This window comes from Campylobacter sp. MIT 12-5580 (genome assembly GCF_005406235.1).
Classification (GTDB): Bacteria; Campylobacterota; Campylobacteria; order Campylobacterales; family Campylobacteraceae; genus Campylobacter_D.
The window spans coordinates 1-115343 of the sequence record NZ_NXLK01000005.1; the positions used below are offsets into that span (position 1 = coordinate 1).

A 115343-nucleotide genomic window follows, 5' to 3' on the forward strand; every position below is an offset into this window, starting at 1 on the left:
AACGCCTTGCTCCATCTCGAACCAAGAAGCTAAGCACATCGTGGGTGATGATACTACGCCTTACTGGCAGGGGGAAAGTAGCTTGTTGCGGACTTTGTTTGTTTTTAGTTTTTATTCTTTACTTTTTTGGTTATTTACTTTCTTTATTATTTGATTTTTTTCTTTTTTATCTTGCTTGGTTATTTATTCTTTTTACAAATTTATATTCTTGTTATTTTTTTATTTTTATTACTTTTTCTTTGTTTAGTTCTTTTTTTGGTTTTTGGTATAATGCTTTGTGAAAATTAATAGTTGTGTTTGGAGGGGATTTTATGGCCGATATACTTGTTCTTTCGGATTTATTGAGTAAAGTGGAAAAGGATTCAAGGAAAAATGTTAAAAGAATTTGTTTTGGTCAAAAAGATAACACAATAAAAATAAAAGATATAAATAATAAAGAAATAAAAAAGTTTGACCTTCCTCAGATTTTGAGACTTCATATAGATGGTATTGATGGAGATGTATTTTTAAATTTAGAAGTTGTTGAATTTCAAGGTTGTAAGTTTGATAAGGTGCGATTTGAAAATTATAAAGATGAAAGTCAAAATGTTTTTTTAAATGCAGATAGTTCAAAGGATTTTGATTCTTTGAGTAGCATAAAAAATCCAAAATATCCACTACTTAAATTTGATAATTGCAAATTTGAGAATATTGAAGTTGAAAATGCTAAATTAAGTAGTGAAAATTTTAAAATCGATAAGGCATTTAAAATTGATTCAATTAAAAAACAATTTCACTATAAACTCAAATTGAATAAATGTGAATTTTTAAGGAGCATAGAGTTAGATCACATTGATTTTCATGAAAACATTGAAATTAATGCTAGTACATTTAAAGAACAAGTTAAATTTTTTAATACAAAATTTGAAGGTGAATTTACTGTTTTTGGCATAAATAAGGAAACCATTTTTGAAAAAGATTTTATTTTACTAATTGCTGTTTTTGAAAAAAAGGTTAAAATTGAAAATACTGTTTTTAAAGGCGATAAAAAATCTTTAGATTTAGTAGATGTAGATTTTAAGGATAGTTTTATTTTAGATCAAAATGTGAAATTTGAAAGGAAGGTAGAGTTTTCTGGAAAGTTTAATGAGGTTGCGTTTTCTGGGGTTTTTGAAGAAAGTCTTTCATTGACTAAGTGTAAATTTGAAAAGAATCTTCAATTTGTAAAAGCTGTATTTAATGGTGGTTTTGTTTTTAATTGGAGTTCTAGTAAAGAAAAAAAAGAATTTAATCAAAAAATTACTTTTAAAAAGGTGGAGTTTAATAAACATTTTAGTATGTATAAATGCTTATTTAAAGAAAAAGTTTGTTTTGAAGATGTTAATTTTAAAGAAAAACTTAAATTTAATGAGACTGAATTTAAGCAAAAAGTAGAATTTAAAAATATAACTTTTGAAAAAGAATTTGAAATTTCAAAAGATACTTTTACTCAGGATGAACTTATATTTGAAAAAGTAAATTTTAATCTTTTTAAATGCGATGATAAAGAGTTTTTTAAAAAAGAACTTAAATTTAAAAATTGTGAGTTTCAACAAATTCACGAGTTTAAGGATTTAACGTTTAATAAAATAAGTTTTAATACTTGTCGTTTCAATGACAATGTTTATTTTAATAATGCTATTTTTAAAGATTATGCGGATTTTCATGAGAGTCAGTTTGAAAAAGTGGCTGGTTTTTATGGAGCGAGTTTTGATAAGGTGCCAAATTTTAGTGCTTGTGTTTTTAAAGAATTAAGTGCTGTGAATTTGATTGGTGTAGATATAGATGAGATAAATTTCGATGCCATCAGGGTTTATATTGATAAATGTCATGGAATAGATAAAACTTTTAATGATAAAAAAGGGGCTTATAATAACGATGATAAGAAAGTGAAACAACTAGAATTAGAATTCAAGATTAAATACGCACAAAATGCAAAAGATTCTTTTCGTGTTTTGAAAAATGTTTTAATCGAACAAAACAATCTTTTAGAGGCTCAAAATTGGCATAAACTAGAGCTTTATGCTAAAGAAATTGAAATAGAAACTAAACTTGAAAAATATGATAATAGCATACTTAAAAAATATGATGGTATCGTGAAAGAAACAGTAAAAGAAGTAAAGTATTGCAAGAAATATTATAAATTTAATTTTATTGATTTTGTATGGAGGCTTGTTAAAATAATATTAAAGTTGTCATCTACAGCTTTAGCATGGATGATAGCAATGGCAACATTGGTGCTACCTTTAATAATAGTCTTTTTGTTAATATGTGTAGAATATAGTGTTATGAAGATAATAAAGGCATTAACCTTTATTTTGAAATCTCTTATGCCTTTAAGTATTGATAAATTTGTTATTTTTTGGAAAGGATATTTTAGAATTTGTACTTTTAAAATATCTAAACTTGGAAAGAATATGCGTGATTTTACCTTATTTTTTGACAAAATTTTGCTTCAAATTTATCGCAACACAAGTGATCATCATACAAATTTTATAAAAATTCTAAATTTTACCACCATGATAATAGCGATTTATTGGTTAGCTAACTTTTTGCTTTCATACTATATGAATTTTTTAACAAAGATCGATCAAGATTATTTAATTTCCGCTCTTTTTATCTCGTTCTCTTTACCTATTCTTTTTATCATTCAAAACATAAAAAAAGTAACGACAGAGTATTTTTTTATAATTTTGTTTCTATTTCTGGCTTTTTTTATGGTTCTTGCTACAATAATTTTAATTTCAAATATATTGGTTAATATAGTGATCGTGACATATATATTAATGATATGTATTTTTTATGGTTTGTTTATTATTAAGGTAAATATTATTGTTTTTATTGTAAGATTATTTGCTTATATGGGAATTTTTATGGTTATTACCACAAAACCTCAGCTTATTAACCCACTTTTTGGCATCTTTCAAACAGAAAATTTAGTCCAAAGCAAATTTGAAAAACAGCTAAATGAGTTTTCTCCGCAAGTTCTTTTGGAGTTGGCTCAGTTTTTGCAAAATAGTTCGAACATAAATCTTCTACCGCAAGACAAAAATGCAAGCTTTGAAGAATTAAATGCTTTTAAGCACTTTATCAAAGATAGCAAAGATAAATTAAAACCTAAAGTAGAAGAAGATAAAAACGACAAAGCTAAAAACGATAAAAAAGAAGGATATATTGCAGGTTTTAATGAGTTGCAAGAAGCTATTCATTACGATGAGATGATGGAAAATATTATCAGATCAACTAGTGTGTTATATAGCATTATACTTTTGCTGTGTTTGTATTCTCTAGCCAAAACAGCACGCAAGAATTCTATAGTGCCGAGCTAAATGTGTTGAAACTTGGATTTAAGGTAGAATTAAAATGAGCTTAAAAATAAGCTAAAATAATTTCGAAGATAAATGCCTCAGATAAGTCTTAGACTAAAGTTCATCTTAGGCAAAGCCATGTTTTGTAAGAAATTTGTGTTATAATGCTTGAAACTTCGCAAAAAGGACAAGCTATGCAAGCAAAAGATTTACTTTTAGAGCTTTTGAAATTTAAATCAATTACTCCAAATGATGATGGAGCTTTAAATTATATAGCCTTAGAACTTGATGAATTTGAGGCTTTTTTTATAGAAAAAGAGGGTGTGAGAAATCTTTTGCTGACTAAAAAATTTAAAGATGAGGGCGAGCATTTAGCCTTTGGCGGACATATTGATGTGGTGCCTGCAGGGCAGGGTTGGAGTAGTGAGCCTTTTGAGCCAACTGAAAAAGATGGTTTTATCATCGCCAGAGGTGCACAAGATATGAAAAGTGGGCTTGCAGCTTTTATTTATGCGGCTAAACATGCGGATTTTAAAGGTTCAAGGCTAAGTCTTATTATCACAAGTGATGAGGAGGGCGAGGCAAAATATGGCACTAAAGAAGTGCTTAAATTTATGCAAGAAAAGCAAATTTTGCCTGATTTTGCGGTGGTTGCTGAGCCAAGTTGCGAGCTTAAATTTGGCGATAGTCTTAAGATAGGCAGGCGAGGCTCAGTAAATGGCACGCTTCTCATCAAAGGTAAGCAAGGACATGCTGCTTATCCTGAAAAATGCATTAATCCCATACATGAGTTTGCCGGAGTGCTCAAATCCCTAGCCGGCTTTGATCTTGATCCAGGCGATGAAGTTTTTGCTCCTTCAAAGATAGTGATAACAGACATTAGAGGCGGCATCGAGGTGAGTAATGTAACTCCAAGTGAGCTTAAGATTATGTTTAATGTTAGAAATTCAAATCAAAGCAAGTTAGAAGATATAAAAACTTATATAGAGGAGCTTTGCAAGGGCTTAAATTACGAGCTTAGCTTAAAACAAAGCTCAAAGCCTTTTTTAACTGATAAAGATAGTAAAATCGTGCAAAAACTTAACCACAGCATACAAAAAATCACCGCAGTTGTCCCAAGCTTAAATACTAAAGGTGGGACAAGTGATGCGAGGTTTTTTGCTGAATTTGGAGTAAAAGTCGTCGAGTTTGGTGTAAGAAATGATAGTATTCATGCTGTTGATGAAAAAGTAAGTTTAGAGGATTTTGATAAACTTTGTTTGGTGTTTAAGGACTTGATAGAAAATTTTTAGAATTTAAATAAGCTGATAAATTAAGGATTAAAGATGATGATAAATGGAGAAAAGCTTGATTTAAACGAGCTTAAATTTATGGATTTTTTAAAAGAAAAAGGCTTAAAGCTTGAGTTTATCGCTCTTGAGCTTAATGGCAAGATTGTTCCAAAACGCGAGTTTGAAAGCTTGATTTTAAAGGCAGATGATAAGGCTGAAATCGTAAGCTTTGTAGGAGGTGGTTGATGAGGATTAAATTTAATGGCGAGTTTGTGGATACGCCTTTTAAGACAAGTGAGGAATTTTTTAAAAGCGTGAGTAAAAGTGCTGATGAAGTGTGGATTATCAATGGTTTTGCAACTAAAGAAAACTTGAATTTAAAAGAAAATGACGAGCTTTTTTGCATAGCAAAAGGCGTTATGCCTCCAAAAGAAGCACTTGAAGCGATGATGAGTGCAAGACATACCCCAAAAGTGCATAATGAGCTTAAAAAAGCCTGCGTAGCAGTGTGTGGGCTTGGTGGGTTAGGCTCGCATATTGCTATAATGCTTGCTCGCAGTGGGATCGGCAAGCTTAAGCTTATAGATTTTGACATTATAGAGCCAAGCAATCTTAACCGCCAAGCTTATGCTATCAAGGATTTAGGCAGGTTTAAAACTGAGGCTTTAAAAGAGCAAATCGCTCAAATTAATCCTTTCATAGAAACAGAAATTTTTACGATTAAAATCGATGAAAACAATATCAAAGAGTTTTTTTTAAATTGTGATATAGTCTGTGAAGCCTTTGATAGTGCACAAGCTAAAGCTATGTTAGCGCAAAATTTTCATAAATTCTATCCAAATACAACACTTATTTGTGCTTCAGGACTGGCTGGCTTTGGAAACTCAAACAGCATTCAAACAAGAAAAATCGCTCAAAATTTTTATATGTGCGGAGATTTAGTAAGTGGGGCAAAGCCCGGAAATGGACTTATGGCACCACGAGTAAATATCTGTGCGGCTCATCAGGCAAATTTAGTGCTTGAATTGCTTGTGCAAAATGAAAACACAAACTAAGATATAATGCTTCATTAAAAGCAAATTTCACACAAAATAAGACTTTGTTTTTGCAATTTTAAAGAAAAATTTATATTTTTTAGTTATAATCAAGTTTATTTAAAAATATCAACGCAGGAGGAAAATATGAAAACATATCATACGCAAAAACAAGTTCAATTCACTCTCGCCCTGCCTGCCCTGCTGCAACTTTCTCTGTAATCTTTCATTTTTTTTATTTTTTAAGTTTATGTTTTAAGTCTTTTTTTCTAAGACTTTTTAAATTTTTATAAGTTTTTGGAGTTTTTTATGAGTTTTAAACACTATCAAAGAAATTATTTTATGCCCCCAAGCCCAAGCTATGAGTGGTGTAAGAAAGAATTTATCACCAAAGCACCTATTTGGTGTAGTGTGGATCTAAGAGATGGCAATCAAGCCTTGATTACGCCTATGAGTATAGAAGAAAAGCTTGAGTTTTTTAAGCTTTTAGTTGAGATCGGTTTTAAACAGATTGAAGTTGGCTTTCCAGCTGCAAGCTCGCTTGAGTTTGACTTTATTCGCAGTCTTATAGAGCAAGATTTAATCCCAGATGATGTAAGCATTCAAATTCTTACTCAGGCAAGAGAACATATCATCAAAAAAAGCTTTGAAGCCTTAAAAGGCTGTAAAAATGCCATAGTTCATTTTTATAATTCAACCTCTTATGCTCAAAGACAACAAGTCTTTAAAAAAAGCAAAGATGAGATCAAAAAAATCGCCCTTGAAGGCGCAAAACTTATCAAAGAACTTGCTAGGGATACTAAGGGCAATTTTTGTTTTGAGTATTCACCAGAAAGCTTTACAGGAACTGAGATTGATTATGCCCTTGAGGTGTGTGATGCTATTATAGATGAGTTTAAGCCAAGCAAGGAAAAAAAGCTCATCATCAACCTTCCAGCAACGGTTGAGCTTTCTTTACCTCATGTATATGCCTCACAGATTGAATATCTTTCAAAACGTTTTAAACAAAGAGAGGAAGTTATCATCTCTTTACACCCACACAATGATAGAGGTTGTGCTACAGCTGCAGCTGAACTTGGGCTTTTAGCAGGAGCAGATAGGGTTGAGGGCACGCTTTTTGGTAATGGAGAACGCACCGGAAATGTCGATATTATCACGCTTGCGATGAATTTATACACGCATGGGGTTGATCCTGGGCTTGATTTTAGTGATTTACCGCGTATTTGTGAGCTTTATGAAAGAGTGAGTAAAATGCGTGTGTATGAAAGACAACCTTATTCTGGAAAACTTGTTTTTGCAGCCTTTTCAGGCTCTCATCAAGATGCCATTGCTAAAGGTATGGCTTATCATGAGGAACAAAGGCTTGAAACTTGGAGCGTGCCGTATCTTCCTTTAAATCCAAAGCATGTTGGTAGAGTATATGAAAGCGATGTGATACGCATAAATTCTCAAAGCGGAAAAGGTGGCATTGCTTATATCTTAAATTCGCGTTTTGGGGCAAATTTGCCAAGTCATTTAAGAGAGGAATTTTCATATTATATCAAAGAAAAATCCGTGCAAATGCAAAAAGAGCTTAGCGCTGATGAGATAGTGGCTATCTTTGAAAGTGATTTTGTCAATGTGAAAGCGCCTTTAGAGCTTTTAAGTTTTTCTTTTGAAAAAACTGAAAATTTAAAAGTCAATTTAAAAGTAAAATTTCAAGGCAAAGCACACGAGCTTGAAGGTTTGGGAAATGGCAGGCTTGATGCGGTAGCAAAGGCCTTAAAAAGCATTTTAGACTTTGATTTTGATGTGCTTGATTATAGCGAGCATGCTCTTTCTCAAGGCTCAAGCTCAAAGGCTATTGCTTATGTTTTAATACAAAGCAAGCAAAAAAACTTCTTTGGAGCTGGCATTGATACAGACATCATCACCGCTTCAATACTAGCTTTAATCACAGCGATAAATAGAACAATCACAAAGGATAAAAAATGAAAAATATGACTATGACTCAAAAAATTTTAGCCAATGGAGCAGGTAAGGACTCTGTAAGTGCTGGAGAGCTTATCATGGCAAAGCTTGATATGGTTTTGGGCAATGATATTACTACTCCAGTAGCGATTAATGCCTTTAATAAGGCTAAATTCAGCAAGGTTTTTGATAAAAGTAAAATTTCTTTAGTAATGGATCATTTTGCACCAAACAAAGATATAAAAGCTGCTACTCAAAGCCAGCAATGTCGCTTTTTTGCTAATGACTTTGATATAGAGCATTATTATGATGTTGGAAATATGGGCGTTGAGCATGCACTTTTACCTGAACAGGGCATTGTAACTATAGGTGATCTTATCATAGGGGCTGATTCACATACTTGTACTTATGGGGCTTTAGGGGCTTTTAGCACAGGGGTTGGCTCAACTGATATGGGTGTGGCTATGGCAACAGGTAAGGCTTGGTTTAAAGTGCCTCAAGCTATGAAATTTAATATCAAAGGTAAGCTTCGCCCACATATCAGTGGTAAGGATGTGATCTTGCATATCATCGGTAAGATAGGTGTTGATGGGGCTTTGTATAAGAGTATGGAATTTATGGGCGAGGGGCTTAAAAACTTAAGCATAGATGATAGACTTTGTATAGCCAATATGGCTATAGAAGCAGGAGCAAAAAATGGCATTTTTGCCGTTGATGATATCACGCTTGAGTATGCTAAGGGAAGAAGCGAAAAAGAACCAAGAATCTTTGTAGCTGATGAAGATGCGTATTATGAGCAAGTTTTTGACATTAATTTAGATGAGATCGATCATACTGTGGCTTTTCCGCACTTACCAGAAAATGCACGCACTAAAGATGAGTGGGGCGAGATCAAGATAGATCAAGTTGTGATTGGCTCTTGCACGAATGGAAGATTAAGTGATATGGCTGTAGCAGCTGAAATCTTAAGAGGTAAAAAAATCGCTAAAAACACTCGCTGTATAGTTATCCCTGCGACTCAAAATATTTATTTAGAATGCATCACAAAGGGCTATTTAAAAACCTTTATCGAGGCAGGTTGCGTGGTATCAACTCCAACTTGTGGTCCTTGTCTTGGCGGACATATGGGAATTTTAGCTGCAAATGAAAAATGCGTTTCAACCACAAACCGCAATTTTGTTGGCAGAATGGGACATGAAACTTCACAAGTTTTTTTAGCCTCACCTGAAGTTGCAGCAGCAAGTGCTATTAGTGGAATTTTAAGCGCACCAGAGCAAGTTTTATAAGGAGAAAAGATGAAAGCACACGGAAAAGTTCACAGATATGGCAATAATGTTGATACAGATGTCATTATCCCAGCTCGCTATCTTAATACAACGGATAATAAAGAGCTAGCAAGTCATTGCATGGAAGATATAGACAAGGAATTTGTCAAAAAAGTAAAGCAAGGCGATATTATGGTGGGAGGCTTTAATTTTGGTTGTGGTTCAAGCAGAGAACACGCTCCTATAGCTATAAAAGCAAGTGGGATTAGTTGTATTATAGCAAAGTCTTTTGCACGCATTTTTTATAGAAATGCCATTAATATAGGGCTTGCTATCATAGAAAGTGAGGAAATTGCTTCAAATATCAATGCAAATGATGAAGTTGAAATAGACTTTGAAAAAGGCGAGATTAAAAATTTAAGCACCAATAAAAGCTTTAAAACCCAGCCCTTCCCACCTTTTATACAAGAAATCATCAATGCAAATGGCTATGTAAATTTCGTAGCTCATAAAAAGGAAGATTGATGAAAATAGCAGTGATAAAAGGCGATGGTATAGGGGTTGAGATTATCAATGAAGCTTTAAAAGTGCTTGAAAAAATAGCTCAAATTTACAAGCATAATTTTGAATTTGAAGAAGTGCTGATGGGCGGGGCTGCTATTGATGCTTGTGGTAAGGCTTTACCTGAGGAGACTTTAAAGGTATGCAAAGAAAGCAAAGCCGTGCTTTTTGGCGCTATAGGTGGAGCAAAATGGGATAATGAGCCAGCACATAATCGCCCAGAAGCTGGACTTTTAGCCTTAAGAAAGGGCTTAAACTTATACGCAAACTTACGCCCAGCAAGCGTGATGAAAGAGCTAAGTCATTCAAGTCCTTTAAAAACTGAGATTTTAGATAAAGGCATTGATTTTATTATTGTTAGAGAGCTTATTTCTGGGATTTATTTTGGTAAGCACGAACGCTTTGTCAAAGAAGGACAACTTTGGGCAAAAGATGAGCTTGAATACTCACAAAGTCAGATTAAACAAATCGCAAAAATCGGCTTTGAATTAGCCTTAAAACGCAAAAAAAAGCTTGCTTGTGTGGATAAAGCAAATGTGCTTGAAAGCTCTCGTTTATGGAGAGAAGTGGTGCAAGATATGGCTAGTTCATATCCTGAAGTAAATTTAAACTTTATGTATGTGGATAATGCAGCCATGCAACTTTGCAAAAATCCAAGTGAATTTGATGTGATTTTAACTGAAAATATGTTTGGGGATATTTTAAGTGATGAGGCTAGTGTTTTAAGCGGAACTTTGGGTGTTTTACCTTCAGCGTCTTTAAGTGATAAAAATTTTGGACTTTATGAGCCAATACATGGCTCAGCCCCTGATATAGCAGGACTTAATCTAGCCAATCCCATAGGCACCATTTTAAGTGCAGCCTTAATGCTTGAGCTGAGTTTAAATTTGCAAAATGAAGCTAAAGCCATACGAAAAGCTGTACAAACAACCCTAAAGCAAGGCTATAGAACGGCTGATATTTATGCAAATGAAGGCATTAAAATCACTTGTTCTGAGATGGGCGAGAGAATTTGTGAGAATTTAGTTTAGATTTACTTACTTTGTAAAAAGTCATATTTGTAACATTTTCTTGAAAAAAAGTTGTTTTTAAACTTTTGTTAGTGTTTTTTAAGTTTTAAAGCTTTAAAATGAAAATAAAAACTTAACAAAGATTAAACAAATGAGAAAATTAAAAGTCGCAAGCATACAAATGAAAAGCAAGCCTTATGAAGTTGAAAAAAATCTCAAGCTTGCTTTAAAACTTGCTCAAAAAGGCGTTGATAAGGGTGCAAAACTTATTGTTTTTCCAGAGCTTTTTGATAGCGGATATTGCGTTAATGATAAGGACTTTGAGCTTGCTCTTGATTTTTCAAATCCACACTCACATTTTGCTTTTAAAGCCTTAAGTAACTTTGCAAAAAATACCAAAACCTTTCTTATAGCCTGCACGCTTGAAAAAGAAAATCATCAAATTTTTGATACAGCTTTTGTACTTTCAGCTGAGGGCAAGCTCTTGGGAAAATACCGCAAAATTTATCTTTGGGGCGAAGAAAAAGAACGTTTTGAACAGGGTAAAAAATATGAAGTATTTGAGCTGGATTTTAAAAAATTTAAAGTAAAAATTGGCTTGCAAATTTGTTATGAGCTTGGCTTTGGCGAGGGTGCGAGGATTTTGGCTTTAAGTGGGGCTGAAATTTTAGCTTATCCAAGTGCTTTTGGTAAGGCAAGAACTTATGCTTGGGAGCTTGCTTTAAGAGCAAGAGCCTTAGAAAATGCTTGCTATGTTATCGCTTCAAATCATAGCTCTTTTGAGCTACATTATTCAAGTAAAGAAAAGCTTGAATTTGCTGGTAAATCACGCATTATTAATCCTCAGGCTAAAGTTTTAAAACAGGCTAAGAATAAAAATGAATGCATAGTGCAGGAGCTAAATTTAGATCTTATCAGAGCTCAAAGAGAAAATATCCCGTATTTAAAAGATATTAACTTAGAGCTTACAAGTACTTATTTAACGAAACTCAAATCATTTTAAAGGAGAAAAAATGGCAAAAGAAATTTTAGTGGCTTATGGCGTGGATATTGATGCGGTTGCAGGTTGGCTTGGAAGTTATGGGGGCGAGGATAGCCCAGATGATATTTCAAGAGGGCTTTTTGCAGGAGAAGTTGGTATACCAAGACTTTTAAAGCTTTTTAAAAGGCATAATATCCCAGCTACTTGGTTTGCACCAGGACATTCTATAGAAACCTTTCCAGAGCAAATGAAAATGATCGTTGATGCAGGGCATGAAATAGGCGCGCATGGGTATTCACATGAAAATCCAATAGCTATGAGTGCCAAACAAGAAGAAGATGTCTTACTTAAGAGTATAGAGCTTATCAAAGGTTTAACCGGCAAAAAACCAACTGGCTATGTTGCGCCGTGGTGGGAGTTTTCAAATATCACTAATGAACTTTTACTTAAACACGGCATAAAATACGATCATTCTTTAATGCATAATGATTTTACGCCTTATTATGTAAGAGTGGGCGATAGTTGGACGAAGATTGATTATTCAGCTGAGGCAAAAGACTGGATGAAGCCTTTGGTAAGAGGAAAAGAAACTGATTTAGTAGAAATTCCAGCTAATTGGTATTTGGATGATTTACCGCCGATGATGTTTATCAAAAAATCCCCAAATAGCTTTGGTTTTGTCTCTCCAAGGGATATCGGGCAAATGTGGATTGATCAGTTTAACTGGGTATATAGAGAAATGGATTATGCTGTGTTTGCTATGACTATACACCCTGATGTAAGTGGGCGTCCTCAGGTTTTAATGATGCATGAAAGAATCATCTCTCATATCAACAGCCATGAGGGTGTAAGATGGGTAAATTTTAATGAAATTGCTGATGATTTTTTAAAAAGAAGTCCGCGTAAAAAATAAGGCAAGCTAATAATGTGCATTTTATGCGGCGAGCTCATAAGCTCTTTTCACTGGAGTGATGTTAGCTTTAAAGAAGAAAAAGCAAGCATAAGTGCTGGTGAAAATCAAAAAGAAAGGCAAAGATCAAGACTTGAAAGGGCTAAGCTTTTAGGGCTTGTCCTTGCCTTTTATGGTTTAAGTATCAAAGAGTGGCAAAACTCTAAATTTATACTCAGCGATAAGAAGGGTAAAAGCCTTATCGTAAATGATCTTGGGGATTTATGGCTTAAGGCTGAAGAGCTTAGCTCAAAACCCATTGACATTTTGGACTTAAATTTTATCAATTTTTTAAAAGAACATCATGGCTAAAATCCCCATCATCTTAATCACAGGCTTTTTAGGAAGTGGCAAGACAAGCTTTTTAAATGAGTTTTTAAGGCATTATGATGATGAAGGCTTGGCTGTCATTGTGAATGAACTTGGACAAATAGCCCTTGATGGACGTATCTTAAAGCCAAGCATAGCCTATAAAGATGAGCAAATGCTAGTGCTAAACTCAGGTTGTGTGTGCTGTAATAAAAGGCTTGATCTTATCAAAGGCTTAAAAGAACTCCTTGATAGCTATGATTTAAAGCAAAAGCCCTTAAAAAAAGTCATTATAGAAACTACGGGACTGGCTAATGTTGCTCCCATAGCTTTTACCTTGCTTAGTGATGCTTTTTTAAGCAATCATTTCATCTTGCAAAATACCCTTGTATGCGTTGATACGCTTAATGCTCATTTACACTTGCAAAATCAAGAAGCCAAAGATCAAATCATCTTAGCTGATAGCATAATGCTTACAAAAACTGATCTTAAAAAAGCAGATAAAAGCTTAATACAAGAGCTTCAAAGTTTAAATCCAAGCGCAAGTATTGTTGATAAACAAGATTTTAATCATGAAGAGCTATTTTCTTTGGATAAAAAGGCTAAATTTCAAGACTTTAGCCTTATAAAAACGCATGAAGAAGATTTTGAAAGTTTGGCTTTAGAATTTGATTATAGTGTAAATTGGAGTGCTTTTGGCATATGGCTAAGTATGCTTTTGCACCGATATGGAACGCAGGTGTTAAGAGTAAAAGGCATTATTGATACAGGAGAGGATTTTTTAGTGAATATCAACGCTGTTTTGCATATCATGCACACACCAAGTCATATTAAAAAAGATGAACAAAATGGCTCAAAGCTCGTTTTTATCACAAGAAAGCTTGAAAGTCAAAAGATCAAACAATCCTTGCAAAGTTTTGAAACTCTTTTGAAAAATAAAGATAAAATTTAAGTTTTTTTATTCATTTAAACCCTTTCTCACATTTTTTTAAGCTTGAATGCTATAAAATTGACAAAAAATAAGGACTATACTTTGCATACATTAAAACTTGGAAAATTTGAGTTTAATTCTCGCTTTATACTTGGTTCTGGTAAATTTAGCCTTGAGCTTATTGAAGCGGCGATTAAAGAAGCAAATGCACAGATTATTACCCTTGCTTTAAGACGCGCTCATACAGGTAAGCTTGAAAATATACTTGATTATATCCCTAAAAATATCACTATCTTGCCAAATACAAGCGGAGCAAGGACGGCTGAGGAAGCCTTAAAAATAGCTCAGCTAGCAAGAGAGCTGTGTGGGGCTGAAATGATCAAGATAGAAGTGATACGAGATAGTAAGTATCTTTTACCAGATAATTATGAAAGCATAAAGGCTGTTGAACTGCTTGCAAAAGGAGGTTTTACGCCTCTACCTTATATGTATCCAGATCTTTATGCAGCAAGGGCTATGCGTGATGCTGGAGCAGCTGCTATCATGCCACTTGGAGCACCTATAGGTACAAATAAGGGCTTAAGAACTAAGGATTTTATTCAAATTTTACTTGATGAGCTTGATTTACCTATCATCGTTGATGCAGGACTTGGCAGCCCAGCACAAGCGTGTGAGGCTATGCAAATGGGCGTAAGTGCAGTGATGATTAACACCGCTATAGCCTTGTCTTCAAATATCCCTCAAATGGCAAGAGCTTTTAAACTGGCTATAGAAGCTGGCAGGGAAGGCTTTTTAGCTGGCATAGCAGGGCAAAGTAAGCTTGCTAGGGCTTCATCTCCACTTACTGGCTTTTTAAGGGATTAAAAAAAATGAGTAAAAAAAGTGTGTTTGAATATGAAAGCAATATGCAAGAAATTCATTCTAAGCTGCTTCAAAATGTTTTAGCCCAAGTGAGTTCTTATCAAAAAGAAAATTATACTCAAGCTGAGGTTTTAAAAGCCTTACAAAGTGAAAGCTTAAGTATAGAAGGTTTAAAAGCCTTGCTTAGTCCAGCAGCAAGTGCTTTTTTAGAAGAGCTTGCTTTTAAGGCAAGAATGCTTACAAAAAGGCATTTTGGAAATTCTATCGCTCTTTTTACTCCGCTTTATTTGAGTAATTATTGTGAAAGTAAATGTGTGTATTGTGGTTTTCAAAAGGGCAATGCCATAGCTAGAGCAAAACTCAGTGAGGCTGAAATAAGAGCTGAGATGCAAGCCATAGCTGATACAGGCTTGCAAGAAGTGCTTTTACTTACTGGAGAGGGAAGAGAGCATGCAAGTGTGGAGTATATCGCACAAGCTTGCAAGATTGCTAAGGAGTATTTTAAAGTCGTTGGAGTAGAAGTTTATGTGATGAATGTTGATGAATACGAGCTTTTGCATAAAAATGGCTGTGAATTTGTGACTATTTATCAAGAAACTTATAATGCCCAAAAGTATGAAAAAATTCATATCTTTGGGGAAAAACGCGTCTTTCCTTACCGCTTTAATGGACAAGAAAGGGCTTTAAAAGCTGGTATGAGAGGGGTTGGCTTTGGGGCTTTGCTTGGTATAGATGAGTTTGAAAAAGACGCCCTTGCTACAGCCCTGCATGCTTATTTTTTGCAAAAAGCTTATCCTCATGCTGAACTTTCACTTTCTGCGCCAAGGCTTCGTCCCATTTTAGGCAACCGCAAAATCAGCCCAAAAGATGTAACTGAAGCAAGACTTTTGCAGGTTTTATGTGCGTATAGGATTTTTTTACCCTTTGCAAATATAGTAGTTTCAACGCGAGAAAGGGCTGGCTTTAGAGATAAGATCATTGACATAGTAGCAACTAAAATTTCAGCTGGGGTTTCAGTAGGCATAGGCGAGCATTCAGGCGAGAAAAAAGGCGATGATCAGTTTCAAATCAGCGATGAGCGAAGCGTGGCCGAGGTTTTTTCTATGCTTAAAAAAGCAAAATTACAAGCTGTGATGAGTGATAGTATTTATGTGGGCTAAAAAAATCATTGCTATTACTGAGAGCAAGCTTTGTGAAGAGGACTTTTTAAAACGTATTGAAAAGCTTGCAAAAGCAAAAATCGATGCTTTGATCTTAAGGGAAAAAGAACTTGGTGAAGCAAAGTATTATGAACTAGCTAAAGAGGTATTAAAAATTTGTGCAAAACACAAAACAACTTGCATTTTGCATTATTTTGATAAGGTAGCCTTAAAACTAAATCACAGGTATTTTCACTGCCCTTTAGATATCTTAAAGGCTGAACCTAGACTTGTGAAATACTTTCATCTTATTGGCACTTCAGTGCATAGTGAAGAAGAGCTTTTTTTGGCTGAGTATTTTAAGTGCAATTATGCTATAGCAGGACATATTTTTGAAAGCTCTTGCAAAGAAGATTTAGCACCAAAAGGACTAAATTTTTTAAATGAGTTATGTAAAAATGCTAAAATTCCTATTTATGCTGTAGGAGGTATAAATTTAAAGACTCTAACCCAGCTCAAAGAAAGCTCAATCTCAGGCATTTGCTTGCGATCAAGTTTAATGCAAGAAAAAAATGTAAAAGAATACATTGCAAATTTAAGAGCGATTTTAGCTTGAAATGAAGCTTTTTAAACTCAAGATTTGTGCTTAATTTTCCAAGAAAATGAGAAAAAACGAATGCGAAAATTACAAAGAATGTGAATTTCTGTAAAAAAGTATCATTTTAAACATTTTATTAATAATTTTTTATATAATTGCAGATGAAAATTACAACAAAGGATTAACAATGGTTGTTAGGGTAGAAAATCCAAATGATAGAACTGCTTATCTTGAGTTAAGTCGAGATGATATAGAGCTTTTGCTTGAAGAATTTGTGCTTCATTATGAGGATTTAGACCAATTTATCGCTGCTTTTGATTTGCTTGAAGTGACTTCGAAAATGAATGATGATCTCAGTGAGTAAAATAAAAATGCTATGAAGCCCCATAAAACCTTGATCTTTCAAGGTTTTTTTAAAAAAATCTATCAACAAACTCTAATTTTGATAACTTTTATCTAAAATTAAGCTAATAAGTATTACACTTTTATCAAATATGCAAATAACTACAATAGTATTAAAAGCATTATTGGGATATTTTTAAGGAAAGTTAATGCTAAAGATAAGATTATTTTTTGCTTTTTTGTTTTTGAGTGTGAGTTTTAGTTTTGCTCGCGTTGATGATTATATAGCTGAGGCTGAGCTTATTAAGGGGCTTTTAAATGAGAGCTTAACACTTTATAAAGATGGCAAGGCAAATGAAGCAAAGAAAAAGGTTGAGGACGCTTATTTTCAGCATTTTGAGAATATGGAAGGTACTATAGGACGCAACATAGGACGCAAGGCTATTACTATGGAGCGTAAATTTTCTAATTTGCGTCGTATGTATAAAGATGAAGCCAATCTAGCTCATATCACTGCTCTTATAGAAGGGCTTGTTTTTGATCTTGATGAGGTTGCACCTATCATTCAAACAGGCTTTAGGCTTAAGGCAGAAAAAACTCAAGATGGTTTAAGTGATGAAGAAGTTGCAAAATCTTCACTTGAAGAAAATGCCAAAAGACAGGCTGAAGCTGATGCTTTATTTGCTTCTATGTTTGGGACATCAAGTGATGAAAACTCAAATACTTCAAATACAAACACCATAGATAATGAAAACAATTTGAATAATTTAAATTCTCAAAATGATGCAGATGTCATAGCCCAGCTTCAAAGTGCCTCAGCTCTTGAGCCTAAGTTGCAATTCTTGCTTGATACCATCTCAGGTAAATTTAACCAAGCTGCAAGCAGTTTTAAAAATGAAAAATTCCAAGAGGCTAAGGATTATCTTAATAGTGCTTTATTTGATGAATATAGAAACTCAAAAGTAGAAATTGCTATAAGCAATCACACTACAGCCGGACTTGATAGAAAAATTCAAGCCGCCATACGCTCACTCATTACTAAGATCAATGAACAAAATATCGATGAAAAAACCCTAAGAAATGAGCTTGAAGATATAGAAGACTTGCTTTTTGATGCTTTTTTACAAATTCCAAAGGAGCAGTTTGCAAAGATACAGGTGCAAGGCTTTAATGAAGATGAAATAAATACTAGGGATTATTCAAAGGTTGCTGATGATATACGCATAGCCTTAGATAATATACTTGATGATTATCAAGGTTTTTCAAACTCAAGTATAGATGCCTTGCAAAATACCTATTTAGACATCTTTGAAGCAAGTGGCATGGAAAGTAAAGTTGGTGCTGTTGATAGCAGCTTAAAGCTCAAGATAGAAAGCCTTTTTTCTCAAGGTGTAGCTTTGATCAAATCAAGTGCTGATAAATCAGCCTTAAAAGCTAATTTTGATGCCTTAAATGCCGAGCTTAGCAAGGCTGTTGATCTAGTGCAAACAAGCACGCCGTATTCGCTTTTCATCTGGGCTTTTGGTATCATTATAAGAGAGGGTTTAGAAGCCTTAATCATCGTGGTGGCTATAGTTTCATATCTTATTCAAAGTGGCAATAAAAACCGCTTAAATATAGCCTATTCAGCCCTTTTAACAGGGATAGTTTTAAGTTTTATCACTGCCTTTTTTGTTTCTTGGATTTTCAAAGAAAACTCAGGGCAAAGCAGAGAGCTTATAGAAGGCATTACCATGCTTATAGCTGTAGCCTTGCTCTTTTATGTGGGCTTTTGGCTGCTTTCAAACGCACACAATCAAAAATGGGCAAGCTATATCAAAGGACAAGCCTTAGAAGCCATTTCAAATAATTCAGCTAAAACGCTTTGGCTTACAGTCTTTTTAGCTGTATATAGAGAAGGGGCTGAAACTGTGCTTTTTTATCAAGCTTTATTCTTTGATGCAAAGACAAGCACTGATTATTCAGCTATTTTTATAGGACTTGGCGTGGGCTTAGCCTTGTTAGTTGTGCTTTATTTCTTGCTTAAGGCTGGAGCGATTAAAATTCCAGTGAGGCAGTTTTTTTATATAGTCTCTTATATCATTTTTTATATGGTCTTTGTCTTTACAGGCAAAGGCATAGGCGAGCTTATCGAGGGCAAACTCATCACGCCTTCACTCTTGCCTTTTCATTTTGAGCCTATTTTGTGGCTTGGGGTTTATCCATACTATGAAACGCTCATTCCTCAGTTTATAGTTTTAATCTTGCTCATTTTGGGCATTGTTATAACACAAAAATTCACTAAAAAAGGAGTTAGATAATGTTAAAAAAAGCATTATTAAGCATCGCAGCAGCAGCTGTGTTTGCAAGCAACGCATTCAGTGCAGAGGTGCCAATTGGCGATCCACATGAGATTAATGGCATGGAAATAGCTGCCGTGTATCTTCAGCCTATAGAAATGGAACCACGTGGTATTGATTTAGCAGCTTCTTTAGCTGATATTCACCTTGAAGCTGATATTCATGCTATTAAGGGCAATAAAAACGGCTTTCCAGAAGGCTTTTGGATACCATATCTTAGCATAGCTTATGAGCTTAAAAACCTTGATACAGGCGGAGTAAAAAGAGGAACTTTTATGCCTATGGTGGCTGATGATGGTCCTCACTATGGTGCAAATATCGCTATGGAAAAGGACAAAAGTGGTAAATTTGGTCCAGGAAATTACGAACTAACTTATGTGATTACTAATCCAGAAAAACAAGGTTTTGGTCGTCATACAGACGCTGAAACAGGCGTTGGCAAGTGGTTTGAACCATTTAAGGTAAGCTATAAATTCAAATACACAGGCGCTCCTAAATGAGTGTAAAGCCTCTATAATAGAGGCTTTTATATTTAAATTTAAAACTCTTTTTAACTAAGTTAGGCTAGAATTTACAGGCTTGAAAATGCCTAGTTCTGCTTTAAGCAAGGGTTTAAATTTAAGTATAAAAAAGGCTTTCATTTGAGTATATATTTTTTTCACGCTTTTAGCGTGCTTTTGCCATTATTTTGTATAGCAAGCCTTGCAAGCGTGCGTATTAAAAGATTTGGCTTTGTTTTTTTGTGGATTTTTCTTGCTTTTGTCTTTGCGTATTTTGCCTTTTATATTGCAAGTGCTTATGCTAGAACTCAAGGCTTAGCTTTTTTTGCTTATATTTTACTTTTTAGTAGCTTTGTGCTTTTTATTTTAAGCTTTTTAAAAAAAGAGCTTTTGTCTTTAAGGCTTGTTTTTATCTTTATCACTGCTTTTGCTTTTGGTGTAAGATATTATGTTTTAAGTCAAGATTTTCCTATATTTACAAGTTCTTTGCTTGATAGTGAGGCTATAAAATCCTTAGCCTTTATCATTTTAGCTTTAATCTTAGCTTTATTTTTTTTCTTTTTTTTAAGGTGGCAGTACAAGTTTAATCAAAGTCTAAGCCTTATCTTTTTTGCTTTTTTGCTACTTTGCGAGCTTAATAGTGCTCTTGCAAATATACTTCATACAGCCATGAGACAAGACTTGATCTATACTTATTCGCTCTTACTTTCTTATGTGGCAAAAAGTGTGTATTATGCACAATTTTTTGTGTATGCGTATTTGATTTTTTTGCTTGTTTTGGCATTTTTGCTTTTAAGATTTAAGGTATTTGAGCTTAAAAAAGAGCATTTATTTGATATGCGTTATAGACAAATCAAGGCTTTAAATGCAAAATTAAATGCTTATTTTGCTGTAAGTTTTGCAAGTTTTGTCCTTGCTTTTGGCGTGATTTTGTATTTTCATGTCATTTCTTTACGCCCTGTAAGTATAGATACGCCAACTGAGATCTTACCAAATGAAAATGCCGAGTTTGTCTTTGATATGGCTTTATTAAGGGACAATAAACTGCACCGCTTTGCATATATTAGCAGTGAGGGCAAGCTTATACGCTTTTTTTTGATTAACAAAAGAGAAGATAAAGATGCGCCGGTAGCTGTTTTTGATGCTTGTGCGATTTGTGGGGATATGGGCTATGTGCAAAGGGGCAATGAGCTTATTTGTATTAGTTGTAATGTGCGGATTTTTCTGCCTAGTGTAGGTAAGGAAGGTGGGTGCAATCCTATCCCACTAGCCTATGAATTTGATGGAGAAAAGATACGCATAAAACTTGAAGATGTGATTAAGGGTTCAAATTTCTTTACTGAGGTAAAAGAACTTGAGGTGCAAGATCCAGTTTCTAAAACTAAGCTGATCAACCTTGAGGCAAAGTATTCTTATATCTATGCTGGGCTGACTTATTATTTTGATAATGAAGAAAATTATGAAGCCTTTAAAAAAGAGCCTGAACAATACCTCGATCACAATCTTAGTGCCGTGTTTAAAACTCAAGGATAAAGCATGCTTTTAAAAATGATAAAAAATTCTATCTTTAGAAATAAAACCCAAAAAGTTCTTGTCTTTCTAAGCTGCTTTTTAGCAAGTTTGCTGCTTGCAACTATGCTTAATATCACGCTTGGCATAGGCAATGAGCTCAGCAAAGAACTAAGAAGCTATGGTGCAAATATCATTGTTTTGCCAAAAGGCGCAAGTTTGAGCGTAGAACTTGGCGATAAGGTACTTGAGCCTTTAAAAGATAAAAGCTATCTTGAAGAATCAAAGCTTCATACCATAAAAGAAATTTTTTGGCGAAACAATATCACAGCTTTTGCACCTTTTTTAGAAGGCAAGGTGATGATGAATGATAAGCAAGTAAGCATACTAGGCACTTATTTTGATAAAAAGCTTGATATAGCTGATGAAGATGATTTTCATACCGGTATAAAAGAGCTTTATCCTGTGCTTAAGATTAATGGGCGATATGCAAATGATGATAGTTTAGATGAAGTGATGTTAGGCGATGAGTTTGCAAGTAAGAATGCTTTGAGCTTGAATGATGAATTTGTGCTTAATGATCAAAAGGTTAAGGTTGTGGGCATAGTGCATAATTTTGATAAAAACGCAAATAAAATCATCACTTCTTTAGCCCTAGCTCAAAAACTTTTACACAAAGAAGGCTTGTTTTTTAAAGCTGAAGTTTCAGCCTTAACTATACCTGAAAATGACTTGGCTCAAAAAGCAAGGCGTTTGGGGGCTAGCTCGCTTGATAGTGTTGAGTTTGATATGTGGTTTTGCACGGCTTATGTTGGCTCTATAGCCTATCAGATCGAAGAAGATTTTCAAGGAGCGAGTGCAAAGGCTCAAACTGCTATTTCAGATGCTGAAAATTTAATCGTTACAAAAATTCAAACCCTCATGATCGCCACAGCCTTAATCTCTCTTATCATCTCTTCCATAGCCATTGCTTCTTTGATGAGTTCTGAGCTTCACGCAAGAAAGAAAGAAATAGGACTTTTAAGGGTTTTAGGAGCAAGTGTAGGACAAATTTATCTTATTTTTGCTGGTGAAAACTTATGCGTTGCACTCATTGCAGCTTTTTTTGGCTTTGTTTTTGGAGTAGCTTTAAGTGAGCTTATTGCTTTAAATATCTTTGCTTATTTTATCCCTATTTCTTTTATCATTTTACCGCTTTGTATGGTTTTTGCTGGCTTAGCCGTGCTTTTAGCCTGCTTGTTTGCATTAAGGAGCATAAGCGAACAAAGCGAAGTGCAGGTGCTTTATGGTAAATGACTTTGTATTAAAACAGCTTTTTAAAAGCCTTATTTTTTCATATCAACGCGTTTTTATTATGGTTTTGGCTATCTTTCTTGCAGTTTGTGTAAGTGTGGCTTTTTTAAATATTTATTTTGACATTGATACTAAGCTTTCTAAAGAATTAAAAGCTTATGGGGCAAATCTTACTATCTCAGCCACCAAAGAAGATGAGCTTATCAGTAATGAAAGCTATAAAAAGCTTGCAAAAGAGCTTAAAATCACGCCTTATCTTTATACTTTTTTAAATGCATGGGGACAAGATACTCTTGTTTTAGGCACTGATTTTAAGGCTTTAAAGTTGAGTAAGCCTTTTATTGAAGCAAGATTTGGAAATTTTTCTTTAAGTAGCTTTGATCAAAACTCAGCTTTTTTAGGCATAGACTTAGCCGCAAGGCTCATTAGTGGCAACAAGCAAGCAAAGCTTGAGGACTTAATAGGCTCAGAACTTGAGCTTTTTAATCCTTTAAATTCAAAAAGCATAAAACTTAAAATCAAAGGCATTATTCACAGTTCTGATGAGCTTGATAGCCTTCTTATCGCTGATTTGGCTGTGGTGCAAAACTTAAGTGGGTATTTTGGCATACACTATGCTCAGGCTTTGGTTGATGGAGATTTTAAGCAAGTGAGTGAAAAAGCTTTGCAGCTTAGCAATGATGAATTATTTGCAAAGCCTATTTCATCTGTATCTTTAAGTGAGGGCTTGGTGCTTGATAAGCTTAAAGCTTTAATGTTTTTAATCGTGCTTGTGGTTTTAATCATCGCTTCAACAAGTGTAAATACCACGCTTAGCTCTATCATTTTTTCAAGAAAAAAAGAAATTGCCCTGCATTTAGCCTTGGGTGGCTCAAAAAAAGATATTATCAAGCTTTTTGCTTTAGAATGCCTTGTTTTGACATTGATCGCTTGTGTTTTTGGAGTGATTTTTGGCTATATTTTGGCAAATATTTTTGGCTATTTGATCTTTAATGCAAGTATTGATTTTCGCTTTAAAGCAGCCTTTTTTGCTTTGTGTATAGCCTTTGTTTTTGTCTTTTTTGCGGCGTATTTTCCTATCAAAAAGGCTTTAAAGATAAACATTTGTGAGAATTTGAAAGGTGAGTAAATGAAAGAAATTATCAAAGTAGAACATTTATCTAAGAATTTTGGCGAGCTTAAAGCCTTGCAAGATATAAATTTTAGCCTAAAAATAGGGCAATGGCTAAGCATTATGGGACCTTCAGGAAGTGGCAAATCAACACTTTTAAACATACTTTCTTTGCTTGATATTCCAAGTTTTGGGCATTATTTTTTAGATGGTATAAACACAGATGAGCTTGATGAAGAAGCAAAGATAAAAATTCGCCGTGAAAAAATAGGACTGATTTTTCAGCAATTTCATCTTATCCCTTATCTTAACGCCCTTGAAAATGTTATGCTCGCTCAGTATTATCACTCAAGCATAGAAGAAAGTGACGCTAAAGCTGTGCTTGAAAAAGTGGGCTTGGCACACCGCCTTAGTCATTTACCAAGCCAGCTTAGCGGAGGCGAGCAGCAAAGACTTTGCATAGCAAGGGCTTTGATTAATAACCCAGAGCTTTTACTTGCTGATGAACCAACTGGAAATTTAGATGAGGCAAACGAGCAAATCGTGCTTGAGCTTTTGCAAAAACTTAAAAAAGAAGGCAAAAGTATAGTGCTCATCACGCACAATGAAGCCTTAGCAAAACAAGCTGATGAGATGATTATCCTTTCACATGGAGTGATGCAATGAGAACTTTTCAATGTATCTTTAGTCTTATTTTAAGCCTTGTATTTTTAGCGTGCGAGGGCGAAAAAAGAGCCGAGCTAGGAAAGGAAGCGCCGTCTATTTTGGCTAAAAATTTACAAGGCGAACCAGTAAAATTAAGCGATTTTAATCAAAGACTTAAAATCATAGTTTTTTTTGAAAATGGTTGTGCAGCCTGCATTAAAGAACTTCCTTTGCTTGATGAGTTTGTTAAAAACAATCAAGATAAAATCACAGCCCTAGCCATCAACTCAGTCGATGAAAAAGAAGTCATTGCCTCAATCAAAAAAGAGTTTAAACTTGAGCATATAGTGCTTTTAAAAGATGATTTAGACATTTCTTGGCAAAGATATGCTGTTTTTGCTTTACCAACAACTTTTATCATCAAAGATGGCATAGTGCAAGAAAAAATTATAGGAGATAAGCCATGGCAAAGCTTGCAAGAAAAGCTTTTATCCTTGCTTTAGTCCTGTTTTTTAGTGCTTGCTTTGAAAATAATTTTAAAGCCTTAAATTCAAACAAAATATATGAGTTTAGTTTTGATGGTTTTGAAAAAAAGCTTGATTTTAAGCAAGAAAAGCCCTTTGCTTTGGTATTTTTTACAAAAGATTGTGGGGTGTGTAAAGAACAAATTGCAATTTTAAAAGAGCTAAGAAAGCTTCATGAATTTGATTTTTTAACTATTTTAGGTGATGCTAAAGATGAAAAAGACGCCTTAGTATGGGCAGATGAAAAAGAGCTTGATTTTACACTTTTTTATGAAAGAAAGGCAAGTGAGTTTTTTTCTAAGGCTGTAGGTGGGATCTATGGTGTGCCTGTGATCGTGCTGTATGATAAAGAAGGCTTTAAAACAAAAGAATTCATAGGCTTAACTCCTCAAAACCTGCTTGCTAAAGAGCTTATCAAGCTTTTATAAAAGCATTTTAAGCAAAATGTGTTAGAATTTAGCAAAAAGGTATAAAAATGATAAAAACCCTTGCCGAGTGGAGCAAACAAGAGCTTTTAATGCTGGCTTTACCTCATGAAAAAACTGATTGGAAGCCTTATTTAGATGAGATTTTACAAGGTTATAAAGACTTTATAAAGGCTGTAAGTGCATATCAAAAAGTCTTACTCATTGCTCCAAATGAGGCTGATTTTAAGCCTTTTAAAGACTTTCAAAATGTTGAGTTTTTTCAGTGTGATACGAATGATACTTGGATAAGAGATTATGGTGCTATTGATATTTGCGAGAATGAAAGGCTGATGAGTTTAGATTTTAGCTTTAATGCTTGGGGCAATAAATTTCAAAGCCAGCTTGATAATGAAGTTAATTCTAAGCTTTTTAAGCAGCATTTTAAAAGTGAGCTAAGAACAATTGATCTTATTTTAGAGGGCGGAAGCATTGATTTTAATGGGCAGGGTGTTATGCTTACAACCAAAACTTGCCTTTTAAATGAAAATAGAAATTCTCATCTTAATCAAGGCGAACTTGAAGCAAAGCTCAAACAAATTTTTAATCTCAAAACAATCATCTGGCTAGAAAATGGCTTTATAAAAGGCGATGATACAGACTCGCATATTGATACCTTAGCGCGTTTTATTGATGAAGAAACTATAGCTCATTGTATTTGCGAAGATGAAGAAGATGAACATTTTTTGCCTCTTTTAAAGATGAAGGAAGAGCTTCAAAAAACGGGTTTTAAGCTTGTTGAACTGCCTTTACCAAAGCCTTTGTATTATGAAGGAAGAAGACTTGGAGCAAGTTATGCAAATTTTGTTTTTATCAATGAGGCATTGATACTGCCAAGCTATGCTGATGAAAAGGACGAGCTTATCAAAGAAAGACTTCAAAAGGCTTTACCTCAAAGAAAGATTATCAGCCTTGATGCAAGGGTATTTCTAAGACAAAATGGCTCACTTCATTGTGCTTGTCAAAACCGCTTTTTAGGGCAAAGATAAGCGAAAACAAAGCAAATTTGATATAATATTTTTGAGTTTATAAAGAGGATAAAAGATGAAAATAGCACTCATTCAGCACAAATTTCAAGGCAGTAAAGAAGCTATGCTTAAACATAGCACAAAGACTATCAAAGAAGCAGTAGAGCAAGGAGCAGAGCTTGTTTGCTTAAGTGAGCTGCATCAAAGCGAGTATTTTTGTCAAAGTGAGGATGTGAGTAAATTTGACTTAGCTGAAGAGTATGAAAAAGATTTAGCATTTTGGAGCAAGATTGCGCGTGAAAATGAAGTGGTATTGCTAACTTCTTTATTTGAAAAGAGAAGTGCTGGACTATATCATAACACGGCTGTGGTGTTTGAAAAAGATGGCAGCATAGCTGGTAAATACCGCAAAATGCATATACCTGATGATCCGCAATTTTATGAGAAATTTTATTTCACGCCCGGTGATCTTGGCTTTGAGCCTATAAATACTAGCGTGGGTAGGCTTGGGGTGTTGATCTGCTGGGATCAGTGGTTTCCTGAGGCTGCGCGGATTATGGCTTTAAAAGGGGCTGATTTGCTTATCTATCCTACCGCTATAGGTTCTTTTGATGAGGATAGCGAGCAAGAAAAACAAAAACAGCTTGAGGCGTGGCTTGGGGTGCAAAGAGGACATGCGATCGCTAATGGCTTGCCTGTGGTGGCGGTTAATCGCGTTGGCTTTGAAAAAGATCAAAGCAATAAAGCAAATGGCATAAGGTTTTGGGGAAATTCTTTTGTCTATGGTCCGCAAGGTGAGGAGCTTTTTAGGGCTGATGATAAGGAGCTTTGTAAGGTTTTAGAGTTTGATTTTAAACAAAGTGAAAATGTTCGCAGGTGGTGGCCATTTTTGCGTGATAGACGTATAGAGTTTTTTGGGGATTTGCAAAAACGTTTTATAGATTAGTTTAAGTAAAAATGTGGCATACTAAAACCTTTTAAGGAGGATAAAATGATAAATGTTGCATTTTGGTGCATCGTGCTTGTGTTTTTGTTTATCGTGTTTTTGCTTGTTAATCGCTATGAAAGAAAGATCAAGCTTTTTAAAAGCCATATTCAAGCGATGAAGGCTGATATTGAGGAGCTTAAGCAAATTGTTGAAAAAAATCGCTTGCTGATTGAAAAAAATAGAAGCAATATCGAAACGATTTCTAAGAAACAAGAGGACTAAAAAGTCCAAGAAATCCACGAAAAAAGCACATTGCCGTTGTTTTTAACGCCCGGCACATAAGCAAATTGAACGGCGAGTTTTTTATAGCTTAAACTTGCACTTGGCAGGGGTAAGGGTATTGGTATATACCAATACTCCTTTCTTTGAGTAAGTCCGACAATATAACCAAGTGAGAATTTCACCACATCATCATTAAGATGATAGTGTTTAATATAGCCAAACATTGTTTGAAGATGATAGTTTGAGTCATTAAAAACAATGCCAAAAAGTCCATAATTTATCTTTTCTTCGCTAATCCACTGAGCAAAACCCAGTCCCAAAGGCTTTTCGTTGTATCTACTGAGGTGCTCATCATCATAAAACCAGCGATTATGCCAAGTGTTAATAGGGATAATCAAAGCAGGCTTTCCTTCATCTTTGGCTTTGATAAATTCTTTTTTGAGCGTCGTTAAAAAGTCTTCGTCAGCAAAAATAGAGGATAAAAGCAGCACAAAAAGAAAAATTTTTCTCACTATTTATGCCTTAGAAATTTCTTTGAATAAAAATAAGAGCTTAAAAGAAAAATCACGCCTACACTAAAAAATAGCAATATTTTAACTACACCAGTGCTTGAGCTTATGTCGATAAAAAAGAGTTTTATTATGCTTATGGCAAATAACAATAAAGCATAAATTCGCAAAACAGGATTTCTAAAGGCTAGAAAGAGCAAGATCACACCCACAAATACAAAAACAAAGCTGTAGGTATAATTTTCAAAAGTGCTTATACTTTTGTCAAAAAATGCCTTAGCAAGACAAAGACTTCCAAAACCTAGATTTTCATTAAAATACCAAAAGCTAAAGCGGATCAAAGCAATGAGACTTAAAAGAGTAAAAACAAAAACCAAAACATCAAAGATTAAACTTGTTTTTTGCGTGATTTTGTGAAATTCAAGGAGCTTGTTTTTAAGCTTGAAAAAGTAAAAGCTTGGTAAAACAAAACTTAAGATAATCATTATTAAAAGTTCAAAAGCTTGAGGATAGTCTTCTTTGTAAAAATGCGTATAAAGTCTTGAAAATAGGGCATTATCAAAGATCAACACTATGCTTAGATCATACACTGCTTTTGCTCCAAAACACACAAAAACGTTGTAAAATAAAGTATTTTTATTATAAGCATGGAGGAATATTAGGCTTAAAAACATAAACGCAGTAAAGCTCAAGCAGTATTTTGCATACTCAAAAGAACTAAAAGAAGCTAAAATCAAAGCCTGTATAAATAAAATGCTAAAAAACAAACAAGAACTTGCTAGCAAAATAAAGTTTATTTTATTTAATTTTTGCGCTTTGTATAAAAACCCTAAACTCACACCAGTGCTAAGCACAAAGCATAAACAAAGCAGTATATCAACGCTTTTTGAAGGTATAAAAAGAGCCAAAATAAGCTCATAAAGGGCGTTAAAATAAGGAAAAACACAAAGCAGGGCAAGAACTAAAATACTTGCGATACTTAAATGAGCTTGTAAATTTGAGTTTTTAAGAGCTAAAAGTTCAAATTTTGTCTCACAATACAACAAACTAGCAAACAATGCCCACTCAAAAGCAAGCACATAAGCAAGATATAAAGGATCAAGCAACTCATAAGCGAGGTGAAAGAAGGCAATGAAAAAGAGCCAAATGCTACCCTGAAAGCTTAAATTTTCTTTAAATTTAAGGCTAAAAAAGCCTATCAAAAGACTTAAAACAAGTGCGAGCAAAGGCAGGATAAAAAATGCCTCGACTTCACTTTTAAGCACGAAAGAACAGAGATAAAATACACTCACATTGCCTATAACAAGGCGTATAAAAAAGGTTTGTTTAAAGCAAAGTACGCAAGCTAGAACGCCAAATAAAACAAAAAAGCATACAAAAGGCACAAGAACACTTTTATCTTGAAGATAAAGGCTTATTATGGTGCTTAAAAATACCAAAAGCGAAAAACATAATGGTAAAAAATTATATAAGGTATTTTTAAGATAAGTATAAGCAAAGCAAAATACAACTAAAAGCCCAAATATAGTCCATTCTATAAGGCTCATTTGCACTAAAGCAAAAAAGCTAAAAAAGCAAATAAAACTCAAACAAAGGCTGAAAATAAAAAGGAGCATTTTTGCGCGGTATAAAAGTATGCTAAAGCAAGCTATGCAAAGCATAAATAGTAAAACAAAGGCATTTAAAAAGCCCTCATATTCGCTTAGTTTAAAAAAGATAAAATGCAAAATATAAAATACACACAAAAGCAAGGCGATGAAATTAACATATATAAAATTTTTTTTGTGACTTAAAAAGGCTTGCAAGATATAAAAAACAAACAAATATCCAAATAAAAATGCCCCATTATATGTTCCATCACTAAGCAAAACAGGTGTCGCAAAAGCTCCAATTAAACCAAAATACGCACACAAAACACCAAATTTTAAAGCACCAAAAAGTAAAATTATACTCAGCACACAAAGCAGGATAAAACAGAGTTTAAATCCAATAAAATCATATAATTTAAATGCTGCATAAACGCTTAAAAACTCAATTACAAACCCAGCCGAGATAAGTATCTGTGAGTTTAAGCTAAGGTTAGTTTGAACGATCTTTATCTTTGGTATTTTAAGCTTTTTAAAGTGCAAAATAAGTCCAAAAACAACGCACAATAACCCAAAAAAAGATGCTAAAATGAGCCTCATTAATGGAGTGATGAGGGAATTTTCTATGGAGTATTTGATTAAAAATAAGCCAGCAAGCACTAAAAATAAGCCAGCAACTATAATTAAAAATTTTTGTGTAAAGAAATTTTCAAATTTGAAATTAAATACCGCAAATGAGGATTTTGGGATATCAAAGGAATTTGTTTTTATACTTTGAAGCTGAGTGCTTTTTTTATCAAGGTTGAAATAAGAATTTTTTGCGCTTTTTAAAGCAAGGTTTTGTTCTTTTTGAATAGAGGGTTTTTCATCATTTTGTGTGTGTAAAGTGTGTATTTTCTTTTCTAGGAGTTGCAATTTTTCGCTTAGGTTTGTAAATTTGAGTTTAAAAAGAAAGAGTTCATTTTCAAGTTTTTTGATTTTTATAATATTAAAAAAGCTTAGTATAACGCCAAAAACAAGTATTATAGCAAGCAAACAAGCAAGTTCAAACATAAAAAAACCTAGCGCAAGATATCAAAATTTGCAGGAATTTTTACTTTAAATATTTCATCATTGATAAGCGTATCTCTTTTTTGATTAGAAAGCTCAATAAGGACTTTATTATCAAGATCATCTTTGTAGCTAATACTTGAAATTTCATCATTTTTAAGTTTTATAGTGTAAGTGATTTGCTCGTATTTTGCGATATAAGTTTGCCCATCTTGTCTTTTAGCGCTCTTAAAAATCTCGCTTAGATTTGGCACCTTATCAAGCGTGCTTATGATCGCTTGTTCTAAGTCCGGTTCTAAGATGACAAGTTCTTGATTGTTGATAAAAATTTGTTTATTGTTTGGCTCTTTATAATCCCAAAAAGCCTTTGTTTGAGTGATGATAAAGCTTCCTTTATAATCAATCTTTGAATGCGCATTTTCAACGCTTTGCACAAAGTCACTTGAAAAATTTTTATAATTTATATCAAAAGCTTGTGCATTAAAGACAATGACAAATAAAAATAAGATATTTTTAAACATGACAAAAAGTTTTCCTTATCTTTACATAAAAATATCATTATAACAAAAGAGCTTAAACAAATATAATATATGCTATAAAATAATTTTTATGTGTAAAAAAGTTATAAAACATATCAAAAATAAATGAAAAACGCTATTATTTTTATAAATGTTTAATTTTGGAATAATTATTGCTTATATAGTGTGAAATAAGACTTTTATTAAAAGGAGTAAGCATGGTTAAATGTTTAATCAATAGTGCTATGGTTGTCAGTGTTTTAAGTTGTAGCATTGCTAATGCTAGTGATAATGCATTAATAGATAATAAAGAAAAAATTACTCGCAATGGTGTTAGTATTTATTTAGAGCCAAATTCCCCAAATAAGCAAGATTACCTTAATGGGAAATTTGATAAATCTTTGGAGTTAATGAAAAAAGCTTATAAGGCTAATAAAAACAATAAAACAATGAGAGCTTCCGCTCCTCCTGTAACAGAGGTTCAAATATTAGAAGTTGAATCTACTCAAGGTGGCTATGAATATGTGCTTGGCAAGTCAATCACTGATCAAGATCATGGTGGTAGTTATTTTGTTGTTTCAACAGGTGTAACAGGTTATGGCGGTGGCAGTTATGATAGGGCTAAATTTGCAGGAAATGATGCAGTGCAGTTAAGTTCAGACGGTATAGATTTAACAGGTGATAATATTATTGATGGTTGGTTAGATATTTGGGATATTTCCAAACCTGCTAATATAAGTGGTCCTTTTGAGTTTACTTCTCGCTCTATTAATGCTCCTGGCAATTCAATGAGTACACGTATTCAAATTAGGTAAATTATATGAAAATTACAAATAACATTTACCCTTATCCACAAAAAAATGATTTTTCTGATAAGAAAAATATAAGTGATTATGAGGATTTTAGAAATAAAATGAGTGCAGATATGGAAGCTAAGAATTACACTAGAGAGCAAAAATTAGCAGTTCATAGTTTTTTCACAGCTTCTATGGTAGCGGCTAGTGCTAGGGAAAATTATGGACAAAATGTGAGTTATTGGGATACAAGAAAAAGACAAGAATCTTTTGAAAATGCCCCAAAATCTTTAAAGATACAAATGCTAGAAGAGCAAATTTCTATAATTAAAGAGCCTTATGCTATCCAAAAGGGATACTATATGGGACAAGCTGAAAATGAAGGGCATCTTCAAGATAGAAAAAAACAAGCGATTGATTATTTAAGTGGATTATTGCAAGATATAAAAGCTTGATTAACTTGCGTGTGGAGAGTTTTTTCTCCACTTTGTAAGTATGCTTTTAAATATCTTTTTATCCTTTTTGTCTTGTCATTGCATTGCTGGTAATTGTTTTTTCTCATGTTGTATGTGTAGAAAAGTTATAAAGCATATCAAAAATAAATGAAAAACGTTATAATTTTTATAAATATTAATTTTAATCAATAATAATTACTATAAAATTTTTTATTAAGGTATTTTTATGGACTATATGGATTATACAAATTTAACCTTTCAATGTATTGGCAAAAATACTAAAATAGCTTATTTGGATTCTTGGGAATATGAAGATTTGGAAACTTATAATAATGAATTATATAAAGATTATATCAAAAGAATAGATATTTATAAGGATTTAAAAGCCCATTGTTTAGATGAATTTAAAATTCTTGTGATCCCAATGGGAGTAGATCAGCTTTGGCTTTTGAGGCATAAAGAGCTTTTGGCTGAGTTTTTGGATAGTGGAGGGATAGTCTGCGATTTTGCAGCAAGTTTTTGCGAATACTTACCAAATTTACCCTTTTATATACAAAGTGATATGCCTATTAAAGATAGAGAACTTGTGCTAAGCAAACATTGCATTTTTAAGGGTGTAAGGGCTTATGATGTTAATTATCGAAGAGGAGTTAAGGGCTTTTTTAATAGAGGTTTTATCAAGCCACCTTTAGAGGCTGAACTTATACTTACAGATAGTGAAAATGAATGCGTAGCTTATATAGATAGGACAAGCTTTAAGGGCATTTTGCTTAAAAGTGCTGGGGCCGACTTGCTTAGTTTTGGGCTTTTTGAAAATGATACAGCACGGCGAATGGGACTTAATCTTTTAATCTGGCTTGATACGCAATTAGGAGAAAATGTATGAAAAAGGCTATTATTACAGGCGGATCATCTTTTCACCAAAATTTCTTTACTAATAAAAACGGCAAATATAAAGATTTTTTTGATGAAAAGATTTATTTGATGGATTTAAAAGATTGTGATTTGCAGGATTTTGATTTGCTTGTGATGGCTTCAAGATTGCACGCAGAATTCTTGCGTCAAAATAAAGAAAAAATACTTCATTATCTTCATAATGGTGGCAATATTGTTATATTTCCAGACTTAGCAAATGGTATTTTTGATCATATTGAATCAAAAATGTATTATGCTAATTTTTGGTGGTGGATTTTACCCGGAGCTGATTTGTGCTTGTTTGAGGCTGATAAGAAGCATAAAATTTGGGATTTTTTAGAGCTTAGAATGTGTAAATGGCATTATCATGGAGTATTTAAAGGTAAAAATTTAGAAAAAATTCTTGTCAATGAGCTTGGCGAAGCAGTGATTTGTAAAGACTGCCAGAGTTTTAAGGGCAATTTATATTTAAGTGCTCTTGATCCAGATTTTCATTTGGGGCAGGGTTTTATGCCAGTAACCGAACCTTTTTTTGATGGCTTTATGGCTTGGATTGAATATGATATTTTGCATACAAATAAAGTTTAAAATGCCTTTTAACCTTATTTTTTGTTTGTTTTTCCAAGATTACAAATCCACTCATTAAAATAAATAATAATAATTTTTAAAATTTATTATTTTGATTTAAGAAATAATAAGTATAATTCCACTCAATTTTATTTTAAACAAGGAGTGTATTGATGAAAAAAACAAGCCTAGCTTTGGCGATGAGTGCTTGTACTTTATTTGCCCAAAGCAACGCAGGGGGGGGGGCTTTAACTGATACCACCTACAAATTAGAGCAATCCAACATATCAGCAACTATGTCTGATTTTACTCTCGAACAACAAAGCAAAAGCGTAACGATATTAGATAGAAAAACCTTACTTCAATCAAGCTCAAATACAGGTGGCATACAAAGTGTTTTAGAAAATGCACCGGGCATTTTGTATTCTCGCGCTTCAGGACTTGGCGGGGTTATTAATGTGCGTGGTATGAGCTCAAGTTCTGATACAACCATGATTACCATAGATGAAACAAGGGTTTATGGTAGAGCTGCCTTAGAATACAATGTCTTTGATTCATCTTCTATAGATAGCATTGAAATCATCAGAGGTCCAGCTTCTGCTCTTTTTGGCTCCAATGCTATGAATGGCGTTATTAATATCAAATCTCGTCGTTATAGAGGTGATGTGTTTCAGCCTTTTAATATGAGCTTGAGATTAAGAAGTTTAGAATATGCTAGCGTAAATAATAGCTTTGGTGGCAGACTTGAAGCTATTGGGGGTGGAGATGGTTTTGATGTTTTGTTTGGCTTAAATGGACGCACAGGGCAGGATTATCAAACTCCTGATGGAAAGGCTGAGCATTCAGGCTTTAATCTTCTTGGTTTTGATTGGAATGTCGGTTATACTACACAAAATAATATGAGATACTATTCTCAAGGACGTTTAGCAAGGGTAGAGAATGAAAATGCAGGCGGAGTAAGAGGAGTTGGTGCTGGAAGTAGTTCTGGAATTTATACTGAAGAAAATCCTTTAACCGAACTTTATTTAAGGGGCGGGGTAGAGGTTTATGATTTGGCTTTTGCTGAAGAAATGGACGCTTTTTTGTATTGGAGGCGGTATGATACAGACCTTTATACTCACACCCCAGTAGCTACCACGCACAGCGAAGTTAAAAATAGCAATTATGTGGGCGGACGCTTAGCCTTTAAAAGCATACTTGATAAACATGCTTTAGGTTATGGACTTGATACTACAAATACTATTACCTTGCAAAGAAATAGGGTAAATGGAGTTGCAAATGGTAAGCCAACTACTCAAAGCGAATTTGGAGCTTTTGTTAAAGACGATTATAGTGTAAGTGATGATTTGTTGCTTTCTGCTTCTTTAAGAGCTGATTATGTGCGTTCAAGCGCAGGTAGGAAAAATACAAAAACCGCTTCTACTGAAGCTATCACAGGGGCTTTGGGGGCAACTTATTTTTTCAATGAAAACTTCAGCACAGCCTTAAATTTAAGTCGTAATTTCATAGCACCTTGGGTAGGTTATACAACCACACTTTTAAGTGGGGTTCAGCCTAATGCAAATTTAAATCCTGAGTATTCTCACACAGCAGAACTTAGCTTTAGAGTTCATGATGCATACAATGAAGCAAGCATTAGTGCGTATTATACCCAGTATAAAGACAAGATCGCCGCAGCTTTAAACAGCCAAGGACAAGCTCAATGGCAGAATTTAAACGAAACTTATATTCAAGGTATAGAATGGCAAGGTTCACATAGATTTTTAAGTGAATTTACCCTTGCGTATTTAGGAGCTTATACTTACGGACAAGATAAAAGTGCGAACAAACCACTTTCTTATATAGCCCCACTTTATGGACGCATAAGCCTTAGTTATGATCTGCCTTTTAAGCAAAGCTATATAAAAATTCAAGAAAGAGCATATAAAGGCAAAAGCAGGATAGATGAGTCTTTAGAGAAAAAAACAAAATCTTATGCTATGACTGATGTTTATGTGGGACTTGATTTGAGTTATTTTTCACAAGAGGCTAAGGATATGGAGTTGAGTTTTGGTATAGAAAATTTGTTTAACCAAAAAGGAAGAAATCCAGCAACTATAAGCTCTCCAACAGCAATAACAACCAAAACAAATCCTCTTTTAGAGCCGGGGATTAATTTTTTTATGAAGTATTCATATAATTATTAAGGGATTAAAAAGATGAAATTTGTTCTTGTTGCATTATGCTTTTTAATGTCTTTAAATTTGCTTCAAGCCAAAGAAGTAAAAAGGGTAGCAGTGGCTGATTCTATGCTACCCATACCAGCTTTGTTTTTGTTTTTAAGCGATGCTAAGCTTGTATATATCCCAGAGGCTTCAAAAACAGCTTTTGAGTATTCTGTAGTGGCAGATTTTTTTCCAGAGCTTAAAAATGTAAAAGCGAGCTTGAATGACAATTTTGAAGAGCTTTTGCTTTTAAATGCTGATTTGTATGTGTGTCATGAAGATGGTGTAAAACTTTGTGATTTTTTGCAAAAAGCAGGAGTTAAAGTCTTGCCTTTAAAGATTAAAGTGGCTAATTTTAACTCCAAAGAAGTGCTTAGATACTGGCTTGAGCGCATTAATGAATATGTAGATATAAAAGAAAAAGCCGATAAAATCATCGCTAAAATAAGTCAAGTAGAAGAAGAAAATGCAAGACTTTTAAAAGATGTCAAGCCTGTTCGAGCGATGATGATGACGATTTATCAAAAGCAGATTGTAGTTGGGGCTTTTGGGGATTATTTGCTAAGCAAGAGTGGGGGAGTAGATGTTTTTAAAGGTGTGTGGAATCCAAAAGATGGTGGTGTGATAAATTTTGAAGAGCTTTACCGCTTAAATCCTGAGGTAATTTATATCACAAATTTTTCGCCTACTCAGCCTAGTGATTTGATTAATGATAAAAAATGGCAGGGTATAAAAGCTATACAAGATAAAAGAGTGTATAAACTTCCACTAGCCACTTATCGCCCTTATGCTCCAAATTTGGATTTGCCTGTTTTACTTCAATTCTTAGCTTCAAAAAATCATCCTGAATTATTCAAAGAGCTTGATATAAGGGCTGAATACAAAAAGCATTTTAAAGAATTTTATAATCTTGAATTAAACGATATGCAACTTGAAAGAATTTTGTATCCTGATGCAAGAGCAGGAGATGTGAAGTAAGATGATATATAGCCTAAATTTTAAGAGTAAAAGCAAAAAAATGGTTTTTGTTTGCAAAGGTTTAGTGAGGATTTATGAAAGCAGTTTTTAAATTTATCCTTGCTTTAGTAGCAATTTTGCTTTTGGCTTTTTTTATTTTAGGGTTTGGACGTTTTGATTTAAGTTATGCTCAAATTGCAGCTTTATTAAGTGCTAAAATCATCAGTCTTTTTAGCTCACAAAGCATAAGTGAAATTTTAGGACAAGATATCAGCACGCAAGCTTTTATCTTGCTTGAGATTCGCTTGCCTAGAGTGATTTTGGCTATTGTGGTTGGGGCTGGGCTTGGTATAGCTGGAGCTTCTTTTCAAGCTATTTTTAGAAACGCACTTGCTTCGCCAGATATCTTAGGTGTGGCAAGTGGGGCTGGTTTTGGTGCGGTTTTAGCCTTGCTTTTTGGGCTTAATATCTATCTACTTACTTTTAGCTCCTTTGCTTTTGGACTTTTGAGCTTGCTTTTTACTATAGCTATTGCAAGAGGGGCGCATAATAAAATTATGATTATTTTATCAGGTATTATTATTTCAGCACTTTTTCAAAGCTTTATTTCTCTTTTGAAATATCTAGCTGATCCCCAAGATGTCTTGCCCGCGATTACTTATTGGTTGCTTGGTTCTTTGGCTGTAAGTGATATTCATCAAATGCTTTTTTGTTGCTTTGGCATTATTTTGGGCTGCGTTTTACTCTATCTTTATCGCTGGAAACACAATGTTTTATTGCTTGAAGATATGGAAGCTAGGACTTTGGGTTTAAATGTATCCTTGCTTCGTTTAACGCTTATCTTTGCTAGCACCTTAATCATCGCTTGTATAGTAAGTATGTGCGGTGTTATAGGCTGGATAGGACTTATCATACCTCATATAGCAAGACTTATTTGGGGTTTTAATGCAGCTAGGGTTTTACCTTATAGTCTTTTTGTTGGGGCTATTTTTATGCTTGTGATTGATACTTTAAGCCGCAGTTTAAGTGCGGCTGAAATACCTATATCCATACTTTCAGCCCTTGTAGGTGCTCCGTTTTTTATCTTTATACTTTATAAGACAAAAGGTTTTAGAATATGAGTATTTTTAGGGTGGAAAATGCAAGTTTTGCGCGCTTTAAAAGGGTGCTTTTTAAAGAGCTTAGCTTTGAGCTTGAAAAGGGAGAAATTCTTGCTATTTTAGGACAAAATGGAGTAGGAAAGACAACACTTTTGCAATGTTTAATGGGGCTTTTAAATTTGCAAGAAGGCAAGGTTTTTATCAAAGACAAAGATATAAGCACTTATAGATCAAAAGAGCTTTTTAGCATACTTTCTTATGTGGCTCAAGCGAAAAATCACAGCATAGGACTGAGTGCTTTAGATATGGTTCTTTTGGGTTTAAATACGCAAATTTCTACTTTGCCCAAAAAAGCACACATTCAAAAAGCAAGGGCTATGCTTGAAAATTTAGGCTTTTTGCATTTAGAAAATAGGGCTTGTGATAGCTTAAGTGGTGGCGAGCTTCAAATGGTCGTTTTTGCTAGAGCTTTAATCAATGAACCGCAAATCATCATTCTTGATGAGCCTGAGTCAAATTTGGATTTTAAAAATCAACTATGTATTATCGAAAATTTAAACAAGCTTAAAGCTATGGGTAAAACTATAATCTTTAACACGCATTACCCACAAAATGCCAAAGTCCTTGCTGACAAAGTTTTAATCCTAGAAAAACACGAACATCACATTGGAGATAATACCCTTATCAACAAAAAACAACTCGCGCAAAGTTTTGAAGTAAAAGAGCAGTTTTTTGACTATCTACTCTTATAGCTCAAGCTTTAAATCCTCTATATAAGGACAACAAAGCTGAGTATAAATCATACTTTCATAACCCTGCCTTAAAATCAGCTCAAAGTCTTCTTTACTTGGACTTTTAAGTGTGGTAGGATAAAGCCCTACTTTTTGGCAAGCTTCTTTGTTTAAAAAATACTTTTCATACCTACTTACAAGGCTTTGATCGGCTTTGAGTTTTTGCACTACCTCGCTAAAAGGTCTGCCTATTTTAAGATGAAAGCCATTTTGGTGATTTTTGCAAAATTCTCTAAAGGCACGTAGTCTAATGATAGCGATTTGATCGCTTGTTATATCAGCTATGCGTGAAAGATCAAGCTTGCTTTTATCTTTAAATTTTATGCTTGCTCCAGCATTGCTCACTATAGTAAAATTAACTTCCTGGCTTAAAGTGCCATTGTTTTCTATCTGATAAATAGGCTCAAGCCCTAGATTATCATATACCCCACCATCCCAAAGGTATAAAAGCTTGCTTTTTGGTTCTATGTTTTGTCCTTTTTCATCACACCAAGAAAATTTACTTGTATCAAGTTCAAAGGTGCCGATTAAAAAAGGAAAAGCAGCAGAAGCAGCCACAGCATCAGCTAAAGCAAAGTCAAAGTCTTTGACAAAGCCAAAGGCATAATCGCCTATCTCATCTTGTGAAAAGATAAATCTTTTACCTGTTTGATAGCTAGTACATTGTATGCTTAGTTTTGGAGTTTTAGGCAGGTCTTTAAAATTTGTTTTTATACCCCAATACTCTTTTAAAGCTGAAGCTATGGTATTTGCTTTTTTATTAAGCCCCAAACTCAGTAAGGTTTTAAAAATAGCTTTATTTTCTAAATTTACACTTAGAATTTGTTCTTTTATGCTTGGTAAAACCTCGTTTATATACTGCTTTGAGCTTGGAAAGGCATTGCTATTTTTTGCATACAATAAGCCTACAAACATAGACGCTCCAGATACGCTTGAAATATGTGTAACTTTTTCTAAAAGCTCGTGCTTAGCTAAAAACTCAAACACGCCAAGATGAAAGATCAAAGCCCTTATGCCTCCACCTGAAAGGGCTAAACCTAGTTTTAAGTCCTTCGTTAACAATTTTGCTCCTTTTTAATAAATATTTTCAAAAAAAATTATACTTTAAAAATTTGAATTTCTTTCTTTTTTATAGCAAATTTTAATTAAATAAAGACTATAATTAAACTTTGCATTTAAAATTTAAGGACGCATTATGCTTAAAATCATCAAATCACTCTTTGGTACAAAAAATGATAGAGAAGTGAAAAAATATTTTAAAAGAGTTCATGAAATCAATGCTTTAGAAGCAAAATATCAAGCTTTAAGCGATGAAGAGCTTAAAAATGAATTTAATGAACTAAGAAAAAAAGTGCAAGAAAATCACACTTCCTTAGAAAAAATACTGAGTGAAGTTTTTGCCATAGTGCGTGAGGTGGGAAAAAGAACCTTAAATATGCGGCATTTTGATGTCCAGCTCATCGGTGGTATGGTGCTTCATGAAGGTAAGATAGCTGAAATGAAAACAGGGGAGGGAAAAACCCTAGTGGCAACCTTGCCTGTTGTGCTTAATGCTATGAGTGGTAAAGGCGTGCATATAGTTACGGTAAATGATTATCTAGCTAAAAGAGATGCTGAGCAAATGAGTGCGATTTATAATTTTTTAGGTTTTTCAGTAGGCGTGGTGCTTTCAAGCTCAAATAGCGATGAAGATCATAAAAAAGCCTATGAATGCGATATAACTTATGGCACAAATAACGAATTTGGCTTTGATTATCTGCGTGATAATATGAAATTTGCAAGCAATGAAAAGGTGCAAAGGGAGCATAATTTTGTCATCGTTGATGAAGTGGATAGTATATTAATCGATGAAGCAAGAACGCCTTTAATCATCTCAGGTCCAACAAACCGCACTCTTGATGGCTATATCAAAGCCAATGAAGTGGCTAAAAAAATGCAAAAAGGCGAGCCTTTAGAAGCCAGTGCTTTAGCAAAGGGCGAGAAACAAAAGGGTGATTTTGTAGTTGATGAAAAAAACCGCTCTATACTCATTACAGAGGCTGGAATTTCAAAGGCTGAGGAGCTTTTTGGGGTAGAAAATTTATACAGCCTTGATAATGCTATCTTAGCTCATCAGCTTGATCAAGCCTTAAAAGCTCACAATCTTTTTGAAAAAGATGTGCATTATGTCGTGCGTAATAAAGAAGTTATTATCGTTGATGAATTTACAGGTCGTTTAAGTGAGGGCAGGAGGTTTAGTGATGGGCTTCATCAGGCTTTAGAGGCTAAAGAAGGGGTAAAAATTCAAGAAGAAAGCCAAACTTTAGCTGATATTACCTTTCAAAATTATTTTAGAATGTATAAAAAACTAGCCGGTATGACAGGCACAGCTCAAACTGAAGCCACTGAATTTAGCCAAATTTATAGCCTTGATGTGATTTCTATCCCTACAAATATCCCTATCAAGCGTCAAGATAAGCATGACTTAATCTATAAAAGTCAAAATGAAAAATTTAAGGCTGTGATTGAGGAGATTAAAAAGGCAAATGCTAAGGGACAGCCCGTTTTGGTTGGAACTGCAAGCATAGAAAGAAGCGAGGTTTTTCACGAAATGCTTAAAAAAGAAAAAATCCCTCATCATGTGCTAAACGCCAAAAACCACGAGCAAGAAGCGCTAATCATAGCTGATGCTGGCAAAAAATCAGCCGTAACTATAGCTACAAACATGGCAGGGCGAGGCGTGGATATAAAGATAGATGATGAAGTGCGTGCTTTGGGCGGACTTTATATCATAGGCACAGAGCGTCATGAAAGCAGGAGAATTGACAATCAATTAAGAGGACGCGCTGGCAGACAAGGCGATCCGGGTATGAGCCGCTTTTATCTAAGCTTAGAGGATAATTTGCTTCGCATTTTTGGAGGCGATAGAATCAAAGGCATAATGGAAAGGCTTGGGATTAAAGAGGGTGAAAGTATAGAAAGTGGCATAGTTACAAGGGCGGTTGAAAATGCTCAAAAAAAGGTTGAAAGCTTGCATTTTGAAAGCAGAAAACACCTTTTAGAGTATGATGATGTAGCTAATGAGCAAAGAAAAAATATCTACCGCTATAGAAATGAGCTTTTAGATGAAAACTATGACTTAAGTATAAAAATCGATCAAAATATAAGTGAATTAAGTCAGCATCTTTTGAGTGATTTTTTCTTAAGCGAACGAAATGATAAAGATTTTTTAAATTTAAAACAAAGACTTTTATTTGAATGCAATGTTGAGCTTAATGAAGCTGAATTTAAAGGGCTTGATGAGACTGAAATAAGTCAAAAACTTGAAGCAATACTTAAAAAGCATTATGAGCAAAAAATGAGCTTTTTAAATGAAGCAGATAAAAAACGAGTGGAGCGAATTTTATACCTTCAAGTGCTTGATAACGCTTGGCGTGAGCATTTGTATCAAATGGATATACTCAAAACCGGCATAGGACTAAGAGGATATAATCAAAAAGATCCCCTTGTTGAGTATAAAAAAGAAAGCTATAATCTTTTCTTAGAGCTTGTTGAACGCATTAAATTTGAAAGCACCAAGGCTTTGTTCAATGTTGTGTTTAACACTTCTGAAAACTTAGAGCAAAAAGCTCAAGAAGAAAATGAAAAACTCTTGCAAAGCTCAGTTGAAATAGGCGCAAATGAAGATAATTTAGGCGAAGCTGAGTTTAAAAAAGTGCCAAGAAATAGCCCTTGTCCTTGTGGAAGTGGTAAAAAATACAAAGAATGCCATGGCAAAAGCGGACCTAAAAGAGGGGTTTTGGCTTGAAAAAAAGCACAAAAAGCATACCAAAATACCTACTTTTAAAATACCTGCGTTTTGATAAGGATCAGCCCTTTATCATGCTGTGTATGCTTTTAGCCTTTTTGGGTGTGTGTGTGGGAATTTGTGTTTTACTTGTGGCTATGGCTATCATGAATGGTTTTGATAAAGACTTTAAAGAACGTTTTTTTGTGATGAATTATCCCCTCACCATACTGCCTCGTTTTTACACTCAAGTTGATGACACCTTGATCCTCAAGCTTCAAAATGAATTTGAAGAGCTTAGTTTTAGTCCTTATTTAAGCACGCAAGTTATCGCAAGGGGTGATAATCGCTTTGAAGGTGGTATCATTTTTGGTGTAAATTCTCAAGATGAAAAAAAGATCAACAAGGTTGTGGCTGAGGCTTTAAAAGATGAGGAGTTGAAAGGCTTTGATCTACTTGCTGGCTCGGCTTTAATCGATGAATTTCGCCTTAAAAGAAATGATAAACTTCCTCTCATCTTTTCAAATCTCAATCCAAGTGGCTTAGCTTTAATCCCGCAAACCAAACGTTTTGATGTTAAGTATAGCTTTAGCTCTGGACTTTTGCTTTATGATAAAGCCTATATGTTTGCGGATATTGAGGCTGTGCGTAAGCTTTTAAATGTACCTAATGGAGTGTATGAGGGCGTGCATGTGTATTCAAATGACGCTTTTAGGGACTTAGAGCGTTTAAAAAGCTTTTTAGGAGATGAATTTGCAGTCTTTGGCTGGTGGGAGCAAAATGCGAATTTATTTTCTGCTTTGGAGCTTGAAAAAAGGGCTTTATTTATAGTTTTAATGCTGATTATCCTTGTTGCAAGCTTAAATATCATCTCATCTTTGCTTATGATAGTGATGAATCGCCGCAGTGAAATCGCTCTTTTACTCGCACTTGGCACAAGCAAACAAGAGATCAAAAAAGCCTTTTTTGCACTTGGCTCTTTAATAGGCGGTGGGGGCATTTGTGCTGGAGTAGTGCTTGCTTTTATAGCCATGTGGGTGCTTGGAAATTTTGATATTATCTCTTTGCCAGCTGATGTGTATGGTTCGAGTAAATTGCCACTTGATTTAAGCATGTTTGATTTTATTCTTACACTTATAGGAGCTGGTTTAATCGTGGCTTTAAGCTCGTATTATCCAGCCAAAAAAGCCACTGAAGTTGATGTGCTTGATACCTTAAGAAATGAATAAAATAAAAGCTAAGCTCTACAATTTTCTCAAGTTTTGCTTTTCACTTGAGAAAATTTGATTTAATTTATCCTTGTTTTGATAATTTTACCTTTAAAGCCTAACTTGACTATATATTTGCATATTTCTTCTTCATAAAGTGGCGCAGCAATGATAAGGGCTTTGACATCTTGCAAATGCTCTAAAGTTGGTTCTTTGATGGCTATATTTGAGTGCTGTAAAAACCTGCCTTGTTTTCGACTGTCTAAATCAAAACAAAGTTGAATATTAGCTAAATTTTGCTTACTAAGAAAGCAAAGAAGCGAATTTGCATGTGCTCCAGCTCCGTATATAGCTATGTTTGAATATGCTTTAAGCTCATCATTAAGTCTAGCAATGGCTTCATCAAAGTCTTTTTTAAAATCATAAAAGCAAGGAGTAAGATGAGTTTGTTTTGTGGCTTTTTTCTTTTTAAAAAATAAGCCCATATGTTGATTTTCATATAAAAACAGCTCATCTATAAGCTCACAACCAAGCTTTGAAAGATGATTTATAAGTACACTTTTTTGATAATATCCACAATGATCATTAAAAATTTCATAAAAACGTTTATTGTCTATAAATTCATCAATATTAGGCACCTCAACATAGATAAGCCCATTTTCTTCAAGTAAATCAACCACTTCTTTTAAAAATAAAGCTGGCGTATAAATATGTTCAAGTAAATGCCTAAAAATCACACAATCAACCTTATGCTCGAGTATAGGTTTGATTTTTTGGGTTTCAAAAAAGCCTTGTATGTGTTTTGCGTTACCAAGTTTTGATACTTCTAATGAGACAACAGAAGGATCGATAGTATAGATAAAGCGAGCATCAAGGGCTAAATTTGCAGCCAAATCCCCACTCCCAGGTGCAACTTCTAAAAATACAGCTTCCTTGCCTGTAAGACTTAAAATCCGTTCTTTAATCGCAAGTATGGTTTTGTTCATTGAAGCTGAGACGATTTTTCTTGAGAGATAGTTTGCTGAGGAGTAGGATTTTTGAATTTGAGCTAAATCAAAGCTTTGATTATAAACAAAAGCACAATTCATACACTGAACAAGATGAATTCGCGCCTTTTCAATGCCCCCCCCCCATAGCTTCACGACTTAGCTCACCAGAGCTAACAACAACTTCATCAAGGCTAAATAAAGCTTTTGCTTCAGCCTTTTGTTCGCATAAATGACAGTTCATATTTGTTCCTTTTAGTATAAAGTAAATAACTCTAAGTATAGCAAAATTTTGCTTAAAACTTTCAAACCCAAAATTTAGGCTTGAAAGTCTTTGAGAAGCTGAAAAACTAGCAAGAATAGCAGGTTTTAAACTCGTATGCTGTTGGGCGAGCTTCCACAGGCCACACTTGGGTTTGAAATTTAAGGTGCTGATAATCATCGATAAAAGTATCACTCATCACAGGCTTTAAGTAAGCATTGTGACGGATTAGAGCTTCTAGGCTTCCTCTTAGGGTGTGTGGGAGCTGTTCTATACCTTTTTCTCTAATCTCATCAAGAGTCAGTTCAAAAAGATTTTCATCCATAGGTCCAACTGGAATAGTTTTATTTTTAATGCCATCAAGTCCAGCCATAAGCAAGCTTACAAAGGCTAAATACGGACAAGAGGTGCTATCTGGAAAACGCATTTCAATACGCGCTGAGTTTTTGCCTATACCATAAGGCACGCGACAACTTGCCGAGCGGTTTTGACAAGAATAAGTTAAAATCGAAGGTGCTTCAAAGCCAGGAATTAAACGTTTATAAGAGTTTGAACTTGGATTCGTAAAAGCTGCTACGCTTCTTGCGTGAGCTAAAACTCCACCTATATAATGAATTGCCGTTTGACTAAGCCCGCCATAGCCTGCCTTATCATAAAACAAATTCACTCCATTTTTCCAAAGGCTCATATGCACATGCATACCATTTCCATTGTCTCCATAAAGTGGTTTTGGCATAAAAGTTGCAGTTTTGCCGTTAAGATGAGCAACCATTCTTACGACATATTTGTAAATTTGCACATTATCAGCAGCTTCAACAAGGGTGCCAAAATTTATGCCTATTTCACCTTGTCCTTGAGCAACCTCGTGGTGATGAACAAAGGTTGTAAGTCCTACTTTTTCAAGAGTTTGCACCATCTCAGCTCTTAAATCCACCATGCTATCAATCGGCTGAACCGGAAAATATCCTCCCTTAGTGCGTGGGCGATGTCCTGTGTTATAGCCATCTACATAGTCTTTATCATCATTCCATTCGCCTTCTTCAGTGTCTATCTCATACTTTGCACAATGGATATTATCTACTATCCTCACGCTATCAAAGACAAAAAATTCATTTTCTGGTCCAAAATACGCTGTATCAGCAACACCGCTTTCCTCAAGATATGCCATAGCTTTTTTAGCTATACTTCTTGGGCATTTTTCATACATTTGTCCCTTATAAATATCATATACATCACAAAATACAATGATAGTAATATCAGCTGTAAAGGGGTCTAAAAAAGCACTTTGTGCGTCTGGTTTTAAGATCATATCTGATTTTTCAATGGGCTGCCAACCTTCTATAGAGCTACCATCAAAAGGAATTCCTTCTTCAAAATGATCTTTTTTAATCGCATGGATATTGTAAGTGATGTGGTGCCAAGTGCCTATCATATCAGTGAATCTAAAATCCACAAAGGCAACTTCATTTTTTTTGCAAAAATCAAAAAAATCATCGACACTTTTTACAAATTTTCCCATTTTTTCTCCTTCAAAATTTAAATCAAAGAAATTGTATCATAAAATTATTTAATTAAGCTTAAATTAATAAAAAAAATATATTCAAAATAATAAATAATTATTTTATCGCTATAAAAACCAAAAAACAAAGATAATTGCTTTATAAATTAAATAATAAAAAGCTTTTTGTGAAGTTTTGCATATTTTTATTTGATATTTTAAAAATTTTGAATATAATTACATTGCTAAAAAATATAAAAAATTGCATTTAATGCAGTTTTTAAGGAAAAGAAATGACTCAAGAAGAACTTGATGTTTTGATGGGCAACGAGGAAAAGGTAAATATTGATGAACTCAACTCCCAAAAGGAACAAGCCCAAGACGATTCAGATCATAAAACAGCGTATGGTGATATAGTAGATGGTATAAAATCACAAGATTATAAATCCTCATCACACATCGCTTGGCCCCCTCCACCGCCAAATCAAGAACACAAGGTTGTTCATCAGCTTGATGATGTAACTAGAGATAGTGAAGAAAAGGCTATTGAGCAGCTTGATAGGCTTGAAATCATGAGTAATCATTTCTCAAATTCAGAAAAATCACTCAAACAACTTGACGCAATCTTTAAGAAAAATATAGAAATTTTTTCCATTCTAAGTGAAAAATTTCCAAATGTTCAAACCTTTCAGCAAGCTTTACAAAGCAATCAAAGCAGTCAAAGTATCAGTTCTCAAATCACCGAATGGCTTGAGGCTGGACAAGATGAAGCGATGATGGCGATGGATGCGATGCAGTATCAAGACATACATCGACAAAAAATCGAAAGAGTGATTAATGTTATGCGCGCCTTAAATCGTTATATGAGTTCTTTATTTGAAGGTAAGATTGATGATAGTAAACGCGTAGGCTCAGCAGTGCATATTAATGGCGACTCGACTGAAAATGTGGTAAGCAATGATGATATAGAAGCCTTAATCACAAGCCTAGGGCAAAAAAGTGATCAAGCCTGAGATCGTTGCTCCAGCAGGAAATTTTTCTAAGCTTAAAATAGCCTTAGCTTATGGAGCTGACGCTGTTTATGCTGGGGTAAATCATTTTTCTTTACGCTCTCGTGCGGCAAAAGAATTTGACTATGAAAGCTTTGAAGAGGCGATACGTTACACCCATGATTTGGGTAAAAAAATTTTTGTTACTATAAATGGTTTTCATTTAAGTGCTCAAATAGAAGGCTTAAAAAGGCATATACTTAGGCTTAAAGAAATGAAGCCAGATGCTTTTATCGTTGCTTCTATCGGGGCTATGCGTTTGGTTAAAGAGCTTGCTCCTGAGATTAATTTACATGTTTCAACTCAAGCTAATATCTTAAACTATCTTGATGCTAAGGCTTATGAGGATTTGGGCGCAAAAAGGATAGTCATCGCAAGAGAACTTGGACTTAAAGATGCAAAGATCATTAAAGAGCATTGTCCTAAACTTGAGCTTGAAGCCTTTGTGCATGGTTCTATGTGCTTTGCGTATTCTGGACGCTGTTTGATTAGCTCAGTGCAAAGTGGGCGTATGAGCAATAGAGGCTCTTGTGCTAATGATTGCCGTTTTTCTTATGAGCTTTATGCTAAAAATCCAGAAAATGGGGTTTTGTTTCGCCTTGAAGAAGATGAAAATGGCACGCATATTTTTAATTCAAAGGATTTAAATTTAAGCTCGCACATAGAAAAGATTATGAAAGAAGAATGCGTAAATGCTTTTAAGATAGAGGGTAGAACAAAAAGTGAGTATTATGTGGCTTTAACGACAAGGACTTATAAAATGGCGATTGAAGATGTGTTAAAAGGTGAGTTTCAAGCCCAAAAATATGAAACTGAAATTCACACCTTAAAAAATAGAGGTTTTACAGACGGCTACTTAATCTCAAGAGCCTATGAAAAAGCTGATACACAAAATCATCATTCAAGTTTAGAGCTTGGCTCTCATCAAGTAGAAGCCTTTAGTGAAGATGGAGAGTTTTTTAAGTGCAAGGGTAAGATCAAGCCTTGTCAAAGCTATGAAATTTTAGCCCCACTTGAAAGCAAGATAGAGCCTGTAGATAATGAATTTGGTGTGATTTTTAAGGAAAATGATCGATATTTTGTTGAGTTTAAAAAACTTATAGCAAAAAACAATAAAGAATTTAAAGAAATCCACAGCGGTAATGAAAATGAGATTAAAATGCCAAGCAAGCTGCCTGAATTTAGCTTTTTAAGAAAGGAAATAATATGAACTTTGTAAGCATAGTTATGGGAAGTAAGAGTGATTATGAGGTGATGAAAGAGGCTGCAAATACACTTGAAAAATTTGGCATAAAATACGAACTCATCATCACTTCAGCACATAGAAGCCCAAAAAGAACAAGTGAGTATATCAAGGAAGCTGAACAAAAAGGTGCAAAGGTTTTTATCGCTGCAGCTGGCATGGCGGCTCATTTAGCCGGAGCGCTTGCAGCACATACAACTAAACCTGTTTTAGGTGTGCCAATGCCTGGCTCAAATTTAGCCTCTATGGATAGTGTGTTTTCTACTTTGCAAATGCCAAGTGGTATACCTGTAGCAACCCTAGCTGTTGGAAAGGCTGGAGCTATCAATGCTGCGATTTTAGCAGCTCAAATTTTAGCCTTAAATGATGAAAGGCTTGCAAAAGCTTTGCTTGAAGATAGAAAAGCCCAAGAAGAAAAGCTCATTAGCGATAGCCTTAGTGTTGAAGTAAGAATTTAAAAAAAAGGAAAAATGATGCAAGCATATCTAGAACTTGATGAGTTTTGCAAACTCGTGCATTTAAATGAAGATGTGGTAAAATCCATGATGGCAAATAATACTTTGAATTTCAAAGAAGAAGATGGCAAAATTTATATAGAAGCCCATCAAGGCACTTTTTCTGTTGTTCCAAGCTCTAAGGACAAAACAAGCGTGGTAAGTTCTATGAGCTTAGCTGGAGAAAGCTTTGTTGAAAAGACTATAGGCACGATTTTAAATTTGCATGAAAAGGTTTTAGACGCTAAAGATGAGACTTTAGATGCATTAAAAGGGGAAAATAAATTCTTAAAAGACGCGCTTTATTCTATGCAAGAGTTGTATGATGAAGACAGAAAGGTTATAGATAGCTTAAACTCGCAACTTAAGCATACTATGGAAGAACTTGAGTTTATGAAAAGAAAATATAAGCTGATGTGGAATAAAGCTGTGGATAATTTCACTGGTACAGCGGCTTTAAAAGCTGTTGAAAATGCGACTTTAAATGCAGGTGCTTCAAATCCTACAAACTCTAATCAAAGCACTACTTCTGAAAATAAAACAAATATTCAACCTGAACCAAAGGGCGAAGTATGACTTTTTCTCAAATCATTTTAACTCTGCAAGATTTTTGGCAAAAACAAGGCTGTGTTATCGTTCAGCCTTATGATTTTCCAGCTGGAGCAGGCACTTTTCATCCAGCTACTTTTTTAAGAAGTTTAAGTTCTAAGCCTTGGGCGGCTGCTTATGTCGCTCCTTCAAGAAGACCCGCAGATGGGCGTTATGGGGATAATCCAAATCGCTTGGGGGCGTATTATCAATTTCAAGTCTTAATCAAACCAAGCCCTGATAATATCCAAGAACTTTATCTTAAAAGCCTTGAAAGCTTAGGTTTTGATCTAAAAAATCATGATATTCGTTTTGTTGAGGATAATTGGGAAAGTCCAAGTCTTGGAGCTTGGGGTTTGGGTTGGGAAGTGTGGCTTGATGGTATGGAAGTTACGCAATTTACTTATTTTCAGCAAGTTGGAGGCTTTGCAGTAAAGCAAGTTAGTGCTGAGATCACTTATGGGCTTGAGCGTTTGGCTATGTATTTGCAAGATAAAAACAATGTGTTTGATATAGTATGGAATGAATTTAATGGTAAAATCATTACTTATGGCGATGTGCATAAACAAAATGAATTTGAGTTTAGCAAATACAGCTTTGAATTAAGCTCGGTTGAAAGGCTAAATATCCAGTTTCAAAACGCTTATGAGGAGTGTAAAAGTGTGCTTGAGGCAGGTTTTGCTCTACCAGCGTATGATTATTGTTTGCTTGCAGCTCATACTTTTAATTTGCTTGATGCAAGAGGAGCTATTTCTGTGGCTCAAAGACAAGATTATATGCTTAAAATTAGAGAACTTTCAAAGCAATGTGCTTTGGTATATCAAGAAAGCTTAAATGAAGCTGAGTGAAATTTATGCTTTTTTAGATAAGCTTAGCCCCTTTGATACCCAAGAAGCTTGGGATAATAGCGGACTTTTGCTTGGCAACGCTGATAATGAGATCAATACGGTTTATCTTAGCCTTGATATAGATGAAAATTTACTTGAAAAAGCCCAGCCAAACTCGCTTTTTATCACCCATCATCCTTTGATCTTTAAGGGCTTAAAAGAACTTGGCTCAAACGCCTATCCAAGAGCTTTTATAAAAGAAATGATACGTAAAAATATAGCCTTGATTTCTATGCATACAAATTATGATAAAAGCCATTTAAATGCGTATTTTGTAGAAGAAATTCTAGGTTTTAAGCTTAGTTTTAAAGAAGGCTTTTTAGCTTATGTAGATTGTGAGTTAAGCTTTGATGAGCTTATTGCTCATCTTAAACTAAGGCTTGATTTAAAGCAAATTCATACTAGCTTTGCGGGCAAAAAAGAGCTTAAAAGACTTGCAATTTGCACGGGTAGTGGAGGGGATTTAATCCCTTTTGTGAAAGCAGATTGTTTTTTAAGTGGAGATTTTAAGTATCATCAAGCTTGTCAAGCTTTGGCAAATAAGCTTTCTTTGATAGATATCAAACATTATGAAAGCGAAATTTGTTTTGCAAATTCTTTGGCAAAACACTTGCAAAGTTTGCCTATAAACGCTATAATATCAGTTTGCAAAAATCCATTTCAATATTTTTAAGGAAAATTCGATGAATAAATACCTAGAGCAACTTGTAGCCTTATCGCAAGTGGATAAAGAACTTGACGAGTTTGAACCTAAGATCACGCAAGCAAACAAAATCTTAAAAGACACTCATCTTAAAATAGCCAAATTTGATGAAGATTGCTTAAAGCTTGATGAAGAGATTAAAACTATAAAACTCGAACAAAATCAAAATAATCTCCATATAACAGAGTTTTCAGAACGTCTTAAAGATATCAGCAAAAAATCAGCCAGTATTAAAACTGAAAAAGAACTCAACGCTTTAAAAATCGAAGAAGATATAGTCAAAGAGCAACTTGATGCTGCAAATGATGATATAATCAAACTTGATAAAATTTTAGAGTCTAAAGAAAGCCTTAAACAAGAGCTTCAAGAACAAATTAAAAAAGAACAAGCCTTACTTGTGGATATCAATGCTGAAGTAGCAAGCAAAATGAAAGAGCTTGAAAAAGAGCGAAACCTCATTTATGAAAAGAAAAGCAAGCTCACAAGCACAATGAATCAAAAAATTCTCAGCTTTTATGAAAAAATTCGCAAATGGGCAAAAAACTCAGCCGTTGTGCCGGTAAAAAAGCAAGCTTGTTATGGTTGCTTTATGAAAATTTATGATAAGACTTACTTAGCCGTGCAAAAAGGCGAAGAAATCGTTACCTGCCCGCATTGTGGTCGTATTTTATACAAAGATGAAAGCCCAGAAAAAAGCGAAAAAAATCAAAAAGAAGTAGCTGAAAGCTTGAGTTGATCTTATTTTATTATGCTTTACTTTGCTTGATTTATGCCCTTTGTGCCTTACCTTTGTTGGTATTGAGTTTTTGTAAAGAAAAATACAAGCAAAGCTTTAAGGCGCGATTTTTTTTATACAAAAATCTTCATCAAGATGAAGCTAGCGTGCATTTTCATGCTTGTTCTTTTGGAGAAGTTAAAAGCATTAAAGAGCTTGCCATAAATTTTGATTCTCGTATCACAACCATCACTCAAACAGGTTTTGAAGAAGCACAAAGCTTTTGCAAAAAGCTTAATTATCTTGCCTTTGAAATTTTTATCCCTTTTTGGCTTAAACCTTGTAAGGTTTTAGTGATTTTTGAGGCTGAACTTTGGCTTATGCTTGTGTGTATTGCAAAACTAAAAGGAGCAAAAATCATACTTATAAACGCAAGAATTTCAGAGCCTTCTTTTGCAAAATACCAAAAATTTGCCTTTTTTTATAAAAAAATCTTTTCATACATCGATGAGGTTTTTGCTCAAAGTAAGGCTGACAAAGCAAGACTTGAAAGCTTGGGTGCAAAAAATGTACACGAGTTTTTCAATATCAAAGCCGCTTTAAAGCCACAGCTTAACAAAAACTATGAAAAACAAGATAATAAAAAGCTTATTTTATTTGCCAGCACACACGAGGGCGAAGAAGAACTTTTGCTTCAAAATCTTAAACTAGAAGAAGATGAGATACTTTGTCTCGCCCCGCGTCATCCAGAACGTTTTGATAAGGTTAAAGAGCTTTTAAAAGAGTATGCTTTAAGGCATAATTTAAACTTTGCTTGTTTAAGCGAGCTTAAAAGCTCATGCATTCAAAGTGATGTTTTGCTTATTGATACCTTAGGTGAGCTTGTTAATTTTTATGCAATCTGTGATATAAGCGTACTTTGCGGTTCCTTTCTCAAAGGTATAGGCGGACACAATCCTATAGAAATCGCTCATTTTCAAAAAATTCTCATCTCAGGCACACATATACACAATCAAATTCCCCTTTATAAGCATGTTGAAAATGTATATTTTTGTGAAGATCCTAAGGACTTAAATACGCTCATTCATTCAAAATTAAACCCAAGCAAGATCAAAGATGAACTTAGCCTTGAGCCCATCATCTCAAGCATACAAGCAAATATAAAAGAAGGTATTCATGCAAGAAAAAGCCTATAAACTCCTTGCCCTGCAAGAAAAAATTTCAAACAATCAGGCCAAAGAGCTCATAGACAGCGGACTTGTTTTTGTGGGCAATAAAAAACTCAGCATTGCAAGAGAACTTTTGCCCTTAAAAAGTAAATTTAAGATCATACAAGCTACAAAAGCAAAACTCATCTTTGAGGATGATAAAATCATCGCCTTAAATAAGCCCTTTGCCTTAGTGAGTGAGAGCTTAGAAAAAGAATATAAGGCTAAGCTTTTAAACCGCCTTGATAAAGAAACAAGTGGAGTGATTTTGTTGTGCAAAGATGAGGATTTTCGTCAAAAAGCTATACAAGAATACAAAAAACAAAGGGTAAAAAAAGAGTATATTGCTATACTTGAGGGTATTTTAGCTCAAGAATTAGAAGTTAATGAGCCTATTTTAACCCTTAAAAATAAGCAAGGTGCTTTAAGTAAGATCAGCAAAGATGGACTTAGTGCCACTAGTATTTTTACGCCTTTAATGCTAAGTGCTAAAAAAACCCTTACTAGAGTGCAAATTCTTACAGGCAGAACGCACCAGATAAGACTTCATGCTGCTTTTATCAAACACGGCGTTGTGGGTGATGAAAAATACGCACATTCAAAAGCAGCTCGTATGTATTTGCATAGCTATAAAATAGCTATTTTTGACTATGAGTTTAAGGCTGATTTAGACAAGAGCTTTGGGGCTTTTGATTTTGATTTAAAAAATTTTGCTTTTTAAAGGCATTTAAAGCATTTTTTTTATACAATAAGCATTTTAAATTGAACTGAGGTAGAATTTTGTTTGAGATAATTAGTGATTCTTTTAAAACTGCTGTGAGTAAATTGCGTTTTGTTGATGATGAAAAAGCCTTAAAAAACGCCCTTGAAAGCCTTAAAAAGAGCCTTTTAAAAGCTGATGTGCATCATAAAGTCGTCAAAGAACTTTTGCTTTTAATCGAAAATGACTTAAAAACACATGGTATAGGACAAAATCAATTTTTAAAAGCCATTAAAAGCAATCTTGAAAAAATTCTTAGCCTCACTGGTAAAAAACAAGGCTTTGTTTTTGCTTCAAATCCCCCAACCATAGTCTTAATGACAGGCTTGCAAGGTGGTGGTAAAACCACAAGCACAGCAAAACTTGCTCACTATCTTAAACTTCGCCATAAAAAAGTCCTAATCGCAGCATGTGATTTGCAACGTTTGGCTGCTGTTGAGCAGCTCAAACAGCTTTGTGAGGCAAATGATTTTGATTTATTTTATATAGAAGATGAAAGCAATGCCTTAAAAGTAGCCCAGCAAGCTTTAAAAAAGGCGCAAAGTGCAAATTATGATGTCTTGCTTGTGGATACGGCTGGACGTTTAGCTATAGATGAAGCCTTGATGAAAGAGCTAAAAGATATTAAAGCAGCTTTAAATCCTGATGAGATTTTTTATGTGGCTGATGCTATGAGTGGGCAAGATGGGGTTAAAACGGCGATGAGCTTTAATGAAGCTTTAAGCTTAAGCGGTGTGATCTTATCTAAATTTGATGCAGATACTAAGGGTGGGGTTGCTTTAGGTATAGCACATCAAAGCGGAGTGCCTTTAAGATTTGTTGGTGTTGGCGAAAAAGTAGCTGATTTAGAGCTTTTTATCCCTGATCGTATAGTTGGGCGTATCATGGGTGAGGGCGATTTAGCAAGCTTGGCTGAAAAAACAGCGGCTGTGATTGATGAAAAAGAAGCAAAAAAGCTCAATCAAAAGATCAAAAAAGGCGAGTTTAATTTTAATGATTTCTTAGAGCAGCTTCAAAGTATCAATAAACTCGGCAGTATGAAGTCTTTACTTGGTATGATACCGGGTATGAGTTCTATGGCAAATGCTGTAAAAGACCTTGATCTTGAAAACTCAAGCCAAATGCTTCATATGAAGGCCATGATTAGCTCAATGACTCCAAAAGAAAGGCAAAATCCTAGCCTGCTTAATAATGCCAGAAAACGTAGGATAGCTGCTGGAGCAGGACTTTCTCAAATGGAAGTAAATCGCTATATCAAGCAGTTTGAAAACGCTGCGAAAATGGCAAAAAAATTCTCAGGCAAAGGCGGTATGCAAAATTTAATGCAGATGATGAATCAAAGCAGAGCTAAATTTTAAGCTTTATTTATAAGCATAATGGTGCTTATGAGTAAATTTTAATTTTTTTAAGGAGAACAAACAATGACAGTGATTAGACTTACAAGAATGGGACGTAAAAAAAGACCATTTTATCGTATAGTAGTAACTGACAGCCGCAAACGTCGTGATGGTAGCTGGATAGAAAGTATAGGGTATTATAATCCTATGGTAGAACCAGAAGTGATTAAATTTGATGCTGAACGTTTAGCGTATTGGAAAAGCGTTGGTGCAAAGCTTAGCGATAAAGTGGCTTCTATTACAAGCAAATAATCATGGTTGAAGATTTTTTAAAAGAATACGCAAAGCTTATCGCTGATTATCCAGAAAAGATCAGCACCCAGCGTTTAAATTTAGATGAAAACTTTGCTGAAATCATCATCTATGCGGATAAAGTTGATACAGGCAAACTGATCGGCAAAAATGGCAAGATGATTAATGCGATTAAAACCGTGATTTCAGCGTGCAAAAGCAAGGATTTGACAAGCTATAAAGTCAGCGTAAAAAGCCTTGATGAATGATTTATGGATAATAAAGTTCTTGTAGCAAAACTCGGTAGAAGCGTTGGACTTAAGGGCTTTGTAAAGCTTCATAATCTCAGCGATTTTATACAGCAGTTTAAAAAAGGGGCAAGCTTTTTGGATAAAAAAAACAAAAAGCTCGTCATTAAAGAATTTGATCAGCAAAACCAGCTTGTCCTCTTTGAAGGCTTTGAAAGTCTTGAGCTTGCTAAATCCCTCACAAACGAGCTTTTATATCAAAGCCTTACACATACCCGTCAAACTTGCAAGCTTGAGAAAGATGAGTATTTTTATTTTGACATTATTGCTTGTATAGTATTTGAAGAGGACTTAAAACTCGGCGAAGTTGTAGATATACTTGAAACTTCAGCTTCATATCTTTTTTTAATTAAAACTGATGAAGAGCTTGTTAAGCAAGGCTTTGTAAAAGAATTTTATGTGCCTTATGCAGATAAATATATCCAAAAAGTTGAGCTTGAAAATAAGATGATCTTTACTCACAACGCTTTTGAGCTATTAAAAAGCTTATGAAATTTAGTTTTATCACCCTTTTTCCAGAGCTTATACAGCCTTATTTTAAGGACTCTATACTTGCAAGAGCTGAGCAAAAGGAGCTTTTGGAGTTTGAGTTTTATAATCCAAGGGATTTTAGCACTGATAAGCATAAAAAAGTAGATAGTTATAAAATCGGCGGAGGAGCAGGGCTTTTGCTTCAAACCCAGCCCTTATTTGACTGCCTTTATAGCATGCAAGAAAAGGACTTTAATACGCATTTTATATTTTTAAATCCTTGCGGAAAAGTTTTTAAACAAAAAGACGCTAGACGTTTGGCTCATAAAAAACATATTTGTTTTGTGTGTGGGCGTTATGAGGGCATTGATGAAAGAGTAAGTGAAGAATTTGCAAATGAAATTTTTAGTATAGGTGATTTTGTACTTACGGGTGGAGAGCTTGGTGCTTTAGTGCTTTGTGATGCCATAAGCCGCAATATAAAAGGTGTGCTTGGCAATAGCTTAAGCCTTGATGAAGAAAGCTTTGAAAATGATTTACTTGAAGCTCCTTCTTTCACTAAGCCCTTTATTTTTGAAAAAAATAATAAAAAATTTCTTCCCCCTTCAGCCTTTTTAAAGGGAAATCACGCTAAAATTGCAAGCTTAAAAGAAAAACTAGCGTTGTGTAAAACAAGCTTTTTCAATCCAAGCTTATACCAAAAACGCAAAATTAAGGACAAATGATGAAAAATAAATACATACAGCAGTTTGAAGATGCTCAAATCAAAGAAAAAAAAGTCCCAGACTTTCGTGCAGGCGATACGCTCAAGCTTGCTATTCGCATCAAAGAAGGCGATAAGTCAAGAATTCAAAACTTTGAAGGGCTTTGTATAGCTCGTAGGGGTAATGGCACAGGTGAAACCTTTATCGTTCGTAAAATGGGCGCAAACAATATAGGCGTTGAAAGAATTTTTCCTATTTATAGTGAAAGCTTAGAGAGCATAAGCGTGCTTAGAAGAGGACGCGTTCGCCGTGCAAGACTTTTCTATCTTAGAGACAGACGCGGTAAAGCTGCTCGTATCAAAGAGCTTAAAAAATAATTTTTTAAAAGCTTACTCACAGCAAAAAGCTTCCTTGCTGTGAGTTTAAATTTCTTCTTTTTTCTTACTTGATTTTATCACTTGCTTTGCTTTAAAAAATAAGAAGTTTATTGTTTTAAAGCCAATCTTACTATATCATTATAAGTTGCAAAAATCATCACACTTAAAAGTAAGGCTAAGCCACCATAACTAAGATATTCAAAGGCTTTAGCTGGAACCTTTCTTCTAAAAATAAGCTCGTATATATTAAATACTATATGTCCGCCATCAAGCATAGGTATAGGCAAGAGATTGAGTATGCCAAGATTAATGGAGATAAGAGCTGTGATGAGAAAAAGGCTTACAAGGCTGTGTTGTGAGGCTTTGGAAGTAAAATCAACCATAGTAATCACCCCACCTAAATTCTTAGCATCAAGTTCGCCAACGATAAGCTTAACTAAGCCTTTAATGATAAGCATACTAGCTTCTACACTTTCTTCGTATGCGTATAAAAAGGCATTAAAGCCTGTATAGTAAAAAGTTTTACTCTCATTGCTCGGTGCTATGCCAATGAGTGGCTTTTGCACAATTTGTAAAAACTCATTATAGCCTTCCGCGACTTCAGGCATAAGTGAGATATTAAGTCTTTCATTAGCTCTTTGTACAAGTAAATTTAAGCGTTCATTTTTAATCTCTTTTCTAAGCTCATCAAAGCTAAAAACTTCTTTATTATTGACGCTTATTATGGTATCTCCTACCATCAAGCCAGCTTTTTGTGCGGCTGAGTTTTGGGCTATAAAACCTATAGTTGGAGCAAGTTTGCTTACCCCTAAATGTGCGATGGCAAGATAAAGCAAAAAGGCTAGGATAAGATTGAAAAATGGACCAGCAAAGAGTATATAAATTTTTTGTAAGGGTTTTAAGACACTGTAGCTGTCTTTTTCAAACACTTCTTTACCAGGCTTTAAATCATCTTGTCCCTTAAGTTTGACATAGCCACCAAGAGGTAAGGCACTTAAGCGATATGCTGTGCCTTTAAATTCTTTTTCAAGCAGGGCTTTACCAAAACCTATGCTAAAGACTTCAACCTTGACTCTTAAGGATTTTGCAGCTAAAAAATGCCCCAATTCATGAAAAAAGATTAAAAAAGAAATCACAAGCAAGGTTACAAAAAAGCTTGCAGAGTAAAAATACACCCCAAGTATGATAATGGCAAGTAAAAACAATAAAGATTTCATTTATCTGCCCTTTGCTTGTGTTTAAGATAAACAAGGATATATTCTAAGCCAGAGTATAAAGTCAAGATCAAAGCAAGATAAAGCAAAGCCTCGCCAAAAATCCATTCCATCATCAAAAAAATCACCGCTATCATTTGAAAAGCAGTTTTAAGTTTGCCAGCAAATGAAGCGCTAATGTCTATATTTTCAGCCTGCATAACCACGCGAAAACCAGTGATGAAAAACTCACGCACTAAGATAAGATACACCACCCAAGCATTAGCTCTATCAAGAAGTAAAAGCCCTAAAAAAGCAGCAAGCAAAAGCATTTTATCAGCTAAAGGATCAAGTATGGCTCCTAGTTTTGTCTTTTGTCCCCACGCCCTTGCAATGTATCCATCAAAAAAGTCAGTAAGAGCAGCTACGCCAAAAATCAGTGTTGCAAAATAATTTATCCAGCTTGAATGTAAGCTTTGAAATTTAAAAGTAAGCACAAAAAAAAGTAAAGGTGCAAGTAATATACGAAATAAAGCAAGTATATTTGGCAAATTCATCAATAAAACCTTAAATTTTTAGCCCAATCATAACGAAAAAAACTCAATTAGCGGTTAATAAAAGCCTATATTTATTGTCTATAAGAATAAATTTGTGCTAAAATTTTGTCCACTTATATGGATTTTTAAAGCGAATGAAAAGGAATATATAGTGCAATGTAACACAGAAAATGTTAAATATTTCCCAACTTTTGAGATGGAGTTTAATCAAATATAAATTATTCTTTCTTAAAAAATCTTTTCAAGATCGATTTTATAGACCTTTCTTAAATACAAAGCCTGTTTTTTCAAAAGCCATTTTTTCTTCATAAAAGCTATGTGCTTCTTTTCTAAAAAAACTTGAGCTTAGCTCTAGTTCTTTATAGCCTTGAGCCTTTGCCCAGCTTTCAAGCTCTTTAAGGCATCTTGCTCCAACGCCCTTACCCCTTAAGCGCTCATCAACCACAAAATCGCAAATATAAAGACAAGATTCATGATAAAGCACATTAAAAGGCATAACCCCGCAAAGTGCTATAAATTCATCTTTTTCATCTTTAAATGCAAAAAGTTTATAATGCTGGGTTTTAAAAGCAAGTGTAGCTTTATCTAAAAACTCAGCTAAAGTAAGGCTTGGGCGAAGTTGTTTTATCAGCTTAAAGGCTTTTTCTAAGTCATCTTTTTGCTTCAGTTCTTGCATTGTATTTTTCCTTAAATTTAAACAAAAATTTCAGGCTTAAGTCGCATCATCAAGCAAAACGCAGCCAAGCAAGCTTGTTCTCTGATGAAATTTCTATTACCTTTAAAATCAAGCATTTCTTGCAAAAAAGTGCCATCTTTATACATCGCCCCTATAAACACCCTGCCACTTTTGCAAGTTGGTTCATCAGCCTCGCCAGCTACCCCGCTGATAGCTAAAGCAAAATCGCACCCACTTGTTTTAAAAGTGCCTTTAAGCATAAAATATACACAACGTTCGCTATACTCGCCCCCATCTTCAAGCACGCTTTGGCTAATGCCAAGCCATTCGTGTTTTAAGCGGTTTGAATAGGTGATTAAAGAGCCTTCAAAAAGGGCAGAAACACCATCAATTTTTGCTAAATTTGCTGCACAAAGTCCAGCTGTGCAAGATTCTGCGAAAGAAATTTTAAGATTTTTTTCTTTGAGTGTTTGCGCGATGTATTCAAGGGGATTGTTGCCAAACATCATTTTTGCACCAAAAAGGTTTTTGCATGCTATAAAAAAGCTTTCAAGTTTGGCGTGTTCTATATTGCTTGCTTTGATGAGTATGAGATTTTCTAAAATGCTTGTAGTTTGTATGCTTGTGTCATAGGATTTTGTTAAGGTTTCAAGCAAGAGCCTTGCACTTTCTTCGTCTATATCTTTAAGCATAAAAAAGTCAAATTCATCTTCAAGTTCGTGAAGTATGGCAGGAAGTTTTTGCTGTAGTTCTGTTTTAATGCAATTGACTTTTGATCTTTCAAAAGTGCTGATAAAGCCATGTTGATCAAAGGTTAAAGTTTTTGAAGGCACTAAAATATCATTTTTTAAAACAAGCAAATCTTCATTTAAAGTGGCTAAAATCTTTGCGAGGATAACATAATTTGTTTGATTTGAAAAGATAGTGATATAGTTAAATTCTTTGATCCAGTTCTCAAGCAAAAAAGGCAAATCTTTACTTGCTTTGGTAAGAATTTTAAGCTCATTGAGCTCTTTGAATTTTTTTTCATATTCTTCACAAATATAAGCGATAAAATTTTTATGCAAGTGTAAATCTTCACCTATAATCAAAAGCAAATGTCTCATTTTTTTCCTTATTTTTTTGAAATTATAGCTAATTTAAAGTCAAATTTAAAGCATTTTTAAGTAAAATTGTAGCTTATATTTAAGTTGTTTAAGGAAAATTATGGATTATAAAGATACTTTGCTTTTACCAAATACGAGTTTTGCTATGCGTGCAAACCTTCCAGAAAACGAGCCAAAGGCTTTTCAAAGGTGGTTTGAAAACAATTATGCGTATGAAAAAATGAAAAAAAAGCGAGAAAAAGCAAGCAAAAGTTTTACGCTTCATGATGGTCCTCCTTATGCAAATGGCTATATTCACATAGGACATGCCTTAAATAAAATCCTTAAAGAAACTATCATTAAAACACATTATTTTAATGGCGAAAAAGTGCGTTTTACACCGGGGTGGGATTGTCATGGTTTGCCTATAGAACAGCAAGTTGAGCTGAATTTAAAAGAAAAAAAACAAAGTGCAAATACTCAAGAAATTCGCACGCTTTGCCGTGATCATGCAAACAAATTTATCACTTTGCAAAAAGAAGGTTTTAAAGAACTTGGTGTGATTGCAGACTGGGATAAGCCTTATTTGACTATGGACTTTGCTTTTGAAGCAAATATTTATCGTGCGCTTTGCAAGGTGCTTGAAAAAGGGCTTTTGCTTGAAAGAAGCAAGCCTGTATTTTGGAGCTGGGCAGCTCAATCAGCCTTAGCTGAAGCTGAGGTAGAATATGAAGATAAAGAGGATTATTCACTTTTTGTAGCCTTTGATTTAGATGAAAAAGCTTGTGAAAAGCTTGGAGTAAAAGAAGCAAAGGCTGTGATTTGGACAACTACGCCTTGGACTTTGGTAGCAAATGTAGCCATAGCCTTAAATCCAGATGAAGAATACGTACTTACAAGTGAAAATTTAATCTTTGCAAAGCCTTTGCTTAAAAGTATGGTAGAAAAGGGCTTAACTAAAGCTCAAGTGCAAAAAAGCTTTAAAGCTAGTGAGCTTGAGTATCTTGAGGCTATCAATCCTTTAAATTCGAGAAAATCCTTACTCATATTAGGCGATCATGTCTTAATGGACGGAGGAACTGGGCTTGTGCATACAGCTCCAGGACATGGTGAAGATGATTATCATGTGGGGTTAAAATACAAGCTTGAAGTGCTTATGCCTGTTGATGATAAGGGGCTTTATGATGAAACTTTAAGAACAAAAGCACTTTTACCACAAGATAAACTTGATGAGTTTATCGGACTTCATATCTTTAAGGCAAATGAAAAGATTATAGAGCTGCTTGGCTCAAGTGTGTTATCTTGTTCTAAATTCATACATTCTTATCCATTTTGCTGGAGGACGCACAAACCTGTGATTTATAGGGCGACAAAGCAATGGTTTGTTGTGATGGATGAAAAAAAACTTAGCCAAAAAAGCCTAAGAGAGCTCGCCTTAAAAGAGCTTGAAAAGATCAAATTTTATCCACAAAGTGGGATTAAACGCATAGGTTCTATGGTGCAAAATCGCCCTGATTGGTGTATCTCAAGGCAAAGAGCTTGGGGAACACCAATAGCTTTTTTAAGAGACAAAAAAACAAAAGAAGTGCTTTTAGACTTTGCTTTATATGAGCATATAGCAAAGATTTTTGAGCAAAAAGGAGCTGATGCGTGGTGGAATTTGAGCATAGCTGAACTTTTACCGCCAAACTCAAGCTATGAGGCTAAAGACTTAGAAAAGGTTGAAGATATACTTGATGTGTGGTTTGATAGCGGTTCTACCTTTGAGGCTGTGCTTAAAAGCGGACTTTATGATGCAGGCGAATTTCCAGCAAGTATGTATTTAGAGGGTAGCGATCAGCACAGAGGTTGGTTTCAAAGCTCGCTTTTAATCTCTTCAATCATCAATGAAAAAGCCCCTTATAAAAGTGTTTTAACGCATGGTTTTACCATAGATGAAAAGGGTCAAAAGATGAGTAAGTCTAAGGGCAATGTCATCGATCCAAAAATGGTTGCAAAGACTTATGGAGTAGAGGTTTTAAGGCTGTGGATTTTTTTAAGTGATTATTCAAGTGATTTAAAAATTTCAGAAAATATACTCAAACAAGTTGCCGAGCAATACAGAAAAATCCGCAATACCTTACGTTTTCTACTCGCAAATACTAACGATCTTGAATTCTTAGAAACACAAAATTTTAGCCTCATTGATAAGTGGATATTAAGCAAAGCAAGCAAGGTTTTTGCAAGCACAAAGGCTTTGTTTGATGCTTATGAATTTGCTAAAGCTTATGGACTTTTGATGAATTTTCTCATCGCTGATTTAAGTGGAATTTATCTTGATATTTGCAAGGATAGATTGTATTGTGATGCAAAAAACTCAGCCAAAAGACAAAGTGCGCAAAGTGCTATGGCTTTGATAGCAAAAGAGCTTTTAATCTTACTAGCTCCTACCTTAACTTACAGCGTTGATGAGGCTTTAGAGCATGCAAATACGCTTATAAAAGGCAGTGCAAAAGATGTATTTGATCTTTGTTTTGATGGGGGCTTGGAGTATGATTTTAAGATAGAAGATGAATTATTGCTGAGTGCTAGAGCGAAATTTTTAGAACAAATTGACACTCTTAAAAAGGATAAAATCATCAAATCAACCTTAGAACTCAGCCTGCAAAGCACAGCAAATGAGCTTTTAAGCCATGATATAAGTGAGATTGAGGACTTTTTTATGGTGAGCGAGGTGCAAAGCTTTGATCAAAGTGAGGCTTTGGCTGAATTTAGTGTAGGAGATCATCAATTTAAAATCATTAAAGCAAGCAAGCACAAATGCCCAAGATGTTGGAAATTTCATGCTAAAAGTGAAAATGAACCTTGCTCAAGATGTGCTAAGGTTTTAAAGGCGATGAATGTTTAGTCAAGAAGTGCCAACAAGTCTTATCATCACAACGATAATTGTCGTTTTTGCCCTAGCTGGGCTTTTTTTTGTTTTAATTAAGAAAAAGGATAAACAATGCTAAGTTTAAAAGAGGCTTTAAAGCTTTCAAAAAATGAGCTTGATGAGCTAAGAAAAGAGCTTAATGAAAGAGCTAAAAAAGAAGCAAAAATAGGTGCTTATGTCGAGCAGTTTTTAGGAAAAGATTTAAGTCAAAGTGGGGATGGTGTGCCTATAGCGATAAAGGATAATATCAGCGTAAAAGACTGGGAGCTTACTTGTGCAAGCAAGATTTTACAAGGTTATGTTGCGCCTTATGATGCTACGGCTATAGTAAATTTAAAGAAAAATGGCTTTGCACCCTATGGCAGGGCAAATATGGACGAATTTGCTATGGGAAGCACCACAGCAACTTCCTTTTATGGTAAAACCTTAAATCCTCTTAATCCCTCACGAGTTCCAGGCGGTTCAAGTGGAGGCAGTGCCGCAGCAGTTGCAGCAAACTTAGCTCTAGCAAGCTTAGGCTCTGATACGGGCGGTTCTGTGCGTCAGCCAGCAGCTTTTTGTGGTTGTGTGGGCTTTAAGCCAAGTTATGGCAGGGTAAGCAGGTATGGACTTAGTGCCTACTCATCAAGCCTTGATCAAATCGGCGTTTTAACAAGAAGCGTTGAGGACGCTGCTTTTCTTTATGATGCTATAGCTGGAGCTGATGAAAAAGACAGCACCAGCTTAAATGAGCCTTTTGAGCTAACTGCACCAAAGCTAAATCCCAAAGCAAAAGCCAAAATTGCTGTGATACAAAATTATATAGATGAATGCACTCCAGAGGTAAAAAGTGCTTTATTAGCAAGCCTTGATAAGCTTAAAAGCGAAGGCTTTGAGCTTGAGTTTCACTCCTTGCAAGATTCTAAATTTGATATAGCAGCATATTATATCATCGCTACGGCTGAAGCAAGTGCGAATTTAAGCCGCTATGATGGGGTGCGTTATGGAAGAAGGGCTGAAAATTTAAGCAATCTTAAGGATTTATATATAAAAAGCAGAAGCGAGGGCTTTGGTGATGAGGTTAAAAGACGCATAATGCTAGGATGTTTTGTGCTTAGCAGTGGGTATTATGATGCGTATTATATCAAGGCTCAAAAAGCAAGGGCATTGATTAAGCAAAAATATGACGAGCTTTTAAAAGGAGCTGATCTTATCTTTATGCCTGTTACTCCAAGCACAGCCTTTGAGTTTAACAGCCAAAAAAGCCCTATGCAAGTGTATTTAGAAGATATTTTTACCATTTCTGTAAATTTAGCTGGTTTGGCTGGAATTTCTGTGCCTATAGCTAAGGATAAGGATGGGCTTAATATCTCAGCTCAGCTTATTTCAAATGATGAATTAAAGCTTTTAAACTCAGCCCTTAGCCTTGAAAATTTAGTAAAGGAAAACAAATGAAGATCATCAAACGCGCTTTAACCTTTGAAGATGTGCTTTTAGTGCCTCAGTATTCTGAAATTTTACCTAAAGAAGTAAGGGTAGAAACTCGCTTAAGTAAAAACTTAAAACTTAATATCCCTATAATCTCAGCAGCCATGGACACAGTTACAGAACACAGAGCTGCTATTACTATGGCAAGGCTTGGAGGAGTAGGCATAATCCACAAAAATATGGATACAGCAAGCCAAGCAAGAGAAGTCAAACGAGTGAAAAAAAGTGAAAGCGGAGTTATCATCGATCCTATTTTCATCAGCCCAAAAGCAAGCGTAAAAGACGCTCTTGATCTTATGGCAGAGTATAGAATTTCAGGCGTTCCAGTTGTTGATGAAGAAAAAGTTCTCATAGGCATTTTAACAAATCGTGATTTGCGTTTTGAAGGTAGGCTTGATAACTTGGTTGAAAATGTCATGACAAAAGCGCCTTTAATCACGGCTTTAAAAGGCTGCACCCTTGATGATGCAGAAAAGATTTTTAGCACAAACAAGGTAGAAAAACTCCCAATCGTCGATGAAAAAGGACGCCTTGAGGGCTTAATCACCATTAAAGATTTAAAAAAACGCAAAGAATACCCAAATTCAAACAAAGATGAGTTTGGAAGGCTCTTAGTTGGTGCTGCTGTTGGAGTAGGACAGCTTGAGAGGGTACAAGCTCTTGTTGAAGCTGGGGTTGATATCATTGTGCTTGATAGCGCACATGGGCATTCAAAGGGTATTATTGATACAGCAAAGGCTATAAAAAAGACCTTTCCTAAGCTTGAGCTCATCGCTGGTAATGTCGCTACAGCAAAAGCCACAAAGGCTCTTTGTGAGGCTGGGGTTGATGGGGTTAAGGTAGGGATTGGACCAGGAAGTATTTGCACTACACGTATAGTTTCAGGTGTAGGCGTGCCTCAAATTTCAGCCATAGAAGAATGTGCCTTAGAGGCGAGTAAATTTGGTGTTCCAGTGATAGCTGATGGAGGCATTAAATACTCAGGCGATATAGCAAAGGCTCTTGCAGCAGGAGCAAGCTCAGTGATGATAGGCTCACTTTTAGCTGGCACTGATGAAAGTCCGGGCGAGCTTTTTACCTTTCAAGGCAGGCAGTATAAGACTTATAGAGGCATGGGAAGCTTAGCAGCTATGCAAAAGGGAAGCTCAGATCGCTATTTTCAAGAAGGAACAGCCAGTGAAAAGCTCGTGCCAGAAGGCATAGAAGGACGTGTGCCTTATATAGGCAATATCAAAAGTGTGCTTCATCAGCTTGTAGGTGGTTTAAGATCGGCTATGGGTTATGTTGGAGCAATGGATATACTTGATTTTCAAGAAAAGGCTGAATTTGTAGAAATCACTTCAGCTGGGCTTAAAGAAAGCCATGTGCATGATGTCATCATCACTCAAGAAGCCCCAAATTATAAGGTCAATCAATGAGCTTTGAAGAGAATTTAAACAAGGCAAACAAAGCCCTAGAGGAGCTTAACAAAGATGAATTAAGTCTTGATGAAAGCGTAAAAATTTACAAACAAGGCTTAGAATTTATCAAAAATGCAAGAGAGCTTTTAGAAAAAGCTAAGCTTGAGATAAAGGAAATTGATGAGTAAAATAGCTGCACTTCAGCTAGCGACTTTGCCTTTAAGCGAGATGAGGCTTGATTATTATCTTAAAGCTTCAAAACAAAGTGGGGCAAATCTTGTCGTGCTTGGCGAATATGTGCTAAACAGCTTTTTTACCGAGCTTTTAACCATGCCTAAAAATATGATTAAAGAACAAAGCGAGGCAAAAAAAGAAAGCCTCGTGCGTTTAGCAAAAAAGTATGAACTCAGTATCATCGCGCCTTTTATCGAGGTGCAAAGTAAAGCTTATAAAAAAGTGTGTTTAAAGGTAACTTCAAATGGCGAAATTTCAAGCTACGAACAGCAAATTCTTATGCCTTATACGCACTGGAATGAAGAGAAATTCTTTAGCAACAAAAGCACGAACTTAAAACTTTTTCATTTTGATTATGAGGGTATAAAATGCGCCTTGCTTTTTGGCTTTGAGGCTCATTTTGACGCCTTTTGGGCTTTGATAAGATCAAAAAAAATCGATCTAGTGATACTGCCAAGTGCTTGCACTTTTAAAAGTCAGCAAAGATGGCTAGAACTTCTTAAAACAAGGGCTTTTTTAAACTCAGTAGCTATTTTAAGAGTAAACCGCATAGGACAGCCAAAACACGATGATGATTGGCTTTTTTATGGCGATAGTTTGTATATAAATGCTTTTGGCGAGCTTGAAGACAGGCTAAAATCTGATGAAGAAATGCTTATCATAGAGCCTGTAAAGGCTGATGAGGCGCGTAAAATTTGGGGCTTTGATAGACTAGCTAAAAAGCATAAGGCTTAAAAAAGGTTAGATTTGAATTTAAATGCCGAAATTTTAAATAAAAATATTGCAGCGCTTATCTCAGGCACAAATGAGCCACTTGCTCGCAAGCTTTTAGATTTTTTGAAAAGCAAAAGTTTTACTCGCTTTAGTTTAAGTGAGGATTTTAATATCTATGACAAAAGCAATCAAACCTTTATGTATGAAAATTTAGAAAATGAGCTAGAGCATTTTTATACACATATACTTGCTTCAAGTCCTCGTTATCCTTTTATCTGTCTTTATGGTATAGCTAATGCTTTTCTTGTGAAAAAGCTTGCAAGGCATTATAAACATATCTTTGTTTTTGAAAGCGAGCTTGAGCTTTTTGCTTTGGCTTTATCAAGCGTTGATCTAAGCTTGGAGCTAACAAGCGGAAAGGTTTATCTCATCGATAGCTTAGAAGAAAAGGTAGCAACACAACTTTTGATTTTGTTTGATCAAAAAGATATGTTTGAATACCTTCTTTTATATGAGCTTTTTATAAACAATGCCTATTATAGTCGTTTTTATGAGCAAGAGCTTAAAAACATCAATGAATTTATCCTAGAGCATATTCAAATCGTTATTCGCAATCTTAATCTTAACTCAGAACTTCCCTTGTTGAGTTATCAGAATTTTCTTAACAATGCACCCACGATGCTTCAAAGCATTCCTTTTCAAAAATTACTCAGTCAAAGAAAGGGTAAATTTGACACAGCCATTGTCGTTTCAGCTGGACCAAGTTTAAACAAACAGCTTGAGCTTTTAGCTAGGGTGCAAGAAAAGGCTGTGATTTTTTGTGCAGATGGAAGCTTAAATACGCTTTTAGCGTGTAAAATCAAACCAGATTATGTGACAAATTTAGATTATAGCGATCATGCTTTGAAATTTTTTCAATGCGCCTTGCCTTCAAAAACAATCAATGCCATTTCTGCTTCAACTCATCCTAGTATGCTTGCAAAACTTGAAAATAAATGCGTGATCTTAAAAACCACTCCTATATATGAGCGTTTTGGCTTGAGTGAATTTGGATATTTAGATGTTGGCACACAAGTTTCTCATTTTTCTTATGTGCTTGCTTTAGAGCTTGGTTTTAAAACCATTATCATGCTAGGACAAGATTTGGCTTTTGATGAGGCTGGAAATTCACACGCTAAAGGTTTTGCTTACGGACAAAGCTTTGAAGCTGAAGAAGAATTTACAAAGCTTAAAGTTTTAGCTTATGGCGGTAAGGGCGAGGGTTTGACGCATTATACTTGGTATGATTATAAGATCAAGCTTGAATTTCTTTTTTCTTGTAATGCTTTAAAGGCTAAATTTTACAATGCTACAGAAGGTGGAGCAAGGATAGCTTTTACTGAGGAGCTTAGTTTTAAAGAATGCTGCGAGCGTTTTTTGAGTAAAGAAAAGCCAGAATTTGAAGTCCCTAAAAGTTTGCCAGAAAACAAAAGTAAAAAGCTTTTGCTTAAATTTAAAGAAAAACTACAAAAAGATCAAAAAACTTGCGAACTTTTCTTAAATGATAGCACAAGTTTATATCAGGCTTTAGACAATATCTTAAACTCAAACAAAGATTTGCCTCTTGAGTTCTTGCAAAGCGTAAAAGCAAGTATAGAAAAGCTTAATTTTAGTTTAGATACTAGTGATTTTTGTCAAGATGGTATGCTTAGGGCGGTGTTTTTTCAAAGAGGAAGGCTTATAAGCAAGGTTTTAAATTCAAAAATTCAAGATGAAAAATTATATTTGTTTCATTTTGTGTGTGCTTATAAAGAATGGCTCGAGCTTTTTATACAAGCCTTAGATGAAAGAAAAAAAGCCATTGAAGAAGCTTTGTTTGAAAGATAATTATATTACAAATTTGTAATTCATTTTTTGTGTATAACATATCAAAGTTTTTATTTTTTGCCCTAAAATTAAGCAAAAAAAGTGTAGAATTAGCTTTTTAAATTGAAGGTTTATCATGCAAAAAATTCATTTTATCGGTATTGGTGGCATTGGCATTTCTGCTCTTGCTCGTTTTTTAAAAGAAAAAGGTTTTAGTATTAGCGGGAGTGATTTGCAAGCTTCTAAGATCACTACTGAGCTTGAAAATGAAGGCGTGATGATCAGCATTCCTCATCATAAAGACAATGTCTTAGGCAAGGACTTAGTCATTTACTCAGCTGCCATTAAAGAAGAAAATCCAGAGCTTAAAGAAGCTAGAGCAAAAGGCATAAAATGCCTTTCACGCAAAGAAGCTTTACCCCTTATCTTGCAAGATAAAAAGGTTTTTGCTGTGGCTGGAGCACATGGAAAAAGCACTACTTCAAGTATATTAGCCTCGCTTTTAGATGAAAGCTCAGTCATCATAGGAGCGATTTTAAAGGAATTTAACTCAAATATGATCTATAAAGAAAATGAAAAGCTCATCTTTGAAGCCGATGAATCAGATAGTTCTTTTTTAAACTCAAATCCTTATTTAGCCTTAGTAACAAATGCAGAAGCTGAGCACTTAGAGCATTATAATGATGATATTTCCAAGCTTCATCTAGCCTATAAAGACTTTTTAATGAGTGCAAAATTAAGAGTGATTAATGCTGAAGATGAGTTTTTAAGCACACTAAAATGCGAGGCAATAAGGCTTTATCCAAGCAAGGATATAAAAAATATCAGCATGACTTTAGAAAATTTTAAGCCCTATGTAAGCTTTGAGCTTAAGAACCTTGGTGAGTTTAAAGTGCAAGGCATGGGCGAGCATTTAGCCCTTGATGCGTCTTTAGCTATATTGGCTACTCAGCCTTTTAAAGAGCCTGAGCAAATTAGAGCAAAGTTAAAAAATTATCAAGGTATCAAAAAACGTTTTGATATACTTTTAGCCAATGAAAAATGTGCGATTATTGATGATTATGGACACCATCCAACCGAGATAAAAGCCACTTTAAAAGCAGCCTTTGAGTATGCTAAACTTGCAGGATATTCAAAAATCACAGCCATTTTTCAGCCTCATCGCTATACTCGTTTAGCTTTAAATTTGCAAGGCTTTAAAGAAGCTTTTAAGGACGTTGATGAACTCTTAATCTTGCCTGTATATGCAGCTGGAGAAAGCAAGATAGAGCTCAATTTACAAGCTGTTTTTGAAAAAGCACTTTTTATACATGATATTAAACGTATAGGAAATTCTTTGGTTGATGATAGTGGTAGAGTTTTTGATACTGGACTTATTATAGGCTTTGGGGCTGGAGATATTAGTCAAAAACTTAGGCTTTGATTAAGGGTGGTTTGTGTTAGAAAAGCTTGTCGTTCAACTTGATTTAAATGAGTATTTACAATCCTTTGAAAAGCTTTTTGCGCGTAAAAAAAGCTTTGTTTTGCAAGGTGATTCTAGCCTTCATTTTAAACGCATTAATGAACTTTGCGAGCTTGAGTTTAAGCCAGCATCAAACCTTAAAAACCTTGACATAGCTTTAACTCACTTAAGTAAGCAAGGGGTATTGCATTTAGAAGAAATTTTTGAATTTGTTAAAATCATCTCATATTTTATATATCTTAAAAAACTTGAATTTAAGCCAAATTTAGGCTCTTGGCTTGATAAGATCATTATCCCAAACGCATTTGAAAGCTTGCTTGAAAGCTTTACGCAAAAAGGCGAGTTAAAAACCGAACTTGATGAAAGGCTGATTAATCTTGAAAATGCCTTAAAGCTTAAAAAAGAAAGCATACAAAATGAGTTTAAAAAGCTTATTTATTCAAAGTCCTTAAGCCCTTATCTCATCGATACGCAAATTCATCTTATCAGCCAAAGTGAAGCCTTGCTTGTAAGAGGGGGCTTTACGCACACTATAAAGGCAAAGATAGTGGCTAGAAGCAGTAGTGGAGGCTTTTATATCCTGCCTTTAAGCGTTGAGAATTTGCAAAATGATATGGCAAAAATTCAAAATGAAAAAGAAATGATTTATTATGAATATGCTAAAAATTTCTCCTTGCTTTTGCATAAGAATTTAGCCTTTTTAAAATTTATTAATTCAGCCTTTGATCTTTTTGATCATTATAGTGCAAGGGTGCTTTTTGCTAAGGCAAGAGATTATGAATTTGTCTTAGCAAATGGGAGTAATGAAATCGTGCTTAAAGACTTTGCCCACCCAGCGCTTAAAAATCCAAAAAGCATAAGTTTAGACTTTAGCAAACAGGTCTTAATCATCACAGGGGTAAATGCTGGAGGAAAATCCATGCTTTTAAAAAGCTTGCTTGCAGCAGCCTTTTTAGCCAAATACTTACTGCCGATGAAAATCAACGCAAGCTCAAGCAAAATAGGCTCTTTTAAGCATATACAAGCCATACTTGAAGACCCGCAAAATGTCAAAAACGATATCTCAACCTTTGCGGGCAGAATGCTTGCTTTTTCAAAGCTTTTAGGACAAAAAGACTTACTTTTAGGCGTTGATGAGATAGAACTTGGCACGGATTTTGAAGAAGCAGCGAGTTTATATAGTGTTTTAATTCAAAAGCTTATGAGCCAAAATCAAAAAATCATCATCACCACCCACCACAAAAGACTTGCTATGCTACTAGCAAAGAATGAAGCTGTCGAGCTTCTTGCAGCCTTATATGATGAAGAGGCTTCGCGTCCAAAATATGAGTTTTTAAAAGGCACCATCGGTAAATCTTATGCCTTTGAAACAGCCCTTCGTTATGGCATAAGTGAAAACTTAGTTGCCAAAGCAAAGCAAATCTATGGTGAGGATAAGGGCGATCTTGAGGAGTTGGTTAATAAAAATATCAAGCTTGAACTTGAGCTTAAAACGCAGTTAAAAAGCCTTGAAAATAAAGAGCAAAAAGTCGATACAATCTTACATTCCTTAAAAGAGCAAAAAGAGCGTCAAGAAGAGCGCTTTAAAGAGCAAAGTAGTAGGCTTGAAAGGCAGTATTATGAAGCCATAAAGCAGGCTAAAGCGACTTTAGAATTTAAAGAGCTTAAAGACAGACAAAGAAGCATAAATAAAGCCAATGAGCTTAAAAAAAATATTATCTTGCCTCAAAAACAAGAGGCTAAAGACTTTAAAATCAATGATTTTGTAAAATATGAAAAAATCAAAGGAAAAATTAAAGCCTTAAAAAAAGATGAAGCCTTGATAGAATGTGAAGGTTTAAGTTTAAGAGTGCCTTTAAGCTTACTTAAAAAAAGTGGAGAATTGCCAAAAGCTACTCAAAAAACAAATATTAAGGTTGATAGAGTGCAAAATTTAAGCCCAAGCTTAGATTTACACGGCTTAAGAAGTGAAGAAGCCATAGAAAAGCTTGATAAATACCTTTCAGATGCTTTAATAGTAGGCTTTGATGAGGTGCTAATATATCATGGCATAGGCACAGGAAAGCTTGCCTTTGCGGTAAAAGAGTTTTTAAAGACGCATAAAAGTGTGAAAGAATTTAGTGACGCACCTTTAAATCAAGGTGGTTTTGGAGCAAAGCTAGTGAGGCTTTAACTTCTCTTAAGATAAGTTTTGTTTAAGCTTTATTTTTATAATGAAAGTGTAAAAATATAAAAAATTATTTTTAAAAAGGAGAAAAAATGACAAAAGAAATTTTGGATTTACTTGATAAAAGTGTTGGCTTTATCGCGACAAAAGGAACTTGTGGTAATCCACGCGTGCGTCCTTTTCAATCGCCTTTGTTTTATGAGGGCAAGTTGTATTACTGCACTAGCTATAAAAAGAATTTTTATAAGCATACTCAGGCTCATTCAGGCGTGGAGTTAAGTGCGTATGATGGCAATTCTTGGGTAAGAATTAGAGGCGAGGCTGTATTTGAGGAGAACTTAACTGTGAAAAAAGCTATGTTTGAAAAATACCCAAGCCTAAAAGAACTTTATCAAAGTCCAGAAAATAAAGACTTTGCAGTATTTTATTTTAAAAATCCAAGCATTAAAATTCAAGATTTTAATGGTAGAGATGAGATTGTTAAATAAAAACACAAAGGTAAGGTGATGAAAAAGGTGCTGATTTTAAGTGGGGCTGGACTTAGTGCTGAAAGTGGTTTAAAAACTTTTAGAGAAAGCAATGGACTTTGGGAAGAGCATGATGTAATGGAGGTTTGTTCAGCAAGTGGCTTTCGCAAAAATCCTAAAAAAGTGCGTGAATTTTATGATGAAAGAAGAGCTCAGCTTGAAAAAGTGAAGCCAAATCATGCCCATGAGATGATCGCAAAGCTTAAGGCTGAATTTAAAGATCAGATTTTTGTGATTACGCAAAATGTTGATGATTTGCTTGAAAGGGCAGGGTGCAAGGATGTGATCCATTTGCATGGTTTTTTACCAGAGCTTTATTGTGCGAGTTGCGGGACACATTTTAACATAGCTTATAAAAAGCAAGAAAGCACAACTTGTCCTAAGTGCAAACAACCTTTTTTGCGCCATAATATCGTTATGTTTGAAGAGCCAGCTCCGCAGTATCAAACCTTGTATGAGGCTTTAAGCCAGAGTGGGCTTTTTGTGTGTATAGGCACGAGTGGCTATGTGTTGCCTGTTGGACATTTTGCGAGCATGTGCGAACATAGCATACTTAATAACCTTGACGCTGATCCTGCTTTAGATTCGTGCTTTGATAAGGTTTATACTCAAAAAGCAAGCACGGCAATTGATCAAATCGCTCTTGATATACGAAATTATCTCGGAGGAAATTATGTTTGAAGCCTTTGTGCAAGGAGCTTTGCTTGGATTTGGTGTAGCTGTGCCTTTTGGTCCTTTAAACATCTTGATCTTAACTTATGCCCTAAAGTCCTTAAAAAACTCTTTAGCTGTGGGTTTTGGGGCGATGAGCGCGGATATTTTGTATCTTGTTTTGCTTCTTTTTGGGGTGCTTACTTTTTTAGATAATGGAGTTTTTAAGCAAATTCTGGCAATTGGAGGCTTTGTTTTTTTAACTTATATGGCTTTGATGATGTTAAGAGCAAAAACAAAAGATTTAAATTTAAACGAAAAAGATGCAAAAACTATACAAGAAAATGTGTTTAAAAGCTTTATCAAAGGTTTTAGTTTAAATCTCTTAAACCCTTTTGTTATCGCCTTTTGGCTTAGCGTGTCTTTGCTTTTTTCACATAATGAGTATCACGAGTTTATGCTTTTGGGCTTATTTGTGGCGATTTTGCTTTGGGTGTGTAGTTTAAGCTTTTTGGTTGCTAAATTTTCAAAGTTTTTTAGTCATAAAGTTATTTTTTATATCAATGTCATCTCAGCTTTTATCATCGAATATTTTGCTTTAAATTTGCTTTATAAAGCCTTTGTTAGTCTTTGATCTCAAGCACGATTTCTTGCCTTAAACCTTGTTTTTTGATCTCCTTAACGCTAAGCTTATGAGGTAAGTGAGTGAGCAAATCTTGATTACTTTTGCACTCAAAGCAAGCAAGTGTGCGAAGCAAAGTTCCACGATACGCTTTTGCAAAATGACTAACGACTTTGTTATTTTTTAAGAATTTATAACTTGTATAAGCTTGCTTTAAGGTATAAAATTTCTCATAAAAACCAGCTCTAAGATCGATGATTTCTTCATTTTGCAAAAATTCATCTAAGGCTTTACTGAAGTGCGTTTTATAAAATTTAGCTGTGTCAAATTCTTTGATTTTAGCCCCTTGCTTGAGCTTATAAAGTGGTAAGTGATCTTTTGCTTGAACGACGCCAAAAAGATTTGAGAAAATAAGCGTATTTTCATATACATAATTTTGAGCTTTTTCATCCAAGCTTTCAAAATCAAGATAATCATACGCCACACCTTTATAACGTTTGATCGCTTCGCAGGTTTTTAGCTTTAAAAGATCATTTTGCAAATTTTGCACTTCTTTTTCGCTTTTAAGTTCGAAAAAATCCTGAAGTTCATTTATTGACGCATATTTAACGAAGTCATTGTAAAGTTTGATAACTTCAAGTCTTTTATCAAAAAGTTCTGCAAAGATAAACGAGCTTTTGTTTATAGGTGTAAGATAGGCTAACTCGCTCTTATTTTCGCTTGGAGAAAAAAGTATTTTCATTTGTTGTAGCCTTAAAAAAAATTTTTAGATTATTATAGCCTAATTAGTCTTGACAAAAAAGAAATTTTAGTCTATAATTTCAGTTTATTTTTCGCTGGTTTAGCTCAGTTGGTAGAGCAGCTGCCTTGTAAGCAGCAGGTCGGGGGTTCAAGTCCCTTAACCAGCTCCATTGTTTTTTAGCAGTGTTTGACCAGAAATGAGAGGCAAATTCTAAGGTGAGTTACTCAAGTGGCCAACGAGGGCAGACTGTAAATCTGCTGGCTTTCGCCTTCCGTGGTTCGAATCCACGACTCACCACCATTGCTTTGCGGGAGTAGCTCAGTTGGCTAGAGCATCAGCCTTCCAAGCTGAGGGTCGCGGGTTCGAGCCCCGTTTCCCGCTCCACTAAATTTAGGATAAACTGGGAGCTGTATTTTTTTCTCGCAGTCCTTCTTAAATTTATTTTGTTGTCTGTAGTATATAATTTTTCTGAGCGCTCGTATGGCTCAGAGGTAGAGCACTCCCTTGGTAAGGGAGAGGTCGCGGGTTCAATTCCCGCTATGAGCTCCATTGTTTTCTAAAAAATTATATTTTATAGACTTGTTTTTGCATTTTATTTATCACAAAACGAAAGGATTTCTTATGGCTAAGGAAAAATTTTCTCGTAACAAGCCACATGTCAATATAGGAACCATCGGTCACGTCGATCATGGTAAAACAACCTTGACAGCAGCTATTTCTGCTGTTTTATCAAGAAAGGGTTTGGCTGAGCTTAAAGATTATGACAATATCGATAATGCTCCAGAAGAAAAAGAAAGAGGTATCACTATTGCTACTTCTCACATTGAGTATGAAACAGAAAAACGTCACTATGCACACGTAGACTGCCCAGGACACGCCGATTATGTTAAAAACATGATTACAGGTGCAGCTCAAATGGACGGAGCTATCCTTGTTGTTTCAGCAGCTGATGGTCCTATGCCTCAAACTAGAGAGCATATCTTGCTTTCTCGTCAAGTAGGCGTGCCTTATATCGTTGTATTTATGAATAAGGCTGATATGGTTGATGATGCTGAGCTTTTAGAGCTCGTTGAAATGGAAATTCGTGAGCTTTTAAGTTCTTATGATTTCCCAGGTGATGATACTCCTATCATTTCAGGTTCTGCTTTAAAAGCACTTGAAGAAGCTAAAGCTGGACAAGATGGAGAATGGTCACAAAAAGTTATTGCTTTGATGGACGCTGTTGATGAATATATCCCAACTCCAACTCGTGATACAGATAAAGACTTCTTAATGCCAATTGAAGATGTTTTCTCTATCTCAGGTCGTGGAACTGTTGTTACAGGTAGGATTGAAAAAGGTGTAGTAAAAGTAGGCGATACTATAGAAATCGTAGGAATTCGCGATACTCAAACTACAACAGTAACTGGCGTTGAAATGTTTAGAAAAGAAATGGATCAAGGTGAGGCAGGCGATAATGTTGGCGTGCTTTTAAGAGGAACTAAAAAAGAAGATGTTCTTCGTGGTATGGTTCTTGCTAAACCAAAATCAATCACTCCACACACTGAGTTTGAAGCTGAAGTGTATATCTTAAACAAAGATGAAGGTGGTCGTCATACTCCATTCTTTAACAATTACCGCCCACAATTTTATGTAAGAACAACTGATGTTACAGGTTCAATTAAACTTGCTGAAGGCACTGAAATGGTTATGCCAGGTGAAAATGTGCGTATCACAGTGAGCCTTATTGCCCCAGTTGCTCTTGAAGAAGGAACTCGCTTTGCGATCCGTGAAGGCGGACACACTGTTGGTTCAGGCGTGGTTTCTAAAATCATCAAATAAAAATTCAATCAAGCTCCTTTCTTTTGGAGCTTGAGTTTCATTTAAGGATTAAAGTATGAGAATAAAAGTTGGCTTAAAATGCGAAGAAACAGGCGATATTAATTACAGCACTTATAAAAATAGCAAAAATACAACTGAAAAGTTAGAACTTAAAAAATATTGCCCAAGATTAAGAAAACACACTATTCACAAAGAAGTTAAATTAAAAAGTTAAAGGGCAATAGCTCCAACGGTAGAGCGCCGGATTCCAAATCCGATGGTTGGGGGTTCGAATCCCTCTTGCCCTGCCATTTTTGAAGGTTGTAGATTATGAAGAATTTAATAAGTTATTTTAAACTCTCAAAAGCCGAGTTATCAAAAGTCATTTTTCCACTTAAAGAACAAGTAAGAAATGCTTATATTACGGTTTTTGTTGTAGTAACGGTAATTTCATTGTTTTTAGCTTTGGTGGATTGGATTATGTCTTCCATAGTTTCTTTGTTTGTTTCTTAAAAAAGGAAAACGATGAGCGAAGAAAAATATAAATGGTATGCGATACAAACCTATGCGGGAAGTGAAATGGCGGTAAAAAGAGCCATAGAAAATTTAATCCGCGATAATGGAATAGGCGAAAGATTAAAAGAAATTGTTGTGCCAACTGAAGATGTGATTGAGTTTAAAAATGGCAAAGAAAAGATTAGCGAAAGAAGCTTGTATTCAGGCTATGTTTTTGCTTTACTTGATCTTAACACTGAGCTTTGGCATAAAATTCAGTCTTTACCAAAAGTAGGACGTTTCATAGGCGAGGCAAAAAAGCCTACACCTTTGAGCGAAAAAGATATCAAGCTCATCTTAGAAAAGGTGCAAAATAAAGCTGCACCAAAACCTAAAATTTCTTTCGATGAGGGTGAAAATGTGCGAATCATCGAAGGTCCTTTTGCAAACTTTACTGGTATGGTTGAAGAATACGATATGGTTCGAGGTTTGCTTAAACTTAATGTTTCGATTTTTGGGCGTTCAACACCGGTTGAAATTCTCTATTCTCAAGTTGAAAAAATTATATAAGGAGTTTTTATATGGCAAAGAAAGTTGTTGGCGAGATAAAATTACAAATTGCAGCCACAAAAGCAAATCCATCTCCACCAGTTGGTCCAGCTCTTGGACAACAAGGTGTAAATATCATGGAGTTTTGTAAAGCTTTTAATGAAAGAACAAAAGATATGGCAGGCTTTAATATCCCTGTTGTTATCACTGTTTATGCAGATAAGAGTTTTACTTTCATCACAAAACAACCTCCTGCTACTGATTTGATCAAAAAAGCAGCTGGTATTAGCAAAGGTGCGGATAATCCGCTTAAAAATAAAGTTGGCAAACTTACTCAAAAACAAGTTTTAGAAATTGTTGAGAAAAAACTTGCTGATTTAAACACCAAGGATAAGGATCAAGCGGCGAAAATTATCGCTGGATCAGCTAGATCTATGGGTGTTGAGATTGTCGATTAAGCCTTACCACTTGGCTTAAAAAGTGGAAGCACTTTAAAAATGCGGAGAAAATAAATGTCTAAAATAAGTAAAAGATTAAAAGAACTTGCAAACAAAGTTGATTCTTCTAAAGAATATGCTTTAGCAGAAGCTATTGATACGGTTAAAACTCTAGCTTCAGCTAAATTTGATGAAACTGTTGAAATAGCCTTAAAGCTTAATGTTGATCCAAGACATGCTGATCAAATGGTAAGAGGTTCAGTTGTTTTACCAGCTGGTACAGGCAAAAAAGTAAGAGTAGCAGTTATCGCAAAAGACGCAAAAGCTGATGAGGCTAAAAATGCCGGCGCTGATATAGTTGGAAGCGATGAATTGGTTGAAGAAATTCAAAAAGGCAATATCAATTTTGATGTCTTAATCGCCACTCCAAATTTAATGGGACTTGTGGGTAAGGTTGGTAGAATTTTAGGACCAAAAGGACTTATGCCAAATCCTAAAACAGGAACTGTTACTATGGATGTAGCTCAAGCCGTAAATAATGCTAAAAGCGGACAAGTCAATTTCCGCGTTGATAAACAAGGCAATATCCATGCTGGACTTGGCAAGGTAAGCTTTTCAAAAGAGCAATTAAATGACAATATCAGCACTTTTATCAAAGCCATAAACAAACACAAACCAGCTGCAGCTAAAGGAAGATATATCAAAACAGCTGCTCTTTCTTTGACAATGAGCCCATCTGTAAGCCTTGAAACTCAAGAACTTTTAGATATGAAATAAGCCTCTTTTTGAGGCTTAGGCTTAAAATAAAAATTTTAGAATTTAGGCTTAAATTTTAAGATTTTTATTTTAGATTGGAGATAGCCGAGGCTTTTTAAGCTTAATTGTTTAGTTTTTAAACGCTCTGCTTGAAATCACCGGTCGGAAAGGAGAAGTATGACCAAGAGCGAAAAGATCGAGATCGTTGCTTCTTTGCAAGAAGATTTCAAAAAAAGTGAAGCCATAGTAGTATGTGATTATAGGGGCTTAAGCACAAAGAAACTTGAAGTTTTAAGACAAAACGCAAGAGAAAATAATGTCAGAGTTCAAATCATTAAAAATACACTTGCTCATTTAGCCCTAGAAAATGCTGGTAAAAGCGGACTTGAACTTAAAGATACAAATATCTATCTTTGGGGTGAAGATCAACTTAGTGTTTCTAAGGTAGCATCTAAATTTGAAGATGATCATGAGCAGTTTAAGATCAAAATGGCGTTCATCGAAGGAAGTGTGGCTGATGTGGCTAAGGTAAAAGCTTTAGCAAAAATGCCTTCACGCAACGAATTGCTTGCTATGCTTTTGCAAGTATGGAATGCCCCATTACAAAATTTTGTTATAGGGCTTAATGCCTTAAAAACCAAAAAAGAAACAGAATAAAAAAAGGAGATAAAAATGGCAATTTCTAAAGAAGATGTTTTAGAATATATTTCAAATTTAAGTGTTCTTGAGCTTTCAGAGCTTGTAAAAGAATTTGAAGAAAAATTCGGTGTTTCAGCAGCTCCGGTTGTTGTAGCTGGTGCTGGCGGCGGTGCAGCTGGCGGCGGTGCAGCTGAAGAAAAAACAGAGTTTAATATCGTTTTAGTTGAAAGCGGTGCAAAGAAAATCGAAGTGATTAAGGTTGTTCGTGCCATTACTGGCTTGGGCTTAAAAGAAGCAAAAGATGCAGTTGAGCAAACTCCTTCAGTGCTTAAAGAAGGCGTGGCTAAGGCTGATGCTGAAGCAGCTAAAAAACAACTTGAAGAAGCAGGTGCTAAGGTAGAGCTTAAGTAAGTTTTATCAAAGCTTTTTATTTTAATTCAAGTCAAAAGGTTTGCACAAGCCTTTTGACTTTTGTGCGTTTAAAGAGTTTTGCTCTTTATTTTAAAGTTCTTTAAAAAATAAAACGAGGTTTATTATGCCAAGAAGCCAATCTAAAAATCGTCTTAGGATCGATTTTTCCAATAATTCCCAAGATATAGAAATACCAAATCTTTTACAATTACAACAAAAAAGTTTTGATGACTTTTTAAATTTAAACAAACAAAATACCGAAAGTGGTATAGAAAAAGTTTTTAAATCCATCTTTCCTATCCATGATCCACAAAATCGCTTAAGCTTAGAATATGTTAGCAGTGAAATTGGCAAACCAAAATACACTATTCGAGAGTGCATGGAAAGAGGACTTACTTATGCTGTCAATTTAAAAATGAAAATCCGCCTTACTCTGCACGAAAAAGATGAAAAAAGTGGAGAAAAAGTCGGTATTAAAGATATAAAAGAACAAGAAATTTTTATAAGAGAAATTCCTTTAATGACAGATAGAACTTCTTTCATCATCAACGGCGTTGAAAGAGTTGTGGTTAATCAACTTCACAGAAGTCCAGGTGTGATCTTTAAAGAAGAAGAAAGTGCAACTATAGCAAATAAGCTTGTTTATACGGCTCAAATTATACCAGATCGTGGTTCTTGGTTGTATTTTGAATATGATGCTAAAGATGTATTGTATGTGAGGATCAACAAACGCCGAAAAGTGCCTATTACCATGCTTTTTAGGGCACTTGGCTATAAAAAACAAGATATTATCAAACTTTTTTATCCGGTGCAAACCATTCATATCAAAAAAGATAAATTCCTTGTTGAGTTTAATCCAAATGACTTTTTAGAGCGTGTAGAATACGATATCAAAGATGAAAAAGGCAAACTTATACTTCAAGCTGGAAAAAGGCTTACTAAGAAAAAAGGCGAACAACTTATTAAAGAGGGCTTAAAATTCATTGAATACCCAATCGAAATTCTCACAAACAGATACCTTGCCAAGCCTTTGCTTGACGCAAAAAGTGGTGAAATGCTGTATGATTCTTTAGTGCAACTTGATGAAAGTAAGCTAGCTAAGATCAAAGAAAGTTTTAAAAGTTTTGATATAGCAAATGACCTTGCGGCTGAGGTTGATGCAGCGATTATAAATTCTTTTATCCAAGATAATGAAACCCTAAAAACACTCAAACAAAGTGAAGGCTTAGACGATGAAAACGATCTTGCGGCTATTCGAATTTATAAGGTTATGCGTCCGGGCGAACCGGTGGTAAAAGATGCTGCAAAAGCGTATGTGAATGATTTATTTTTTAATCCTGAAAGATACGATCTTACCAAAGTAGGACGTATGAAGATGAATCATAAGCTTGGGCTTAAGGTTAGTGAATATGTAACTATACTTACTAACGAAGATATCGTTAAAACCGCAAAATACTTGATCAAGGTTAAAAATGGCAAAGGACATATAGACGATAGAGATCACTTAGGAAACCGCCGTATCCGTTCTATTGGTGAGCTTTTGGCAAATGAACTTCATTTGGGCTTGGCTAAAATGCAAAAAGCGATTCGTGATAAATTCACTTCTTTAAGCACGGATTTAGATAAGGTTATGCCTTATGATTTGATCAATCCAAAGATGATTACTACGACTATCATTGAATTTTTCACTGGCGGACAACTTTCTCAGTTTATGGATCAAACCAACCCGCTTAGTGAAGTAACACACAAACGCCGTTTATCAGCACTTGGTGAAGGTGGGCTTGTGAAAGAAAGAGCTGGTTTTGAAGTGCGTGATGTGCATCCTACGCATTATGGACGTATTTGTCCGGTTGAAACTCCAGAAGGACAAAATATAGGACTTATCAACACTTTAGCCACTTATGCAAAAGTCAATGATCTTGGCTTTGTTGAAGCTCCTTATAAAAAAGTCGTTAATGGCAAGGTAAGCGATGAGATCGTATATCTTACCGCTACTCAAGAAGAAGGTATTGCTATAGCTGCAGCTTCAACTAAGCTTGACGCAAAAGGCAATATAGTAGAAGATTTTGTAGAGGCACGAAAAGACGGTGAAAATATCCTTGCTAAAAAAGATGAGATCGAGCTGATTGATCTTTGTTCTGGTATGATAGTCGGTGTTACAGCTTCTTTAATTCCTTTCTTAGAACATGATGATGCAAACAGAGCCTTAATGGGTTCAAATATGCAAAGACAAGCTGTGCCGCTTTTAACTTGCACTGCTCCTATTGTTGGCACTGGTATGGAGCGCACTATCGCTCGTGATGCATGGATGGCAGTAAAGGCTAAAAGAGCTGGCGTAGTTGAAAAAGTAGATAATAAAAGCATATTTATTTTAGGTGAAGATGAAAAAGGTCCATTTATCGATCATTATTCTATGGAAAAGAATCTCCGCACCAATCAAAATACGACTTACAATCAACACCCTATAGTTAAAAAAGGCGATGTGATTGAAGTTGGACAAATTATCGCTGATGGAGCAAGTATGGACGAGGGCGAGCTAGCTATCGGTAAAAATGCTCTTATAGCCTTTATGCCTTGGAATGGCTACAACTACGAAGATGCGATCGTGGTAAGCGAAAGAATGATACGAGAAGATACTTTCACAAGCGTGCATATTTATGAAAAAGAGATTGAAGCAAGAGAGTTAAAAGATGGTATTGAAGAGATCACAAAAGATATACCAAATGTTAAAGAAGACGATGTAGCTCACCTTGATGAAAGTGGTATAGCACGCATTGGCACTCATATAAAACCTGGCATGATACTAGTAGGTAAAGTCTCTCCAAAAGGTGAGGTTAAACCAACTCCTGAAGAAAGACTTTTAAGGGCTATTTTTGGCGAAAAAGCTGGACATGTAGTCAATAAATCCTTATACGCTACTGCTTCTTTAGAAGGCGTGGTTGTAGATGTAAAAATCTTCACCAAAAAAGGCTATGATAAGGACGCAAGGACAATTCAAGCGTATGATGAAGAAAAGATTAATCTTGAAAAAGAGCACCATGACAGACTTTTAATGATGGATAGAGAAGAAATTTTAAGAGTGTGTGCCTTGCTTGCTAAAACTCCACTATCAAGTGATCAAAAAGTAGGGGATAAGAACTATAAAAAAGGTGATAAAATAGATATTAAAGAACTTAAAAAAATTAATCGTTTTATTTTAAATTCTTTAGTTAAAGCTTATCCTAAAACCATACAAAAGCAGTATGAGGACTTAAAAAACCACTTCCAAAATGAAAAGAAAAAGCTAAAAGCCGAACATGATGAAAAGCTTGAAATTTTAGAAAAAGATGATATTTTACCAAGTGGGGTTGTTAAGCTTGTTAAAATTTACATAGCGACAAAAAGAAAGCTTAAGGTTGGGGATAAAATGGCAGGACGTCACGGCAATAAAGGCATAGTCTCAAACATAGTCCCAGAAGTTGATATGCCTTATCTACCAAATGGCAAAAGCGTTGATATAGCCTTAAATCCACTGGGCGTTCCAAGTCGTATGAATATAGGACAAATTCTAGAAAGCCATTTAGGTGTAGTTGGACTTTCTTTAGGACATCAAATTCAAGAAATTTTTGATAAAAAACAAAAAGATTTTGTAAAGCAACTCAGAACAAAAATGCTTGAAATTTGTTCTATCCCTAGACTTGCTAAGGAAAAAGAATTTTTAGAAAAGCTTGATGATGAGAGTTTGATCGCTTATGCAAGGGATTGGGCTAAGGGCGTAAAATTTGCTGCTCCTGTGTTTGAGGGCACGACTATGGACGAGTTTGCAAAGCTTTTTGAGCTTGCTAAGGTAGCAATGGACGGAAAAAGTGAGCTTTATGATGGACGTACTGGCGAAAAGATAGCTGAAAGAGTGCATGTTGGTTGTATGTATATGCTTAAACTCCATCACCTTGTTGATGAAAAAGTGCATGCTAGAAGTACTGGACCTTATAGCTTAGTTACCCAGCAACCTGTGGGCGGTAAGGCTCTTTTTGGTGGACAAAGGTTTGGGGAAATGGAAGTTTGGGCTTTAGAAGCGTATGGGGCTGCTCATACTTTAAGGGAAATGCTTACTATCAAATCAGATGATGTTGAGGGTAGATTTAGTGCATACAAAGCCCTTACAAAAGGTGAAAATGTCCCAGCAACTGGAATTCCAGAAACCTTTTTTGTTTTAACAAATGAGCTAAAATCCTTAGCCTTAGATGTTGAAATTTTTGATAAGGACGATGAAAATGAGTAAATTTAAGATAATTGAGATTAAAGAAGAAAACCGCCCAAGGGATTTTGAAGCTTTTCAACTTCGTCTTGCAAGCCCAGAAAAGATTAAATCTTGGAGCTATGGGGAAGTTAAGAAGCCAGAAACTATTAATTACCGCACCTTAAAGCCTGAAAGAGATGGGCTTTTCTGCGCTAAAATTTTTGGACCTATAAGGGATTATGAATGCTTATGCGGTAAGTATAAAAAAATGCGTTTTAAGGGCGTAAAATGCGAAAAATGTGGGGTTGAAGTAGCCAGCTCAAAGGTAAGACGCTCAAGAATGGGACATATTGAGCTTGTTACTCCTGTAGCACATATTTGGTATGTCAATTCCTTACCAAGTCGTATAGGCACGCTTTTAGGCGTTAAGATGAAAGATTTAGAACGTGTGCTTTACTATGAAGCTTATATAGTAGAAAATGCAGGCGATGCTTTTTATGATAATGAAAGCAATAAAAAAGTTGAGTTTTGCGATGTTTTAAATGAAGAGCAATACCAAAAGCTTATGCAACGCTATGAAAATAGCGGTTTTAAAGCAAGAATGGGTGGTGAGGTGATACGAGATTTGCTTGCTAATTTAGACCTTGTTGAGCTTTTAAATACGCTTAAAGAAGACATGGCAACGACTAATAGTGAAGCAAAGAAAAAAAGCATAGTTAAGCGTTTAAAAGTAGTTGAAAATTTCTTAAATTCAAATCTTAATGCCAATACTAGCGATGAAGAAGCCGTGCCAAATCGCCCTGAGTGGATGATGATTACAAATTTACCGGTTTTACCGCCTGATTTACGTCCTTTGGTAGCTTTAGATGGTGGAAAATTTGCTGTTTCTGATGTGAATGATTTATATCGTCGTGTGATTAATCGCAATACGCGTTTAAAACGTTTGCTTGAGCTTGATGCACCTGAGATTATCATTAGAAATGAAAAAAGAATGCTTCAAGAAGCTGTTGATGCACTATTTGATAATGGCAGAAGAGCCAATGCTGTAAAAGGAGCAAATAAACGTCCTTTAAAATCACTAAGTGAAATCATCAAGGGTAAGCAAGGACGTTTCCGCCAAAACTTGCTTGGAAAACGTGTGGATTTTTCAGGCAGAAGCGTTATCGTTGTTGGTCCAAAACTAAGAATGGATCAATGTGGCTTGCCTAAGAAAATGGCTTTAGAACTCTTTAAGCCTCATTTGCTAGCAAAACTTGAGGAAAAAGGCTATGCTACAACGGTAAAACAAGCTAAAAAAATGATAGAAAACAAAACTAATGAAGTGTGGGAATGCCTTGAAGAAGTGGTGCAAGGACACCCTGTTTTACTTAACCGTGCCCCAACCCTTCATAAGCTTTCTATACAAGCTTTTCACCCTGTTTTGGTTGAGGGTAAGGCTATACAATTGCACCCTTTGGTGTGCTCAGCCTTTAATGCTGACTTTGATGGCGATCAAATGGCTGTTCATGTGCCTTTATCTCAAGATGCAATCGCAGAATGTAAAGTTTTAATGCTCTCATCAATGAATATCTTGCTTCCAGCAAGCGGTAAATCAGTTACCGTGCCAAGTCAAGATATGGTTTTGGGCATTTATTATCTTTCTTTAGAGAAAAATGATGCCAAAGGAGCACATAAAATTTGCACTGGCATTGATGAAGTCATGATGGCTTTAGAATCAAACTGCCTTGATATACATGCAAGCATACAAACCCTTGATGGGGGACGCAAGATCACAACTACAGCTGGTAGGCTTATCATTAAGTCTATTTTGCCAGATTTTGTGCCTGAATATATGTGGAATAAAATTTTAAAGAAAAAAGATATAGCCGCTCTTGTTGATTTTGTTTATAAAAAAGGAGGCTTGGGCTTTACAGCAAGCTTTTTGGATAGACTTAAAAATCTTGGTTTTGAGTATGCAACTAAGGCTGGAATTTCTATATCAATCGCTGATATTATCGTGCCTGAAGATAAACAAAAAGAGATTGATAATGCTAAAAAACAAGTGCGAACCATACAAAACTCATTTAATCAAGGGCTTATTACAGCTGGAGAAAGATACAATAAAATCATTGATATATGGAAAAGCACAAATAATGCTCTTTCTAAAGAGATGATGAAGCTTGTGCAAAAAGATAAAGATGGCTTTAACTCAATCTACATGATGGCAGATAGTGGGGCAAGAGGTAGTGCGGCTCAAATTTCTCAGCTTGCTGCTATGCGTGGACTTATGGCAAAACCTGATGGCTCTATCATTGAAACACCTATTATTTCAAATTTCCGCGAAGGGCTTAATGTTTTAGAATACTTCATTTCAACACATGGTGCAAGAAAAGGGCTAGCAGATACTGCGCTTAAAACAGCAAATGCTGGTTATTTGACAAGAAAACTCATTGATGTGGCTCAAAATGTGAAGATTACTATGGAAGATTGTGGCACTCATGAAGGCGTTGAGATTAATGAAATCACCGCTGATGGTAGTTTGGTTGAAAGCCTAGAAGAGCGAATTTTAGGACGCGTTTTAGCCGAAGATATTATCGATCCTATCACTAATGAAACCTTGTTTGCTGAAGGTGCTTTGATGGATGAAGAAAAGGCTAAAATTTTGAGTGAAAGTGGGATTAAAAGCGTTAATATCCGCACGCCTATCACTTGCAAAGCAAAAAAAGGAATTTGTGCAAAATGCTATGGTATCAACCTTGGCGAAGGAAAGCTTGTTAAGCCGGGCGAAGCAGTAGGCATAATCTCAGCTCAAAGTATAGGCGAGCCAGGAACCCAGCTTACTCTAAGAACTTTCCACAGTGGTGGAACGGCAAGTACGGACTTACAAGATAGACAAGTTGTAGCTCAAAAAGAAGGTTTTATAAGATTTTATAATATCAACACCTACACCAACAAAGAAGGCAAAAGCATAGTTGCAAACCGCCGAAATGCTGGAATTTTGCTTGTTGAGCCTAAGATAAAAGCTCCATTTAAGGGCGTTATTCACATAGAAACTATACATGAAGATGTAGTTATCAGTGTAAAAGATAAAAAACAAGAAGCTAAATACATACTTAGAAAATACGACTTAGCCAAGCCAAACGAGCTTGCCGGCGTAAGTGGTAATATAGGCGGAAAGCTTTATCTGCCATATCAAAACGGAGCTGAAGTTGCTCAAGATGAAAGTATAGTTGAGGTGATTAAAGAGGGCTGGAATGTCCCAAATCGTATCCCTTACGCAAGTGAAATTCTTGTTAATGATGGCGATCCTGTGGTGCAAAATATCAAGGCTGGAGCTAAAGGCACACTTAAATACTATTTGCTTAAAGGCGATGGACTTGATAGAGTAAAAAATATCAAAAAAGGCTATATAGTCAAAGAAAAAGGCTTTTTTGTGGTGATAGCTGATGAAAATGATAGAGAAGCAAAACGTCATTATATACCAAGAGAAAGTGTGATTGAATTTGATGATAGTGCAGTGATTGATGATGCTAATACCTTAATCGCCACTGCTTCAAAACAAGAAAAAACGATTATCGCTGAATGGGACGCTTATAATAACACTCTTATCGCTGAGCTTGATGGCATGATAAGCTTTGAAGATATTGAGCTTGGTTATAGTGCAGATGAGCAAATCGATGAAGCTACTGGCAAAAGTTCCTTAGTGATTAACGAATATCTTCCAAGTGGCGTTCGTCCAACCCTTATCATCACAAAAGGAAACAAAAGTATCCGCTATCCGCTCGAGCCAAAAAGTGTTATCTTGGTTAGTGATAAAGATAAGGTTGCCTTGGCTGATATTTTGGCTAAAACTCCAAAAGCAGCAGCCAAATCAAAAGATATTACCGGAGGTTTGCCTCGAGTGAGTGAGCTTTTTGAAGCAAGAAAGCCTAAAAACGCGGCAGTAATCGCTGAGATTGATGGTGTAGTCAGATTTGATAAGCCTTTGCGCTCAAAAGAAAGGATCATCATCGAAGCAGAGGATGGAAGCACAAGTGAATATCTTATCAACAATTCAAAGCATATTCAAGTGCGAAATGGCGAGTTTATCCATGCTGGCGAAAAGCTTACTGATGGGGTTATCTCAAGTCATGATGTGCTTAAAATTTTAGGTGAAAAAGCCTTGCACCATTATTTGATAAGCGAAATTCAACAAGTCTATCGCGGACAAGGGGTTGTGATCTCTGATAAGCATATCGAAGTGATCGTTTCTCAAATGCTCAGGCAAGTTAAGGTTGTTGATAGTGGCAATACTAAATTTATCATCGGTGATTTTGTTTCGCGTCGTAAATTTAGAGAAGAAAATGAACGCATAGTGGCTATGGGTGGCGAGCCAGCTATTGCTGAACCGGTATTGCTTGGGGTGACTAGGGCAGCTATTGGTTCTGATAGTGTGATCTCAGCAGCATCTTTCCAAGAAACAACAAAAGTGCTTACAGAAGCAAGCATAGCTGGTAAATTTGACTTCTTAGAAGACTTAAAAGAAAATGTTATCTTAGGAAGAATGATCCCAGTAGGTACAGGGCTATATCAAGAAGAAAAAATTCGCCTCAAAGAAGAAGAATAAACTTCTAAACCTTTAACCAAAAGTAAGCATTAGCGAACTTTTGGTTCTTAACTCCATTTGATTTAAAGAAAAATCAAGTTTTTTACATTATAATTTGGTCTGTATTCATCTTTTGTTTAAATTTTTTAGGAAACTTGTATTATGATTAAAAAGAAATTAGATAAATTTACGTTTTTATGTTTTTTGCTATGCACATACTTTGAATATGCAAATGCAGGGTTTCACTCTAACTTTTTGCCTTATTGTGCAGCTGGTGGCACGATAAATAATTGCGATTTTTCTGTTCAGAATATCACTAGTGGCACAAGTGCAAATCTTGATGGTAACAACCTATCCGGAGCCACAGAGACTGTATTAACCGTGCAACAAGGTAGAACTTATGGCGGAACATTAGAAAATAGGGATACAAGACTCCCTTTTCGCGTCATAAATAATGGAGGCACTATAAATGATCTTTATTTTCGAGCAAATACAAGTGGCTCGCTTACAAATAATAGTGGCACAACAAGTTTTAGAAATGCAGGCACATTTACCAGTGTGACAAATCAAGCAGGCTCAACACTTAATCTTAGTGCTAATGTAGGCACTATTACTACCCTAACAAATCAAGGCACCATGAATGTATTTAATAATAGCAGAGGAGGCATTATCACCACCTTGACAAATCAAGGCATTATAAGTGCAGCAAACACATCTACTATTATAAATGAGGGCACTATTACTAATTTTATCAATGAAGCTGCAGCTACACTTGGAAATTTCAATAGCCGAGTAGGCACTATTACTAACTTTATTAATCGTGGCACAATGGCTAATACCACACAAGTAAGCGGTTTAAGCACTGTCACTACCTTTAGAAATGAAAATAATGCAAATATAAATAGTTTTTTAACCAATGCTCGAATTAATCTCTTTGAAAATGAAGGCACTATCACAACCTTAGGGTTGTATAACAATAACCTATCTACAGGTGCTTCAACCGTTACCACGCTCAATAACCGCAACCAAATTACTACCTTTGAAAATAGAGGCAGACTAATTACCTTAAACAACCAGGCAAATGGACAAATTACAACCTTTACCAACACCAATACAGCTACTATTACAGACTTTAATAACCAAGGACAAATAAACACAAGCCTAACAAATAATGGAACAATTACCACACTTGCCAACTCAGGCACCATCAACAATCTAACAAATACAGCCACTATAAGCACTTTTAACAACCAAACAGGAGCTACGCTTAATGGAGCCTTAACCAACAATGGCACCATAACTACTTTTAACCAAAACTCTGCAACCAACTTTACCTATGCAGGCACAGGAAATATAGGCACATTTAATGCCACAGGAACTAACACTATAACTTATAATAACACAGGAAGTATCACTACAAGATTGGATAACCAAGCTACAATAAATGGCGCACTTAATCTAAATGGCACAGCTTTAACAGCTGAAAACAGAGCAAATGCAAGTATCACAACACTTACAAATTTAGGTAATACAAGCACGCTAAATAACGCTGGCACCATTACTACTCTCAACAATAATCAAAACGCAGCTATAGCTAATCTTACAAATACAAACTCACTTACAACCTTAAACAATAACGGAGTTATCAATATCCTCAACAACAATGGGGGGGGGGCATTAACAAATTTAAATAACACAGGCACCATAACCTCACTCACAAATGAAGCCACCCTTACTACTCTTACAAATAATACAGGCGGACACATCACCACCCTTAATAACATACAAGGCTTAAGCACTTTAATAAACAATGCCACTATAGGCTCTTTTACCACTCAAAACTCTATGATTTATCAAGGCGCAGGACAAATTACTACAAATCTTAATATACAAGGGGCAAGCTCTACCCTTACAGCTACTGCAAATGGAGTTAATTTAAATGGTAATTTAAATAATGGTGGCACACTTGATGCCTCAGGGCAAAGCCTTACTTTAGTAGGAACTGGTGCAGGAGCAACCTATGTAAATACAGGAGTTATAACAGCAAATCAAATCAGCTTTAATAGAGCTAATTCAACCTTTGCAAATAATGGCACGCTCAACACAGCTTTAAACTTTAATGCTGATTCAAGAAATACAATCTTTACAAACAATAGTGGCAGAACAATCACAGGAAATATCGCTATCAATCAAGCAAATGGCATTAGCTTTACTAATAATGGCAATATCAACACAAGCGCAGGAGCAAATACAAATACCTTTACAAACTCAGGCTCAGACTTTACACTCATAAACTCAGCAACCATCGCTTCAGATGCACTCACAAACTCAGGTGCAAATTTTAGCCTAACAAATACAGGCACGATTAGTTCAATTCTTACAAACTCAGGTGTTAATGCAAATATAAATAATTCTGGCACACTCAATTCTATCGCAAACAATGCTGGCGGAAGTATCACAAATCTCATCAATGCTCAAAACGCAAGGATAAACTTACTCACAAACAACGCAGCTATAACCGATCTTGAAAATGACGGCACTATCACAACCTTGATAAATAATGCTGGCGCAAGGATAGATAATCTAAGCAATACTTCTCATAGAACCATTACGACTTTAAATAATGCTGGTGATATAGATACGATTACAAATACAGGCACTATAAACTCACTCACAAACACAGGCACTCTAACTCATCTTACAAACTCTGGCAATATCATAAACTTTACAAATAATGGTGTAAACACTAATCTTGCCCTTAATAATTCAGGTTTTATAAACACACTTACAAATCAAGCTGGAACGATAAATTTAAGTAATTCAGGCACCATAGCTTCACTTACAAATGAAGGCACAGCGGTTTTAAATTTAAATATCACTCAAGGCACAGGTATAATTAATTCTTTTACCAATACCAGTACAGGAGGCGTAAATATCATCAACACAGGAGGTAGATTAGGAGGTATTAGGCAAAATGGTAGTGGCAATATCAATTACACAGCCTCAGATCATGGAGTGCTTTCTTTAATCAACCCAACTAATGCTAATCAGGCTGCTCATATCATCTTTGGTAATGGCACCGGTGTTGCTGGAAATTATGGCAATATCAATATAGGTGCAAACTCCATTACCTTAAATATCAGAGAAAATAATACAGATTATAATGATTTTTTAGGCACAGCTTTAAATAAGGCAAATAATGGGCACTTAGTCGTGAGCGGAGGACAACTTAGCGATGTGGCAAAACTTGGTTTCTCGGAAGGAGATGGACAACAAGCCATTATCATTGATCCAAGTGGAGGCAATTTTTCTTGGGGAAGGGATTATGATCTTGATGCTATAGTGCTTTATCAACAAAACACTACTACAGGAGATTTAATAGGTGTTGGAAGATGTGGCACAAGTGCAAATTGTGTGAATAATAATTCTGGTTTGAGTATAGAAAATCTTATAGGCTCAGATAGTATTTATACTATAGAGCGAGGTTCAAGACCAAATGAAACTTTTAAGATAGGCATAGATGCAGCTCAAGGAACAGGAGCTGTAACGCAACAAAGCTTTATTAATTTTAATACAAGAAGAGCTTTGTTTATTGATTCAGTAATTGCTAATGCTACGCTTTATAATTCAAACTCAACCAATACCAAAAATGCTTTTTATTTGCCGTATTTTTCATATGAATACATTGATCTTGAAGAAGGTGGCAAGGTAGGCGGACATACTAAAGGTATGATTGCTGGCTTTCATGGACTAAATAAAGATCAAGGCTTATGGGGAGGCTATATAGGCTATGAAGAGAGTATCTTAACATCAAGTGGGGTAAGAAATACAAGTTTGTATGATACGCAGTTTAAGCAATACACTACCTTAGCTGGTATTAAACATACTTATATGCTCGCTGATTATGGAGATTCTTTATACTTTTTTAAAACTCATATCAAAGGTTCAAAATCTGGACTTAAGCTTGAAAACAATTCCGGACTAGGTCATACTTCTGTGTATGGCTATGGCATTAATTTTAATCTTGCAACCTCATTTCACAATGATGATTACAACTCATTTTACCATACCTTAGGCGTAGGGTATGAAGGCTCTTATATGAAACGTTTTAAAATGAGTGAATCGCCAAATGTGACTTATAAATCAGCTCCACATAATCTCATCTTTGCAAATTTAGGTGTAAAATGGAAAAGATTGATTCAAGATAAACTCAGAACTTCTTTAGAGGGTGGTTTTAAATATCACTTTTTGCGAAAGCTAAAAACAGGAGTTATCGTAAAAACAGGCTCAAGTAAGCAAGAAGATAATGGCAGCTTTAAAATTCCTTCAATGTATGGATTTGTAGCAGCAAATGTAAGTATAGAAGTGTCTAAAAACTTTCAACTTGCTGTGCAAGGACAGACTATAGCTGCTGATAATGGACAAACATACACTGGCTTTATCGAGATGAATTACTGGTGGAAGTGATATAAAAATAAAAAAGAGATAAAGTAGGGCAGACTCTAAAGAGGCGCGAGAAAGCAAGCTGCAAAGAAAGATAAATGCTTAATTACCACTCTAAAAAATACATAATAAAGATAAGTTTTATTTTTGCTTAAAAAAAGAAGGAATTTCAAGCCTAAAAGCTTGAAATTGAAGTTTTATGCTAGATAATCATTGATGATAACGCCATCATTTAGCCCCACAACTATGCTTGCACCATTTTTTGTAGCGATATCGCCAGCTACAAATATACCTTTAACATTGCTTTGTTTATGTGCGTCAAATACAGGCACGCCTTTATCATCAACTTCTATGCCGCATTTTTGTAAAAAATCCACCGGCGTAGAACCACCGATCGCATAAATGGCTCTATCATATACTTCGCTACTGCCGTCATTGAAGAGCATTTTTACCTTACCATTTTCATCTTGGACTTCGCTAATATCAACGCCGAGTTTAAGTGTGATTTTACCTTCTTTTGCAGCCGTTTCTACATCGTTTAGATTGATATCATTAAGCCTTGTGAATTTATCTCTTCTATAACAAAGCGTAACTTTGTGTTTGCTTGCAAGATCAACAGCATATTCAGCCGCTGAATTTCCACCGCCTATGATAATGATTTTTTCGCCCTCTTGCACGCTGTTTGCGTTGAAATTGACGACTTTATTTAAAGTGGCTGGGATTTTATAGTCTGGTTTGTTTGGTTTGCCCATTCTGCCTATAGCGACGATGATATTTTTGCATTCATAGCTCTGTTTTGGTGTAGTGATGATGAAATTTTCTCCGCTTTTTTTCACACTTTCAACTTCGCTGTTAAGCTCAAGTTCTATATTGTTTGCTTTTAAGGCTTCTTCAAAGGTTGCAAGCGAGCTTTCTTTGGTGCCGTCTTCAAAAGGGATATGTCCGCGGTTTGTGCTATCATGCCCTTTATACTCTTTATCAACTCTTTTGCCATCTTTATAAAATTTCACAAAGGTTTGGCATATAGCATCAGCTTTTTCAAGCAAAACAACTTCTTTACCCTTAAGCTTTGCTTCTACGGCTGCTCCAATACCAGCTGGACCAGCACCTATAACGATAAGATCAACTTTTTTCATACTCAAAATACCTTTCTTGATAAAATTTTTGTATAATGTATCAAATTTTTTATAAACAAAGGATTAAAAATGCGTCAAAGCCTTGAAAAACTTAAGAAAAATACACAAAAATTACTCGAACTTAATCCAAGCCAAAAAGAAAAAATCATACTCGCTCTAGCTCAAGCTTTGCGTGAAAAAACACATTTGATTTTAAGAGCAAACGAAAAAGATTTGGCAAATTTTAACAAAAATGAAGCTTTTAAAGATCGCTTAAAGCTTGATGAAAAAAGACTTGAAGCACTTTGTAAAGGCTTAGAAACGATCGCTTTTTTGCCTGATCCTGTTGGTAGGGTGCTTGAGGGCTGGGTAAATTATGCTGGTTTAAAGATAGAAAAAGTGAGCATTCCTTTAGGTGTTGTGGGAGTGATTTATGAGGCGCGTCCAGCGATTAGTGCGGAAATTTTGGCTTTACTTTTGAAAAGTTCTAATGCCGGAGTTTTAAAAGGTGGAAGTGAAGCAAGATACAGCAATGAAGCGTTTTTTGGCATTATAAATGAGGTGCTTAAAGGCTTTGATTTGTATGAATGCTTTTTAATGCTTGTTGATAGGGCTGAGTTTCAAAGTTTGCTTGAATTTGATGATATTATCGATGTGATCGTGCCTCGTGGAAGTTCGGCTATGATCGCGCAAATTGCTGCAAATACGAAAATTCCGCTTATCAAACACGATAAAGGCTTGTGCCATATCTTTGTCGATGAGGGTGCAAATTTAAAAAAAGCATGTGAGATTATCATCAATGCAAAATGCCAAAGAGTAAGTGTTTGCAATGCTTTAGAAAGCTTGTTAGTGCATAAAAAAATAGCCAAAGAGCTTTTTAGTTTGCTTGTGCCAGAACTTGAGCGATTTAAGGTAAAAATTCACGCACACGAAAATGCTCTTGAGTTTTTTAAGCATTCAAAACTTGAATTTCAAATCGCTGATGAAAAAGCTTTTTCAAGTGAGTGGCTTGATTTTGAACTCAGTGTAAAGCTAGTTGATAGTATTCAAGAAGCTTGCGAGCATATCAATGCTTTTTCTTCAGCTCATTCTGAAGCCATACTTTCAAATAACGCCCAAAATATCGCTTTTTTTCAAAGACATATTAACTCAGCGTGCGTGTATGTTAACGCCTCGACGCGTTTTAGTGATGGAGGCGAGTTTGGTTTTGGTGCAGAGCTTGGAATTTCAACAAACAAGCTACACGCTAGAGGTCCTATGGGCGTAAATGAGCTTTGCACTTACAAATACCTTATCAATGGAGAAGGGCAAATTAGGCTTTAGTTGCTTTAAGCGTCTTGGTATTTTTACTAAAATCAAGTAATTCTTGAGTGGTTTTGATATAAAATGGGAGTTTTTTAAGGCAGTGTTTTAGGATTTCAGCTGCTGCTTTAGCATCGCTTAAGGCTCTGTGATGCACGCTTGTGATATGTAAAATTTCTTTTAAGCTATCAAGCCCATAACGCTCACTTTGAATAAGTCTTCGTGCAAGATCAATGGTGCAAAGGCGTTGATTTAAAAGCACGCCAAAGCCACATTCTTGCAAAGAACTTGAGATAAAACCATAATCAAAACGCACATTATGAGCCACAAAAATACTATCTTTTAAAAAAAGTCTAAATTCATTTAACACTGAAGCTAAAGAAGGTGCATTTTGTAGCATAGAACTTGAAATTCCAGTGAGTTCTTGTATATTTAAAGGCACATTTGAGGCTTTGATAAGCGTGTTAAAATGGGCTATTTCTTTGTAATTTTGAATTTTAACAGCTCCGATTTCTATGATCTGTCCGCCTCGTTTGAAGCTTCCGTTGCTTTCTATATCCACAACGCAAAAAATTTGATCTTTTAAGGCAGTGCTTTTGCTTTTTAAAGTAAGCTCATTTTGAGCATTTAAATTTACGCTTAAGCCCAAAAGTTCAAGCATATATAAATCAAAATCGATAAAATCAAGCTCTTCGATCTTGTTTAGTTCTTGAAGTGCGAGCGTGTAGGGCTTGTTTTGTTTAGCGAGTTTAGCGACAAACTCATCGATTTGTTGTTGGCTCAAAATTCAAGCTTTAAAGATGAAATAGCGTTTTTATAATCTTGCGAAGAAAAGATATAGCTTCCAGCCACGAGTATATCAGCTCCGGCAAGTTCAAGCTCGCTTGCATTAAGCCCATTTACCCCTCCATCAACTTCGATGAAAAGTTTAGCGTTTTTTTGATCAACAAGTTCTCTTAAGCGTTTGATTTTATCATAAACTAAGGGCAAAAACTCTTGTCCGCCAAAACCAGGATTAACGCTCATTAAAAGCACCAAATCCACAAATTCAAGTAGATGCTCAAGCGTGGAAATATTTGTGTGTGGATTTAAAACTATGCCAGCTCCAATACCTTTTGATCTTAAGTATTGACAAAGTTTTATAGGGTGGGCATGGTTTTCTATATGAAAGCTTAAAAATTTAGGCTTGAAAGGTAAAAACAAATCCACAAAAAAGTCTATATTATCAACCATCAAATGAATGTCAAGCGGCACAGAGCTTGCTTCTTTGATGCTTTTAAGCACGCAAGGTCCAAAAGTAAGATTTGGCACAAAATGTCCGTCCATAACATCAATATGTAAAAGATCAGCCCCAGCTTCACATACTTTTTCTATCTCTTCTTTAAGGTGCAAAAAATCAGCCGATAAAAGACTTGGTGCTACATACATTTTTGTTTTTCCTTTCAAAAAAAGTGAATTTTATCTTTTAAAGTATAAAAAAAATATAAATATTTGAAAAATTTAAGCTTAAATTTGCTAGAATTGCACTTTAAAAATTATTTAACAAGGAAAAATCATGTCAAGAATTTGTCAAGTTACAGGAAAAGGTCCTATGGTAGGAAACAATGTAAGCCATGCGAACAACAAAACAAAAAGACGCTTTTTGCCAAATCTTAGAACCGTTCGTATCACCTTAGAAGACGGCACTACAAGAAAAATCAGAGTTGCTGCTTCAACTTTAAGAACTCTAAGAAAACAAAACTCTTAACCACAAGCCTCTACTTAAGAAATACCTTAAATATACTTTTTACCTTCGCTTTTATATTAAGAGCGGAGGTTATCTTGCGTGCTTATCTTGATTTTAATTAAATTGCATTTTTGTATCAAAATTTCACAATTTGTTCTTTCAAAAGCAAAAAAACACCCAATTTTTTTGCTTATTTTATATAAGTTTAGCATTTTTTTTGTTATAATCTTGATTATATTTAACTTAAATTCAAGGAGTATTTAAAATGTGGCATGAATATAGAGATTTGATGACCGAGCTTAAAGGGAAGGACGGACGCTTTGACAGCTTGTTTGAAAAACATAATGAACTTGATGATCAAATCAAAGCTGCCGAAGAAGGAAGAGTTCATCTTGACGATCTTGAAATTTCAAGAATGAAAAAAGAAAAATTACGCGTAAAAGAAGAATTAGGACAATATTTGGCTAATTATTCTAAAAATCAATAAGGAGCTATCGTGTTTGGCTTAAATAAAAAAACTTTAGATGTGGCATTGAATACAAATTCAGAAACACAAAAAATGCAACTACAAATCTCGCAGCTTAGAAGCGAAAATGAAAATTTAAAAGCTGAGATTGAAAAACTTAAAAGTAGTTCTCAAAAGACTTTGCAGTCTGATCTTTTCCGCACGCTTTTAGCCGGAGTTTTAAGCAATATCACGGTTGTTCAAAATGATATGCTTGCAAATGTAAATAAAGCTGAAGCGATCGCAAACTCTTCTAATTCTTCTTTAGAAGCTATGAATGAACTTGATGAAATCACCAATTCTATCACGCAATCTTTAGGCGATATTATAGAATCAGCAAATAAATCCCGAGATACAGCCGGCACCTTACATAGAAGCGTTGATGAGATCAGTAATGTTATCAATTTAATCAAAGATGTTTCAGATCAAACCAATCTTTTGGCTCTAAATGCAGCTATTGAAGCAGCAAGAGCTGGCGAACATGGGCGCGGTTTTGCTGTTGTTGCTGATGAGGTAAGAAAACTTGCTGAAAAAACCCAAAAAGCAACAGCTGAAGTAGAAATGAATATCAACCTACTCAAACAAAATGCGAATGAAATGTTTTCTCAAAGCGAACAAGTTGAAAAAGTTTCTATGGACTCAAATACTCATATTATGCAGTTTTCTGATAAATTTAATGAGCTCAAAGAAGAAGCAAATGCAAACAATGTAAATGCTACCGGTATAGTTTCAGAAGCTTTTGTGTCTTTAGTGAAGCTTGATCATGTCGCCTTTAAACTTAATGGATATAAAGAAATTTTCACTCATTCAGGTAAAAAACTTTCAGATCACTTAAGTTGTCGTTTAGGCAAATGGGTTGCGGCTGATGGAAAACAACGTTTTGGAACAAACCCAATGTTCCCACAAATCAATGAGCCACACCAAAAAGTGCATCAAAGTATGAATGAAGCGATCGAGCTGGCAAAAAATATAGATGGAAGCGAAAGCGAGCAACTCAAACAAGAAATTCTTTCTAAGTGTAATGACGCTGAAGCTGCTTCAAATCGCTTGTTTGATGTATTCAAAGATATGCTTGCTATTGCAAGTAATACACAAACTAAAACTCCTTCGCAGCAAGAATCTTCTGCTCCTCAAGAAACTCAAACAAATAAAGAAAGCTAATATCAAAGCCCATAAATTTGGGCTTTGTTTTTCATAAACCAAAGATAAGCAAACTCAAAACTTGCTGCGCGTACAATGTGTTTTGAGAATTCTTCAAATTCTTTAACCTTAACAAAAACACTTTGAATTTCCTCATCATCAATTCCACCGCCCTCAGCTTTCTTGTCCTCTTCGCTCACTTCGGCAAAAAACAGGCTTTGCTTGCTTGCCCCAGAACCAAAACCACCATAAAAATCAGCTACTTTTTCAAGACTTTTTGGCAGATACCCAAGCTCTTCAAGGCATTCTTCTTTGGCTATATCCTCTATGCTTAAGTTTTTATCAACAAGTCCAGAGCAAAGCTCTACGCTGTAGCCAAGCTCGCTTTTGTCTATATTGACATTGTTTCTTACTTGATAATCCCACAAAGGCACACGAAACTGCCTTACAAAGATAAAACTTTGCTTTTCTTTATGATATAAGAGTATAGAGACGCTATCTAGGGCTTCTATAAAGTCCCAAGTATGTTTTTTGCCGTTTTTAAGATAACTGAAACGTTTGGCTTTGATATAAATAGAGCTTTTAAATTCTTCTTGTTTGAGTGTGCTTATATCCATAATTTTGCCTTAAAGGTTTTTGAAATTATAATTAAAAAAACTCAATAAGGCAAATTTTTTAGTGAAAATCTCATTCACTTTAAAGTTTGTTGTTTTTATTTAAGAGCTTTAAAAACTTCATCAACCATAACTTTAAAAGACTCTAAACCACCACCTGAAAGATACCAATACTCCGGATCAAGATAGATGATTTTACCATTCATTGCTGCATTTGTTTTTGCCACTAATGGATTATCAAGGCTGGTTTGAGCTCGTTCTTGATTGCCAACGATGACATTTCTATCCACGACAAAAAGATAATCTGGATTGATTTTTAAGATATACTCAGAATCAGCTCTATTTCCATGAGTGCCAGCTTTTATGCTTTCATCAGCTGCTTTGATACCCAAAACATCATGGATAATGCCAAATCTTGAACCCTCGCCAAATACTGAAATACGATTTGCATTTGTTAGCACGATAAGGGCTTTTTTGCTAGGATCAAGTTCTGCTTTTTTGCTCTCAATGTCAGCTTTTATGGCTTCAAGTTGAGCTTTAGCTTCTTCTTGTTTGTCAAAAAGTGTGGCTAGAGTGATGACTTTGTTTTCAAAAGAATTTAAAAAGTTTGCATTATCTGTGCCAACATAAATTGTCGGTGCTATTTGATTAAGTTTATCAAAAAATTTAGCTTGTCTGCCCGAGGTGATGATCAAATCAGCTTGAAGTTCATTTACTTTTTCAAAATCAGCTTCATTTACAGCCCCAACACTTGCTTTGTCCTTAAACTGCTCAAGGTATTTTGGTAGAGTTTTGCTCGTAACACCTACGACACGATCATTTAAACCAAGTGCATCAAAAGTATCTAAAGCTCCAAGATCAAAGATGATTACCTTGCTTGGATTTTTTATCACTTCAGCCTTACCTAAAGAATGCTCGATCTCAAAGCTTGAGCCTTTATCATGAAGCACAAGAGGCTTATAACTGACTTGCACTCTTGCTTTTTCTTTAATCGAAGTGTTTGACTCGGTGCTATTTGAGTCTTGTTGAGTGCTTTTATCATTGCTGCAAGCAAAGAAAGCAAAAACTGAAAAAATCGTAATGAAAAGCGTTTTTTTCATTATTTCTCCTTTAAAATAAGATAAATTTCATTCATAATATACGCAAATTTTCTTTGAGTTTATTTCTTGTATTTTAATATCAAAATCATAAATTTCTCTTAAAATTTCACTTTGAATTATATCTTTTGTATCGCCATGAAACAACACTCGTGCATTTTTCATTGCTATTATGGTGTCTGAATACACAGAAGCAAAATTAATATCATGTAGCACAAGTATGATACTTTTGTCAAATTCAAGCACAAGCCTTTGAAGCATTTTCATAATATGCACGCAATTTTTCATATCCAAGTTATTTAAAGGCTCATCAAGCATGATATAATCAGTATCTTGAGCGATAATCATCGCGATAAACGCGCGTTGTTTTTGTCCTCCACTTAAGGAGTCCAAAAAGCGATCTTCTAAGTCTTTAAGTCCCATAAATTCGATGGCTTGAGCTATTTTTTGTTTGTCTTTTTCGCCCAATTTGCCTGCACTATGAGGAAAACGTCCAAAACTTACAAGCTCTTTAACTCTAAGACGAATGTTAAGATGATTTTGCTGTTTAAGAATAGAAATTTTTTTCGCAAGTTCGCTATTTTTATATGTTTTAAGGTTTTTACCATCAAATAAAACTTCGCCTGAATCTGGGCTTAAAAGCCTACTTGCTACGCCAAGCAAGGTGCTTTTTCCAGCACCATTTGAGCCGATTAAGGAAGTAATTTTACCTTTTTGAAAGCTTAAATTTATATCTTCAAGCACGATTTTTTCATCGTATTTTTTGTTGATATTTCTAAGTTCTATCATAAGCGATTGCCCTTTAATACAAGATAAATAAAATAAATTCCCCCGATAAAATTAATCACCACGCTAAGAGTTGCATTAAAAGCAAAAACTCTAGCAACAAGATAAGTCCCACCAACTAAAGCGATGATACTTACAAGCGTGCAAGCGACAAGTAAAATGCTATGCTTGCTCGTTTTAAAAAGCTCATAACTTAAGTTTGTAACCAAAAGTCCAAGAAAGGTAATGGGTCCTACTAAAGCCGTGCTTATGGAGATTAAAACAGCAATGATGATGAGAAATCTTTTCACTAAGTTTTCATATTCAAGCCCTAAATTTATGGATATATCTTTTCCTAAAGCTAAAATATCAAGAAATTTAAAATACGAAAGCATATATATAAAAATACCGATAAAAAGTATATAGCTTAATGCTAAAAGTTCTATTTTGACATTATTAAAGCTAGCAAACATACGCCCTTGCACGACTAAAAATTCATCTGGATCGATTAAGACTTCAAAAAAGGAACTTAAAGATGAAAAAAATGTTCCAAAAATAAGCCCTAAAAGCAAGATATGATAAATGCTGCGATTTTCTTTAAATAAAATCTTATAAAAAACAATGCCAAAAGCGATCATACAAATCACAGAAGTAAGAAAATTAACCCTCTCATCATAAACACTCACATGCGTTGCTGTAAGCATAAAAACAAGAAAAGACTGCACTAAAAGATATAAAGAATCAAGCCCTATAATACTTGGAGTAAGGATTTTGTTGTTTGTAATCGTTTGAAAAATAAGCGTGCAAATAGCGATACAAGTAGCCACTAAAATGATAGCTAAAATACTTATAGTTCTTTCTTTGATAACAAATTCAGGAAATTTTCCCATAAAACTAAAAATATAGATCAAAATGCACACTAAGGCGATTAGCGCAGTAACAAAAAGCTTTTTACGCATAATTTTTCTTTTTAAGTAAAATCAATGCAAACATAAAAGAACCAAGCACGCCTAAAGTAAGGCTGATAGGCACTTCGAAAGGATAGATAATCAGCCTTGAAAAAATATCACATACAAGCATTAAAACTGCCCCAAAAAGTCCAACGACAAGAATTGATCCCCTTAAATCATCTCCTTTGAAAATCGAAACGATATTTGGCACTATAAGCCCTAAAAATGGGATAACTCCAGCTATAAGTATGATCACAGAAACGATAATACTTACTATAATTAAGCCTAAATTTAAAATAAATTGATAAGAAAGCCCTAAATTCGTGGCTATGTCCTTCCCCATACCAGCGATTGTGATTTTATTTGCATATAAAAAAGCCAGCAAAAGTAGGGGCAGGGTAAGGTAGATCAGCTCATAACTTCCTTGCATAGTATTTGAAAAATCGCCCTGAAGCCAGCCTTGCATATTTTGAATCAAATTCATCTGATAGGCAAAAAAAGTCGTGATTGAGTTGATAACAGCTCCAAACATAAGCCCTATTAAAGGCACGAGGATAAGGTTTTTAAGCTTGATTTTGTTTAAAATTTGCAAAAAAATCAAACTTCCTGCCAAAGCAAAAAGCGAAGCGATAAAAACTTGAGTGATAAAAGCACTTTGAGCGAAAAAAATCATACTCACAAGTATGCCAAACTTAGCACAATCCATAGTCCCAGCCGTGGTTGGCGAGACAAATTTGTTTTGTGTGAGTTGCTGCATAATCAGCCCACAAATACTGAGGCTCATTCCTGTGATAATGATGGTAATGGTTCTAGGAATTCTTGAGATCAAAAAGACTTCATTTTCAAGACTATGTCCTTGCAAAATATCAAAAATATGAATATCACTTACCCCGATAAATAAGCTCAAAATAGCCAAAATGCAAAGTAGAGGAAGCAAAAAAGCAATATGAAAGAAAAAGCCTAAATTCAAAATAAACCTTAAAATTAGATAATTATTATTAAAATGTATATTTTAACAAAAGAAATTTTAATCTTGGCTAATAAAGTTTCAAAAAGCTGTAAAATAAGATATTTTCTTTTTAAATTTGAAAGAAACTTTTTATCTCAAATAAGCATACTTTTTCTTAAATAAAATTTTTAAAAAACTTATGTTATACTTTGAAGATATACGAACAAAGGGATATGCCATGACTTTGATTATAAAGAATGTAGATGAAGCTTTTTTGCCTATATTTCAAGGCATAGCTAAAAGCATAAAGGCAAAATGTGAGGTGCAAGCGAGTGAAAAGCAGGCTTTAAAGTGGAAAAAAGAAGCAAATAGAATGCTAAAAGACTATAAAGCTGGAAAACTTAAAGCCTTTGATGATATAAATGAACTAAGAGCGGAGCTTGAAAAATGAAATGCAAAAAAAACCTTGTGAGTTGTTTGGTTTTTTTGTGAATTTATAGAAAGCTTGAAATCGTGTCATTGCGAGGGTGTAACCTGAAACAGTCTATTTTAGGCTTTGTGGATTGCAACGCTTAAGGCTCGCAATGACGGCTTTGAGGTTTAGTTTTTGTTTTCCTAGTTTGGTACTATGGAATTTTTTCGTGCAGTTTTTTGGAGTGAGAAAAGGATTAAAGCCAAAAGTATGGTATATAATATGTTTAGCGTTGTCAAACTTGGATAGTTTGAAAATTTACCATATTCATTCGCGATTTTTCCTATTAAAGGATGAATTATACTAGGTTGTTTTATAAGTATTATAAAAAATCCCATGTATGAAAAGATAAGCACCACATATCTACCAAAAAACAAAGATTTGGTGCAAACTAAACAAATATACAAACTAACAAACAAGGCATTTATAAATAATGAGTATTCAAAATCTTTATCTAAATTTAAGAAAAATCCAAATAATCCATAAAAAGCACAAGGAATAAAAAATATAACAATTAAACTTTCTATCAAAAACCATAAATCTGTTCCTATTATCTTTAAGCCTGAAAAAAGTTTTATAAAAGTTTCTTTTTTAAAGATTTTTAGCAACCATTCTTTTATATAAGGTGAACATTGAAAAATTTTTAAAATCTTCGAAAAAAGCTTGGTGAAATTTTCATCTATCTTATAAAATGCTAAAATAAGCCCTAAGACTAGACAAATAATAACTCCGATATTAAAGTAAAACTCAAACCCATCAAAAAATCCAAATAAATTTAAAATCGCTCTTATGCTTTCTAATTTGTCATCATGAAACCAAATAAAACCCAAGAAAAATAAAGCATATAAAACAATTAATAATATAAAATTATTAAAAACTTTTAAAAAGTCCGTATGATGATCGCAAAGCTTTCTATAAAATCCTAAAAGCAAAAAATCCACAAGCTCTCTAACTCTCCAAGTGTTTTTTTCTAAATTTTGTTGATTTTGTGGTTTTATACCTTTTTTATTCCAATTTTGCTTTAATTCTATCTCTTTACAATAAAGCTCGTATTTATGAAAATTTGAAGCATCTAAAAGATTATTATCTTTTATCAAAGCACTCTTAAAAGTTCTAAAAGAGTCTCTAAAATCATTAGCAAATTTATCTAAAGATTTTTTGTCCTGTCCTTTTGTGCTTTCATTAAAATCTTCACATTCTTGTTTGATTTTATCTTCTAATTCATTGAAAGTAAAATTTAAATTTACATTGACTGCATTTAAATTTCCTTTGAAAATCACTTGAGACAAATTCGGAGCTTTACCAAATTTAACCCCATAAAAACAAGCCGTTTTTTCAAATTCACACTCGTGAAAATCAGCATGATCTTTAAAGTGGGAGTTGTTGAAGTATACATTATTTTTAAATTTAGACATTTTAAAACTGACTTTATTTTCAAAATCAAAATTTGTTAATTTTACTATATCACCAACTTCACAGAAATTAAACGCAAAATTTGCTGCAAATCTTATATTTTTACCAGAATTATATTTGTTAAAATCTTCAAAAGTGCATTCTTGAAATTTTATATCTCCTTGTATATTTGAATTTATTGTCACCCCTTTTAGTTTGCACTTGCTAATGTTTAATTCTTCTATATGATTTATCTCACCACTAAATACAATATGGTCAATCGTACAATTCAATATATTTAATTTTTCAAAATATGTATTTTCGAGATTAAATTCCAAGCCATCTTCAGAGTGGCTTTGAAATGTCACTGTTTTGTTAAAAACAATATCTGAAAAATTAAAATGTTTATTTTTTAATGGTTCATTAAATATAATAAAAATTTCTTCATCTACAATAATTTTATTTTCGCCTCTTCTTATTGTTACGTTATTTTTGTCATCTGCTAAATTGTTTAAAAACATTTCAAAATCATTTGTATGGTTTCCATTCTTTAAATACATTATAAAATTACTTATTTCTATAGCCATTACTTTCTCCTTTGATTATATTTATCTCATCATCTATAAGATTATACAATTTATACACCAAAAAATCAATTTTATCCTCTTGCTCCTTTTATATCAACTTTTTTGTTTTGCTCTTTGATTTTTAGGATTTTTTTTGGGATTGGGAGTTTTTTCGACATGCCCTAGCGACCATTGCTAACCTGTTTTATTGAGCTTTGAAAAATTTTTATCTAAATACCAAAGTATGATTTTTAAATTTGGCAAGCTTAAGAGATATCTCAATTATTTTTTAGCCGTAATCATAACTAAGGCGTCTTCATTATGCGAGGAGTTGGCCTCTAGGGCTTTTTGATAGTTTTTTAAAAGCTCGCTAAAACCCTTAAGTTTGGTTTCGCTGATAGCTACTCTGTTATATAAGGGGTTTAGAAAGTCTTTGATTTTAAGGGGCTTGAAAGTGAAGTGCCATGCTTGCTCCTTTGATTTAATTTTTTACATAAAGCTAGGTGTATCGTTTGAAAAGAGGATTAAATCCCCATTTTTTGTGTGTGTGGCTAAGCTTTGTACGAGTTCGTTTTTGTCTTTTAGCACTAGTTTTTCTATTTTTAAGCAAGCGTTTAAGAGCTGGGCATTGCTTTCGCCTATGATGATGACAAAGTCAAAGCATTCATTTATCACATTTGCAAGGGCTTCATTTTGTGCTTTGCTTACCTCTATAATGCCCGGAGTTACTAGCACTTTGCGTCCTTTATAGCTTTTGCAAAGCTCATAGCTTTGTTTCATACCCTCAAAATTGCCATTAAAGCCATCATCAATGATAAATTTTGGCTCTTTAGTGATGATTTGTAAGCGATGCTCTACGCTTTGTAGGGCTTGCACTTTGGTTTTTAGCTTTTCTAGGCTTAGTCCTAAGAACTTTGCAACAAGAATGCAAGCACAAAGATTTTGAGCATTAAACTCCCCAAGCAAATTTGCCTTAAAGTCTTGTTCTGTGTCATCAAGTTTTAAGCTAAACTCAAGCCCTTCAAGGCTGGCTTTTGCACTACTTAGCTTAGTATCATAAATGATTTGTGTCCTACTTTCTTGCATGAGGGTTGAGGAGTGTAAAAAGGCTTTTTGAAGACGTTTTGATTGTAAGGCTTCAAGCTTGGTTGCACGGATATTTTCCTTGCTTTTAAAATACTCTAAATGCGCCTGTCCTATCTCGCCTACTATGCAAAGTTGAGGATTTAAAAGCTGGGTAAGTTCTAGTATATCGCCTTTTTGTCTTGCTCCTGCTTCGGCTATGTAAATTTGGGTGTTTGAGTTTAAATTTTCATTGATGTCTTTGACTATGCCTAGTAGGGTATTGACACTTCTTGGGGTAGCATGGGTTAAAAAATCATCTTTTAAAAGCTCATATAAAAACTTTTTCATACTTGTTTTGCCATAGCTTGCGGTGATTAAGATGATGGTGAGTTTATCAAGTTTTGCAAGCTTGTTTTGAGCCTGTTTTATAAATTTGCGTTTTTGATACAGATCAAAACATTTTAAAGCCACTAAAGCGCACACTAAAGCAAGTAAATTCGCCCTAAATTCAAATACATAAGAGCTTAAGCTAAGGATTAAACTAAAGCTTATGAGCAAGCTTAAAAAAACCTTGACTTTGTGAGTAAAAACCAGCTTTTTATCAAGTTTTTTATACCAAAAAACAAAAAAGAGCAAATATATAAGAGCAAAAATGATAAAAAACTGCGGCACAAGTATATACACAAACCAAGGCACAATGATAAAATATATATGCCAAAAAGGGCGCGCAAAGTGAAAAAATACGCGTGAAAGCTTATAAGAATACCACTGCAAAGCAAGGATAAGATAAAAACCAATGCATAAATTTAAAATAAAAGCCGATACAGCTTCGTTAAGTAAAAAAAGATCAATCATGATTGCTCCAAGTTTTTATGAATGATTTTGGCGATAAACTCAGCATGTTTTAGAAAAAAGAAATGATCGCCTTTGAGGGGATAAAATTCATTTTCTTTGATAAGTGAGGCGATTTTCTCTCCACTTTTTAAAGGTGTAGCCTTATCATCTTGTCCCCAAAAAATAAGAGTTTTACAAGGAATCCCTGCAAAAATTTCACTAAAATCCTCATCAACGACTTTTTTAAAAGTTTCATACATCAAGGGGCTTAAATTTTGTGCGTCTTTGCTTGCAAAAAGAGTATAAAATTTACCCAAGCCAAGAGCTTTTAAGGCTTTAAAAAGCTTGATTTTAAACTTTGTTTTTAAGCTTTTTTGCCAGATAATGCCAGCTGAGGAAAGCAAGATAAGAAGTTCTGCGTTTTGGCTTAGACTTAATAAAGCACAAATTTTGCCCCCAAAAGAATGCCCCATCAAAGCATTTGGTGTGAAATGCAAATGCTTTAAAAAAGCCTCAATCAGCCTTGCATAACCCTTGGTATCAAGGCTAATTGGGCTATTTGACTTACCAAAGCCAGCTAGGTCTAAATACAAGCATTTATATTCACTTAAAACAGGGTTAAAAGCTTGTTTCATCAGCTCTTTGTTCGCTCCCCAGCCGTGAAGTATAAGCAGCGATTTTTGAGCTTTTAGATTAGTAAGTTCATAGCTGATCTCATAAGCTGTATTTTCAAAGTTAAGATTGCAAAGTGCCATTGTTAGTTCTTTTGGTTTTTGTAGATATTTTCAAGCAAATTTACTGCATTGACAAGACGTTCGTATTCGTCCATGCTAAGCATCACGGCTTGAAATTTATTGTTTTTGAGTATGACTAATTTTCCATTTTTATTTTTGCTGACTTTTTCAAGTATGGTGCTGAAATTTCGCACCACCTCAGTGGCGGTAAAAATTTCTTCTTGATGAAAAGGTATCATTTATATCCTTATTTTACTTTAAATTTTATGTAAAATTTAGCGTATTTTGGTGTATGAAAGGCTATAATTTTCCTTTTGAGCCATTAATGGAATGTAAAAAAGCAAAGTCAGTTTTGACTTTTTTTTCATTTTTTACGCTTCTTGCAAGACGTTCAAGCACCACAGAAAAATCATCAAAAAGATAGTTTGCTAAAGAACCCGGATTTGGATTGATTTCATTGATATACACTTCATTATCAATCACAAAGAAATCACACCTTATCAATGCTCCTTTAAATAAAGGATTGCATATCTTTTTAAAAGCTTCATAAAATTGAGCCTTTAAAGCTTCATCAAGCTTGGCTTCTTTGACTTCATTATTGCCTGAAAAGCTGAGGTATTTTTGCTCAAAGTCTAAAAGTTCTTTTTTGCGCGGCTCTTCTATCATAGAAAAAATAAAATCATCTTTGATCATACACCCTGCTAAATTATACTCCTTAATATCCTTGATAAAAGGTTCTACAAGCAATTCCTCATCAAATTCAAAGCCCACATCTTTAGCATACTCAAGCTCATCTTTATCCTTAACTACGCTTATGCCTATGCTTGAGCCTAATCTTGCTGGCTTTATGATACAAGGAAAGTCAAAGTCTTGAGCTAAAGAAGCTTTATCATAGCTTTTTAAAAGCTTATAAGGCAGGGTTTTTACGCCGACTTTTTGAGCGTAAATTTTAGTCAGTTCTTTGTTATATGAAAGCACGCTTGCTTCTATGCGAGGTCCTATGTAAGCAAGCTTAAAAAACTCAAACAAGGAAGCAAATTTTCCATCTTCTCCGTCTTTACCATGCACGAGGTTGATATACATTTCACATTCTAGCTTTTTTTCTCCAAACAAGCCCTTTTCAAAAAAGCCGCCTTGTTTTAAAAAAAGTTCTTTTTCTTTAAGATAGGCTTTGCTGCTAAAGGTTTTTGCATTCATTTTATCCTTAGGGATAAGATAAAAATGCCCCAAGCTATCACAATACACAAAGCTCATATCAGCTCTAAATACCTTTTTAAGCACCACGGCTGAAACTATGCTGATCTCATGTTCGTATGAATTGGCTCCAAAAATCACTGCGTATTTCATAAAAAGTCCTTAAGAAAGTTGTTTTAAAGCTTGTTTGACAAGCTCTGAAGTTTCTTTTGCGTCGCATTTTGCAAGCACTGATATGGCTTTGCTTTGATTAAAGCCTAAGGATACAAGAGCAGCTAAGGCTTGACTTTTGTGATCATCTACACTTTCAAATTTAAACTGCTTGTCTGCTAACTCAACAATAATGCGTTTTGCACTTTTTGCACCAATTCCTGGAACTTTAATAAAAGCACTTTCATCACCTAAGCTTAAAGCTTGATAAAAAGAATTTGTATCTAAAGTCGAGCAAATAGCTAGGGCTGTGCTAGCACCAACGCCATTTACCTTTAAAAGCAATTCAAACATTTTTTGCTCGTTTTTATCTAAAAAGCCATAAAGTTTTTGTGAGTCTTCTTTGATGATGGGGCTGGTTAAAAGCTCTATTTGTTGTCCTTTTTCAAGCCTTGCTGTGCAAAATAAAGACACATGCACCCCATAACTTACACCTGAGCTTGTTTTAATGATAGCAAAGGTTGGTTCTTTGTGTGTGATTATGCCTTCGATGGCTGCGACCATTCTATATCCTTTTCATTGTATTCATTTGCGTTTTCAAGCTTGATTTTACCTTCATTGTCAAAGTCTCTTTTTACAAAAAAACGTTTAGCAACTTCGTTTGCACTTGTAGCATGCAAAAGCTCACTTTTTGGGAATAAAAACTTAAATTTAATCTCATTCATATCCCCCCACACGCCACCTTTGTTGATCACTTGAGCTTCCAAAAGCTCATCTTGAGCCTCTCCTAAAGTCTTTATAATCTTTTGTTCTTCAAGATTAAGCTCATTTTCTTCAAGTTGAAGCTTGTTTAATTCTTGAGTAAAATTCTGAAATTCTTTGATGATAGGAGCAAAATTTGGCGGTATAGCTTGATTTTGGCTTTTAAGCTTAGCGATAGTTTTTAAAAGGGTTTCTACTCCATTTTTGCTTGAGTTTATGTTGTGTTTAAGGTTTTCAATGAGTGCTGGCAAAGCCTTTTGTCTTTCTTGAATTTGCTTTAATTTTGTTTGCAAATCATCTTTAAAATCAATGACTTGAGCATGAAATTTATTATTTGTGCCAGATTGGCATTGATCAACATAAGCAATTTGGCTAAAAATGATGGTATTGTTATTTGCTGGGGTAAGTATGCTGACTTTTTTAGCTGTGATATTTGCTCCTAAGCTCTTTTTGATCTTTGCAATGTCCGCTTTTACAGAGCCGTTTTCAATACTATCAATATCAGCTTCTTTAGCTTCTAAATATCCTCTATGCGTTGATATATAGGCTTGTTCAGCACTCATTTTACTTGTGCTGTGCGTGTGTCCGTAAATTTTAAGCACCTTAGCCTTTAAGGTTGTATTTCCAGCAACATTGCCATTTATAGTTAGATTTTCACACTCAATATACACTCCAGAGCCCACAGCTTCTTCAAGCTCGCTTGCATTTCTTATATTTATAGTTACATTTTTATCAAGCCCAGCACAAATAGCTCCAGTATCTTTGAAATTGACTGAAGATAAATTCAGCTCATTTTCGATCTCAAAATTATGGTTCATTTCGCTTACAAAGCCTTTCTTTTTGGCTTTATATTCACCAATACAACTTTTATAAGTATTTTCATTCATCTTTGTAAGCTCAAAATTTGCTGAGCATGAAAACTCTATCTTTTTTTCAGGTGGCACGAAAGCTTTGATAGGTTCAAGCTTTAAGTTCTTGCCTTCTCTTGTAAGTCCGGGTGTGATGTGTTTAAGCACCAAATCCCCTTCATTAACCCCGATAATACTTACCTTTTGCACCTTTTCTTGTTTGAAATTTTCTCTATAAGCTAAAACGAGTTTTTCACTTTCTGCTGAGATAGAATGCACACCTTTGCAAACAAGTATATATGCTTTTTTTCTATGTAGTTTTTGCTCTTTAAGTTCATTGAGCAAATCAATGAGTTTTTGTTTAAAATCAAAAATACGAATACCTATAAAAAATTCTTCTTTAATCATCTTTTTATAAATATCTTGCAAGATATCCATAGCTATGCTTTTGTAAAATTCAAGTCCGCCTAGCTCGATCACAGCGATAAGTTTGTTTGTGGTTTTGTCGCTGATAAGTTTGATCCTTTGGCTGAGTTCTGTTTGAGCTGGACTTTTTTCGCTGATTTTGATTTTGTATTCTTGAGTAATTTTTAAATTTGCTTGTAAGAAATTTTCATCATTATCAAAATAGCCAAGCTCTTTATCATTAAGTTTGTTTTGTTCTTTTTCATCGATACTATAGCTTGTATTAAAGCCTAAAATTTGAAAATCAAGCTTTTTAAGATCGATTTTATATTTTGTGCTTGCTTTTAAAAGCTCATTATACGGATCGCTTGTGATGAGATTTTCTTCTTCTAAATTCATAACTTTGCTTTCTAAAAATATCTTTACAATGAGAAATTATACTGAATTTTAATCAAAATTTAGCTAAAATAAATATTTTTAACCATATATTTTATAGAAAAAAGAAAGCAAGTGCAAAAAAATAAAGTCTTTAAAAATTTCATCATCAATGCCTTAGGTATATTATTTTCTCGTGTTTTAGGGCTAGTTAGAGATGTGCTTTTGGCTTTGTTTTTAGGAGCTGGGCTTTATAGTGATATTTTCTTTGTGGCTATTAAAATGCCTGCTTTTTTTAGACGTATTTTTGCTGAAGGGGCTTTTGGGCAGAGTTTTTTACCAAATTTTACCAGTGCGAAAAAAAAAGGCGCTTTTACCCTTGCTGTTTTGGTGCAGTTTTGTGCTATAGTGTTTTTATTTTGCTTACTAGTAAGTTTTTTTGCTGAGTTTTTTACCAAAATCTTTGCCTTTGGTTTTAATGCTCAAACTATAGCTATGGCAGCTCCACTTGTGGCTATAAATTTTTGGTATTTGTTTTTTATCTTTTTAGTTACGCTTTTAGGAGCGATTTTAAATTATGAACAGAAATTTTTTATCACTTCTTTTTCAAGCTCCTTTTTTAATCTCTGCATAGTCTTAGCAGCTTTTTTTGTTGATGCGAATGAGCCTGAGAAAAATTTATATTATTTTTCTTATGCCATAGTTTTAAGTGGGCTTGCTCAGCTTATCTGGCATATCATAGCCTTACGCAATAATGCTGTGATAAAAGCCATGTTCTTAAGTATAAAACTTAAAAAAACTAAGGTGCGTTTAAAGAAATTTTACAGTACTTTTTTTCATGGCATATTAGGAAGCTCAGCCACTCAGCTAAGCACGCTTTTAGATACGACTATAGCAAGCTTTTTACTTACTGGAAGCATTTCTTATCTTTATTATGCAAACCGCGTTTTTCAGCTTCCACTAGCTCTTTTTGCCATAGCCTTAACTCAAGTTTCTTTTCCAAAGATACTCAAACACCTTAAAAGTGGGGAAGAAAAATTAGCCCTAAGCTTTATGCAAAAGGCTTTAGAAGCTTTATCTTTTTTACTTATCTTAGCTACCATCATCGGTATAATTTTTGCTCATGAGATCACGGCTTTGCTTTTTGAGAGGGGAAATTTTAGCGATAAAGATACCAAGCTTACAGCCTTAGTGCTTATTTCTTATATGCTTGGGCTTTTGCCTTTTGGCTTACAAAAACTACTCTCACTTTGGCTGTATGCAAAATTCAAGCAAAAAATCGCTGCGATAATAGCCTTTAAAGCCTTGCTTATTTCTTTAATTTTTTCTTTAGCTTGTGTGTTTTTGATAGAAAATGTAGAGTATAAAGTCATAGGCGTATCTTTGGCTAGTTCAGTAAGTGCTTTTTACTTACTTGGTGCAAATATCAAAGAATTTGGCTTTGCGCGTTTTTTTAGCCTCATTCGTTTAAAACATTTTTTCATCGCTTGCGTGCTTTTACTAGCTTTTGCTTTACTTTTACTTGAATTTAAAGCTATAATGATACAATGCTTAGTTTATACTTATGAATTTTTTAAAGGGCTTATATGATTTTATTTGATAGTGTTTCAAAGCAAAAAAAAGAGCTGAGTAAAAAACAAATAAATATCTATTTATGCGGTCCTACAACTTATGATCATGCACATTTAGGACATGCTAGAAGTAGCATTTGTTTTGATTTGTTGCGTAGAGTTTTGCTTGCTCTTAATTTTAAAATAAAATTTGCAAGAAATTACACTGATATAGATGATAAAATTCTTAAAAAAATGCAAGAAAACAACCAAAGCCTAGAAGAACTTACCGCCTTTTACATAGCTTCTTATGAAGAGGATATGAGGGCTTTAAATGTTTTAGAGCCAAATTTTAAACCAAGAGCGACACATTTTATCAAAGAAATGATTATTTTGATACAAGAGCTTATAAACAAAGGCTTTACTTATACACTTAAAGATGGAATTTATCTTGATACAAGCAAAGATAAAGCCTATTTAAGCCTTTCTCATAGGGGTTTTGAAAACAATATCAGCCGCCTTGAAAATGAGAGCAAAAAACGCAATGAAAGTGATTTTGTGCTGTGGAAATTTGATGAGAGCTTTTATCCTGCACCCTTTGGTAAAGGGCGTCCAGGTTGGCATAGTGAATGCGTTGCCATGATAGAAAGTCTCTTTAAAGAAGGGCTTGATATACATTGTGGAGGTATAGATTTGCTTTTTCCTCATCATGAAAATGAGGCTTGTCAGTGCCGTTTAGCCTTTGATAAAAGCCTCGCTTCATTTTGGCTACACAATGGCTTTGTAAAAATTGATGGCGAAAAGATGAGCAAGAGTTTAAATAATAGCTTTTTTGTCAAGGACGCTTTAAAATCTTTTCAAGGAGAAGTCTTAAG

Annotated in this window: 107 protein-coding genes and 5 tRNA genes (1 of these 112 running past the window's edge); 86 read left to right on the forward strand and 26 right to left on the reverse strand. The window is 34.8% G+C overall.

Features of this window, described 5'->3' with window-relative positions; genetic code table 11:
- Window positions 1-311: 311 nt before the first annotated feature.
- The 27 genes from CQA38_RS05990 (at window position 312) to CQA38_RS06115 (ending at window position 27091) form a co-directional block, all read left to right on the forward strand.
- Window positions 312-3347, forward strand: a complete 3036-nt coding sequence (locus CQA38_RS05990; protein ID WP_137633098.1) for a pentapeptide repeat-containing protein — start codon at window positions 312-314, stop codon at window positions 3345-3347.
- A 173-nt stretch (window positions 3348-3520) separates the two neighbouring features.
- On the forward strand, window positions 3521-4618 hold the full coding sequence (gene dapE / locus CQA38_RS05995) for a succinyl-diaminopimelate desuccinylase (protein WP_137633099.1): 1098 nt from the start codon (window positions 3521-3523) through the stop codon (window positions 4616-4618).
- Between the two features lie 33 nt (window positions 4619-4651).
- Window positions 4652-4843, forward strand: coding sequence for a sulfur carrier protein ThiS (gene thiS / locus CQA38_RS06000; protein ID WP_137633100.1), 192 nt, complete (start codon window positions 4652-4654; stop codon window positions 4841-4843).
- Window positions 4843-5652, forward strand: a complete 810-nt coding sequence (gene thiF, locus CQA38_RS06005; RefSeq protein ID WP_170999477.1) for a thiamine biosynthesis protein ThiF — start codon at window positions 4843-4845, stop codon at window positions 5650-5652. The genes thiS and thiF overlap by 1 nt, the downstream gene beginning before the upstream one ends.
- A 288-nt stretch (window positions 5653-5940) precedes the next feature.
- Window positions 5941-7605 (forward strand): 2-isopropylmalate synthase, encoded by a 1665-nt coding sequence (locus CQA38_RS06010; RefSeq protein WP_137633102.1) that lies wholly within the window; start codon window positions 5941-5943, stop codon window positions 7603-7605.
- Complete coding sequence (leuC, locus tag CQA38_RS06015) at window positions 7602-8867, forward strand: 3-isopropylmalate dehydratase large subunit (RefSeq protein WP_212741820.1); 1266 nt, start codon at window positions 7602-7604, stop codon at window positions 8865-8867. The genes CQA38_RS06010 and leuC overlap by 4 nt, the downstream gene beginning before the upstream one ends.
- A 9-nt stretch (window positions 8868-8876) precedes the next feature.
- Window positions 8877-9371, forward strand: a complete 495-nt coding sequence (leuD, locus tag CQA38_RS06020; RefSeq protein WP_137633103.1) for a 3-isopropylmalate dehydratase small subunit — start codon at window positions 8877-8879, stop codon at window positions 9369-9371.
- A complete protein-coding gene (gene leuB / locus CQA38_RS06025) occupies window positions 9371-10438 on the forward strand; it encodes a 3-isopropylmalate dehydrogenase (RefSeq protein WP_137633104.1) in 1068 nt (355 codons plus the stop codon). The genes leuD and leuB overlap by 1 nt, the downstream gene beginning before the upstream one ends.
- 130 nt (window positions 10439-10568) lie before the next feature.
- Window positions 10569-11420 (forward strand): carbon-nitrogen hydrolase family protein, encoded by an 852-nt coding sequence (locus tag CQA38_RS06030; protein ID WP_137633105.1) that lies wholly within the window; start codon window positions 10569-10571, stop codon window positions 11418-11420.
- A gap of 10 nt (window positions 11421-11430) precedes the next feature.
- Window positions 11431-12312, forward strand: coding sequence for a polysaccharide deacetylase (locus CQA38_RS06035; protein WP_137633106.1), 882 nt, complete (start codon window positions 11431-11433; stop codon window positions 12310-12312).
- 12 nt (window positions 12313-12324) lie between these two features.
- The gene (locus CQA38_RS06040) at window positions 12325-12660 is read left to right on the forward strand and encodes a hypothetical protein (protein WP_137633107.1); all 336 of its coding nucleotides are present in this window, start codon (window positions 12325-12327) and stop codon (window positions 12658-12660) included.
- Window positions 12653-13609, forward strand: coding sequence for a GTP-binding protein (locus tag CQA38_RS06045; protein WP_137633108.1), 957 nt, complete (start codon window positions 12653-12655; stop codon window positions 13607-13609). Before CQA38_RS06040 ends, CQA38_RS06045 begins: the two co-directional genes overlap by 8 nt.
- 81 nt (window positions 13610-13690) lie before the next feature.
- Window positions 13691-14452 (forward strand): thiazole synthase, encoded by a 762-nt coding sequence (locus CQA38_RS06050; protein WP_137633109.1) that lies wholly within the window; start codon window positions 13691-13693, stop codon window positions 14450-14452.
- 5 nt (window positions 14453-14457) lie between these two features.
- Window positions 14458-15609, forward strand: a complete 1152-nt coding sequence (gene thiH / locus CQA38_RS06055) for a 2-iminoacetate synthase ThiH (protein WP_249355214.1) — start codon at window positions 14458-14460, stop codon at window positions 15607-15609.
- A complete protein-coding gene (locus tag CQA38_RS06060; RefSeq protein ID WP_137633229.1) occupies window positions 15599-16204 on the forward strand; it encodes a thiamine phosphate synthase in 606 nt (201 codons plus the stop codon). Before thiH ends, CQA38_RS06060 begins: the two co-directional genes overlap by 11 nt.
- A 169-nt stretch (window positions 16205-16373) precedes the next feature.
- Complete coding sequence (locus tag CQA38_RS09205) at window positions 16374-16550, forward strand: hypothetical protein (RefSeq protein ID WP_156104100.1); 177 nt, start codon at window positions 16374-16376, stop codon at window positions 16548-16550.
- A 187-nt stretch (window positions 16551-16737) separates the two neighbouring features.
- Window positions 16738-18828, forward strand: coding sequence for an FTR1 family protein (locus tag CQA38_RS06065; protein WP_137633110.1), 2091 nt, complete (start codon window positions 16738-16740; stop codon window positions 18826-18828).
- A complete protein-coding gene (locus CQA38_RS06070) occupies window positions 18828-19367 on the forward strand; it encodes an iron transporter (protein WP_137633111.1) in 540 nt (179 codons plus the stop codon). Before CQA38_RS06065 ends, CQA38_RS06070 begins: the two co-directional genes overlap by 1 nt.
- Before the next feature lie 141 nt (window positions 19368-19508).
- Window positions 19509-20900 carry a Fe-S-containing protein gene (locus CQA38_RS06075; RefSeq protein ID WP_137633112.1) on the forward strand — a complete coding sequence of 464 codons (1392 nt, stop codon included), beginning with the start codon at window positions 19509-19511 and terminating at the stop codon, window positions 20898-20900.
- 3 nt (window positions 20901-20903) lie between these two features.
- Complete coding sequence (locus tag CQA38_RS06080; RefSeq protein WP_137633113.1) at window positions 20904-22172, forward strand: ABC transporter permease; 1269 nt, start codon at window positions 20904-20906, stop codon at window positions 22170-22172.
- Window positions 22162-23298, forward strand: coding sequence for an FtsX-like permease family protein (locus CQA38_RS06085; protein ID WP_137633114.1), 1137 nt, complete (start codon window positions 22162-22164; stop codon window positions 23296-23298). Before CQA38_RS06080 ends, CQA38_RS06085 begins: the two co-directional genes overlap by 11 nt.
- The gene (locus CQA38_RS06090; RefSeq protein ID WP_137633115.1) at window positions 23299-23946 is read left to right on the forward strand and encodes an ABC transporter ATP-binding protein; all 648 of its coding nucleotides are present in this window, start codon (window positions 23299-23301) and stop codon (window positions 23944-23946) included.
- On the forward strand, window positions 23943-24428 hold the full coding sequence (locus CQA38_RS06095; RefSeq protein WP_137633116.1) for a TlpA disulfide reductase family protein: 486 nt from the start codon (window positions 23943-23945) through the stop codon (window positions 24426-24428). Before CQA38_RS06090 ends, CQA38_RS06095 begins: the two co-directional genes overlap by 4 nt.
- The gene (locus tag CQA38_RS06100; protein WP_137633117.1) at window positions 24389-24877 is read left to right on the forward strand and encodes a thioredoxin fold domain-containing protein; all 489 of its coding nucleotides are present in this window, start codon (window positions 24389-24391) and stop codon (window positions 24875-24877) included. The genes CQA38_RS06095 and CQA38_RS06100 overlap by 40 nt, the downstream gene beginning before the upstream one ends.
- A 47-nt stretch (window positions 24878-24924) precedes the next feature.
- Window positions 24925-25902: an agmatine deiminase family protein gene (locus tag CQA38_RS06105; protein WP_137633118.1), complete on the forward strand. Its 978-nt coding sequence runs from the start codon at window positions 24925-24927 to the stop codon at window positions 25900-25902.
- Between the two features lie 55 nt (window positions 25903-25957).
- A complete protein-coding gene (locus tag CQA38_RS06110) occupies window positions 25958-26827 on the forward strand; it encodes a carbon-nitrogen hydrolase (protein ID WP_137633119.1) in 870 nt (289 codons plus the stop codon).
- Window positions 26828-26872: 45 nt separating this feature from the next.
- On the forward strand, window positions 26873-27091 hold the full coding sequence (locus CQA38_RS06115) for a hypothetical protein (RefSeq protein ID WP_137633120.1): 219 nt from the start codon (window positions 26873-26875) through the stop codon (window positions 27089-27091).
- Here CQA38_RS06115 and CQA38_RS06120 read toward each other — a convergent pair.
- Genes CQA38_RS06120 through lolA form a run of 3 tightly spaced genes read right to left on the reverse strand, consistent with a single transcriptional unit; the run spans window position 27088 to window position 30757 of the window.
- The gene (locus CQA38_RS06120; RefSeq protein ID WP_170999478.1) at window positions 27088-27603 is read right to left on the reverse strand and encodes a phospholipid:lipid A palmitoyltransferase; all 516 of its coding nucleotides are present in this window, start codon (window positions 27601-27603) and stop codon (window positions 27088-27090) included. The two genes, CQA38_RS06115 and CQA38_RS06120, sit on opposite strands and share 4 nt — an antisense overlap.
- Window positions 27603-30239: a DUF2339 domain-containing protein gene (locus CQA38_RS06125; RefSeq protein ID WP_137633122.1), complete on the reverse strand. Its 2637-nt coding sequence runs from the start codon at window positions 30237-30239 to the stop codon at window positions 27603-27605. The genes CQA38_RS06120 and CQA38_RS06125 overlap by 1 nt, the downstream gene beginning before the upstream one ends.
- An 8-nt stretch (window positions 30240-30247) precedes the next feature.
- On the reverse strand, window positions 30248-30757 hold the full coding sequence (lolA, locus tag CQA38_RS06130) for a LolA-like outer membrane lipoprotein chaperone (protein WP_137633123.1): 510 nt from the start codon (window positions 30755-30757) through the stop codon (window positions 30248-30250).
- Between the two features lie 215 nt (window positions 30758-30972).
- On the opposite strand from lolA, the gene CQA38_RS06135 reads away from it, so the two are divergent.
- From CQA38_RS06135 to CQA38_RS06170, 8 genes are all read left to right on the forward strand, one after another.
- On the forward strand, window positions 30973-31569 hold the full coding sequence (locus CQA38_RS06135) for a DUF4879 domain-containing protein (RefSeq protein ID WP_170999479.1): 597 nt from the start codon (window positions 30973-30975) through the stop codon (window positions 31567-31569).
- 5 nt (window positions 31570-31574) lie between these two features.
- Window positions 31575-32003 (forward strand): hypothetical protein, encoded by a 429-nt coding sequence (locus CQA38_RS06140; RefSeq protein WP_137633124.1) that lies wholly within the window; start codon window positions 31575-31577, stop codon window positions 32001-32003.
- Window positions 32004-32229: 226 nt separating this feature from the next.
- Window positions 32230-32889 (forward strand): aspartate/tyrosine/aromatic aminotransferase, encoded by a 660-nt coding sequence (locus CQA38_RS06145; RefSeq protein ID WP_137633125.1) that lies wholly within the window; start codon window positions 32230-32232, stop codon window positions 32887-32889.
- Window positions 32886-33506 (forward strand): hypothetical protein, encoded by a 621-nt coding sequence (locus CQA38_RS06150; RefSeq protein WP_137633126.1) that lies wholly within the window; start codon window positions 32886-32888, stop codon window positions 33504-33506. Before CQA38_RS06145 ends, CQA38_RS06150 begins: the two co-directional genes overlap by 4 nt.
- A 152-nt stretch (window positions 33507-33658) precedes the next feature.
- Window positions 33659-35671: a TonB-dependent receptor gene (locus CQA38_RS06155; RefSeq protein WP_137633127.1), complete on the forward strand. Its 2013-nt coding sequence runs from the start codon at window positions 33659-33661 to the stop codon at window positions 35669-35671.
- Window positions 35672-35683: 12 nt separating this feature from the next.
- On the forward strand, window positions 35684-36667 hold the full coding sequence (locus CQA38_RS06160) for an ABC transporter substrate-binding protein (protein WP_137633128.1): 984 nt from the start codon (window positions 35684-35686) through the stop codon (window positions 36665-36667).
- Window positions 36668-36741: 74 nt separating this feature from the next.
- Window positions 36742-37767, forward strand: a complete 1026-nt coding sequence (locus CQA38_RS06165; protein WP_137633129.1) for an iron ABC transporter permease — start codon at window positions 36742-36744, stop codon at window positions 37765-37767.
- Window positions 37764-38498, forward strand: coding sequence for an ABC transporter ATP-binding protein (locus CQA38_RS06170; protein ID WP_137633130.1), 735 nt, complete (start codon window positions 37764-37766; stop codon window positions 38496-38498). Before CQA38_RS06165 ends, CQA38_RS06170 begins: the two co-directional genes overlap by 4 nt.
- On the opposite strand, the gene CQA38_RS06175 is transcribed toward CQA38_RS06170, so the two are convergent.
- Window positions 38493-39599, reverse strand: coding sequence for a patatin-like phospholipase family protein (locus CQA38_RS06175; protein WP_137633131.1), 1107 nt, complete (start codon window positions 39597-39599; stop codon window positions 38493-38495). The two genes, CQA38_RS06170 and CQA38_RS06175, sit on opposite strands and share 6 nt — an antisense overlap.
- Window positions 39600-39729: 130 nt before the next feature.
- Between CQA38_RS06175 and secA the strand changes: the two genes are divergently transcribed.
- Both secA and CQA38_RS06185 read left to right on the forward strand, forming a co-directional pair.
- Complete coding sequence (gene secA / locus CQA38_RS06180) at window positions 39730-42324, forward strand: preprotein translocase subunit SecA (protein ID WP_137633132.1); 2595 nt, start codon at window positions 39730-39732, stop codon at window positions 42322-42324.
- A 74-nt stretch (window positions 42325-42398) separates the two neighbouring features.
- Window positions 42399-43532, forward strand: coding sequence for an ABC transporter permease (locus tag CQA38_RS06185; RefSeq protein ID WP_249355230.1), 1134 nt, complete (start codon window positions 42399-42401; stop codon window positions 43530-43532).
- 59 nt (window positions 43533-43591) lie between these two features.
- On the opposite strand, the gene CQA38_RS06190 is transcribed toward CQA38_RS06185, so the two are convergent.
- Both CQA38_RS06190 and glnA read right to left on the reverse strand, forming a co-directional pair.
- On the reverse strand, window positions 43592-44653 hold the full coding sequence (locus CQA38_RS06190) for a methyltransferase domain-containing protein (protein WP_249355216.1): 1062 nt from the start codon (window positions 44651-44653) through the stop codon (window positions 43592-43594).
- A 194-nt stretch (window positions 44654-44847) separates the two neighbouring features.
- On the reverse strand, window positions 44848-46278 hold the full coding sequence (glnA, locus tag CQA38_RS06195; RefSeq protein ID WP_137633133.1) for a type I glutamate--ammonia ligase: 1431 nt from the start codon (window positions 46276-46278) through the stop codon (window positions 44848-44850).
- A 272-nt stretch (window positions 46279-46550) separates the two neighbouring features.
- On the opposite strand from glnA, the gene CQA38_RS06200 reads away from it, so the two are divergent.
- The 15 genes from CQA38_RS06200 to rplS all read left to right on the forward strand — a co-directional run bounded on the left by CQA38_RS06200 (window position 46551) and on the right by rplS (window position 57392).
- Window positions 46551-47270, forward strand: coding sequence for a chemotaxis protein (locus CQA38_RS06200; protein ID WP_137633134.1), 720 nt, complete (start codon window positions 46551-46553; stop codon window positions 47268-47270).
- Entirely contained in the window at window positions 47257-48516 is a 1260-nt protein-coding gene (locus CQA38_RS06205; protein ID WP_137633135.1) for a peptidase U32 family protein, read from the forward strand. The genes CQA38_RS06200 and CQA38_RS06205 overlap by 14 nt, the downstream gene beginning before the upstream one ends.
- A complete protein-coding gene (gene purE, locus CQA38_RS06210; protein ID WP_137633136.1) occupies window positions 48513-49007 on the forward strand; it encodes a 5-(carboxyamino)imidazole ribonucleotide mutase in 495 nt (164 codons plus the stop codon). The genes CQA38_RS06205 and purE overlap by 4 nt, the downstream gene beginning before the upstream one ends.
- A 15-nt stretch (window positions 49008-49022) precedes the next feature.
- The gene (locus CQA38_RS06215; RefSeq protein ID WP_137633137.1) at window positions 49023-49619 is read left to right on the forward strand and encodes a DUF3972 domain-containing protein; all 597 of its coding nucleotides are present in this window, start codon (window positions 49023-49025) and stop codon (window positions 49617-49619) included.
- Window positions 49616-50479, forward strand: a complete 864-nt coding sequence (glyQ, locus tag CQA38_RS06220; protein WP_137633138.1) for a glycine--tRNA ligase subunit alpha — start codon at window positions 49616-49618, stop codon at window positions 50477-50479. Before CQA38_RS06215 ends, glyQ begins: the two co-directional genes overlap by 4 nt.
- Window positions 50466-51191 (forward strand): Nif3-like dinuclear metal center hexameric protein, encoded by a 726-nt coding sequence (locus CQA38_RS06225; RefSeq protein ID WP_137633139.1) that lies wholly within the window; start codon window positions 50466-50468, stop codon window positions 51189-51191. Before glyQ ends, CQA38_RS06225 begins: the two co-directional genes overlap by 14 nt.
- Window positions 51192-51201: 10 nt before the next feature.
- On the forward strand, window positions 51202-51957 hold the full coding sequence (locus CQA38_RS06230) for a zinc ribbon domain-containing protein (RefSeq protein ID WP_137633140.1): 756 nt from the start codon (window positions 51202-51204) through the stop codon (window positions 51955-51957).
- Window positions 51954-53132, forward strand: a complete 1179-nt coding sequence (gene waaA, locus CQA38_RS06235) for a lipid IV(A) 3-deoxy-D-manno-octulosonic acid transferase (RefSeq protein WP_137633141.1) — start codon at window positions 51954-51956, stop codon at window positions 53130-53132. Before CQA38_RS06230 ends, waaA begins: the two co-directional genes overlap by 4 nt.
- Window positions 53113-53865 (forward strand): RluA family pseudouridine synthase, encoded by a 753-nt coding sequence (locus CQA38_RS06240; protein ID WP_137633142.1) that lies wholly within the window; start codon window positions 53113-53115, stop codon window positions 53863-53865. The genes waaA and CQA38_RS06240 overlap by 20 nt, the downstream gene beginning before the upstream one ends.
- 59 nt (window positions 53866-53924) lie before the next feature.
- Window positions 53925-55262 carry a signal recognition particle protein gene (gene ffh, locus CQA38_RS06245; protein WP_137633143.1) on the forward strand — a complete coding sequence of 446 codons (1338 nt, stop codon included), beginning with the start codon at window positions 53925-53927 and terminating at the stop codon, window positions 55260-55262.
- 63 nt (window positions 55263-55325) lie between these two features.
- Entirely contained in the window at window positions 55326-55553 is a 228-nt protein-coding gene (rpsP, locus tag CQA38_RS06250; RefSeq protein ID WP_137633144.1) for a 30S ribosomal protein S16, read from the forward strand.
- A 2-nt stretch (window positions 55554-55555) separates the two neighbouring features.
- A complete protein-coding gene (locus CQA38_RS06255) occupies window positions 55556-55801 on the forward strand; it encodes a KH domain-containing protein (protein WP_137633145.1) in 246 nt (81 codons plus the stop codon).
- Window positions 55802-55804: 3 nt separating this feature from the next.
- Window positions 55805-56332: a ribosome maturation factor RimM gene (rimM, locus tag CQA38_RS06260; RefSeq protein ID WP_137633146.1), complete on the forward strand. Its 528-nt coding sequence runs from the start codon at window positions 55805-55807 to the stop codon at window positions 56330-56332.
- Window positions 56329-57036 carry a tRNA (guanosine(37)-N1)-methyltransferase TrmD gene (trmD, locus tag CQA38_RS06265; RefSeq protein ID WP_137633147.1) on the forward strand — a complete coding sequence of 236 codons (708 nt, stop codon included), beginning with the start codon at window positions 56329-56331 and terminating at the stop codon, window positions 57034-57036. Before rimM ends, trmD begins: the two co-directional genes overlap by 4 nt.
- Window positions 57036-57392 carry a 50S ribosomal protein L19 gene (rplS, locus tag CQA38_RS06270; protein ID WP_137633148.1) on the forward strand — a complete coding sequence of 119 codons (357 nt, stop codon included), beginning with the start codon at window positions 57036-57038 and terminating at the stop codon, window positions 57390-57392. Before trmD ends, rplS begins: the two co-directional genes overlap by 1 nt.
- A 107-nt stretch (window positions 57393-57499) precedes the next feature.
- Here the strand turns inward: rplS and rseP are convergent, their stop codons facing one another.
- The 4 genes from rseP to CQA38_RS06290 all read right to left on the reverse strand — a co-directional run bounded on the left by rseP (window position 57500) and on the right by CQA38_RS06290 (window position 60924).
- Window positions 57500-58609, reverse strand: a complete 1110-nt coding sequence (gene rseP, locus CQA38_RS06275) for an RIP metalloprotease RseP (RefSeq protein ID WP_137633149.1) — start codon at window positions 58607-58609, stop codon at window positions 57500-57502.
- Window positions 58606-59142 carry a CDP-diacylglycerol--glycerol-3-phosphate 3-phosphatidyltransferase gene (gene pgsA, locus CQA38_RS06280; protein WP_137633150.1) on the reverse strand — a complete coding sequence of 179 codons (537 nt, stop codon included), beginning with the start codon at window positions 59140-59142 and terminating at the stop codon, window positions 58606-58608. Before pgsA ends, rseP begins: the two co-directional genes overlap by 4 nt.
- Before the next feature lie 253 nt (window positions 59143-59395).
- Window positions 59396-59818 carry a GNAT family N-acetyltransferase gene (locus CQA38_RS06285; RefSeq protein ID WP_137633151.1) on the reverse strand — a complete coding sequence of 141 codons (423 nt, stop codon included), beginning with the start codon at window positions 59816-59818 and terminating at the stop codon, window positions 59396-59398.
- 17 nt (window positions 59819-59835) lie between these two features.
- Window positions 59836-60924, reverse strand: coding sequence for a CinA family protein (locus CQA38_RS06290; RefSeq protein ID WP_137633152.1), 1089 nt, complete (start codon window positions 60922-60924; stop codon window positions 59836-59838).
- A 100-nt stretch (window positions 60925-61024) separates the two neighbouring features.
- Here CQA38_RS06290 and ileS point away from each other — a divergent pair, with 100 nt between their 5' ends.
- From ileS to CQA38_RS06345, 11 genes are all read left to right on the forward strand, one after another.
- Complete coding sequence (gene ileS / locus CQA38_RS06295; protein ID WP_137633153.1) at window positions 61025-63790, forward strand: isoleucine--tRNA ligase; 2766 nt, start codon at window positions 61025-61027, stop codon at window positions 63788-63790.
- Window positions 63791-63886: 96 nt separating this feature from the next.
- Window positions 63887-65248, forward strand: coding sequence for an Asp-tRNA(Asn)/Glu-tRNA(Gln) amidotransferase subunit GatA (gene gatA, locus CQA38_RS06300; RefSeq protein WP_137633154.1), 1362 nt, complete (start codon window positions 63887-63889; stop codon window positions 65246-65248).
- Window positions 65245-66699 (forward strand): IMP dehydrogenase, encoded by a 1455-nt coding sequence (gene guaB, locus CQA38_RS06305; protein WP_137633155.1) that lies wholly within the window; start codon window positions 65245-65247, stop codon window positions 66697-66699. Before gatA ends, guaB begins: the two co-directional genes overlap by 4 nt.
- Window positions 66696-66869: an exodeoxyribonuclease VII small subunit gene (xseB, locus tag CQA38_RS06310; protein WP_137633156.1), complete on the forward strand. Its 174-nt coding sequence runs from the start codon at window positions 66696-66698 to the stop codon at window positions 66867-66869. The genes guaB and xseB overlap by 4 nt, the downstream gene beginning before the upstream one ends.
- Window positions 66862-67650, forward strand: coding sequence for a carbon-nitrogen hydrolase family protein (locus CQA38_RS06315; RefSeq protein WP_137633157.1), 789 nt, complete (start codon window positions 66862-66864; stop codon window positions 67648-67650). The genes xseB and CQA38_RS06315 overlap by 8 nt, the downstream gene beginning before the upstream one ends.
- 12 nt (window positions 67651-67662) lie before the next feature.
- Complete coding sequence (locus tag CQA38_RS06320) at window positions 67663-69495, forward strand: motility associated factor glycosyltransferase family protein (RefSeq protein ID WP_249355219.1); 1833 nt, start codon at window positions 67663-67665, stop codon at window positions 69493-69495.
- A 112-nt stretch (window positions 69496-69607) separates the two neighbouring features.
- Window positions 69608-70897, forward strand: a complete 1290-nt coding sequence (gene murC / locus CQA38_RS06325; RefSeq protein WP_137633158.1) for a UDP-N-acetylmuramate--L-alanine ligase — start codon at window positions 69608-69610, stop codon at window positions 70895-70897.
- A 13-nt stretch (window positions 70898-70910) separates the two neighbouring features.
- Window positions 70911-73109, forward strand: a complete 2199-nt coding sequence (locus CQA38_RS06330) for an endonuclease MutS2 (RefSeq protein WP_137633159.1) — start codon at window positions 70911-70913, stop codon at window positions 73107-73109.
- Between the two features lie 86 nt (window positions 73110-73195).
- On the forward strand, window positions 73196-73591 hold the full coding sequence (locus CQA38_RS06335; RefSeq protein ID WP_137633160.1) for a pyridoxamine 5'-phosphate oxidase family protein: 396 nt from the start codon (window positions 73196-73198) through the stop codon (window positions 73589-73591).
- An 18-nt stretch (window positions 73592-73609) separates the two neighbouring features.
- On the forward strand, window positions 73610-74311 hold the full coding sequence (locus CQA38_RS06340; protein ID WP_137633161.1) for an NAD-dependent deacetylase: 702 nt from the start codon (window positions 73610-73612) through the stop codon (window positions 74309-74311).
- Window positions 74304-74915, forward strand: a complete 612-nt coding sequence (locus CQA38_RS06345) for a LysE family transporter (RefSeq protein WP_137633162.1) — start codon at window positions 74304-74306, stop codon at window positions 74913-74915. The genes CQA38_RS06340 and CQA38_RS06345 overlap by 8 nt, the downstream gene beginning before the upstream one ends.
- On the opposite strand, the gene yaaA is transcribed toward CQA38_RS06345, so the two are convergent.
- Window positions 74905-75645, reverse strand: a complete 741-nt coding sequence (gene yaaA / locus CQA38_RS06350; RefSeq protein ID WP_137633163.1) for a peroxide stress protein YaaA — start codon at window positions 75643-75645, stop codon at window positions 74905-74907. The genes CQA38_RS06345 and yaaA overlap by 11 nt on opposite strands.
- 93 nt (window positions 75646-75738) lie before the next feature.
- On the opposite strand from yaaA, the gene CQA38_RS06355 reads away from it, so the two are divergent.
- The 16 genes from CQA38_RS06355 (at window position 75739) to CQA38_RS06430 (ending at window position 93982) form a co-directional block, all read left to right on the forward strand.
- Window positions 75739-75814 (forward strand) — tRNA-Thr (locus tag CQA38_RS06355).
- A gap of 45 nt (window positions 75815-75859) precedes the next feature.
- A tRNA-Tyr gene (locus CQA38_RS06360) sits at window positions 75860-75945 on the forward strand.
- A gap of 7 nt (window positions 75946-75952) precedes the next feature.
- Window positions 75953-76029, forward strand: a tRNA-Gly gene (locus CQA38_RS06365).
- Between the two features lie 90 nt (window positions 76030-76119).
- Window positions 76120-76194, forward strand: a tRNA-Thr gene (locus tag CQA38_RS06370).
- Window positions 76195-76266: 72 nt separating this feature from the next.
- Window positions 76267-77466 (forward strand): elongation factor Tu, encoded by a 1200-nt coding sequence (gene tuf, locus CQA38_RS06375; RefSeq protein ID WP_034902735.1) that lies wholly within the window; start codon window positions 76267-76269, stop codon window positions 77464-77466.
- 55 nt (window positions 77467-77521) lie between these two features.
- Window positions 77522-77680, forward strand: coding sequence for a 50S ribosomal protein L33 (rpmG, locus tag CQA38_RS06380; protein ID WP_034902732.1), 159 nt, complete (start codon window positions 77522-77524; stop codon window positions 77678-77680).
- Window positions 77681-77756: transfer RNA gene (locus CQA38_RS06385), tRNA-Trp, on the forward strand.
- Between the two features lie 19 nt (window positions 77757-77775).
- Window positions 77776-77958, forward strand: a complete 183-nt coding sequence (secE, locus tag CQA38_RS06390) for a preprotein translocase subunit SecE (RefSeq protein WP_137633164.1) — start codon at window positions 77776-77778, stop codon at window positions 77956-77958.
- A 12-nt stretch (window positions 77959-77970) separates the two neighbouring features.
- A complete protein-coding gene (gene nusG, locus CQA38_RS06395) occupies window positions 77971-78510 on the forward strand; it encodes a transcription termination/antitermination protein NusG (protein ID WP_034902727.1) in 540 nt (179 codons plus the stop codon).
- Between the two features lie 11 nt (window positions 78511-78521).
- A complete protein-coding gene (gene rplK, locus CQA38_RS06400; protein ID WP_137633165.1) occupies window positions 78522-78947 on the forward strand; it encodes a 50S ribosomal protein L11 in 426 nt (141 codons plus the stop codon).
- A 54-nt stretch (window positions 78948-79001) separates the two neighbouring features.
- Window positions 79002-79703, forward strand: a complete 702-nt coding sequence (rplA, locus tag CQA38_RS06405; RefSeq protein WP_137633166.1) for a 50S ribosomal protein L1 — start codon at window positions 79002-79004, stop codon at window positions 79701-79703.
- Window positions 79704-79859: 156 nt separating this feature from the next.
- Window positions 79860-80339 carry a 50S ribosomal protein L10 gene (gene rplJ, locus CQA38_RS06410; RefSeq protein WP_137633167.1) on the forward strand — a complete coding sequence of 160 codons (480 nt, stop codon included), beginning with the start codon at window positions 79860-79862 and terminating at the stop codon, window positions 80337-80339.
- Between the two features lie 15 nt (window positions 80340-80354).
- On the forward strand, window positions 80355-80732 hold the full coding sequence (gene rplL / locus CQA38_RS06415) for a 50S ribosomal protein L7/L12 (protein WP_137633168.1): 378 nt from the start codon (window positions 80355-80357) through the stop codon (window positions 80730-80732).
- Window positions 80733-80856: 124 nt separating this feature from the next.
- A complete protein-coding gene (gene rpoB / locus CQA38_RS06420) occupies window positions 80857-84993 on the forward strand; it encodes a DNA-directed RNA polymerase subunit beta (protein WP_137633169.1) in 4137 nt (1378 codons plus the stop codon).
- Window positions 84986-89536: a DNA-directed RNA polymerase subunit beta' gene (rpoC, locus tag CQA38_RS06425; RefSeq protein WP_137633170.1), complete on the forward strand. Its 4551-nt coding sequence runs from the start codon at window positions 84986-84988 to the stop codon at window positions 89534-89536. The genes rpoB and rpoC overlap by 8 nt, the downstream gene beginning before the upstream one ends.
- A 234-nt stretch (window positions 89537-89770) precedes the next feature.
- On the forward strand, window positions 89771-93982 hold the full coding sequence (locus tag CQA38_RS06430; protein WP_137633171.1) for a hypothetical protein: 4212 nt from the start codon (window positions 89771-89773) through the stop codon (window positions 93980-93982).
- A 173-nt stretch (window positions 93983-94155) separates the two neighbouring features.
- Here the strand turns inward: CQA38_RS06430 and CQA38_RS06435 are convergent, their stop codons facing one another.
- Window positions 94156-95094, reverse strand: a complete 939-nt coding sequence (locus CQA38_RS06435) for an NAD(P)-binding domain-containing protein (protein ID WP_137633172.1) — start codon at window positions 95092-95094, stop codon at window positions 94156-94158.
- 69 nt (window positions 95095-95163) lie between these two features.
- Here CQA38_RS06435 and CQA38_RS06440 point away from each other — a divergent pair, with 69 nt between their 5' ends.
- Window positions 95164-96396, forward strand: coding sequence for a glutamate-5-semialdehyde dehydrogenase (locus tag CQA38_RS06440; protein ID WP_137633173.1), 1233 nt, complete (start codon window positions 95164-95166; stop codon window positions 96394-96396).
- Here the strand turns inward: CQA38_RS06440 and CQA38_RS06445 are convergent.
- Window positions 96386-97159 carry a 3'-5' exonuclease gene (locus CQA38_RS06445; RefSeq protein ID WP_137633174.1) on the reverse strand — a complete coding sequence of 258 codons (774 nt, stop codon included), beginning with the start codon at window positions 97157-97159 and terminating at the stop codon, window positions 96386-96388. The two genes, CQA38_RS06440 and CQA38_RS06445, sit on opposite strands and share 11 nt — an antisense overlap.
- Complete coding sequence (gene rpe / locus CQA38_RS06450; protein ID WP_137633175.1) at window positions 97156-97803, reverse strand: ribulose-phosphate 3-epimerase; 648 nt, start codon at window positions 97801-97803, stop codon at window positions 97156-97158. The genes CQA38_RS06445 and rpe overlap by 4 nt, the downstream gene beginning before the upstream one ends.
- Window positions 97804-97930: 127 nt before the next feature.
- On the opposite strand from rpe, the gene rpmB reads away from it, so the two are divergent.
- From rpmB to CQA38_RS06465, 3 genes are all read left to right on the forward strand, one after another.
- A complete protein-coding gene (rpmB, locus tag CQA38_RS06455; RefSeq protein WP_137633176.1) occupies window positions 97931-98122 on the forward strand; it encodes a 50S ribosomal protein L28 in 192 nt (63 codons plus the stop codon).
- Window positions 98123-98366: 244 nt separating this feature from the next.
- A complete protein-coding gene (locus tag CQA38_RS06460) occupies window positions 98367-98588 on the forward strand; it encodes a YdcH family protein (protein ID WP_137633177.1) in 222 nt (73 codons plus the stop codon).
- Between the two features lie 72 nt (window positions 98589-98660).
- Window positions 98661-99767 carry a methyl-accepting chemotaxis protein gene (locus CQA38_RS06465; protein ID WP_137633234.1) on the forward strand — a complete coding sequence of 369 codons (1107 nt, stop codon included), beginning with the start codon at window positions 98661-98663 and terminating at the stop codon, window positions 99765-99767.
- A 2-nt stretch (window positions 99768-99769) separates the two neighbouring features.
- Here the strand turns inward: CQA38_RS06465 and CQA38_RS06470 are convergent, their stop codons facing one another.
- The 5 genes from CQA38_RS06470 to CQA38_RS06490 form a co-directional block, all read right to left on the reverse strand.
- The gene (locus tag CQA38_RS06470) at window positions 99770-100363 is read right to left on the reverse strand and encodes an NUDIX domain-containing protein (RefSeq protein WP_137633178.1); all 594 of its coding nucleotides are present in this window, start codon (window positions 100361-100363) and stop codon (window positions 99770-99772) included.
- Between the two features lie 95 nt (window positions 100364-100458).
- Entirely contained in the window at window positions 100459-101460 is a 1002-nt protein-coding gene (locus CQA38_RS06475) for a siderophore ABC transporter substrate-binding protein (RefSeq protein WP_137633179.1), read from the reverse strand.
- Window positions 101461-101487: 27 nt separating this feature from the next.
- Entirely contained in the window at window positions 101488-102246 is a 759-nt protein-coding gene (locus tag CQA38_RS06480) for an ATP-binding cassette domain-containing protein (protein ID WP_137633180.1), read from the reverse strand.
- Window positions 102243-103181 carry an iron chelate uptake ABC transporter family permease subunit gene (locus tag CQA38_RS06485; protein WP_137633181.1) on the reverse strand — a complete coding sequence of 313 codons (939 nt, stop codon included), beginning with the start codon at window positions 103179-103181 and terminating at the stop codon, window positions 102243-102245. The genes CQA38_RS06480 and CQA38_RS06485 overlap by 4 nt, the downstream gene beginning before the upstream one ends.
- Window positions 103174-104142 carry an iron chelate uptake ABC transporter family permease subunit gene (locus CQA38_RS06490; protein ID WP_249355222.1) on the reverse strand — a complete coding sequence of 323 codons (969 nt, stop codon included), beginning with the start codon at window positions 104140-104142 and terminating at the stop codon, window positions 103174-103176. Before CQA38_RS06490 ends, CQA38_RS06485 begins: the two co-directional genes overlap by 8 nt.
- A gap of 217 nt (window positions 104143-104359) precedes the next feature.
- Here CQA38_RS06490 and CQA38_RS06495 point away from each other — a divergent pair, with 217 nt between their 5' ends.
- Complete coding sequence (locus CQA38_RS06495; RefSeq protein ID WP_137633182.1) at window positions 104360-104572, forward strand: hypothetical protein; 213 nt, start codon at window positions 104360-104362, stop codon at window positions 104570-104572.
- Window positions 104573-104736: 164 nt separating this feature from the next.
- On the opposite strand, the gene CQA38_RS06500 is transcribed toward CQA38_RS06495, so the two are convergent.
- The 7 genes from CQA38_RS06500 to CQA38_RS06530 all read right to left on the reverse strand — a co-directional run bounded on the left by CQA38_RS06500 (window position 104737) and on the right by CQA38_RS06530 (window position 112942).
- A complete protein-coding gene (locus CQA38_RS06500; protein WP_249355223.1) occupies window positions 104737-106572 on the reverse strand; it encodes a pentapeptide repeat-containing protein in 1836 nt (611 codons plus the stop codon).
- A 468-nt stretch (window positions 106573-107040) separates the two neighbouring features.
- Window positions 107041-108471, reverse strand: a complete 1431-nt coding sequence (murF, locus tag CQA38_RS06505; protein WP_137633183.1) for a UDP-N-acetylmuramoyl-tripeptide--D-alanyl-D-alanine ligase — start codon at window positions 108469-108471, stop codon at window positions 107041-107043.
- A complete protein-coding gene (locus CQA38_RS06510) occupies window positions 108468-109205 on the reverse strand; it encodes an alpha/beta hydrolase (protein ID WP_137633184.1) in 738 nt (245 codons plus the stop codon). The genes murF and CQA38_RS06510 overlap by 4 nt, the downstream gene beginning before the upstream one ends.
- Window positions 109206-109207: 2 nt before the next feature.
- Window positions 109208-109423: a type II toxin-antitoxin system Phd/YefM family antitoxin gene (locus CQA38_RS06515; RefSeq protein ID WP_137633185.1), complete on the reverse strand. Its 216-nt coding sequence runs from the start codon at window positions 109421-109423 to the stop codon at window positions 109208-109210.
- 61 nt (window positions 109424-109484) lie between these two features.
- A complete protein-coding gene (locus tag CQA38_RS06520; protein ID WP_137633186.1) occupies window positions 109485-110531 on the reverse strand; it encodes a D-alanine--D-alanine ligase in 1047 nt (348 codons plus the stop codon).
- Window positions 110532-110540: 9 nt separating this feature from the next.
- A complete protein-coding gene (ruvA, locus tag CQA38_RS06525) occupies window positions 110541-111092 on the reverse strand; it encodes a Holliday junction branch migration protein RuvA (protein ID WP_137633187.1) in 552 nt (183 codons plus the stop codon).
- Window positions 111068-112942 carry a DUF342 domain-containing protein gene (locus tag CQA38_RS06530; RefSeq protein WP_137633188.1) on the reverse strand — a complete coding sequence of 625 codons (1875 nt, stop codon included), beginning with the start codon at window positions 112940-112942 and terminating at the stop codon, window positions 111068-111070. Before CQA38_RS06530 ends, ruvA begins: the two co-directional genes overlap by 25 nt.
- Before the next feature lie 111 nt (window positions 112943-113053).
- Here CQA38_RS06530 and murJ point away from each other — a divergent pair, with 111 nt between their 5' ends.
- Together murJ and cysS are read left to right on the forward strand one after the other, a co-directional pair.
- Window positions 113054-114508, forward strand: a complete 1455-nt coding sequence (gene murJ, locus CQA38_RS06535) for a murein biosynthesis integral membrane protein MurJ (protein WP_137633189.1) — start codon at window positions 113054-113056, stop codon at window positions 114506-114508.
- Window positions 114505-115343 carry the 5' portion of a cysteine--tRNA ligase gene (gene cysS / locus CQA38_RS06540; RefSeq protein WP_137633190.1) on the forward strand. The gene runs 553 nt beyond the window's last position, so 839 of the gene's 1392 nt are visible here — the first part of the coding sequence; its start codon is at window positions 114505-114507; its stop codon lies beyond the right edge, outside the window. Before murJ ends, cysS begins: the two co-directional genes overlap by 4 nt.

What these genes read in the sequence shown, in the direction of transcription:
- CQA38_RS06230 (WP_137633140.1), top strand. Translation starts at nt 51,202, where the DNA reads ATGAATAAATACCTAGAGCAACTTGTAGCCTTATCGCAAGTGGATAAA.
- ruvA (WP_137633187.1), bottom strand. Translation starts at nt 111,092, where the DNA reads ATGGTCGCAGCCATCGAAGGCATAATCACACACAAAGAACCAACCTTT.
- CQA38_RS06080 (WP_137633113.1), top strand. Translation starts at nt 20,904, where the DNA reads ATGCTTTTAAAAATGATAAAAAATTCTATCTTTAGAAATAAAACCCAA.
- rplJ (WP_137633167.1), top strand. Translation starts at nt 79,860, where the DNA reads ATGACCAAGAGCGAAAAGATCGAGATCGTTGCTTCTTTGCAAGAAGAT.
- CQA38_RS06070 (WP_137633111.1), top strand. Translation starts at nt 18,828, where the DNA reads ATGTTAAAAAAAGCATTATTAAGCATCGCAGCAGCAGCTGTGTTTGCA.
- CQA38_RS06125 (WP_137633122.1), bottom strand. Translation starts at nt 30,239, where the DNA reads ATGTTTGAACTTGCTTGTTTGCTTGCTATAATACTTGTTTTTGGCGTT.
- glnA (WP_137633133.1), bottom strand. Translation starts at nt 46,278, where the DNA reads ATGGGAAAATTTGTAAAAAGTGTCGATGATTTTTTTGATTTTTGCAAA.
- xseB (WP_137633156.1), top strand. Translation starts at nt 66,696, where the DNA reads ATGAGCTTTGAAGAGAATTTAAACAAGGCAAACAAAGCCCTAGAGGAG.
- CQA38_RS06335 (WP_137633160.1), top strand. Translation starts at nt 73,196, where the DNA reads ATGACAAAAGAAATTTTGGATTTACTTGATAAAAGTGTTGGCTTTATC.
- tuf (WP_034902735.1), top strand. Translation starts at nt 76,267, where the DNA reads ATGGCTAAGGAAAAATTTTCTCGTAACAAGCCACATGTCAATATAGGA.
- rplL (WP_137633168.1), top strand. Translation starts at nt 80,355, where the DNA reads ATGGCAATTTCTAAAGAAGATGTTTTAGAATATATTTCAAATTTAAGT.
- CQA38_RS06100 (WP_137633117.1), top strand. Translation starts at nt 24,389, where the DNA reads ATGGCAAAGCTTGCAAGAAAAGCTTTTATCCTTGCTTTAGTCCTGTTT.
- CQA38_RS05990 (WP_137633098.1), top strand. Translation starts at nt 312, where the DNA reads ATGGCCGATATACTTGTTCTTTCGGATTTATTGAGTAAAGTGGAAAAG.
- CQA38_RS06215 (WP_137633137.1), top strand. Translation starts at nt 49,023, where the DNA reads ATGCAAGCATATCTAGAACTTGATGAGTTTTGCAAACTCGTGCATTTA.
- ileS (WP_137633153.1), top strand. Translation starts at nt 61,025, where the DNA reads ATGGATTATAAAGATACTTTGCTTTTACCAAATACGAGTTTTGCTATG.
- rplS (WP_137633148.1), top strand. Translation starts at nt 57,036, where the DNA reads ATGAAAAATAAATACATACAGCAGTTTGAAGATGCTCAAATCAAAGAA.
- CQA38_RS06040 (WP_137633107.1), top strand. Translation starts at nt 12,325, where the DNA reads ATGTGCATTTTATGCGGCGAGCTCATAAGCTCTTTTCACTGGAGTGAT.
- leuD (WP_137633103.1), top strand. Translation starts at nt 8,877, where the DNA reads ATGAAAGCACACGGAAAAGTTCACAGATATGGCAATAATGTTGATACA.
- gatA (WP_137633154.1), top strand. Translation starts at nt 63,887, where the DNA reads ATGCTAAGTTTAAAAGAGGCTTTAAAGCTTTCAAAAAATGAGCTTGAT.
- CQA38_RS09205 (WP_156104100.1), top strand. Translation starts at nt 16,374, where the DNA reads ATGGTTGTTAGGGTAGAAAATCCAAATGATAGAACTGCTTATCTTGAG.
- murF (WP_137633183.1), bottom strand. Translation starts at nt 108,471, where the DNA reads ATGATTGATCTTTTTTTACTTAACGAAGCTGTATCGGCTTTTATTTTA.
- rpmG (WP_034902732.1), top strand. Translation starts at nt 77,522, where the DNA reads ATGAGAATAAAAGTTGGCTTAAAATGCGAAGAAACAGGCGATATTAAT.
- rpoB (WP_137633169.1), top strand. Translation starts at nt 80,857, where the DNA reads ATGCCAAGAAGCCAATCTAAAAATCGTCTTAGGATCGATTTTTCCAAT.
- CQA38_RS06135 (WP_170999479.1), top strand. Translation starts at nt 30,973, where the DNA reads ATGGTTAAATGTTTAATCAATAGTGCTATGGTTGTCAGTGTTTTAAGT.
- rimM (WP_137633146.1), top strand. Translation starts at nt 55,805, where the DNA reads ATGGATAATAAAGTTCTTGTAGCAAAACTCGGTAGAAGCGTTGGACTT.
- CQA38_RS06170 (WP_137633130.1), top strand. Translation starts at nt 37,764, where the DNA reads ATGAGTATTTTTAGGGTGGAAAATGCAAGTTTTGCGCGCTTTAAAAGG.
- CQA38_RS06515 (WP_137633185.1), bottom strand. Translation starts at nt 109,423, where the DNA reads ATGATACCTTTTCATCAAGAAGAAATTTTTACCGCCACTGAGGTGGTG.
- CQA38_RS06485 (WP_137633181.1), bottom strand. Translation starts at nt 103,181, where the DNA reads ATGCGTAAAAAGCTTTTTGTTACTGCGCTAATCGCCTTAGTGTGCATT.
- CQA38_RS06110 (WP_137633119.1), top strand. Translation starts at nt 25,958, where the DNA reads ATGAAAATAGCACTCATTCAGCACAAATTTCAAGGCAGTAAAGAAGCT.
- CQA38_RS06495 (WP_137633182.1), top strand. Translation starts at nt 104,360, where the DNA reads ATGACTTTGATTATAAAGAATGTAGATGAAGCTTTTTTGCCTATATTT.
- rseP (WP_137633149.1), bottom strand. Translation starts at nt 58,609, where the DNA reads ATGAAATCTTTATTGTTTTTACTTGCCATTATCATACTTGGGGTGTAT.
- glyQ (WP_137633138.1), top strand. Translation starts at nt 49,616, where the DNA reads ATGACTTTTTCTCAAATCATTTTAACTCTGCAAGATTTTTGGCAAAAA.
- CQA38_RS06530 (WP_137633188.1), bottom strand. Translation starts at nt 112,942, where the DNA reads ATGAATTTAGAAGAAGAAAATCTCATCACAAGCGATCCGTATAATGAG.
- CQA38_RS06240 (WP_137633142.1), top strand. Translation starts at nt 53,113, where the DNA reads ATGCAAGAAAAAGCCTATAAACTCCTTGCCCTGCAAGAAAAAATTTCA.
- CQA38_RS06225 (WP_137633139.1), top strand. Translation starts at nt 50,466, where the DNA reads ATGAAGCTGAGTGAAATTTATGCTTTTTTAGATAAGCTTAGCCCCTTT.
- thiH (WP_249355214.1), top strand. Translation starts at nt 14,458, where the DNA reads ATGAGTAAAAAAAGTGTGTTTGAATATGAAAGCAATATGCAAGAAATT.
- rpsP (WP_137633144.1), top strand. Translation starts at nt 55,326, where the DNA reads ATGACAGTGATTAGACTTACAAGAATGGGACGTAAAAAAAGACCATTT.
- CQA38_RS06200 (WP_137633134.1), top strand. Translation starts at nt 46,551, where the DNA reads ATGACTCAAGAAGAACTTGATGTTTTGATGGGCAACGAGGAAAAGGTA.
- CQA38_RS06255 (WP_137633145.1), top strand. Translation starts at nt 55,556, where the DNA reads ATGGTTGAAGATTTTTTAAAAGAATACGCAAAGCTTATCGCTGATTAT.
- CQA38_RS06465 (WP_137633234.1), top strand. Translation starts at nt 98,661, where the DNA reads ATGCAACTACAAATCTCGCAGCTTAGAAGCGAAAATGAAAATTTAAAA.
- CQA38_RS06345 (WP_137633162.1), top strand. Translation starts at nt 74,304, where the DNA reads ATGTTTGAAGCCTTTGTGCAAGGAGCTTTGCTTGGATTTGGTGTAGCT.
- CQA38_RS06065 (WP_137633110.1), top strand. Translation starts at nt 16,738, where the DNA reads ATGCTAAAGATAAGATTATTTTTTGCTTTTTTGTTTTTGAGTGTGAGT.
- CQA38_RS06460 (WP_137633177.1), top strand. Translation starts at nt 98,367, where the DNA reads ATGTGGCATGAATATAGAGATTTGATGACCGAGCTTAAAGGGAAGGAC.
- CQA38_RS06095 (WP_137633116.1), top strand. Translation starts at nt 23,943, where the DNA reads ATGAGAACTTTTCAATGTATCTTTAGTCTTATTTTAAGCCTTGTATTT.
- rplA (WP_137633166.1), top strand. Translation starts at nt 79,002, where the DNA reads ATGTCTAAAATAAGTAAAAGATTAAAAGAACTTGCAAACAAAGTTGAT.
- rpoC (WP_137633170.1), top strand. Translation starts at nt 84,986, where the DNA reads ATGAGTAAATTTAAGATAATTGAGATTAAAGAAGAAAACCGCCCAAGG.
- pgsA (WP_137633150.1), bottom strand. Translation starts at nt 59,142, where the DNA reads ATGAATTTGCCAAATATACTTGCTTTATTTCGTATATTACTTGCACCT.
- rpe (WP_137633175.1), bottom strand. Translation starts at nt 97,803, where the DNA reads ATGTATGTAGCACCAAGTCTTTTATCGGCTGATTTTTTGCACCTTAAA.
- rplK (WP_137633165.1), top strand. Translation starts at nt 78,522, where the DNA reads ATGGCAAAGAAAGTTGTTGGCGAGATAAAATTACAAATTGCAGCCACA.
- leuB (WP_137633104.1), top strand. Translation starts at nt 9,371, where the DNA reads ATGAAAATAGCAGTGATAAAAGGCGATGGTATAGGGGTTGAGATTATC.
- rpmB (WP_137633176.1), top strand. Translation starts at nt 97,931, where the DNA reads ATGTCAAGAATTTGTCAAGTTACAGGAAAAGGTCCTATGGTAGGAAAC.
- CQA38_RS06140 (WP_137633124.1), top strand. Translation starts at nt 31,575, where the DNA reads ATGAAAATTACAAATAACATTTACCCTTATCCACAAAAAAATGATTTT.
- CQA38_RS06115 (WP_137633120.1), top strand. Translation starts at nt 26,873, where the DNA reads ATGATAAATGTTGCATTTTGGTGCATCGTGCTTGTGTTTTTGTTTATC.
- CQA38_RS06315 (WP_137633157.1), top strand. Translation starts at nt 66,862, where the DNA reads ATGAGTAAAATAGCTGCACTTCAGCTAGCGACTTTGCCTTTAAGCGAG.
- CQA38_RS06185 (WP_249355230.1), top strand. Translation starts at nt 42,399, where the DNA reads ATGCTGTGTATGCTTTTAGCCTTTTTGGGTGTGTGTGTGGGAATTTGT.
- CQA38_RS06440 (WP_137633173.1), top strand. Translation starts at nt 95,164, where the DNA reads ATGCGTCAAAGCCTTGAAAAACTTAAGAAAAATACACAAAAATTACTC.
- dapE (WP_137633099.1), top strand. Translation starts at nt 3,521, where the DNA reads ATGCAAGCAAAAGATTTACTTTTAGAGCTTTTGAAATTTAAATCAATT.
- CQA38_RS06105 (WP_137633118.1), top strand. Translation starts at nt 24,925, where the DNA reads ATGATAAAAACCCTTGCCGAGTGGAGCAAACAAGAGCTTTTAATGCTG.
- CQA38_RS06030 (WP_137633105.1), top strand. Translation starts at nt 10,569, where the DNA reads ATGAGAAAATTAAAAGTCGCAAGCATACAAATGAAAAGCAAGCCTTAT.
- guaB (WP_137633155.1), top strand. Translation starts at nt 65,245, where the DNA reads ATGAAGATCATCAAACGCGCTTTAACCTTTGAAGATGTGCTTTTAGTG.
- CQA38_RS06010 (WP_137633102.1), top strand. Translation starts at nt 5,941, where the DNA reads ATGAGTTTTAAACACTATCAAAGAAATTATTTTATGCCCCCAAGCCCA.
- CQA38_RS06085 (WP_137633114.1), top strand. Translation starts at nt 22,162, where the DNA reads ATGGTAAATGACTTTGTATTAAAACAGCTTTTTAAAAGCCTTATTTTT.
- CQA38_RS06045 (WP_137633108.1), top strand. Translation starts at nt 12,653, where the DNA reads ATGGCTAAAATCCCCATCATCTTAATCACAGGCTTTTTAGGAAGTGGC.
- CQA38_RS06435 (WP_137633172.1), bottom strand. Translation starts at nt 95,094, where the DNA reads ATGAAAAAAGTTGATCTTATCGTTATAGGTGCTGGTCCAGCTGGTATT.
- trmD (WP_137633147.1), top strand. Translation starts at nt 56,329, where the DNA reads ATGAAATTTAGTTTTATCACCCTTTTTCCAGAGCTTATACAGCCTTAT.
- CQA38_RS06290 (WP_137633152.1), bottom strand. Translation starts at nt 60,924, where the DNA reads ATGAGACATTTGCTTTTGATTATAGGTGAAGATTTACACTTGCATAAA.
- CQA38_RS06470 (WP_137633178.1), bottom strand. Translation starts at nt 100,363, where the DNA reads ATGGATATAAGCACACTCAAACAAGAAGAATTTAAAAGCTCTATTTAT.
- CQA38_RS06145 (WP_137633125.1), top strand. Translation starts at nt 32,230, where the DNA reads ATGGACTATATGGATTATACAAATTTAACCTTTCAATGTATTGGCAAA.
- CQA38_RS06035 (WP_137633106.1), top strand. Translation starts at nt 11,431, where the DNA reads ATGGCAAAAGAAATTTTAGTGGCTTATGGCGTGGATATTGATGCGGTT.
- CQA38_RS06510 (WP_137633184.1), bottom strand. Translation starts at nt 109,205, where the DNA reads ATGGCACTTTGCAATCTTAACTTTGAAAATACAGCTTATGAGATCAGC.
- CQA38_RS06340 (WP_137633161.1), top strand. Translation starts at nt 73,610, where the DNA reads ATGAAAAAGGTGCTGATTTTAAGTGGGGCTGGACTTAGTGCTGAAAGT.
- thiF (WP_170999477.1), top strand. Translation starts at nt 4,843, where the DNA reads ATGAGGATTAAATTTAATGGCGAGTTTGTGGATACGCCTTTTAAGACA.
- purE (WP_137633136.1), top strand. Translation starts at nt 48,513, where the DNA reads ATGAACTTTGTAAGCATAGTTATGGGAAGTAAGAGTGATTATGAGGTG.
- CQA38_RS06480 (WP_137633180.1), bottom strand. Translation starts at nt 102,246, where the DNA reads ATGATAGAACTTAGAAATATCAACAAAAAATACGATGAAAAAATCGTG.
- thiS (WP_137633100.1), top strand. Translation starts at nt 4,652, where the DNA reads ATGATGATAAATGGAGAAAAGCTTGATTTAAACGAGCTTAAATTTATG.
- CQA38_RS06285 (WP_137633151.1), bottom strand. Translation starts at nt 59,818, where the DNA reads ATGCAAGAACTGAAGCAAAAAGATGACTTAGAAAAAGCCTTTAAGCTG.
- secE (WP_137633164.1), top strand. Translation starts at nt 77,776, where the DNA reads ATGAAGAATTTAATAAGTTATTTTAAACTCTCAAAAGCCGAGTTATCA.
- CQA38_RS06520 (WP_137633186.1), bottom strand. Translation starts at nt 110,531, where the DNA reads ATGAAATACGCAGTGATTTTTGGAGCCAATTCATACGAACATGAGATC.
- CQA38_RS06060 (WP_137633229.1), top strand. Translation starts at nt 15,599, where the DNA reads ATGTGGGCTAAAAAAATCATTGCTATTACTGAGAGCAAGCTTTGTGAA.
- leuC (WP_212741820.1), top strand. Translation starts at nt 7,602, where the DNA reads ATGAAAAATATGACTATGACTCAAAAAATTTTAGCCAATGGAGCAGGT.
- CQA38_RS06160 (WP_137633128.1), top strand. Translation starts at nt 35,684, where the DNA reads ATGAAATTTGTTCTTGTTGCATTATGCTTTTTAATGTCTTTAAATTTG.
- nusG (WP_034902727.1), top strand. Translation starts at nt 77,971, where the DNA reads ATGAGCGAAGAAAAATATAAATGGTATGCGATACAAACCTATGCGGGA.
- CQA38_RS06150 (WP_137633126.1), top strand. Translation starts at nt 32,886, where the DNA reads ATGAAAAAGGCTATTATTACAGGCGGATCATCTTTTCACCAAAATTTC.
- CQA38_RS06475 (WP_137633179.1), bottom strand. Translation starts at nt 101,460, where the DNA reads ATGAAAAAAACGCTTTTCATTACGATTTTTTCAGTTTTTGCTTTCTTT.
- CQA38_RS06090 (WP_137633115.1), top strand. Translation starts at nt 23,299, where the DNA reads ATGAAAGAAATTATCAAAGTAGAACATTTATCTAAGAATTTTGGCGAG.
- lolA (WP_137633123.1), bottom strand. Translation starts at nt 30,757, where the DNA reads ATGTTTAAAAATATCTTATTTTTATTTGTCATTGTCTTTAATGCACAA.
- CQA38_RS06165 (WP_137633129.1), top strand. Translation starts at nt 36,742, where the DNA reads ATGAAAGCAGTTTTTAAATTTATCCTTGCTTTAGTAGCAATTTTGCTT.
- CQA38_RS06500 (WP_249355223.1), bottom strand. Translation starts at nt 106,572, where the DNA reads ATGGCTATAGAAATAAGTAATTTTATAATGTATTTAAAGAATGGAAAC.
- yaaA (WP_137633163.1), bottom strand. Translation starts at nt 75,645, where the DNA reads ATGAAAATACTTTTTTCTCCAAGCGAAAATAAGAGCGAGTTAGCCTAT.
- CQA38_RS06155 (WP_137633127.1), top strand. Translation starts at nt 33,659, where the DNA reads ATGAAAAAAACAAGCCTAGCTTTGGCGATGAGTGCTTGTACTTTATTT.